103 protein-coding genes, 2 tRNA genes and 1 riboswitch (1 of these 106 running past the window's edge) are annotated in these 114680 nt (G+C 58.3%); of the genes, 43 read left to right on the top strand and 62 right to left on the bottom strand.

The window, feature by feature from the left end:
- Window positions 1-100, top strand: the 3' end of a protein-coding gene (locus tag HP564_RS15275) for a MurR/RpiR family transcriptional regulator (RefSeq protein ID WP_371244435.1). Its footprint begins 740 nt before the window's first position; the window shows 100 of its 840 coding nt (coding positions 741-840); its start codon lies beyond the left edge, outside the window; it ends in the stop codon at window positions 98-100.
- Window positions 101-170: 70 nt separating this feature from the next.
- On the opposite strand, the gene iolB is transcribed toward HP564_RS15275, so the two are convergent.
- Together iolB and HP564_RS15265 are read right to left on the bottom strand one after the other, a co-directional pair.
- Window positions 171-986 carry a 5-deoxy-glucuronate isomerase gene (iolB, locus tag HP564_RS15270; RefSeq protein ID WP_371244433.1) on the bottom strand — a complete coding sequence of 272 codons (816 nt, stop codon included), beginning with the start codon at window positions 984-986 and terminating at the stop codon, window positions 171-173.
- Window positions 987-1069: 83 nt separating this feature from the next.
- On the bottom strand, window positions 1070-2575 hold the full coding sequence (locus HP564_RS15265) for a CoA-acylating methylmalonate-semialdehyde dehydrogenase (RefSeq protein WP_371244432.1): 1506 nt from the start codon (window positions 2573-2575) through the stop codon (window positions 1070-1072).
- Between the two features lie 388 nt (window positions 2576-2963).
- Between HP564_RS15265 and HP564_RS15260 the strand changes: the two genes are divergently transcribed.
- A complete protein-coding gene (locus HP564_RS15260; RefSeq protein WP_371244430.1) occupies window positions 2964-3779 on the top strand; it encodes a TIM barrel protein in 816 nt (271 codons plus the stop codon).
- An 89-nt stretch (window positions 3780-3868) separates the two neighbouring features.
- On the opposite strand, the gene HP564_RS15255 is transcribed toward HP564_RS15260, so the two are convergent.
- Window positions 3869-5086 carry an MFS transporter gene (locus HP564_RS15255; protein ID WP_371244428.1) on the bottom strand — a complete coding sequence of 406 codons (1218 nt, stop codon included), beginning with the start codon at window positions 5084-5086 and terminating at the stop codon, window positions 3869-3871.
- A 192-nt stretch (window positions 5087-5278) separates the two neighbouring features.
- Here HP564_RS15255 and HP564_RS15250 point away from each other — a divergent pair, with 192 nt between their 5' ends.
- Window positions 5279-6325, top strand: a complete 1047-nt coding sequence (locus HP564_RS15250; RefSeq protein WP_371244426.1) for an AI-2E family transporter — start codon at window positions 5279-5281, stop codon at window positions 6323-6325.
- Here HP564_RS15250 and HP564_RS15245 read toward each other — a convergent pair.
- Window positions 6322-7005: a FadR/GntR family transcriptional regulator gene (locus HP564_RS15245; protein ID WP_371244425.1), complete on the bottom strand. Its 684-nt coding sequence runs from the start codon at window positions 7003-7005 to the stop codon at window positions 6322-6324. The genes HP564_RS15250 and HP564_RS15245 overlap by 4 nt on opposite strands.
- Window positions 7006-7172: 167 nt before the next feature.
- Here HP564_RS15245 and uxuA point away from each other — a divergent pair, with 167 nt between their 5' ends.
- Window positions 7173-8357, top strand: a complete 1185-nt coding sequence (gene uxuA / locus HP564_RS15240; RefSeq protein ID WP_371244424.1) for a mannonate dehydratase — start codon at window positions 7173-7175, stop codon at window positions 8355-8357.
- Between the two features lie 61 nt (window positions 8358-8418).
- Here uxuA and HP564_RS15235 read toward each other — a convergent pair whose 3' ends face one another.
- Both HP564_RS15235 and HP564_RS15230 read right to left on the bottom strand, forming a co-directional pair.
- A complete protein-coding gene (locus HP564_RS15235; RefSeq protein ID WP_371244423.1) occupies window positions 8419-9366 on the bottom strand; it encodes an ABC transporter substrate-binding protein in 948 nt (315 codons plus the stop codon).
- Between the two features lie 9 nt (window positions 9367-9375).
- The gene (locus HP564_RS15230; protein WP_371244422.1) at window positions 9376-10140 is read right to left on the bottom strand and encodes a class II aldolase/adducin family protein; all 765 of its coding nucleotides are present in this window, start codon (window positions 10138-10140) and stop codon (window positions 9376-9378) included.
- Window positions 10141-10377: 237 nt separating this feature from the next.
- Here HP564_RS15230 and HP564_RS15225 point away from each other — a divergent pair, with 237 nt between their 5' ends.
- On the top strand, window positions 10378-11982 hold the full coding sequence (locus tag HP564_RS15225) for an EAL domain-containing protein (protein WP_371244421.1): 1605 nt from the start codon (window positions 10378-10380) through the stop codon (window positions 11980-11982).
- Window positions 11957-12916, top strand: coding sequence for a D-2-hydroxyacid dehydrogenase family protein (locus HP564_RS15220; protein ID WP_371244420.1), 960 nt, complete (start codon window positions 11957-11959; stop codon window positions 12914-12916). The genes HP564_RS15225 and HP564_RS15220 overlap by 26 nt, the downstream gene beginning before the upstream one ends.
- Here HP564_RS15220 and HP564_RS15215 read toward each other — a convergent pair.
- Window positions 12908-13291 (bottom strand): hypothetical protein, encoded by a 384-nt coding sequence (locus tag HP564_RS15215; protein ID WP_371244418.1) that lies wholly within the window; start codon window positions 13289-13291, stop codon window positions 12908-12910. The two genes, HP564_RS15220 and HP564_RS15215, sit on opposite strands and share 9 nt — an antisense overlap.
- A gap of 439 nt (window positions 13292-13730) precedes the next feature.
- Here HP564_RS15215 and proP point away from each other — a divergent pair, with 439 nt between their 5' ends.
- The 3 genes from proP to HP564_RS15200 all read left to right on the top strand — a co-directional run bounded on the left by proP (window position 13731) and on the right by HP564_RS15200 (window position 17423).
- The gene (gene proP, locus HP564_RS15210) at window positions 13731-15236 is read left to right on the top strand and encodes a glycine betaine/L-proline transporter ProP (RefSeq protein WP_371244416.1); all 1506 of its coding nucleotides are present in this window, start codon (window positions 13731-13733) and stop codon (window positions 15234-15236) included.
- Window positions 15237-15361: 125 nt separating this feature from the next.
- On the top strand, window positions 15362-16339 hold the full coding sequence (gene hemB, locus HP564_RS15205; protein WP_123800695.1) for a porphobilinogen synthase: 978 nt from the start codon (window positions 15362-15364) through the stop codon (window positions 16337-16339).
- A gap of 112 nt (window positions 16340-16451) precedes the next feature.
- Window positions 16452-17423 carry a sensor domain-containing diguanylate cyclase gene (locus HP564_RS15200; protein WP_371244414.1) on the top strand — a complete coding sequence of 324 codons (972 nt, stop codon included), beginning with the start codon at window positions 16452-16454 and terminating at the stop codon, window positions 17421-17423.
- Here HP564_RS15200 and HP564_RS15195 read toward each other — a convergent pair.
- Window positions 17420-18442: an alpha/beta fold hydrolase gene (locus HP564_RS15195; protein ID WP_371244412.1), complete on the bottom strand. Its 1023-nt coding sequence runs from the start codon at window positions 18440-18442 to the stop codon at window positions 17420-17422. The two genes, HP564_RS15200 and HP564_RS15195, sit on opposite strands and share 4 nt — an antisense overlap.
- A 400-nt stretch (window positions 18443-18842) precedes the next feature.
- On the opposite strand from HP564_RS15195, the gene HP564_RS15190 reads away from it, so the two are divergent.
- Window positions 18843-19334 (top strand): helix-turn-helix domain-containing protein, encoded by a 492-nt coding sequence (locus tag HP564_RS15190; protein ID WP_371244644.1) that lies wholly within the window; start codon window positions 18843-18845, stop codon window positions 19332-19334.
- A 51-nt stretch (window positions 19335-19385) separates the two neighbouring features.
- Here the strand turns inward: HP564_RS15190 and HP564_RS15185 are convergent, their stop codons facing one another.
- The 5 genes from HP564_RS15185 to HP564_RS15165 form a co-directional block, all read right to left on the bottom strand.
- Window positions 19386-20045, bottom strand: a complete 660-nt coding sequence (locus HP564_RS15185) for an epoxyqueuosine reductase QueH (RefSeq protein WP_371244410.1) — start codon at window positions 20043-20045, stop codon at window positions 19386-19388.
- 80 nt (window positions 20046-20125) lie between these two features.
- Window positions 20126-20785: an SDR family oxidoreductase gene (locus tag HP564_RS15180; RefSeq protein ID WP_371244408.1), complete on the bottom strand. Its 660-nt coding sequence runs from the start codon at window positions 20783-20785 to the stop codon at window positions 20126-20128.
- A 165-nt stretch (window positions 20786-20950) separates the two neighbouring features.
- Window positions 20951-21757: a hypothetical protein gene (locus HP564_RS15175; protein ID WP_371244406.1), complete on the bottom strand. Its 807-nt coding sequence runs from the start codon at window positions 21755-21757 to the stop codon at window positions 20951-20953.
- A gap of 1 nt (window position 21758) precedes the next feature.
- A complete protein-coding gene (locus HP564_RS15170; RefSeq protein ID WP_371244404.1) occupies window positions 21759-21956 on the bottom strand; it encodes a hypothetical protein in 198 nt (65 codons plus the stop codon).
- 167 nt (window positions 21957-22123) lie between these two features.
- Window positions 22124-23308: an NAD(P)/FAD-dependent oxidoreductase gene (locus HP564_RS15165; protein ID WP_371244402.1), complete on the bottom strand. Its 1185-nt coding sequence runs from the start codon at window positions 23306-23308 to the stop codon at window positions 22124-22126.
- Window positions 23309-23551: 243 nt separating this feature from the next.
- Between HP564_RS15165 and pitA the strand changes: the two genes are divergently transcribed.
- Window positions 23552-25054, top strand: a complete 1503-nt coding sequence (gene pitA, locus HP564_RS15160) for an inorganic phosphate transporter PitA (protein ID WP_371244400.1) — start codon at window positions 23552-23554, stop codon at window positions 25052-25054.
- A 44-nt stretch (window positions 25055-25098) separates the two neighbouring features.
- On the opposite strand, the gene uspB is transcribed toward pitA, so the two are convergent.
- Window positions 25099-25434 carry a universal stress protein UspB gene (gene uspB, locus HP564_RS15155; RefSeq protein ID WP_371244398.1) on the bottom strand — a complete coding sequence of 112 codons (336 nt, stop codon included), beginning with the start codon at window positions 25432-25434 and terminating at the stop codon, window positions 25099-25101.
- A gap of 421 nt (window positions 25435-25855) precedes the next feature.
- Here uspB and uspA point away from each other — a divergent pair, with 421 nt between their 5' ends.
- Both uspA and HP564_RS15145 read left to right on the top strand, forming a co-directional pair.
- Window positions 25856-26293, top strand: a complete 438-nt coding sequence (uspA, locus tag HP564_RS15150) for a universal stress protein UspA (protein ID WP_081136391.1) — start codon at window positions 25856-25858, stop codon at window positions 26291-26293.
- A gap of 428 nt (window positions 26294-26721) precedes the next feature.
- Window positions 26722-26967 carry a hypothetical protein gene (locus tag HP564_RS15145; protein WP_371244395.1) on the top strand — a complete coding sequence of 82 codons (246 nt, stop codon included), beginning with the start codon at window positions 26722-26724 and terminating at the stop codon, window positions 26965-26967.
- Window positions 26968-27075: 108 nt separating this feature from the next.
- On the opposite strand, the gene rsmJ is transcribed toward HP564_RS15145, so the two are convergent.
- Both rsmJ and prlC read right to left on the bottom strand, forming a co-directional pair.
- Window positions 27076-27828 (bottom strand): 16S rRNA (guanine(1516)-N(2))-methyltransferase RsmJ, encoded by a 753-nt coding sequence (gene rsmJ, locus HP564_RS15140; protein ID WP_371244394.1) that lies wholly within the window; start codon window positions 27826-27828, stop codon window positions 27076-27078.
- Window positions 27829-27836: 8 nt separating this feature from the next.
- On the bottom strand, window positions 27837-29879 hold the full coding sequence (gene prlC, locus HP564_RS15135) for an oligopeptidase A (RefSeq protein WP_371244392.1): 2043 nt from the start codon (window positions 29877-29879) through the stop codon (window positions 27837-27839).
- Window positions 29880-30104: 225 nt separating this feature from the next.
- On the opposite strand from prlC, the gene HP564_RS15130 reads away from it, so the two are divergent.
- On the top strand, window positions 30105-30947 hold the full coding sequence (locus HP564_RS15130; protein ID WP_371244391.1) for a 23S rRNA (adenine(2030)-N(6))-methyltransferase RlmJ: 843 nt from the start codon (window positions 30105-30107) through the stop codon (window positions 30945-30947).
- Window position 30948: 1 nt separating this feature from the next.
- Here the strand turns inward: HP564_RS15130 and rnz are convergent, their stop codons facing one another.
- Entirely contained in the window at window positions 30949-31860 is a 912-nt protein-coding gene (gene rnz, locus HP564_RS15125; RefSeq protein ID WP_371244389.1) for a ribonuclease Z, read from the bottom strand.
- 124 nt (window positions 31861-31984) lie between these two features.
- Here rnz and gorA point away from each other — a divergent pair, with 124 nt between their 5' ends.
- Complete coding sequence (gene gorA / locus HP564_RS15120) at window positions 31985-33337, top strand: glutathione-disulfide reductase (protein WP_371244387.1); 1353 nt, start codon at window positions 31985-31987, stop codon at window positions 33335-33337.
- Between the two features lie 407 nt (window positions 33338-33744).
- On the opposite strand, the gene HP564_RS15115 is transcribed toward gorA, so the two are convergent.
- From HP564_RS15115 to HP564_RS15100, 4 genes are all read right to left on the bottom strand, one after another.
- Window positions 33745-34641 carry an alpha/beta hydrolase gene (locus HP564_RS15115; RefSeq protein WP_371244385.1) on the bottom strand — a complete coding sequence of 299 codons (897 nt, stop codon included), beginning with the start codon at window positions 34639-34641 and terminating at the stop codon, window positions 33745-33747.
- Between the two features lie 167 nt (window positions 34642-34808).
- Window positions 34809-35162 carry a hypothetical protein gene (locus HP564_RS15110; RefSeq protein WP_371244384.1) on the bottom strand — a complete coding sequence of 118 codons (354 nt, stop codon included), beginning with the start codon at window positions 35160-35162 and terminating at the stop codon, window positions 34809-34811.
- Between the two features lie 28 nt (window positions 35163-35190).
- Window positions 35191-36540, bottom strand: coding sequence for a cation:proton antiporter (locus HP564_RS15105; protein ID WP_371244382.1), 1350 nt, complete (start codon window positions 36538-36540; stop codon window positions 35191-35193).
- Between the two features lie 59 nt (window positions 36541-36599).
- Window positions 36600-37808, bottom strand: coding sequence for an MFS transporter (locus HP564_RS15100; RefSeq protein WP_371244381.1), 1209 nt, complete (start codon window positions 37806-37808; stop codon window positions 36600-36602).
- A gap of 94 nt (window positions 37809-37902) precedes the next feature.
- On the opposite strand from HP564_RS15100, the gene HP564_RS15095 reads away from it, so the two are divergent.
- Entirely contained in the window at window positions 37903-38838 is a 936-nt protein-coding gene (locus HP564_RS15095; RefSeq protein WP_371244379.1) for a LysR family transcriptional regulator, read from the top strand.
- A gap of 21 nt (window positions 38839-38859) precedes the next feature.
- On the opposite strand, the gene HP564_RS15090 is transcribed toward HP564_RS15095, so the two are convergent.
- Genes HP564_RS15090 through kdpF form a run of 6 tightly spaced genes read right to left on the bottom strand, consistent with a single transcriptional unit; the run spans window position 38860 to window position 46489 of the window.
- Window positions 38860-39360: a TIGR00645 family protein gene (locus HP564_RS15090; RefSeq protein WP_371244378.1), complete on the bottom strand. Its 501-nt coding sequence runs from the start codon at window positions 39358-39360 to the stop codon at window positions 38860-38862.
- A 54-nt stretch (window positions 39361-39414) separates the two neighbouring features.
- The gene (gene kdpD / locus HP564_RS15085; RefSeq protein WP_371244376.1) at window positions 39415-42087 is read right to left on the bottom strand and encodes a two-component system sensor histidine kinase KdpD; all 2673 of its coding nucleotides are present in this window, start codon (window positions 42085-42087) and stop codon (window positions 39415-39417) included.
- An 8-nt stretch (window positions 42088-42095) separates the two neighbouring features.
- Window positions 42096-42659, bottom strand: coding sequence for a potassium-transporting ATPase subunit KdpC (kdpC, locus tag HP564_RS15080; RefSeq protein WP_371244375.1), 564 nt, complete (start codon window positions 42657-42659; stop codon window positions 42096-42098).
- Between the two features lie 10 nt (window positions 42660-42669).
- Window positions 42670-44715 (bottom strand): potassium-transporting ATPase subunit KdpB, encoded by a 2046-nt coding sequence (gene kdpB, locus HP564_RS15075; protein WP_371244374.1) that lies wholly within the window; start codon window positions 44713-44715, stop codon window positions 42670-42672.
- The gene (kdpA, locus tag HP564_RS15070) at window positions 44712-46400 is read right to left on the bottom strand and encodes a potassium-transporting ATPase subunit KdpA (protein ID WP_371244372.1); all 1689 of its coding nucleotides are present in this window, start codon (window positions 46398-46400) and stop codon (window positions 44712-44714) included. The genes kdpB and kdpA overlap by 4 nt, the downstream gene beginning before the upstream one ends.
- Window positions 46400-46489, bottom strand: a complete 90-nt coding sequence (kdpF, locus tag HP564_RS15065; RefSeq protein WP_371244370.1) for a K(+)-transporting ATPase subunit F — start codon at window positions 46487-46489, stop codon at window positions 46400-46402. The genes kdpA and kdpF overlap by 1 nt, the downstream gene beginning before the upstream one ends.
- A 239-nt stretch (window positions 46490-46728) precedes the next feature.
- Here kdpF and HP564_RS15060 point away from each other — a divergent pair, with 239 nt between their 5' ends.
- Both HP564_RS15060 and HP564_RS15055 read left to right on the top strand, forming a co-directional pair.
- A complete protein-coding gene (locus HP564_RS15060; protein WP_371244642.1) occupies window positions 46729-47826 on the top strand; it encodes an ABC transporter substrate-binding protein in 1098 nt (365 codons plus the stop codon).
- Window positions 47823-49913 carry a TonB-dependent siderophore receptor gene (locus tag HP564_RS15055; protein WP_371244369.1) on the top strand — a complete coding sequence of 697 codons (2091 nt, stop codon included), beginning with the start codon at window positions 47823-47825 and terminating at the stop codon, window positions 49911-49913. Before HP564_RS15060 ends, HP564_RS15055 begins: the two co-directional genes overlap by 4 nt.
- On the opposite strand, the gene HP564_RS15050 is transcribed toward HP564_RS15055, so the two are convergent.
- The 3 genes from HP564_RS15050 to HP564_RS15040 form a co-directional block, all read right to left on the bottom strand.
- A complete protein-coding gene (locus HP564_RS15050) occupies window positions 49910-51076 on the bottom strand; it encodes an HD-GYP domain-containing protein (protein WP_371244368.1) in 1167 nt (388 codons plus the stop codon). The two genes, HP564_RS15055 and HP564_RS15050, sit on opposite strands and share 4 nt — an antisense overlap.
- Before the next feature lie 108 nt (window positions 51077-51184).
- A complete protein-coding gene (locus HP564_RS15045) occupies window positions 51185-52567 on the bottom strand; it encodes an MFS transporter (protein ID WP_371244366.1) in 1383 nt (460 codons plus the stop codon).
- A 292-nt stretch (window positions 52568-52859) separates the two neighbouring features.
- The gene (locus HP564_RS15040) at window positions 52860-53363 is read right to left on the bottom strand and encodes a GNAT family N-acetyltransferase (RefSeq protein WP_371244365.1); all 504 of its coding nucleotides are present in this window, start codon (window positions 53361-53363) and stop codon (window positions 52860-52862) included.
- 63 nt (window positions 53364-53426) lie between these two features.
- Between HP564_RS15040 and HP564_RS15035 the strand changes: the two genes are divergently transcribed.
- The gene (locus HP564_RS15035; protein WP_371244364.1) at window positions 53427-55259 is read left to right on the top strand and encodes an ABC transporter ATP-binding protein; all 1833 of its coding nucleotides are present in this window, start codon (window positions 53427-53429) and stop codon (window positions 55257-55259) included.
- On the opposite strand, the gene HP564_RS15030 is transcribed toward HP564_RS15035, so the two are convergent.
- A complete protein-coding gene (locus HP564_RS15030) occupies window positions 55253-56380 on the bottom strand; it encodes a GNAT family N-acetyltransferase (protein WP_371244362.1) in 1128 nt (375 codons plus the stop codon). The two genes, HP564_RS15035 and HP564_RS15030, sit on opposite strands and share 7 nt — an antisense overlap.
- Before the next feature lie 430 nt (window positions 56381-56810).
- On the opposite strand from HP564_RS15030, the gene HP564_RS15025 reads away from it, so the two are divergent.
- Both HP564_RS15025 and HP564_RS15020 read left to right on the top strand, forming a co-directional pair.
- The gene (locus tag HP564_RS15025; protein WP_371244360.1) at window positions 56811-57101 is read left to right on the top strand and encodes a hypothetical protein; all 291 of its coding nucleotides are present in this window, start codon (window positions 56811-56813) and stop codon (window positions 57099-57101) included.
- 306 nt (window positions 57102-57407) lie between these two features.
- Window positions 57408-58013, top strand: a complete 606-nt coding sequence (locus tag HP564_RS15020) for an alpha/beta hydrolase (protein WP_371244358.1) — start codon at window positions 57408-57410, stop codon at window positions 58011-58013.
- On the opposite strand, the gene HP564_RS15015 is transcribed toward HP564_RS15020, so the two are convergent.
- Both HP564_RS15015 and crcB read right to left on the bottom strand, forming a co-directional pair.
- Window positions 58010-58813 carry a sugar phosphate isomerase/epimerase family protein gene (locus tag HP564_RS15015; RefSeq protein WP_371244356.1) on the bottom strand — a complete coding sequence of 268 codons (804 nt, stop codon included), beginning with the start codon at window positions 58811-58813 and terminating at the stop codon, window positions 58010-58012. The two genes, HP564_RS15020 and HP564_RS15015, sit on opposite strands and share 4 nt — an antisense overlap.
- A gap of 54 nt (window positions 58814-58867) precedes the next feature.
- Window positions 58868-59245, bottom strand: a complete 378-nt coding sequence (gene crcB, locus HP564_RS15010) for a fluoride efflux transporter CrcB (RefSeq protein WP_371244355.1) — start codon at window positions 59243-59245, stop codon at window positions 58868-58870.
- An 89-nt stretch (window positions 59246-59334) separates the two neighbouring features.
- Window positions 59335-59411: riboswitch (Fluoride riboswitch) on the bottom strand.
- Window positions 59412-59783: 372 nt separating this feature from the next.
- On the opposite strand from crcB, the gene HP564_RS15005 reads away from it, so the two are divergent.
- Window positions 59784-60719 (top strand): nucleoside hydrolase, encoded by a 936-nt coding sequence (locus HP564_RS15005; protein WP_371244353.1) that lies wholly within the window; start codon window positions 59784-59786, stop codon window positions 60717-60719.
- Here HP564_RS15005 and HP564_RS15000 read toward each other — a convergent pair.
- Window positions 60691-61719, bottom strand: a complete 1029-nt coding sequence (locus HP564_RS15000) for a zinc-binding alcohol dehydrogenase family protein (RefSeq protein WP_371244351.1) — start codon at window positions 61717-61719, stop codon at window positions 60691-60693. The genes HP564_RS15005 and HP564_RS15000 overlap by 29 nt on opposite strands.
- A 136-nt stretch (window positions 61720-61855) precedes the next feature.
- Here HP564_RS15000 and HP564_RS14995 point away from each other — a divergent pair, with 136 nt between their 5' ends.
- Together HP564_RS14995 and HP564_RS14990 are read left to right on the top strand one after the other, a co-directional pair.
- Complete coding sequence (locus HP564_RS14995) at window positions 61856-62758, top strand: FCD domain-containing protein (protein WP_371244349.1); 903 nt, start codon at window positions 61856-61858, stop codon at window positions 62756-62758.
- A 167-nt stretch (window positions 62759-62925) separates the two neighbouring features.
- The gene (locus tag HP564_RS14990; RefSeq protein WP_371244347.1) at window positions 62926-64278 is read left to right on the top strand and encodes an MFS transporter; all 1353 of its coding nucleotides are present in this window, start codon (window positions 62926-62928) and stop codon (window positions 64276-64278) included.
- 25 nt (window positions 64279-64303) lie between these two features.
- Here the strand turns inward: HP564_RS14990 and HP564_RS14985 are convergent, their stop codons facing one another.
- From HP564_RS14985 to HP564_RS14970, 4 genes are all read right to left on the bottom strand, one after another.
- A complete protein-coding gene (locus HP564_RS14985) occupies window positions 64304-65695 on the bottom strand; it encodes a hypothetical protein (RefSeq protein ID WP_371244345.1) in 1392 nt (463 codons plus the stop codon).
- Window positions 65688-66608 (bottom strand): alpha/beta fold hydrolase, encoded by a 921-nt coding sequence (locus HP564_RS14980; RefSeq protein ID WP_371244343.1) that lies wholly within the window; start codon window positions 66606-66608, stop codon window positions 65688-65690. The genes HP564_RS14985 and HP564_RS14980 overlap by 8 nt, the downstream gene beginning before the upstream one ends.
- Before the next feature lie 81 nt (window positions 66609-66689).
- A complete protein-coding gene (locus HP564_RS14975) occupies window positions 66690-67598 on the bottom strand; it encodes a LysR family transcriptional regulator (protein ID WP_371244341.1) in 909 nt (302 codons plus the stop codon).
- Window positions 67599-67600: 2 nt separating this feature from the next.
- Complete coding sequence (locus HP564_RS14970) at window positions 67601-68689, bottom strand: dipeptidase (RefSeq protein ID WP_371244339.1); 1089 nt, start codon at window positions 68687-68689, stop codon at window positions 67601-67603.
- Between the two features lie 190 nt (window positions 68690-68879).
- Between HP564_RS14970 and HP564_RS14965 the strand changes: the two genes are divergently transcribed.
- The 6 genes from HP564_RS14965 to HP564_RS14940 are packed head-to-tail and all read left to right on the top strand — an operon-like array spanning window position 68880 to window position 75467.
- Window positions 68880-70475 carry an ABC transporter substrate-binding protein gene (locus tag HP564_RS14965; RefSeq protein ID WP_371244337.1) on the top strand — a complete coding sequence of 532 codons (1596 nt, stop codon included), beginning with the start codon at window positions 68880-68882 and terminating at the stop codon, window positions 70473-70475.
- The gene (locus tag HP564_RS14960; RefSeq protein ID WP_371244335.1) at window positions 70472-71485 is read left to right on the top strand and encodes an ABC transporter permease; all 1014 of its coding nucleotides are present in this window, start codon (window positions 70472-70474) and stop codon (window positions 71483-71485) included. Before HP564_RS14965 ends, HP564_RS14960 begins: the two co-directional genes overlap by 4 nt.
- On the top strand, window positions 71485-72381 hold the full coding sequence (locus HP564_RS14955) for an ABC transporter permease (RefSeq protein ID WP_371244333.1): 897 nt from the start codon (window positions 71485-71487) through the stop codon (window positions 72379-72381). Before HP564_RS14960 ends, HP564_RS14955 begins: the two co-directional genes overlap by 1 nt.
- A complete protein-coding gene (locus HP564_RS14950) occupies window positions 72382-73209 on the top strand; it encodes an ABC transporter ATP-binding protein (RefSeq protein WP_371244331.1) in 828 nt (275 codons plus the stop codon).
- 9 nt (window positions 73210-73218) lie between these two features.
- Window positions 73219-73959, top strand: coding sequence for an ABC transporter ATP-binding protein (locus tag HP564_RS14945; RefSeq protein WP_371244329.1), 741 nt, complete (start codon window positions 73219-73221; stop codon window positions 73957-73959).
- On the top strand, window positions 73956-75467 hold the full coding sequence (locus HP564_RS14940) for a serine hydrolase domain-containing protein (RefSeq protein ID WP_371244327.1): 1512 nt from the start codon (window positions 73956-73958) through the stop codon (window positions 75465-75467). Before HP564_RS14945 ends, HP564_RS14940 begins: the two co-directional genes overlap by 4 nt.
- On the opposite strand, the gene HP564_RS14935 is transcribed toward HP564_RS14940, so the two are convergent.
- From HP564_RS14935 to mntP, 11 genes are all read right to left on the bottom strand, one after another.
- Window positions 75457-76293 (bottom strand): fumarylacetoacetate hydrolase family protein, encoded by an 837-nt coding sequence (locus tag HP564_RS14935; protein ID WP_371244325.1) that lies wholly within the window; start codon window positions 76291-76293, stop codon window positions 75457-75459. The genes HP564_RS14940 and HP564_RS14935 overlap by 11 nt on opposite strands.
- Before the next feature lie 93 nt (window positions 76294-76386).
- Window positions 76387-77208, bottom strand: coding sequence for a M55 family metallopeptidase (locus tag HP564_RS14930; RefSeq protein ID WP_371244323.1), 822 nt, complete (start codon window positions 77206-77208; stop codon window positions 76387-76389).
- Window positions 77205-78257 carry a P1 family peptidase gene (locus HP564_RS14925; protein ID WP_371244321.1) on the bottom strand — a complete coding sequence of 351 codons (1053 nt, stop codon included), beginning with the start codon at window positions 78255-78257 and terminating at the stop codon, window positions 77205-77207. The genes HP564_RS14930 and HP564_RS14925 overlap by 4 nt, the downstream gene beginning before the upstream one ends.
- 2 nt (window positions 78258-78259) lie before the next feature.
- Window positions 78260-79144 (bottom strand): ABC transporter permease subunit, encoded by an 885-nt coding sequence (locus HP564_RS14920; protein WP_371244320.1) that lies wholly within the window; start codon window positions 79142-79144, stop codon window positions 78260-78262.
- A complete protein-coding gene (locus tag HP564_RS14915) occupies window positions 79141-80073 on the bottom strand; it encodes an ABC transporter permease subunit (RefSeq protein ID WP_371244318.1) in 933 nt (310 codons plus the stop codon). The genes HP564_RS14920 and HP564_RS14915 overlap by 4 nt, the downstream gene beginning before the upstream one ends.
- A gap of 29 nt (window positions 80074-80102) precedes the next feature.
- Window positions 80103-81644 (bottom strand): glutathione ABC transporter substrate-binding protein, encoded by a 1542-nt coding sequence (locus HP564_RS14910; RefSeq protein ID WP_371244316.1) that lies wholly within the window; start codon window positions 81642-81644, stop codon window positions 80103-80105.
- A gap of 31 nt (window positions 81645-81675) precedes the next feature.
- Window positions 81676-83538, bottom strand: coding sequence for a dipeptide ABC transporter ATP-binding protein (locus HP564_RS14905; RefSeq protein ID WP_371244314.1), 1863 nt, complete (start codon window positions 83536-83538; stop codon window positions 81676-81678).
- A gap of 16 nt (window positions 83539-83554) precedes the next feature.
- A complete protein-coding gene (dgcA, locus tag HP564_RS14900) occupies window positions 83555-84520 on the bottom strand; it encodes an N-acetyl-D-Glu racemase DgcA (protein WP_371244312.1) in 966 nt (321 codons plus the stop codon).
- A gap of 1 nt (window position 84521) precedes the next feature.
- Window positions 84522-85529: an N-acetyltransferase DgcN gene (dgcN, locus tag HP564_RS14895; protein WP_371244310.1), complete on the bottom strand. Its 1008-nt coding sequence runs from the start codon at window positions 85527-85529 to the stop codon at window positions 84522-84524.
- Between the two features lie 252 nt (window positions 85530-85781).
- Window positions 85782-85859, bottom strand: coding sequence for a stress response protein AzuC (gene azuC / locus HP564_RS14890; protein WP_120457375.1), 78 nt, complete (start codon window positions 85857-85859; stop codon window positions 85782-85784).
- Between the two features lie 119 nt (window positions 85860-85978).
- The gene (gene mntP / locus HP564_RS14885; protein WP_371244308.1) at window positions 85979-86554 is read right to left on the bottom strand and encodes a manganese efflux pump MntP; all 576 of its coding nucleotides are present in this window, start codon (window positions 86552-86554) and stop codon (window positions 85979-85981) included.
- A gap of 302 nt (window positions 86555-86856) precedes the next feature.
- Between mntP and HP564_RS14880 the strand changes: the two genes are divergently transcribed.
- From HP564_RS14880 to HP564_RS14870, 3 genes are all read left to right on the top strand, one after another.
- A complete protein-coding gene (locus tag HP564_RS14880) occupies window positions 86857-87099 on the top strand; it encodes a DUF1158 domain-containing protein (protein ID WP_371244306.1) in 243 nt (80 codons plus the stop codon).
- Window positions 87100-87612: 513 nt separating this feature from the next.
- Window positions 87613-89229: a malate dehydrogenase (quinone) gene (gene mqo / locus HP564_RS14875; RefSeq protein ID WP_371244304.1), complete on the top strand. Its 1617-nt coding sequence runs from the start codon at window positions 87613-87615 to the stop codon at window positions 89227-89229.
- A 167-nt stretch (window positions 89230-89396) separates the two neighbouring features.
- Window positions 89397-91781, top strand: a complete 2385-nt coding sequence (locus HP564_RS14870) for a phosphoketolase (protein ID WP_371244302.1) — start codon at window positions 89397-89399, stop codon at window positions 91779-91781.
- Here the strand turns inward: HP564_RS14870 and HP564_RS14865 are convergent.
- Complete coding sequence (locus tag HP564_RS14865) at window positions 91778-92359, bottom strand: LysE family translocator (protein WP_371244300.1); 582 nt, start codon at window positions 92357-92359, stop codon at window positions 91778-91780. The genes HP564_RS14870 and HP564_RS14865 overlap by 4 nt on opposite strands.
- A gap of 134 nt (window positions 92360-92493) precedes the next feature.
- On the opposite strand from HP564_RS14865, the gene HP564_RS14860 reads away from it, so the two are divergent.
- On the top strand, window positions 92494-93981 hold the full coding sequence (locus HP564_RS14860) for a PLP-dependent aminotransferase family protein (RefSeq protein ID WP_371244298.1): 1488 nt from the start codon (window positions 92494-92496) through the stop codon (window positions 93979-93981).
- Here the strand turns inward: HP564_RS14860 and HP564_RS14855 are convergent.
- On the bottom strand, window positions 93948-94571 hold the full coding sequence (locus HP564_RS14855; protein WP_371244297.1) for a glutathione S-transferase family protein: 624 nt from the start codon (window positions 94569-94571) through the stop codon (window positions 93948-93950). The two genes, HP564_RS14860 and HP564_RS14855, sit on opposite strands and share 34 nt — an antisense overlap.
- 98 nt (window positions 94572-94669) lie before the next feature.
- Between HP564_RS14855 and HP564_RS14850 the strand changes: the two genes are divergently transcribed.
- Window positions 94670-95518 carry a PhzF family phenazine biosynthesis protein gene (locus HP564_RS14850; protein WP_371244295.1) on the top strand — a complete coding sequence of 283 codons (849 nt, stop codon included), beginning with the start codon at window positions 94670-94672 and terminating at the stop codon, window positions 95516-95518.
- A gap of 85 nt (window positions 95519-95603) precedes the next feature.
- On the opposite strand, the gene HP564_RS14845 is transcribed toward HP564_RS14850, so the two are convergent.
- Window positions 95604-96362, bottom strand: a complete 759-nt coding sequence (locus HP564_RS14845) for an SDR family NAD(P)-dependent oxidoreductase (RefSeq protein ID WP_371244294.1) — start codon at window positions 96360-96362, stop codon at window positions 95604-95606.
- 115 nt (window positions 96363-96477) lie between these two features.
- On the opposite strand from HP564_RS14845, the gene HP564_RS14840 reads away from it, so the two are divergent.
- The 5 genes from HP564_RS14840 (at window position 96478) to HP564_RS14820 (ending at window position 102128) form a co-directional block, all read left to right on the top strand.
- Complete coding sequence (locus tag HP564_RS14840) at window positions 96478-97377, top strand: LysR family transcriptional regulator (protein ID WP_371244292.1); 900 nt, start codon at window positions 96478-96480, stop codon at window positions 97375-97377.
- A 45-nt stretch (window positions 97378-97422) separates the two neighbouring features.
- Entirely contained in the window at window positions 97423-98433 is a 1011-nt protein-coding gene (yhjD, locus tag HP564_RS14835; protein ID WP_371244291.1) for an inner membrane protein YhjD, read from the top strand.
- Window positions 98434-98714: 281 nt separating this feature from the next.
- Window positions 98715-100049 (top strand): MFS transporter, encoded by a 1335-nt coding sequence (locus HP564_RS14830; protein WP_371244290.1) that lies wholly within the window; start codon window positions 98715-98717, stop codon window positions 100047-100049.
- A gap of 75 nt (window positions 100050-100124) precedes the next feature.
- On the top strand, window positions 100125-101048 hold the full coding sequence (locus tag HP564_RS14825) for a LysR family transcriptional regulator (RefSeq protein ID WP_371244288.1): 924 nt from the start codon (window positions 100125-100127) through the stop codon (window positions 101046-101048).
- 81 nt (window positions 101049-101129) lie between these two features.
- A complete protein-coding gene (locus HP564_RS14820; RefSeq protein WP_371244287.1) occupies window positions 101130-102128 on the top strand; it encodes an aldo/keto reductase in 999 nt (332 codons plus the stop codon).
- 60 nt (window positions 102129-102188) lie between these two features.
- Here HP564_RS14820 and ilvC read toward each other — a convergent pair whose 3' ends face one another.
- Window positions 102189-103664 carry a ketol-acid reductoisomerase gene (gene ilvC, locus HP564_RS14815; RefSeq protein ID WP_371244286.1) on the bottom strand — a complete coding sequence of 492 codons (1476 nt, stop codon included), beginning with the start codon at window positions 103662-103664 and terminating at the stop codon, window positions 102189-102191.
- A gap of 161 nt (window positions 103665-103825) precedes the next feature.
- Between ilvC and ilvY the strand changes: the two genes are divergently transcribed.
- Window positions 103826-104707, top strand: coding sequence for an HTH-type transcriptional activator IlvY (gene ilvY, locus HP564_RS14810; RefSeq protein ID WP_371244284.1), 882 nt, complete (start codon window positions 103826-103828; stop codon window positions 104705-104707).
- Here ilvY and ilvA read toward each other — a convergent pair whose 3' ends face one another.
- The 6 genes from ilvA to ilvL form a co-directional block, all read right to left on the bottom strand.
- Window positions 104708-106255: a threonine ammonia-lyase, biosynthetic gene (ilvA, locus tag HP564_RS14805; protein ID WP_371244282.1), complete on the bottom strand. Its 1548-nt coding sequence runs from the start codon at window positions 106253-106255 to the stop codon at window positions 104708-104710.
- Between the two features lie 3 nt (window positions 106256-106258).
- Window positions 106259-108109 (bottom strand): dihydroxy-acid dehydratase, encoded by a 1851-nt coding sequence (ilvD, locus tag HP564_RS14800; RefSeq protein WP_371244281.1) that lies wholly within the window; start codon window positions 108107-108109, stop codon window positions 106259-106261.
- 61 nt (window positions 108110-108170) lie between these two features.
- Entirely contained in the window at window positions 108171-109100 is a 930-nt protein-coding gene (locus HP564_RS14795; RefSeq protein WP_371244280.1) for a branched-chain amino acid transaminase, read from the bottom strand.
- An 18-nt stretch (window positions 109101-109118) separates the two neighbouring features.
- The gene (gene ilvM, locus HP564_RS14790) at window positions 109119-109376 is read right to left on the bottom strand and encodes an acetolactate synthase 2 small subunit (RefSeq protein WP_371244278.1); all 258 of its coding nucleotides are present in this window, start codon (window positions 109374-109376) and stop codon (window positions 109119-109121) included.
- Window positions 109373-111019, bottom strand: coding sequence for an acetolactate synthase 2 catalytic subunit (gene ilvG, locus HP564_RS14785; RefSeq protein ID WP_371244277.1), 1647 nt, complete (start codon window positions 111017-111019; stop codon window positions 109373-109375). The genes ilvM and ilvG overlap by 4 nt, the downstream gene beginning before the upstream one ends.
- 149 nt (window positions 111020-111168) lie before the next feature.
- A complete protein-coding gene (ilvL, locus tag HP564_RS14780) occupies window positions 111169-111267 on the bottom strand; it encodes an ilv operon leader peptide (protein WP_269293430.1) in 99 nt (32 codons plus the stop codon).
- Between the two features lie 325 nt (window positions 111268-111592).
- Between ilvL and HP564_RS14775 the strand changes: the two genes are divergently transcribed.
- Window positions 111593-113113, top strand: a complete 1521-nt coding sequence (locus tag HP564_RS14775; protein ID WP_371244275.1) for a YifB family Mg chelatase-like AAA ATPase — start codon at window positions 111593-111595, stop codon at window positions 113111-113113.
- 27 nt (window positions 113114-113140) lie between these two features.
- Here the strand turns inward: HP564_RS14775 and HP564_RS14770 are convergent, their stop codons facing one another.
- Window positions 113141-113479, bottom strand: a complete 339-nt coding sequence (locus HP564_RS14770) for a DUF413 domain-containing protein (RefSeq protein WP_371244274.1) — start codon at window positions 113477-113479, stop codon at window positions 113141-113143.
- Window positions 113480-113599: 120 nt separating this feature from the next.
- On the opposite strand from HP564_RS14770, the gene hdfR reads away from it, so the two are divergent.
- Window positions 113600-114424 (top strand): HTH-type transcriptional regulator HdfR, encoded by an 825-nt coding sequence (gene hdfR / locus HP564_RS14765; RefSeq protein WP_371244273.1) that lies wholly within the window; start codon window positions 113600-113602, stop codon window positions 114422-114424.
- A gap of 101 nt (window positions 114425-114525) precedes the next feature.
- Here the strand turns inward: hdfR and HP564_RS14760 are convergent.
- Both HP564_RS14760 and HP564_RS14755 read right to left on the bottom strand, forming a co-directional pair.
- Window positions 114526-114601 (bottom strand) — tRNA-Trp (locus tag HP564_RS14760).
- An 8-nt stretch (window positions 114602-114609) separates the two neighbouring features.
- Window positions 114610-114680: transfer RNA gene (locus HP564_RS14755), tRNA-Asp, on the bottom strand.

Here is a 114680-nt window from a genome sequence, read left to right as displayed (position 1 = left end):
ACGGGAAGCGCAGGTTGATGGCTTCCGCTCGCAGGTCGCCTCACTCTGTCTGGCGCAAACGCTGGCAGTATCGCTGGCGTTGAATAACGCTGACGCCTGATCCAGACGTTGCAGGATGCAAAAAAGGACAACCCGGGGTTGCCCTTTTGCTGTCTGCGCGGTCACGATGCCTATCCGCGCGGATAGTTATCGCTGTTTACCCAGGCGTGATCTTTTTCCCAGGTGAATTTCCACAGGCGCACCGGGCCAGCCATCACGTTCAGGTAATAGTTATTGTAGCCAGCGATAGTGGCGACCGGATGGTAGCCGCGCGGCACTGTCACCACGTCGCGGTTGTAGGGAGCCATACATTCATCCAGCGAGCGGTCATCCGTATAGACGCGCTGCATCGCAAACCCCTGCTCGGGATCGAAGCGATGATAGTAAGTCTCTTCGAGGTAGGTCTCAGCATCGCTGTTTTCCTGGTCGTGCTTGTGGCTCGGATAAGAGCTGGTATCGCCCTCACTGGTATAGACTTCCACCACCAGCAGGCTGTCGGCAGGTTTATCGTCCGGCAGGATATTGTGCACCAGACGCTGGTTGCGCCCTTTGCCACGATGCTCGACGCCAACGTCCGCCGGCGCAATCAGACGCGCAGGCAGATGCCCCTTTCCGGGTGCATGACACACTGCCAGTTCCAGATCGCTGTCGGCCGTGACGACGACCTGATCGTCGTGCGGAACATAGACAGAGTAAGGTGGCGTGCGCTCGAACGGCGACAGGCGCTTGCCGATGCCGGGAAACGCGGCGTGCCGGGTTTTCACTGAGGCGAGCCCTGCCACCAGCACAAGGCACAGCTCCCTGTCACCGCTCTCCAGCCGCAGGGTATCGCCTTTTTTCAGCAGGTATACGTCAAAGCCAACGTAGCGCCAGCCCGCGCTTTCTGGCGTGATGTGCTGGATGCGCCCATTGCCATCCGGCTGCTGTGCTTTTGCAAGAAAAGACATCCTCACTCCTTTTTCACTTCAGAAAACAGGCAGCTACAGGCGCATTGCCGCTCGCCTGTAGCCCGGTTGCTGCCACAGCGTGATTAGCTCAGCGTCGGCATGCTGAATTCCGATACGGTCTGCTGCCCGCCAGGCCAGCGCGCTGTGGCGGTTTTCATGCGGGTATAAAAACGCACCCCATCCGGGCCGTGCACGTTAAGCGCACCGAATACCGAACGCTTCCAGCCGCCAAAGCTGTGGAAAGCCATGGGGACCGGCACCGGCACGTTAACACCGACCATGCCGGCCTCCACGTCCTGCACAAACTCGCGCGCGGTGTGGCCGTTGCTGGTGAAGATAGCGCTGCCGTTACCAAACTCGTGGCTGTTAACCAGCTTGAGTGCGCTGGCGTAGTCCGGCGCGCGCATGATGCTCAGCACCGGCCCAAAGATCTCTTCGCGCCAGATTGTCATCTCTGACGTGACGTTATCGAACAGCGTGCCACCAACGTAGTAACCTTCTGCATGGCCGGGCACCTGGAAATTGCGGCCATCAACCACCAGCTTCGCGCCTTCCTGCTCACCTTTATCGATATAGCCCAACACCTTTTTCTGGTGCGCGGCGGACACCACCGGCCCCATTTCATTCTCATCTGTGCCCCTGTTGATGCCGGGACCGACGCGCAGCGCCTTAATCAGCGGCGTCAGGCTGGCAATCAGCTTGTCGGCGGTATCATCACCGACCGCCACCACCACCGGTAGCGCCATGCAGCGTTCGCCCGCCGAACCAAAAGCACCGCCCATGATCGCGTTGACCGTGGCGTCGAGGTCGGCATCGGGCATAACGATGGCATGGTTTTTCGCCGCGCCAAACGCCTGCACGCGCTTACCGTGAGCGCTGGCAGTTTTATAGATATGCTCGGCGACGCCGGAAGAGCCGACGAAGCTCACGGCGGCAATACGTGGATCTTTGTAGAGTTGCTCAGCGTCTTCGTTGGAGGCATGCACCACGTTGAATACGCCATCCGGCAGCCCCGCCTCTTTCAACAGCTCCGCCATACGCACCGAGGCAGAGGGATCGAGAGCGGGTGGCTTCAGCACAAAGGTGTTGCCGCAGGCCAGGGCGACAGGGAACATCCACAGCGGCACCATTGCCGGAAAGTTAAAGGGCGTAATACCCGCCACGACGCCTACGGGTTGCATCAGCGAATAGCTGTCAACGCCCGTGCCAACGCTGGGAGAATACTCACCTTTAATCAGATGGGGAATGCCGCAGGCGAACTCCACGACTTCCAGCCCGCGCGTCAGCTCGCCCTGCGCATCGGACCAGACTTTGCCATGTTCAGAGACAATCAGCTCGGCCAGCTCATCGCGGTGTTGCTCCATCAGCGCCTTAAAGTTGAACATCACACGGGCACGGCGCAGCGGCGAGGTTTTAGACCATTCCGGGAAAGCGTTATGTGCAACGTTAATCGCCTCGGCCACTTCGGCACCGGTGCTCTGCGTCAGTTCGCGCACCACCTGGCCGGTTGCCGGATTGTAGACAGGGATAGTTTCGTTGCTGGCGCTGTAGGTGATTTGACCGCCAATGAAGTTTCCTGTGATGTTCATTCTGTCGCCTCTTTAGATGTATGGGTTCCCTGCAGAGTTTTAGTCTGGTCAGGCAAAACTGAAAGCCTGCAATGAAGCTATTACAATGAAATAAATTTTTCAAATGAAAGCTTTTGGAAAATTCCTTTTTAGCGGTGTGGATCGCATTTTTTCCGCCAGGGCAAAAAACCGTGGTTTCGCAAGCGCTGGCGCGCTCGCCGCGTCTGAACTCTTCCCGTGTACTGGCGCGGTAAAAACCGCAATCTGCCGCATGGTCTAACGAAAAATGAAATTATTGCGAGGCAGATCTCAAGCCTTAAGTTTCACAATTCACTAACTATGAAATAAATGTTCTTTTTAGCGACAGCGTATCTACTCAGTCCTTTTGCCTCGCTACAGGAGCCGCAGCATGGCCATCGATCCCACCCGTTTCTGTATTAACCGTAAAATCGCCCCAACCCTGTCGCTGGAAGCTTTTTTTCAGCTGGTTCAGCGGCTGGGCCTGAATAAAGTTGAACTGCGCAATGATATGCCGAGCGGCAAGGTGTGTGACGACCTGACGGTCGATCAAACGCGCGCGCTGTTGGCAAAATACTCGATTGACGTGGTCACCATTAACGCCATTTATCCGTTTAACCGCATTGATGAGGCACTGCTGGCGAAAACCGATGCGCTGCTACAGGAGGCGCAGGCAATAGGGGCGAAAGCGCTGGTCATGTGCCCGCTGAACGACGGTGTTGCTGTTGCGCCAGAAGAGACGCTGGCCGCGATGAAAAACCTCGCGCCACGCTTTGCGCAGCGAGATATAGAGGGGCTGGTAGAACCGCTGGGCTTTCCGGTCAGCTCGCTGCGATCGGCCGTCCAGGCGCAGCAGCTTATCCGCGACGCGCAGGTACCGTTCAGGCTGGTTATCGACACCTTTCATCACCATTTATATGAGCATGCCGAGCAGGAGTTTCCGGCAGAGATTGACGTCAGCATGATTGGCCTGGTGCATCTCTCCGGCGTGGAGGATACCCGCGCCACCGCCGAACTCACCGATGAAGAACGCATCATGCTGAGCAACAAAGATGTGCTGAACAGCGTTGCGCAGGTGAAACGACTGGAGATGCTCGGCTATAAAGGCATCTACGCTTTTGAACCCTTTTCGTCTGAGCTGAACAGCTGGACACCGGCTGAAATTGAACGCCAGATCCGTCACAGCATAGCGCTGCTGCAAGCCTGAAAAAGGCGCGGCGACCAGCAGGCCGTCGCGCCGATCTGCCTTTATCTGTGTCTGAAGAGACGTTTTGGCCTCGGTCGGAGGCCGCTTTTTTAGCTCTCTTTTACCTCTGCTGGCGCAGCCGCCAGCTGCCGCATCAGCCGCATCGTGCAAAACAGCCCCACGCAGACCAGCAGCGCGGTGAGCAGATAGACCAGCGGAACGCCCGCAAAACTCATAATAAAGCCCGCCACTGGCCCCGTTATGCCCAGCGCCAGATCCATAAAGGCGGTATAGGTCGCCAGCGCGCTGCCCTGATTCGCCTGCGGTACCGCTTTCACTGCGACCACGCCAAGCGCCGGGAAGACCAGCGAGAAGCCTGCACCGGTCAGTAGCGCGCCGGTTTTTGCCATCCAGGGATCAAACGCACCCGCCACCAGAAATAGCCCGATCGCCTCGACGGCCAGACAGGCGCTGGCAACGCGCAGCCCGCCAAGCCGGTTAATCGCATTGGGAAACAGCAGGCGCGTGCCAACAAAGGCCGCGCTGAAGAGCGTCAGGGCGAACGCCGCCCCGTCCCAGCCTTTCGCCTGGTAGAACAGGGTAATAAAGGTAGCAATGACGCCAAAGCCCGCCGATCCCATCGCCAGGATGAGCCCAAAACCGTAGACTTTGCCCAGCACGTCGCGAAACGGCAGCGGCCGGGCGCGGCTGCCTTTGACCGGCGGACGCGGCAGCGCCAGCACGATCGCCAGCGCGCAGATCGCGACAATCGTTGCCGAGAGCAGCAGCAGGCCACCGTGACGATAAATCATCACGCCCAGCGGAGCGCCCAGCGCCATAGCGCCGTATGTGCAGATGCCGTTCCATGAAATAACCCGGCCAATATGCAACGAGCCGACGCGCGCCACGCCCCACAGCGAGGCGCCGGTGCCGGTAAAGCTTTGACCGATACCGAGGATCACCCGTCCGATACAGAGCAGTGCCAGACTGATCGCGGGAGAGGCCGCAAAGCCGGTTGCCAGTAAATAGCACAGCCCACTGAGCAGCACGCCCGCCAGGCCGAGGATGACCACGCGTTTAGGTCCCCAGAGATCCGCATAGCGTCCGGCATGCGGGCGACTCAGCAACGTTGCCAGATATTGCAGACTGATTACCACGCCCGCCCAGAAAGCGCTGTAACCAAGCTGGTCATGGACGATGCCGGGCAACACCGCCAGCTGCAAACCGATAGTGAGATAGCTGGCGAAGTTGTAGATAACAATGGAGATAATCAGGAGGGTTAATCCGATGCCCTTATGAGCAGGTTCCGCTGCGGGTTGATCTGGCATGACAAATTACGCTCGTGGTTGACTGAATTTCATATGCAGGAAAGCTTACTATACCCGCTTTCGCTGCGCGTGCATCCGTCAGGCTCGACGGAATAACCTTCGCTGGCTCCGGTGCGCTTTCAGAGCCGAATCAGACGTTTAATTACCCATCAGCTACACTACACACTGCGGTCTGGCCTTTCAGGAGAGGGAATGAGCGAACTACAGCAGGAAAAAATAGGACAAAGTATTTTAATAAAGCTGGCGATGCTGGTGATTATCCTCGCCGGGATCCGTGCTGCCTCCGATATTATGGTGCCCTTCTTACTGGCTGCGTTTTTTGCCATTGTGCTGAACCCTATCGTCACTTTCCTGATGCGGCGCGGCTGGCGGCGCGGGCTGGCGATCATGGTAGTGATCACGGTTATTTTCATCGTGATTTTGCTGCTGGTGGCAGTGCTGGCCAGTTCCGTAAGCGAGTTTTCCGATCTCTATCCGCAGCTGCGCGCCACGATGGAGCAGAAAATGACGGTAGTGCAGCATCTGGCATCCGGCATCGGCATCCACGTCTCCACCACCACGCTGGTACAGCGCTTCGATCCCAATATGCTGATGTCGTTCGCCACCGTCGCACTGACGCAGTTCTCGGGGATGATGAGTAATTTTGTGCTGCTGATCCTGACGGTCGTCTTTATGCTGTTCGAAGTGCATCATCTGCCCTATAAAATGCGTAATGCGCTGACTAACCCGCAGATCCGTATTGCCGGGCTCCACAGGGCGCTGAAAGGCGTGACGCACTACCTGGCTTTGAAAACCCTGATCAGCCTGATTACTGGCCTGGCGGTATGGGCTTCACTGTTTCTGCTCGATATCAAATTCGCACTGCTGTGGGGCGTAGTGGCCTTTATTCTCAACTATATCCCCAATATTGGGCCAATCATCGCCGGTATTCCCCCGGTGCTACAGGCGCTGCTGCTCAACAGCGGCTATGATGCGGCGCTGATCGCGGCGCTGTTTATCGCTATTCATATGGTGTTTGGCAATATGCTGGAGCCACGCGTCATGGGGCGCGGCCTCGGGCTTTCGACGCTGGTGGTATTCCTGTCGCTGATTTTCTGGGGCTGGCTGCTGGGACCGGTTGGCATGCTGCTTTCCGTGCCGCTGACCAGCATTACCAAGATCCTGATGGAAACCACGCCGGGCGGCAGCCGACTGGCGATTATGCTGGGCGCAGGGCGGCCTAAACGCCATAAAATTTAACCGAGCAGACGCTGCTGTACCTGTGTCAGGTGGGAAACCATTGCGGCACGGGCTGCAGCGCTGTCGCCTGCACAGATAGCCGCTGCGATCTGCTGGTGGTCGCGATTCATCTCGTCGGTAAACGCGTTGTCTGCGTAATGACGCTCCAGCCGCCGAAAGTGCGCACTGTCGCGCTTGTTCCACAGATACTCCATCATATCGCGCAGCACCTCATTGCCACTCATTTCGCTGATCAGCAGGTGAAAGCGCTTGTCCTGTTCAAGGAACGCTGCGTCATTGGCACGGTAGTTCAGTAGCGTCTCCGCCAGCGCGCGTAGCTGGCCGCGCTGCGCCGCTGTGCCATGCTGTGCGGCCAGTTCTGCCAGCATGCCTTCAAACGCCAGCCGCGCCTGTAGCAGATCCTGCAGGCCAAACTCCGCCTCTTCAGCGGCAGCACCCGCCTGCGGCAGCGGCTGCATGACAAACACGCCATTGCCGGTGCGAATATCAACCCAGCCGGTCATCTCCAGCGCAATCAGCGCCTCGCGCACGGAAGATCGGCTAACGCTCAGCTGCTTCGCCAGCTCCCGCTCCGGCGGCAGTGCCGCGCCTGGGGCAAAATCGCCACGTTTAATGCTCTCCACAATCGCATTCGCGATCTGGCGATAAAGACGTTCCGTTTTAAGTGCAGTCAGCGCCATATTTTTCTCCTGTCAGCGGCGAGGCAGCGTAGCACAGGCCGCGCGCGCTTTCTGCGCCGGGGAATTCCCCGCGCTGCGATCGCGATCACGGCCTTTGCCGTCAGGCTAGCATACTCTTGGTCCAGCGGCCTGACCACTGGGCCAAATTTTGCGGCTAAGGAGAGAGAATGGAACAGACATGGCGCTGGTATGGCCCCAACGATCCGGTTTCGTTAGACGACGCGCGTCAGGCCGGTGCAACCGGCATCGTGACCGCACTGCACCATATTCCTAACGGTGAGGTCTGGCCGATAGAAGAGATCAAGGCGCGCCAGGCACTGCTGGCAGAAAAAGGGCTGGTCTGGTCAGTCGTCGAAAGTATTCCCGTGCATGAGGCGATTAAGACCCAGCGCGGCGACTACCAGCGCTATATCGCCAGCTACCAGCAGTCGATCCGCAACCTGGCGGCGTGCGGCATTGATACCGTCTGCTACAACTTTATGCCCGTGCTCGACTGGACCCGCACCGATCTCGCCTGGACGCTGCCGGACGGCGCAAAAGCGCTGCGCTTCGATGCCGATGCGTTCGCGGCCTTCGAGCTGCATATCTTGCAGCGTCCCGGCGCAAAACAGGACTATACCGCCGCTGAGCAGGCGGCCGCAGCACGTTGTTTCGCCGCCATGAGCGATGATGATAAGGCGCTGTTGACGCGCAATATTATCGCGGGTTTGCCGGGAGCCGAAGAGGGCTACACGCTGGAGCAGTTTAGTGCCCAGCTGGCACAGTATGAGGGTATCGACAAGGCCAGGCTACGCGAACATATGGCTGAGTTTCTGCGTGCCATTGTGCCGGTCGCTGAAGAAGTGGGCATCAGGCTGGCGGTGCACCCGGACGATCCGCCGCGCCCTATTCTCGGCCTGCCGCGTATCATCTCGACTGAAGAGGATATGCAGTGGCTCAAAGAGACGGTGGACAGCCTGCATAACGGCTTCTGTTTTTGCACCGGCTCGTATGGCGTGCGCGCCGACAATAATCTGACGCAGATGGCAGAGCGGTTTGCCGACCGTATTAACTTTATCCATCTGCGCGCCACGCAGCGCGAAGAAAACCCCAACAGCTTTCATGAAGCGGCGCATCTGGCGGGCGATGTCGATATGGTCGGCGTGATTAAGGTGATCCTGGCTGAAGAGCAGCGCCGCCGCCGCGCAGGTAAGAAGCATGCGATTCCGATGCGGCCCGATCACGGCCATCAGATGCTCGACGACCTGCACAAGCGCACCAATCCCGGCTATTCGGCGATTGGCCGCCTGAAGGGTCTGGCAGAGCTGCGCGGAGTCGAGCTGGCGCTGCGTCAGACCCTGTTCAGTGACTAGGAGACAGGCAGGCGGCTCACCGATCCCACAGAGGGGCTGCGCCGCCTTTGTCCGGTTTCGCTTACTGCGGAAACAGGCTGCGATCGGTAATGGCCGCCACATCCACCTTGTTTGGCAGAATGTGCAGTTCGCTAAAGAGATCGGACACCTTCTGCACGTTGGCAATATCCTCTGACGTGACGGCGCGAATGCCGTGTGAAATGCGCGCCGTAATCTTCTCTGCATCCGCAGGCGGCAGACGCGTCAGCTGCGCATAGACCTGGTTGTACTCCGCTTTATGCGTCAGCGCCCATTCACGCGCTTTCGCCAGCCGCCGGGCAAAGTCAGCAATCGCCGCGCGTTTACCTGTATCTTCCAGCGATTTCTGGGTGGCGGTAACAAAAGAGAGCGCGGTGGTCAGCCCCTCGCCATCACGCAGCAGGCGTGCACCGTGCTGTTCGGCAATGCCGAGATAGGGATCAAATGTTGCCCATGCGCCAATCTGCCCGGCGTTAAAGGCGGCGCTGGCGTCGGTTGGCAACACAAAACGTACCGGCACCGCGTCGCGCGGCACCTTCGCCTCTTCCAGAGCCTCATACAGCAAATGCTGAGAAATACTGCCGCGCGCTGAAGAAACGACCACCTCCTTGCCCGTCAAATCCTTCACGCTCTGCACCGGTGAATCGGCGGGTACGATCAGCCCGTTCGATCCGGCATCACCAACGTTGGTGGCGATAATTTTCAACGGCACGCCGCCGGAGGCCGCCATCAGCACCGGCAGGTCACCGGCGTAAGAGGTATCTACCGCTCCGGCGCGCTGTGCTTCAAACAGCGGCGCGGCTCCCTGAAAATTGGCCCAGCGATACTGGTAAGGCGCATCCTTCAGCACGCCGGACGCCTCCACCAGCGAACGCAGGTTACGCGCCTGGTCGCCCAGTACCAGCGTAACCTTGCTGAGATCGGGCGCAGCCTGCGCCATCGCGCTGACACTCAGCAGCAACGCGGCCGCAAAACCTTTTAGTCTGTTCATTGAGCTTCCTTACAGGGTGTTGCGGTTAAGCTGGCGGATATAGGCATCCCAGTGCAGCTGATATTTTTTATTGCGAATGCTGTTGTCGAACGCCTGCGCCGCTTTTTCTGACACCGCCTCCGGCAGGATGATCAGTTCCGCTCCGCCAGACTGCGCCGCCAGCTGCGCCTGACAGGCGCGCTCAAGGTAGTAGAGGTTATAAAACGCCTCTTCGATGCTGCCGCCTGCGGTCAGCAGACCGTGATTGCGCAAAATCAGCGCGTTGAGATCGCCCAGATCGGCGACGATGCGCTGCTGCTCGTCGAGATCGAGCGCGATCCCCTCATAGTCGTGATAGGCGACACGGTTGTGAAAGCGCGTGCTGTGCTGCGAAATCATCAGCAGCCCCTGCTTCTGTGCCGACACGCCAATGCCCGCCGCCGTATGGGTATGCATCACCGCATGGGCATCGGGGCGTGCGCGATGGATGGCGCTGTGGATAACAAAGCCCGCCGGGTTGATCCCCAGCCCGGTCGGATCGTCAATGACATTGCCATCAATGTCGATTTTTACCAGGGTTTCCGGCTCGATTTCGTCGAAGGTCTGACCGAAAGCATTAATCAGAAAGTGGGGGTCATCGCCCGGTACGCGCAGTGAGAAATGGGTGTAGATATGATCGGTCCAGCGCAGTTTCGCTGCCAGATGATAGGCCTGCGCCAGCCTGACGCGCGCCTGCCACTCCGCGTCAGAAATCCGTTGTTGCAGAGAAGGGGATGTCAGCGTTGCCGTACTCATATGCGCCTCTTTTTTTAACTATTCAGTGTGGCGTCATCGTTGCACAGCATTTTCACTACAGGGAAATACCAAAAGCGGCAAAACTATGTCAATAAATGCAATGCCCGGTCGATACTTGATCTGCATCACCCGCCTGCACAGGCAAAACGCTACCCTGCACGGCCTGAGGGCGTGCTATGCTGCGCTGACTAAATTTGCGCCTCCTCGCAGTCAGACCAACTTTCAGAGGAATTCGCGGTGCCGCTGTTAGAACGAAAACGCGACTACGCAAGAGTCATCATTATTTTGTCCGGGGTGCTGCCTTTACTGCTTGGCATTCTGTTTACCGCTATTGATGCGCGACATACTGTAAAACAGCAGCAGATCGGTGCCGCAAATGCCCTGCTTTCACAGGCCGAAAAAATGAGCGACAGCGCCTGGGATATGATTACCTGGCTACGTCAGTATCACTACAAGTCTTGCAGTGAGATCGAAAGCGTTTTACAGCGTGCAGGCACTCTCAATGCCTATTTCCGGGCCATTGGTAAGCTGGAAGGAGAGCGAGTCACCTGTTCGTCCGCGTATGGCATCAATCCCGGCACGCTCAGCGAAATGATGCTGCGCGCGCCGCCGGTAACCGGTAAAGCCTGGTGGAGTCTTTCTCTGGCAGGCACAGCGGGTGTGCCGCAGCGCCCGGCAGTGATTTTTGTGCGTCAGCTGGCAGATAACGAAGGTTTCTGGGCCATTATCGACGGCCAGTATCTGATGGACTTTATGAGCGCGATTGGCGAAGCGCGGGGTTATCGGGTCAGTATGCGTTTTAATAACGGCGCCCCCATTTTTCAGGGTGAACAGCCCGCGGCATCCTCAGGTCTGTTAACTGCCCCGATCTATCAGGCAGAGTCGAGCCGCTATCCTGTCAGCGTCACTATCGAAACGCCTGTTTCAGAGCTGATGCGCGCCTGGCGGCAGGTGATGTTTATTTTTCTGCCGATGACGGCCATTCTCTCTGTTTTGCTGATGGTCCTGACTGCCAACTGGTTGCAGCGTCGTATTTCCTGGCGGGACGAAATCCGCCGCGCCATTCGTTCGCACCAGTTGTCGGTGCACTACCAGCCGGTCTATCACAACAACACGCAAAGGTGCGCAGGCGTAGAGGCGCTGCTGCGCTGGACGCGCCCGAACGGTGACATCATCTCCCCTGATATTTTTATCAGCGCCGCTGAGACGGAAGGTATGATCGTGCCGCTCACCCAGCACCTGCTGGAGTTAATTGTCGATGACGTTCAGCAGTGGAACGTCGCGCCCGGTTTTCATATCGGTATCAACCTCGCCGCCGAGCATCTGCAACATCCGGCGTTCATCGACGATATGCTGGACTTCGCCGACAAGGTTAAGCACAAGCAGCTGCAGATTACCCTGGAACTGACCGAGCGCAGCCTGATCAAAGATGGCGAAGAGGTGGCAAGAAAGCTCGATCGCCTGCGCGCAGAGGGAATGAAGGTTGCTATTGATGATTTCGGCACCGGGCACTGCTCGCTGAGCTATCTGCAAACCTTTGCGCTGGACTATTTAAAAATCGATCGCGGTTTTATTAACGCCATTGAGTCGCTGTCAGGCGAAACGCCAGTACTGGATGCCATCATTAATCTCAGCCATAAGCTACAGCTGGAGGTACTGGGCGAAGGCGTTGAAACGTCGCTGCAATATCTCTATCTGCGCCAGCGCGGCGTCACCTTTATTCAGGGCTACTATTATGCTTGTCCAATGGATAACTGCACGCTGATTGCCTGGCTGGCGGAATATGGGCAGCAGCCGCTGCGTACCGAGGAAGCTGATGATGCTCAACTGCACCCTTCTTGATGATTACCAGAACGTGGCGCTAACGCTGGCGGACTGGTCTTCGCTCTATCCTGCTGTCCAGACGCGATCGTTGCAGCAGCATCTCGCCGACGATGAAAGCCTGATCGCCATGCTTGCTGACAGCGATATTCTGGTGGTGATGCGTGAACGCACTCCCCTCACCGCCGCCCGTCTGGCGCAGCTGCCGCGCCTGAAGCTTATCGTTACCTCGGGCATGCGTAATGCCGCCATCGATCTTGACGCCTGCCGCGCGCGCGGTATTGCCGTGTGCGGCACCGCCAGCAGCAGCGCACCGCCGCTTGAGCTGACCTGGGGTCTGCTGCTGGCGCTGGCGCGCCATATCGTGCCGGAAAACCAGGCGCTGCGTGCCGGCGGCCCCTGGCAGCAGCATCTGGGCCTCGCGCTGGAGGGAAAAACCCTGGGGCTGATCGGGCTGGGCAAGATTGGCGGCGGTATGGCAAAAGTGGCACAGGCATTTGGTATGCGGGTTTGTGCCTGGAGCCAGAATCTGACGAGCCAGCGTGCGGCTGAATGTGGGGTCGAGCTGATGCCGTCGTTAGCGGCGTTGCTGGCAGTAAGCGACGTGGTTTCTCTCCATCTGGTACTAAGCGAGCGCACGCGCCATCTGCTCGACGCCGCTGCACTGGCACAGATGAAGCCGGGCGCGCTGCTCATTAATACCGCACGTGCGGGCCTGGTAGATCAACAGGCGATGCTGGCCGCTCTGCGTTCGGGTCCGCTGGCGGGGGCCGCGCTGGACGTCTTCGAGACCGAGCCGCTGCCTGCCAGTCATCCGCTAAGGCAGTTGCCAAACGTGCTGGCGACACCGCACCTGGGCTATGTCGCTGATGATAATTACCGGCGCTATTTTGCTCAGGCGGTTGAGGACATTGCCGCCTGGCTGCGGCACCAGCCGCTGCGTTCGCTACTTTAATCGCCCTGCACGCTGCTTTCTGGCCACGCGCAGCGCCACCTCAACGCTCTCTTCCTGATTGCCTGATGATATCCACGGCTCTTGCGTCTGTAGCCGTTGGCTAATGCGCATCAGCGTAGGCAACAGCTGCTGATACGTTTCCTCGGGTGGTGTCACTGCGCTACTAATGCTGGCTGCCGGGGGCTTCGCGAACAGCCAGCCATTAACCCGGGCGGGCTGCTTCTGAGCTACCATCAGCGAGTGATAACTGTGCCAGAGGCTGTGCGCGGTTTCTGGCACCGGGGAAGACAAAGCGTAACGGATGAGTTTCTGTTCTGTGCTGTCGATGGCCAGTAGCCACGGGTTGGCGAAGGGAGCGGTCTCTTTCCTTACCATTGATCCTCCGTTAACAATAACAGGCGAATTATTACTGATTAATCAATGTGCTGCAAGGGAAGCCGCGTCAGCCATGGGGCTTTGGCTCGCTCCGGTTTCCAGAAAACGCCCACCGGGGCTAAAGCAGCAGATTGCGCGTCCTCAAATTTTGAGAAAAATCGCCTGACGCAACGCGCTTTTTTTTGCCGCGTTTTCGCCTGTCAGGCGAGAAGCTATTCTCGGTGAAAAAGGTCAATATCAGACCAAACATGACAAATATCTAACAAAAACGGTATACTCTGCCACCTGATGCAATAATTTCAACACTAATTATCGCGTCTGGTAGCCAGTGGAAAATTCTGCCAAACGGCTATGCTTAAATTTTCTCAATGCCGCGGACTGTCTGCTTCACCCGGTTCGCGACCTTGAGGACTTTCATGTGCTATTACAGGGTAACTTTATGAAACTACGTAGGAAGCGTGTCAAACCTATTGGGCTGGATGACGTCACCATCATTGATGATGCCCGTTTGCGTAAAGCTATTACCGCAGCATCGCTGGGTAATGCGATGGAATGGTTCGATTTTGGTGTGTATGGCTTTGTGGCTTACGCACTGGGTAAGGTCTTTTTCCCCGATGCGTCACCGGGCGTGCAGATGATCGCCGCACTCGGTACGTTCTCTGTTCCTTTCCTTATTCGTCCGCTGGGCGGCCTGTTCTTCGGTATGCTGGGCGATAAGTATGGTCGCCAGAAAATTCTGTCGATCACCATCATTATCATGTCGGTCAGTACCTTCTGTATCGGTCTGATACCCTCCTATGCCTCCATCGGCATCTGGGCACCGATTCTGCTGCTGGTTGCCAAAATGGCGCAGGGCTTTTCCGTCGGCGGTGAATATACCGGCGCCTCAATCTTTGTCGCAGAATATTCGCCCGACCGTAAGCGCGGCTTTATGGGCAGCTGGCTCGATTTTGGTTCTATCGCCGGCTTTGTGCTCGGCGCAGGTATTGTGGTGCTGATCTCGGCAATTATTGGCGAAGCGAAGTTTATGGAATGGGGCTGGCGTCTGCCGTTCTTCCTTGCTCTGCCGCTTGGTCTTATCGGTCTCTATCTGCGTCATGCGCTGGAAGAAACCCCGGCGTTCCAGCAGCACGTTGAGAAACTGGAGCAAGGCGACCGTGAAGGGCTGCGCGATGGGCCTAAGGTGTCGTTCAAAGAGATCGCCAGCAAACACTGGAAAAGTCTGCTTGCCTGTATCGGTCTGGTCATCGCGACCAACGTGACCTACTACATGCTGCTGACCTATATGCCGAGCTACCTGTCGCATAATCTGCACTACTCAGAAGATCACGGCGTACTCATTATCATCGCCATTATGATCGGTATGCTGTTTGTGCAGCCGGTAATGGGTATGCTCAGTGACCGTTTTGGCCGTCGTCCGTTTGTTATCATCGGCAGTATCGCGCTGCTGATTTTTGCCATTCCGGCCTTCACGCTGATTAACAGTGGCGTGCTGGGGCTTATCTTCGCGGGTCTGCTGCTGCTGGCGGTTATCCTTAACGCCTTTACCGGCGTGATGGCCTCGTCACTGCCGGCGATGTTCCCGACGCATATCCGCTACAGCGCGCTGGCAAGTGCCTTTAACATTTCCGTGTTGATTGCCGGTCTGACCCCGACCGTAGCAGCATGGCTGGTAGAGGCAACCAGTAATCTCTATATGCCTGCCTACTATCTGATGGTGGTAGCGGTGATTGGTCTGATTACCGGTATTTACATGAAAGAGACCGCGAACAAACCGCTACGCGGTGCGACGCCTGCGGCTTCTGACCTCGAAGAAGCGCGTGAAATCCTGCAGGAGCATCACGACAACATCGAGCAGAAAATCGAAGATATTGATGCCGAGATCGCGCGCCTGGAGGCGAAGCGTAAGAATCTGGTGCAGCAGCATCCCGATATCAACGAGTAACCTGATTTCTCCCGCCGCCCGGCGGGAGAATTTTTTTGGCCCTTTCTTCGCCGCACACATTCTTCATTCTTCTCTCCTAAAAGGAGTACACTAACGCTACTTTTTTCACCTGCGTAAGAATGAATATGTCTGACTTTTCTCTGCTACAGCGTCCAAGACGGCTGCGCTCCAGCCCGGCGATGCGTGAACTCTTCCAGGAAACCTCTCTCAGCCTGAACGATCTGGCTCTGCCGATTTTCGTTGAGGAAGGCGTTGACGATTACAAAGCGATTGAGGCGATGCCGGGCGTGATGCGCATTCCGGAAAAACGCCTTGCCTATGAGATTGAGCGCATCGCCAAAGCGGGCATCCGTTCGGTGATGACATTCGGTATTTCGCACCACACTGACGCGACCGGCAGCGATGCCTGGAATGAAAACGGTCTGGTCGCGCGTATGTCACGCATCTGTAAGGACACGGTGCCGGAAATGATCGTCATGTCCGACACCTGCTTCTGTGAATATACCAGCCACGGTCACTGTGGCGTACTGTGCGATCACGGCGTTGATAACGATGCTACCCTGATCAATCTTGGCAAACAGGCCGTGGTGGCAGCCGCAGCCGGAGCAGATTTTATCGCCCCGTCAGCGGCGATGGATGGCCAGGTGAAGGCAATCCGCCAGGCGCTGGACGCAGCGGGCTTTACCCAGACCGCTATCATGTCCTACTCCACCAAGTTCGCTTCCTCTTTCTACGGTCCGTTCCGCGAAGCAGCGGGTACCGCGCTGAAAGGCGATCGTAAGACTTATCAGATGAATCCGATGAACCGTCGCGAAGCGATTCGCGAGTCGCTGATTGACGCTGCTGAAGGCGCAGATTCGCTGATGGTAAAACCTGCCGGAGCCTATCTGGATGTCCTGCGTGAAATCCGCGACCGTACTGAGCTGCCGCTGGCTGCGTACCAGGTGAGCGGCGAATACGCCATGATTAAATTCGCCGCTCAGGCGGGTGCCATTGATGAGCGTAACGTGGTGCTGGAAAGCCTGGGGGCCATCAAGCGTGCCGGTGCTGACCTGATTTTTAGCTATTTTGCCCTTGATCTCGCCGAACAAAAAGTGCTCTGATTGTCTCCACTCTCCTGCGGTCGGCCATCGCAACGATCGCAGGATCTCTTTTTCGCCTTCGTGGCAACACCAGCTTCACTCCACCCGTATAACTAACAACAAGAGTACCGCGATGAGAGCACCTCAACACCCTGCTAATGAGGCGCAACGCCTTGCAGAACTGCACAGTTTGAAAATTCTCAATACGCCGCCGGAAGAGCGTTTTGACCGCCTGACGCGCCTGGCTCGCCGTCTGTTCAATGCGCCGATTGCGCTGGTCAGCCTTGTGGAAGCGAACCAGCAGTGGTTTAAATCTATTTCTGGCCACTATGACGCCTCCCATACCCGGCGCGACATCTCATTTTGCGGCCATACCATTTTGCAGGATGAGGTCATGGTGATTGAGAACGCGCTGAACGACAGCCGTTTTCACGATAATCCACTGGTGACAGGCGAGCCTCACATTCGCTTTTACGCGGGCTGCCCGCTGCAGGGACCGGGCGGCGTCAACGTGGGAACGCTCTGCATTCTTGGCCCTGAGCCACGCGAGTTCAGCGCCGAAGACCGCGCAACGCTAAGCGATCTGGCTGCCATGGCGGAAGCCGAACTGGCGGCGTTTCAGACTGCCACCTGCGATGAGCTGACTCAGATTACCAACCGGCGTGGCTTTATGACGCTGGGCCAGCTGGTGCTGAACGACTGCCTGTTAAAACAGCGCCCAGCCAGTTTGACCTTTCTTGACCTGGATAAGTTTAAGCAGATCAATGACACCCTCGGTCATCGTGAAGGCGATCGCGCACTGATGGATTTTGCCGATGCGATGAAAGTCTGTTTTCGCCATTCCGATCTCTTTGCCCGGCTCGGTGGCGATGAATTTGTGGTGCTGTTTAACGGACTGCGTCAGCCTGAAGCGGACGCGCTGCTCAGGGATTTTGAGCGCTACCTGCAACAGCAGACGCGTAGCCTGAACCGGCGCTACGCGCTGCACTTCTCGTCAGGTATTGTTGAGTTTGAGGCAAACAAACCGCAAAGCCTGGAGCAGATGCTGGAAGGCAGCGACGCACGCATGTACGCTGCAAAAAATGAGAAGAAAGCGCCCCTTTAACGCGGCGATAACGCGCGGATAAGCGCCTGGTTAAATTTTGCGGGCGCTTCCATCTGTGGCGCATGCCCCATGCCGGGAAACTCGATCAGCTGCGCCCCAGGGATGCGCTTCGCCGTCTCCTTACCCAATACCTCATAGTGTCCCAGTCTTGCTTTTACCTCTGGCGAGGCGATGTCGCTGCCGATAGCGGTGGTATCGGCCGTGCCGATCATTAACGTGGTCGGCACCTTCAGTTCACTAAACTCATAAAATACCGGCTGGGTAAAAATCATGTCGTAGATGAGCGCAGAGTTCCACGCGACCTTTTTATGACCCGGGCCGGCATTCAGCCCAGCCAGCATATCGACCCATTTGTCATAGTCCGGCTTCCACTGGCCGCTATAGTAGGTGTGCTGCTCATACTTTTTAATGCCTGTCGCGTCGAGCTTCAGCTCGCGCTGATACCATTGATCAACGCTACGCCAGGGCGCGCCTTTTGCTTTCCAGTCTTCCAGACCGATAGGGTTAACCAGCACCAGTTGCTGCGTGTTGTTGGGATACATCAGCGCGTAGCGGGTGGCAAGCATACCGCCAGTGGAATGCCCCACGATTATCGCTTTCCTGATGTTCAGGTGAGCCAGCAGCTGGTGCGTGTTGTCGGCCAGCTGCTGAAAGCTGTACTGATAGTGGCTGGGCTTACTGGCGCTGCAAAAGCCGATTTGATCGGGCGCAACAACACGATAGCCCGCTGCGCTCAGCGCACGAATACTCTCCTCCCAGGTTGCGCCGCAAAAGTTCTTACCATGCAGCAGTACCACCGTTTGACCGTTGGCGTTGCCGGCGGGTTTGACATCCATATAGCCCATGCTCAGCGGCTGCTGCTGAGAGGAAAAACTGAAATGCTGTAGCGTAAAGGGATACTGAAACCCTTCCAGCTGTTCACCATAGGTGCTCGCCGCCCTCCCTGGCGCCGTGACAAAAAGCGTTATTGACGCGAGCAAGAGGGCAAGCGGTTTCTTCAGGCCAGATATCGGGTACATAGGGCGATCTCCACAGAGGCAAAAGAAAGGCAGTGTGACACGCGCGGGCACTGACCGTATTGTTGTGCTGTGTCACGCGAATATTTTTCTCACAAGAAGGGCGCTCGCCTGCGTCCTTTTTCCTGCTCGTCTGAAACAAACAGTCACGTTCTTTCTATTCTTTTAAAAAGCACAGAAGGCATGCGTCATTCTGGCAATTACATTTATTCACATCTCAGTTATTACTTATTCACTAATAGAAGCCAGGATAATAACATGTCATTTCATTTGACAATAAGCTTCGCATTTTTCACCCATTACAAAAATAAATAATGCATTTATTGAGACTTCTTTACTGAAGACGTGCATAGCGAAACATTTTTTTCTTTACACTGCGCACACATTTTAGACGAGGTGGATGATGTGCGATAAAAAACACAACGAAGAGGTCATTGATACCATTACCGACTGGATTAATAACCATCTTGATAAGCGGCTCAGCATTGACGATATCGCCGAAAAAGCGGGTTATTCTAAATGGTATTTGCAGAAACTGTTTGCGCGTCGACGTAATGAAACGCTGGCACGTTACATTCGCAAAAGAAAACTGGCTGCCTGCGTGCATGAGTTAAAAAACAGCTCGGTGCCGATTATTACGCTGGCAGTTAAATATCACTTCGAAAGCCAGCAATCTTTTACGCGCTCTTTTAAACAGGTGATGGGATGCACCCCTTTTGTCTGTCGCAAACATCAGCTGGATGCCCATACGCAGGCGCAGCTGGAGGGCAATGTGGATCCGTGCGCCCTGTGTCGTCAGGCGCAGCCTGCCAGTTCGATCGCTAAAGGCTACACCGCAAATCGCCTGGCTATCCGCACCCTTGATACCGGCGAGTCCTACAATGCGCAGTGCTGATGTTATTTCCTGCATAAAGCGTGAAAGGGCAGTACAGTGCCCTTTCATTCTTTACTCTTCATCTGGCGCGTAATACTGAACGCCAATTTTAATACGCTCACGCCCGCTGGCAACGCGATGCCGGTTAGAGTCGCGCAGCGAATAGATACAGCCGCAATACTCCTGCTGATAAAAGCGCTCACGCTTGCTGATTTCAATCATGCGCGCCGAGCCGCCGCCCTTACGCCAGTTGTACTCCCAGTAAAGCATATCAGGGTAATGCGATGCCGCTCGCACACCACAGTCGTTAATTTGCTGCATATTCTTCCAGCGTGAAATACCCAGCGAGCTGGTGATCACCGGAAAACCGTGCTCATGCGCATAGAGCGCGGTGCGCTCGAACCGCATATCAAAGCACATTGTGCAGCGTTCACCGCGCTCCGGCTCCCACTCCATGCCTTTTGCCCGCTCAAACCAGTTATCGCGGTCGTAATCGGCATCGACAAAGGGTACGCCAAACTGCTCGGCAAAGCGGATATTCTCCTCTTTACGCAGCTCGTACTCTTTTAGCGGATGGATGTTGGGGTTGTAGAAAAAAATGGTGTAGTCGATGCCAGACGCGAGCATCGCTTCCATCACCTCGCCGGAACAGGGCGCGCAGCAGGAGTGCAACAGCACCTTGTTATGGCCGCCAGGCAGCGGCAGCGGTTTACGCTGAACGGATTGAGACATGCTAACTCCTTGTCAGAATATGCCGCGAGTGTAATGTTTCAGCCCTGAGGATGCAAAACGGGGCGCTGGCGCGCCCCACTTTACCACTGCAACAGCTGACCGGCGTAGTCAACATAGTGGTGGCCGCCGCGCCCGCGATAGGCCTCCAGCTGTTTCACCAGCCCCTCACCGCTCTGCTCCACCGTTACCGGCGCGGCGTCGCCGCCCATATCGGTTTTAACCCAGCCCGGATGCAGCGACAGCAGTGTGGCCTGATGCGCATTGATCTGCGGCAGCAGCGCACGGCTCAGCATATTGAGCGCTGATTTACTGGCGGAGTAGATCGGCATCGCTGCCGTGTCGTTTTCATTCAGGCTACCCAAAATCGAGGTGGTAAAGCCTATCACGCCGTTCTGCTTAAGCAGCGGCAGCAGCGTTTCTGCGCTGCGCACCGGGGCAATGGCATTGGTCAGAAACAGCTGCGCCAGCTCCTCATCGCTGCTCTGCAACAGGTTCTGATGTGACGGGCCTGCAATGCCTGCGTTGATCAGAATGAGGTCAAACTGCTGATCGTTGAGCTGCGCGGCCAGTTGCTGCACCTCGTGCTGGTGCGTCATATCCAGCGCGTGCCAGTGCGCCTGGGCCTCAGGCGCGCTGCTGCGATAAGTGGCCGTCACCTGCCAGCCTCCTGCCGCCAGTGCTTTTACCACCGCCAGACCGATGCCGCGCGATGCACCAATGACTAATGCGTTGCCTGCCATATCCGTTCCTCTTTGATGAAGTGACTTAATGAGCTTATCGTCTGACGTACAGAAAATGAGATGATGAAGGCGATTGACGGGGCAAAAGCACAGAATGTAAAAAGGATGCCTGTACCGTCCCCGAATCGTTTTAACGGCTGGACGCACTGCCAGCATCGTGTCAAATCACGGCGGAGCATCGCGATTGAGGGCACCGTGTACTTCCATCGGCACGCCGTCACTGCGGGTTAACGCCAGCGAACTGGCGCTGGCGGGGTCGAACAGTGACAGACTTTCAATCTGCTCCACCATCAGCACCTTGCGAAACGCCATCGCGTTCTTTGGCTCAGAGGTGAGCGTAATACCGTGCTCGGCATACCAGCGGCTGTAGTTATGCTCAATCGACATGCTGAGGGTTTTACTGTCGCGATAGCCGCTGAGCATTGGGATCAGCACAATATTGGCGGTGTTTTCATACTCAAAAGTAGCCGCATGTACCATGCCAATATAGATGCGGCGCGATTTCAGGGTGATCCAGGCCAGCTCGCCCTCCTGCATGCACTGGTAAAGCAGTTGTTCAACGCCGTTGGATTTAGAGAGCTGCTGATAGAGGTCTTTGCGCCCGCTGCTGTTCAGTCGCGCGCTTTCTGACCAGTTAGAGCGGTACATGCAGAAGAGTACGGCAAAGGCCAGCATCACCACCACCGGTGCCTGAATGCCCAGAAAGCTCCAGTTCATAAACTCTATCTGCCAGCGAAGATGTTCGCCTGGCACCATCTGTAGCGCATTGGCAGTGCTGGAGATAATAAGCAGAATCAGCCAGACGATGGCCGTTGCCAGCATCCCCTGTAAGACGAAGATACAGCCATAGAGCGCGACCAGGAAATAGACATCCCAGCCGATGCTACGCCGGACCTTAAAGCGGCTGGAGAGGTCGCGACTGGTATACCAGTAGCCGCACACCATCAGCACCATGAATATCGCCGTTCCCATCTCACACTCCTTTTAACGTGTCGACATGACGGGCGAAATCCTCATGCACTTCCTCACTCAGCACGTTGACCGAAGCGTTGCCGTCTTCATCAATAATGATGCGATCGCCGTCGGCGATGGAGTCGTTAATATCCTGACGGGACATGCCTCTGATAAAACGCTCAGGGCTGGAAAACAGGGAACGCAAAAAGGTGAGCATGGGGGGCGGATCTCCTCTGTGATAAAACAGAAGTATGAAATCACGCCGACAAACGCGCCAGGCAGATTCGTCTAAAAGTGTTGCAGGTCAGTTAATTAGCGAAGCGGTAGCTGGCTAAACGTCCGCTTGCCCTGGCTGGCTTTCACGCCATTTAGCCTGGCTGACGATTATAATGCCTGCGCACACGCCCAGGCTGCGCTCCACGCCCACTGGAAATTATAGCCGCCCAGCCAGCCGGTGACGTCCACCACTTCGCCGATAAAATAGAGACCCGGCACCGCTCGCGCCTCCATGGTCTTTGACGATAACTGTGTCGTATCAACGCCGCCCAGCGTGACTTCTGCCGTACGATAGCCCTCGGTGCCATTAGGCTGTATGCGCCACTGATGCAGTGTCTGCACCAGCGCCGCCTGCTGTTTGCTGTTGAGCTGTTTTAGCGATACGTCCGGTATCTGCTCCATCTCCTGCAACACCTCCACCAGGCGCTTCGGCAGCAGCTTTGCCAGGCTGTTCTTCAGGCTCAGATTCGGATGGGCGGCGCGCTGCACGTTAATAAACTCATCAATCGAGGTAGCAGGAGATAAATTCACGCTGATATGTTCGCCCGGCTGCCAGTAGCTGGAAATTTGCAACACGGCCGGTCCCGAGAGGCCACGGTGGGTAAACAGCATCGCCTCTTTGAACAGCGTACCGTCCTGGGCCTCGATAGTGGTGTCCACCGCGACGCCAGAAAGCGCCTGAAGGCGTTCCAGCAAGGGCTTATGCAGCGTAAAGGGCACCAGCGCCGCGCGCGTCGGGAAAACCTTTAGCCCAAACTGCTCGGCAATTTTATAACCGAACGGCGTTGCGCCCAGTCCCGGCATTGAAAGCCCACCGCTGGCAATCACCAGCTTTTCTGCCTGCACCGTGGTACCGTTCAGCTGCAGGGTATAGCCCGCCTCATCGCGCGTCACGCTCAGCACCTCGCTGCGCAGACGCAGCGTCACCTGGCCCTTGTCGCACTCCGCCATCAGCATATCGACAATCTGCGCCGCCGAGTCATCGCAAAAGAGCTGGCCCAGGGTCTTTTCGTGGTACGCAATGCCGTAGCGATTGACCAGGTCGATAAAATCCCACTGGGTATAGCGCGCCAGCGCCGATTTACAAAAGTGCGGGTTATGGGACAGGTAAGCCGCAGGTTCGGTGTAGATATTGGTGAAATTGCAGCGGCCACCGCCCGACATCAGAATCTTGCGGCCAGGCTTTTTTCCGTTATCTAACAGCAGCACGCGTCGGCCTCGCTGCCCGGCCTGTGCCGCGCAGAACAGCCCTGCCGCACCGGCACCAATGATAATAACGTCAAACTTTTCCACTGCATCTACCCTGCCTGTATTGAGAGGCGCTGATTGTAAAGGGCCACTTTGCGCGATGCCAGCATCAAAAAACTTGTCGCAAATATGTCATAATGTAACTGCTTCATTTTAAGGGCCTTTTGGCCAAAACAGCGCCTTTCGCAATATTTTTAAGTCAAAACAAGACTATATTTTGCTTTCCCATAGTGGGCGTTGTCGCGGATAATGCGCCGCGCTCATGTCCTCAAAAATGGCGTAATGTTTATGCTACATTTGTTCGCTGGTCTTGACCTCAGTACCGGCCTGTTATTGGTTCTTGCTCTGCTGTTTGTATTGTTCTATGAAGCAATCAACGGCTTTCACGATACGGCCAACGCAGTTGCGACGGTTATCTACACTCGCGCGATGCGCGCGCAGTTAGCTGTAGTAATGGCAGGCGTGTTCAACTTCCTCGGTGTGTTGCTTGGTGGTTTAAGCGTTGCTTACGCCATTGTGCATATGCTCCCTACCGATTTGTTATTGAATGTCGGCTCCGCGCATGGCCTGGCAATGGTCTTCTCCATGCTGCTGGCGGCAATTATCTGGAACCTCGGCACCTGGTATCTTGGCCTGCCGGCTTCCAGTTCGCACACGCTGATTGGCGCTATCATCGGCATCGGCCTGACCAACGCATTAATGACCGGCACCTCGGTCATTGATGCGCTGAATATCCCGAAAGTGATTAATATCTTCCTGTCGCTGATCCTGTCGCCGATTGTTGGCCTGGTCATTGCGGGCAGCCTGATCTTCCTGCTGCGCCGCTACTGGAGCGGCACGAAAAAACGGGCGCGTATCCATATGACGCCAGCAGACCGTGAAAAGATCGACGGCAAGAAAAAGCCGCCGTTCTGGACGCGTATCGCCCTGATTGTTTCTGCTATTGGCGTAAGCTACTCACACGGTGCTAATGACGGTCAGAAAGGTATCGGCCTGATCATGCTGGTGCTGATTGGCGTCGCACCGGCGGGTTTTGTCGTCAACATGAACGCCAGCGGCTATGACATTACGCGTACCCGCGATGCGGTTAATCATCTTGGTCAATACTATCAGCAGCATAGCGACTCGCTGACGCATATTATCCAGATGGCACCGCCCGCTCTGCCGACCCCGGAAGAGACGCCAGGCGGCCCGAAAGAGTTCCACTGCGACAGCGCGCGTGCGTTGCTGGCCATTCAGCGTGCTCAGGGGCTGCTGAATAACAACCTGCTAAGCTACGATCAGCTCACCGTTGAGCAGCGCAGCCAGATGCGTCGTCTGCTGCTCTGCATCGCAGATACCGCTGATAAGACCGCCAAGCTGCCGGAAACCAGTGCTGACGACAAGCGCTTCCTCGGCAAGCTGAAAGGCGATCTGCTGGGCACCATCGAGTACGCGCCGGTCTGGATTATCATGGCGGTGGCGATGGCGCTCGGCATCGGTACGATGATCGGCTGGCGTCGCGTGGCCACCACGATTGGCGAGAAAATTGGTAAAAAAGGCATGACCTATGCGCAGGGAATGTCGGCTCAGGTAACGGCGGCCGTTTCTATCGGCATCGCCAGCTACACCGGGATGCCGGTATCAACCACGCATATCCTCTCCTCATCCGTTGCAGGCACCATGCTGGTCGATGGCGGCGGGCTGCAAAGCCGCACCATCAAGAATATCGCCATGGCATGGGTGTTTACGCTGCCGGTATGTATTGTGCTGTCAGGCTGCCTCTACTGGCTGGCGCTGAAGCTGGTATAACCGTTTTTACCCGTAAAAGGGCGACATAAGTCGCCCTTTTTTTTCTAGTGCCAGATCGCCATGCAAATCAGGCTCAGGATCACTAATCCGCATAGCGCGCTGGTTAAGATAAACTGACCGCGCACCCGCTCACAGCGACGAATAAATTCATCGTCATGATGATCGAGATAACGCTTTGCCCAGATATAGCGCACCAGCCGCACCTGTTTGCTCGGCTGACCGTGTGAGGTAAAGAAACCTGCACCATCAACATACTGATAGAGCAGCGGATCGCAGCCTCGCAGTACCGCCAGCAGCGCGCGCAAAGAGGAAAAATAACGCGCCATATTCACAATACACACGACACAAAGAGCCCAGAAAAGCGCGATAGTGCTGATCATATACCCTCCCGGCTGGAGCCGCAGAAACAGCGTCAGCGCAGCCACGCCGCCTGCTCTGCGGAAAAAAGCCAACCACTGAATGACCTGAACTGATCTTTTTTTGACAAGCCTGCACGGCCAGCGCCAGGTGAGAGTGACCGTTAATTTGTAGTGTAGGAGAAGATTTTAAACTTTTTCCAGCGATGATTTTCGTTCGTGGTCAGCGAAACTGCTCATAAGCCTTGATCTTATTCACAACAGAAGCGCCTGTATCAGCATTTGTTACCCGTCACCGCTATACTTATGGCATAACAACAATCTGTTGGTACAGCTGACAGAACATCTGGTGACAAACATCGCCCGTTCGCGTAAAGGATTTCGCAGACAATAACGCGACAGGAAGACAGGTTGCCATCCTGAATCTTGTGAAAGGAGTTATATCATGGCTTATAAACATATCCTGATTGCAGTAGACCTTTCCCCGGAAAGCCAGTTGCTGGTCGATAAAGCCGTTTCGCTGGCACGCCCCTATGACGCCAAAATCTCATTGATTCACGTCGACGTTAACTATTCCGATCTCTATACCGGCCTGATTGATGTCAATCTGGGCGATATGCAGAAGCGCATCTCTGAAGAGACGCATACGGCTCTGCGCGGCCTGTCCGATGCGGCGGGTTACCCCATCAGCGAAACCCTGAGCGGCAGCGGCGATCTCGGCCAGGTGCTGGTGGATGCGATTAAAAAATATGATGTCGATTTGGTGGTGTGCGGCCATCATCAGGATTTCTGGAGCAAGCTGATGTCCTCAGCGCGCCAGCTCATTAATACGGTGCATATCGACATGCTGATTGTTCCGCTGCGCGATGCAGACGACGAATAGTCATGCGCGAAAAGCCGGTGAAAGCCGGCTTTTTCCTGATTATCGGGCAAAGAGAGCTGACCGGAAAAAAGAGGTTATCTGTTCATATTGCTCAGCGTTAAATTATTAGCATCCTTTTTTATTTCATCTTTAAAAACGCCGGCCTTCGCTTTGCTGAAAGGCGACACTCTGTTTCGCCGGGGCGCATTAACTATATCTACGCCGTGTTAACCTGATAAAGGCCTTAAATCCTGACACAAAATAATCGCCTTAAAACCCTGCTAACTTTAATCCGACATGACGGATTAAACCGTCACGTTGAAAAGGAACTTATGCACGTTTTACCAGGGACGCTACTGTAGCCTGCCGTGATATTCAGCCTGCTTTACCTGATACCTCTGATACAGGAAAGTACTCAGTGATGACTCAGACAGATAATAAGGATATTAATGATGAGAGAAATTAGCCAGGCTGGAATTTCTGCCGTTAGCGGCGCAGGGCTGACCGACTTTCTGGGCGAAGTGAATGCCGCTCTGACGCAGGTTTCCAGTCTGTTTGATACCACCGTAGAAACCCTGAAAGGATCGACAGATAACGCGGAAAAAACTGGGCTTTCTTATAAAGCATTTAGTCTGAGTATCGCTCAGGTTTGCCTGCTGTCTTTTTCAGGCTTTCTGACGAAGCTCATTGCCTGATTTAGCCCTTGAGTGCTGAAAGGCAATTAATGAAAGCGTGCCTGCTGTTCAGGCACGCTTTTTTATTGATGATGCGCTAGCTGTTTTTTGACGATCGCCGCGCACCCGCTACGCGCCAAGCGGAGGATAAATATCAAAGCGGTGACTTTTGGTCACCACCGCCGACTGCGTGGCAACGCCCGCCAGCGGCGGCGCGTAATCAGGCCGCTTGACCACGATACGTTTCTTCGCCAGGCGACGGGCTGGCTCCAGCAGCGCGTCGGCATCCTCATCGGCCCCCACCAGCGACTGAAACACCCGCATCTCCTTCTTCACCATGGCGCTTTTCTGCCGGTGCGGATACATCGGGTCGAGATAGACCACGTCCGGCGCAGGCGTAATTTCAGCAAGCGCCTGTGCGCTCGGGGCATGGATCAGCGTCAGACGATCGCGCAGCCAGCCGCCAATCTCCCCATCCTGATAGCCCCGCGTTAATCCATCATCCAGCAGCGCCGCCACAACCGGATGACGCTCGAGCATCCGCACGCGGCAGCCGATGGCTGCCAGCACAAAGGCATCACGTCCCAGGCCAGCGGTCGCATCCACCACGTCCGGCAGGTAGCCTCCCTTTACGCCAACCGCTTTCGCCACCGCTTCGCCGCGCCCGCCGCCAAAACGACGACGGTGCGCCATCGCCCCGGAGACAAAGTCGACAAAGATGCCGCCCAGCTTCGGCTCGTCACGCTTGCGCAGTTCAAGATGGGTAGGCGTTTGCACCAGCGCCAGCAGGCACGCATCGTCATGCTCAAGCTGCCAGCGCTGCGCCAGATGTGATAAGGCACCGTCACCGGTGCCCGATTCATCAATTAAACAGATTTTCACTGCAACCCTTATCCCTGGATGCCGTAATGTTCCAGCATCGCATCCAGCTGCGGCTCGCGGCCACGGAAGCGTTTGAACAGCTCCATTGGCTCTTCGGATCCGCCACGCGTCAGGATGTTGTCAAGGAACGACTGCCCGGTCTGGCGATTGAAGATACCCTCTTCCTCAAAGCGCGAGTAGGCGTCTGCCGCCAGCACGTCCGCCCAGAGGTAGCTGTAGTAACCAGCGGCATAGCCGCCCGCAAAGATATGGCTAAAGGCGTGCGGGAAACGACCCCATTCCGGGCTCGGCACCACTGCCACCAGCTTTTTCACCTCACGCAGCGTGTCGAGGATCTGCGCTCCCTTCGTCGGATCGAACTCGGCATGCAGACGGAAATCAAACAGGCCGAATTCCAGCTGGCGCAGGATAAACAGCGCCGCCTGGTAGTTTTTCGCCGCCAGCATTTTGTCGAGCAGCGCTTCAGGCAGCGGCTCGCCAGTTTCATAGTGGCCGGAGATAAAGGCCAGCGCGTCGGGCTCCCAGCACCAGTTTTCCATGAACTGGCTCGGCAGTTCGACCGCGTCCCATGGCACCCCGCTGATACCGGATACGCCCGGCGCTTCAATACGCGTCAGCATATGATGCAGGCCGTGACCGAACTCGTGGAACAGCGTGGTCACTTCGTCGTGGGTAAAAAGCGCGGGTTTGCCATTTACCGGGCGGTTGAAGTTACAGGTCAGATAGGCAACCGGCTTTTGCAGCGTACCGTCAGCCTTGCGCATCTGGCCGACGCAGTCATCCATCCATGCGCCGCCACGCTTGTGCTCGCGCGCATACAGATCGAGATAGAAGCTGCCGCGCAGCTCGCCGCTCTCATCGAACAAATCGAAGAAACGCACGTCGGGATGATACACATCAACGTCGGTGCGCTCTTTGGCGGTGATGCCGTAGATGCGCTTCACCACCTCAAACAGGCCGTTAACGGCGCGTGCTTCAGGGAAGTAAGGACGCAGCTGCTCGTCGCTGATGGTGTAGAGGTGCTGCTTCTGTTTTTCACCGTAATAGGTGAGATCCCAGGGGTTAAGTTCGCTGACGCCGTGCTCTTTCTGGGCAAATGCGCGCAGCTGCGCCAGCTCTTTTTCCGCCTGCGGACGGGCGCGTTTCGCCAGATCGTTCAGGAAGTCGAGCACCTGCGCCGGATTTTCTGCCATTTTAGTCGCCAGTGACTTATCGGCGTAGGAGTCAAAGCCCAGCAGCTGCGCCAGCTCATGACGCAGCGCCAGCTCTTCCGCCATGATTGGGCCGTTGTCCCATTTACCGGCGTTTGGCCCCTGATCTGACGCGCGCGTAGAGTAAGCACGATACATCTCTTCACGCAGCGCGGCGTTGTCGCAGTAAGTCATCACGGGCAGATAGCTGGGAATATCCAGCGTCAGCAGCCAGCCTTCCTGCCCTTTCGCTTCAGCCTGCGCTTTGGCTGCGGCCAGCGCACTTTCCGGCATACCGGCCAGTTCGCTCTCGTCAGTAATCAGCTTGCTCCAGCCCATGGTCGCGTCCAGCACGTTATTGCTGTAGGCGGACCCCAGTTCAGAGAGGCGCGCGGCGATCTCGCCGTAGCGCTGCTGTTTCTCTTTATCGAGGCCGATACCAGACAGCTCAAAGTCGCGCAGCGCATTGTCCACGGCTTTCTGCTGTGCCACGTCGAGCGCGGCAAAGCTTTCGCCCTCTTTCAGATTACGGTACGCCTGGTAGAGCCCTTCATGCTGACCAACCCAGGTGCTGTATTCAGAGAGCAGCGGCAGCGTCTGCTCGTAAGCTTCGCGCAGCTCCGGGCTGTTTTTAACCGAGTTGAGGTGGCTTACCGGCGAGAAAATGCGGCCAAGACGATCGTCTACTTCGGCCAGCGGCTGCACCAGGTTGTCCCAGGTGTAAGGCGCGCCCTGTGCCACCACTTTTTCCACCACTGCGCGACATTCGTTCAGCGCCTCGGTGACGGCAGGCACCACATGTTCAGGCTGAATGGCGGAGAAAGGCGGAAGCGTAAAAGGCTGGAGTAATGGATTGGTCATAGCGCAGTCCTTGTTCAATGTATGGGGCGCGCAGCGCGCGCAACGCAATCGTACTAACATGCGGCTAAGTGTAGCGAAAATCAATGCCAGCCAGGCTGAGCGGTGAAGAAACGGCTCAGGCGGCACCATGACTGAGAATCGGCCAGCAATTTTCCCCTTCAGCAGGTATAATCTGGCTCACTTGCAGTACGCCTTTTTTACGCCAACCGCGGAATCCCCACTGTTATGCTGAGCTATCGCCACAGTTTTCACGCCGGTAACCATGCCGATGTGCTGAAACACACCGTTCAGAGCCTGATCATCAGCGCGCTGAAAGAGAAAGAGAAACCCTTCCTGTACCTCGACAGCCATGCGGGCGCAGGCCGTTATCTGCTGAGCGGCGAACACGCCGAGCGTACCGGTGAGTATCTGGAGGGTATTGCCCGCATCTGGCAGCAGCCGGACGCGCCGGCGCTCCTGAAGCCTTACTTCAACGCCATTCGCGATCTTAATCCCAATGGCACGCTGCGCTACTACCCCGGCTCGCCGCTGATTGCCCGTCACCTGCTGCGTGAAGATGACAAACTCCAGCTTACCGAGCTGCATCCCAGCGATTTTCCGCTGCTGCGCGGCGAGTTTCTGAAAGACAACCGTGCCCGCGTCGAGCGCGCCGATGGCTATCAGCAGCTGAAGGCGAAGCTGCCACCGCCAACCCGCCGTGGCCTGATTCTGATCGATCCGCCTTATGAAATGAAAAGCGACTATCAGGCCGTTGTAAAAGCGATCGCGGAAGGCCACAAACGCTTCGCAACTGGCATCTACGCACTGTGGTATCCGGTGGTGTTGCGCCAGCAGATCAAACACATGCTGCGCGATCTTGAAGCGACCGGCATCCGTAACATTTTGCAGATTGAGCTGGCGGTGCGTCCGGACAGCGATCAGCGCGGCATGACGGCCTCAGGTATGATTGTGATTAACCCGCCGTGGAAACTGGCGCAGCAGATGAACGATCTGCTGCCCTGGCTGCACAAAAAACTGGTGCCAGGCGGAACCGGTCACACCAGCGTAACGCAGATTGTGCCTGAGTAAGTTACAGCGTAAATACCGCCATATCTGAGGCCAGCTCGGTGGCGGGAAACACCGAGCGGCACTCATCCAGCAGACGCTGCATATCACGCGGTAAGTAGCGCGAGCTGAAGTGCGTAGCGATCAGGCGCTTTGCGCCCGCCTCTTTTGCCACCTGCGCCGCCTGAAGCGTCGTGGAGTGGCCGCGTCCGTTAGCCTTCTCCTGTAAGGCCGCCTCCAGCGTGGTTTCGTGCACCATCACATCGACCTCTGCTGCCAGCTGCAGCGCCACTGGCGTCGGTGCGGTGTCGCCGAAAATCGCCAGGGTTTTGCCGCGCGTTGCCGGGCCGAGATACTCCGCGCCGTTAACGATGCGTCCATCCTCCAGCGTCACGCTTTCGCCCGCCTTTAGCTGCTGAAACCAGGGACCGCGCGGCACACCTTCTGCTTTCAGACGCGCAGCGTCGAGAACGCCCGGCTTGTCGTGCTGCTCAATACGGTAGCCGAAACAGGGCAGCGGATGCACCAGCGGCCAGGCACTGACGCGAAATTGGCCGTCATCCAGCACTGGCCCCGCCTCAATCTCAACGATCTCCAGCGGATAGTCGGTGTAGGAACCGCTCAGCGACAGCGCGGTCTCCACAAACTGCTTAATGCCCTGCGGGCCGTAGAGGGTCAGCGGCTCGCTGATGCCGCCCATCGAGCGGCTGGTCAGCAAACCCGGCAGGCCAAAAATATGGTCGCCGTGCAGGTGGGTAATAAAAATCTTGTTCATGCGGCCCGGCTTCAGCGGTGAGCGCATGTACTGAAGCTGGGTGCCCTCACCACAGTCAAACAGCCAGGTATCGCCGCGCGGTGAGTGGGTAAACGCAATCGAGGTCACGTTGCGCTGCAGGCTGGGCGCGCCAGCGCCGGTGCCGAGAAATGTAAGCTGCATGCTATGCTTCCCTGTCAGTGGTAGAAGGATTCAACCCTATTACAATCATAGGTGCAATCTTTGCGCCGTTTCGCCTCTCGGCGTTACAATCCTGAACCAAACTTCGTAACCGGATGGACACACAATGACACGACATTATGACTATCTCGCCATTGGCGGCGGCAGCGGCGGTATCGCCTCCATTAACCGCGCCGCGATGTATGGCCAGAAATGCGCCCTGATTGAAGCCAAAGAGCTGGGCGGCACCTGCGTAAACGTGGGTTGTGTTCCAAAAAAAGTGATGTGGCATGCGGCGCAGATCGCCGAGGCGATCCACATGTACGGTCCGGATTACGGCTTCGATACCACCGTTAACCACTTCGACTGGAAGACGCTGGTAAAAAACCGCAGCGCCTATATCGATCGCATTCACACCTCTTACGACAACGTGCTGGGCAAAAACAACGTTGATGTCATCAAGGGCTTTGCCCGCTTTGTCGACGCGCACACGGTGGAAGTCAACGGCGAGCGCATTACCGCTGACCATATTCTGATCGCGACTGGCGGTCGTCCGAGCCACCCTGATGTGCCGGGCGCAGAGTATGGCATCGACTCTGACGGCTTCTTTGAGCTGGACGCGCTGCCGAAGCGCACGGCCGTGATCGGCGCGGGCTATATCGCGGTGGAACTGGCAGGTGTGGTAAACGCCCTCGGCTCTGAAACGCACCTGTTTGTGCGTAAGCATGCGCCGCTGCGCAGCTTCGATCCGCTGATCACCGAAACGCTGGTCGAGGTAATGAAGGCGGAAGGTCCAGCGCTGCACACGCATGCCGTGCCCAAAGCAGTGATGAAAAACGCCGACGGTAGCCTGACGCTGCACCTGGAAGATGGTCGTGAGCAGACGGTGGATTGCCTGGTCTGGGCCATAGGCCGTGAACCGGCAACAGATAACCTTAATCTGGCGGTAACGGGCGTTGCGCTGAACGAGAAAGGTTATATCAAGGTCGACAAGTATCAGAATACCAACGTCGATGGCCTCTATGCCGTGGGTGACAACACCGGCGCGGTTGAGCTGACGCCGGTGGCGGTTGCTGCGGGTCGTCGTCTCTCAGAACGCCTGTTTAACAACAAGCCGGATGAGCATCTGGATTACAGCAACGTGCCGACCGTGGTATTCAGCCATCCCCCGATCGGTACCGTTGGCCTGACGGAACCGCAGGCGCGTGAGCAGTATGGCGACGATCAGGTAAAGGTGTATAAATCTTCTTTTACCGCCATGTATACCGCGGTAACGCAACATCGCCAGCCGTGCCGCATGAAGCTGGTGTGCGTCGGCGCAGATGAGAAAATTGTTGGCATTCATGGCATCGGCTCTGGCATGGATGAGATGCTGCAAGGCTTTGCGGTGGCGCTGAAGATGGGCGCAACCAAGAAAGATTTCGACAATACCGTGGCCATTCACCCCACGGCGGCGGAAGAATTTGTCACCATGCGCTAAGGATGTCGGGCCAGCCCATGCTGGCCCTGTTGATCCTCATCTGTTATGTCAGACGTTTCGCAGGCCTGTCTGAAGAGGGTTCAGCGTTTCATTCAGGCCGTGCCTTCGCCACTGCCTGGCGCGGGTTATCTATTTTAGCCCGATGCACATCCCTTCCGGTCTCCCCGGCTGGCGGCCCGCCGGTGATCAGCGCTTCTGCAAAGACCCTTCCTGCTCTGTTCTGCTGCGGCATCGGCTGTGCCAGCACGTGATAGAAAGGGGCGTCTCGTAACCAACGCCCCTGCCTGAACAACCACGTATACCCGCAACAAGCGCTAAATAAAGCGAGCCAGAGCGCGACCAGACTGGCGTGACTCTCTCACTGGACGATACCGGGTTAACCCGCCTGCTGATGCAGCATTGCGGGATTAGCTGAGACGGTCAAGCCAGCGCACATAGGCCTGATCCCACAGCGCGGCGGGTGTGCCTGCTTTACCCAGACCAAAACCGTGGCCGCCACGGCTGATCTCAATCAACTCGACCGGCACCCGGTTACGCCGACAGGTATCGCGCATCAGCTCGGTATTAAAGGGGTTAGAGATGTGGTCATCCTCAGCCTGCGCCAGGAACGTCGGCGGATAGCGGCGGGTGACATAGTTTTGCACCGACCAGTTCGCCTCTTCTGCTGGCGTCGCGTTATTGCCAACCAGGATGCGATGCGTGGTGGTATGGGTATAGGGCGCCTCCAGCGTAATGACCGGATAAATCAGGCCGACGCTGTCGACCTCCGGCACCACCTTATCCAGCGCATCCTGCGGATCGTACGACCGAAAGTCGGGGCGCGCGGCCGCCATGCCAAGCAGATGACCGCCCGCAGAGAAGCCCAGCACATGTACCTTACGCTCAAACGAGCGCACCAGACGAATCGCGCGCTGCGCATCCTGTAGCGGTGCAAGATGCCCTGCCTGCCACTTCTCTTCCGGTAATCGATAGCTCAACACGTAGGCGGTGTAGCCGTTGCTGTTGAGCCAGCGCGCCACGGGCCAGGCTTCGCGCCCCATACCGATAAATTTATAGCCGCCGCCAGCGGCGATGAGCACGGCTTCACCGTTCGGATTTTCTGGCTGAAAACGCTGGATCGCCGGGCTGACAATGTTGGACCAGGAGCCCCAGGCATTGATATGCAGCGGACCGGACGGCCCACCCCCGCCGGGCGGCTCATCTGGCCACAGCGGAATAACCTCATCGCGGGCAAAAAGTTTGCCTGCCGTCATGGAGAGAAGAACAGCCCCGGAGCCCAGGAGAAAGTGTCGACGCGTGATCATGATGCCCGTTGAGTCAATGCCAGTGCGCTGGTTCAGACGCGCCTCGCTGCGGCGGCGCTGTTATTATGTGACGCGAATCAATCAGTGGCGATTATGTACGCAACTGGCGAAAAAATGCCACAAAAAAACGCGCCCTGATGGCGCGTTCAGGCCGGGCTTCAGAAGGATTAATCTTCCTGCTGAAACTGCGTCATCACCGTCTGCTCACACTGCTGCTCGTCAGTGCGCAGCTTGCCGCGCTCTTCCTCGCCCAGCTGCAGCCAGGCGTTAGCGACCTCGTTAGCAATATCTTCATCAAACTCCGGCTGATTCATGGCGCTGGAGGATTTGCTCATTGCCGTGTAGCTTTTCATTTTCTGCACGTAGGAATCCGCTGTGCCGACCTGCGTCTCGCTGCTGACGATATGGCACAGTTTGCTGGCATAGACGTTCTCCTGCGGAATGTTGCTGTCATCATCCGCCGCCGCCAGCGCGGCAGACGACGCCAGCAGACTCACTACAATCAGTAACGACTTTTTCATATCCACTCCTGTTTTAACCAGATGAGACTCATTCATCGCTCTGCTGGGCAGACAGGCGCGCCGAGCGCCAGTTGAGCAGCGGCGTCACCGTCACGCCATGAATGACAATGCTGCACACTACCAGAGTCAGCGCCATATCGACCATGGTTTCCGCCTGCTGACCCGCCATGCCGTGTACCCAGGCAAAGGCAATGTAGTTGATACTGCCGATGCCGCGGATCCCCAGCCAGCCGATCAGCAGTTTTCGCACCGTGGGAATACCGCAGCCCAGCGTGGTCAGCCAGACCGCCAGCGGCCGCACGACAATGAACAGCGCCAGCCCCATCAGAACGCCATTAAGGTTCCAGTGGTGCGCCAGCGTGACGCCCAGCACCACCATCATCGCGGCCGCCAGCAGGCGCTCGATGGTATCACCAAAGGAGAGTGCATCGCTGACCACCAGCCCGACCGATTTTACCATCCCGCCACTTTCGCCCGCATGCTCCAGACGATTATTAGGATTAACCAGCGCTTCGGCAGGCAGAACCCGCTGTTCTTCGCTCAGCTCCTCCGGGGGATAGGCTTTAAACACGCCCAGCTCCGCACGGCGCAGCCCGACGCCCGCCGCAAAGGTGGCCAGAAAACCGGAGGCGCCCAGGGTTTCGGCCGCCGCATAGCTGAGGGCGATGAGCGCCAGCGCAAGAAAATCATTTGGCGCAACGTCACCGTGCGCGCTGCGCAGCCGGGTCGCCAGCAGGCCCACAAGACGACCGAACAGAAAGCCCAGCCCCAGCCCACCGCCGATGCCCCAGATGACCTCCACCGCGGTCCAGTGGCCAAAACTGCTCCAGGTGAGGCTCTCGCCGTTAAACAGCATCAGCGCCAGAACCAGCAGCGGCAGCGCCGAACCGTCGTTCATGCCCGCCTCACTGGAAAGCGCCACGCGCAGCGCATCGTTATCACGCGCATCGTTAACGGAAATCAGGCTGGCCAGCACCGGATCGGTGGGGGCGACTATTGCGCCAAAGGCGAGCGACAGCGGCCAGTCGAAGCCAATAAGCCAGTGCGTCAGCAGCGTCATCCCCCCGACCGTCAGCAGCATAGCCGGAAAGGCGAGCTGCATACCCACGCGCCAGCTGTGCGCGCGCAGTGGCAGACGCAGCTTGAGCCCGGTAATAAACAGCGAGGCCGCCATGGTGATTTCGGTGATATGTGCTGCCGCTTCTGAGTGCTTTAAAATGTCGATCTGCACCACGTCAAATACCCAGGGTCCGCAGAGGATCCCGGCTAACAAATAGAGCCCAAATGAGGTCACTGGCCCGCGGTGGATCCACCCCGACGCCAGCGACATAAGTAAAAGGAGGCAGCCAGTGGCCGCCATCCAGGCAAGAAAGTTCATAACGCTCCGTTTTCCTTCAAGATTATGTTTAATCCTGGCACAAGAGCGTAAAAGCAGGATCAGTTCTTGAGATGACGGCTCGCCAGGCGAAGCGCGAAGCTGGCCGCACCTGCCAGCGTAGCGAGCGTGACGACACCATTCCAGCCCCAGCGCGCCAGTGCCAGGCTGCCAAGCGCCGCACCGGTTGCCATACCAATAAACACAACGGTAAACAGCAGTGCATTCAGGCGGCTGCGCGCCTCGGGTGCCAGGCTATAGACCAGCGTTTGATGCGCCACCAGCGTGGCCTGTACGCCTAAATCGAATCCGATGGTGCTGAGCACAATCAGCGCCAGCTGGGCGGGAAGCGGCAGCGCAGGCAGCAAAAACATCAGTGCAAAAGAGATCGTGACCAGCGCCGCACCAACGATGGTGATGCGCGCCGGGCCAATGCGATCGGCAAAGCTTCCCGCCAGCGGTGCAGCCATTGCGCCCGCGGCCCCCGCCAGACCAAAGGCGCCGGCGACCGCGCTGTCGAGGTGGAAACGATCGCTGAGCATCAGCGCCAGCGTTGACCAGAAGGCGCTAAACCCTACTGACAGCAGCCCCTGAGCCAGTGCCGCACGGCGCAGCGTCTGATGCTGCTGCCACAGATGGGCCAGCGACAGCAGCAGACGCGGATAGCTCACCGAGGTGCCGGGCGTAAAGCGCGGCAGCACCCGCCACAGCGCCACGCTGATCAACAGCACCAGCACCGCCGCCAGCCCGTACATGGTGCGCCAGCCGAAATACTCCGCCACCGCGCCGCTCACCACGCGCGACAGCAGAATGCCGACCAGCAGGCCCGTCATCACCGTACCGACCGTTTTACCCCGGCTGCGCTCCGGGGCCAGCGCCGCCGATGCAGGCACAATGTCCTGCGCTACTGTGGCCGTCAGGCCGGTAACAAAACTGGCCACCAGCAGCGCGTTCAGACCGCCAGAAAAACCGCACAGCAGTAGTGCCGCCACCAGCAGCAAGCCTTTGATCAGAATAATGGTACGGCGATCATGGCGATCGCCCAGTGGCGCCAGCAGCAGGATCCCCAGCGCATAGCCCATCTGCGTCAGCATTGGCACCATGCCGACCGCGCCGACGCCCACGCTGAACTCTTTGCTGATAATATCCAGCATTGGCTGGCTGTAATAAATTGAGGCGACGCTTAGCCCTGCGCCAGCGGCGAGCGTAAAGACCAGCGGGCCGGGCAAGCTGTCGGCCGGTGTGGCCGCAGCGCTGTTGATGGCTGACATAGTGTGTTCTCCAGAAGTGTCTGAAGCTTAGTAAAGCGCATTAACGCCATACGTTGTAGACTGATAAAAAGCAAAACCGTTATGCGTGGTACGTATGAGCAATCTTTCCAGTCCCGATCGCATTGAACTGATGCACACCTTTGTACGTATTGTTGAAAGCGGCAGCCTGTCGGCGGCAGCAATGCAGCTCAATACTACGCAGCCGACGATTAGCCGCCGGTTGCAGGCGCTGGAGCAGCGGCTGGGCCTCAAGCTGATTATGCGTACCACCCATGCGCTCAAGCTGACCGACGACGGTGAGCGCTGTTATGCCCAGGCGCGCCAGCTACTGGCCACCTGGCACGCGCTGGAGGATGAGCTGACGCATGCCAATGATGAGCCGATCGGGACGCTGCGGGTGCGCGCGCCGCACGCGTTTGGTCAGGACCAGCTGGTCGCCCCGCTGGTGGAGTACCTGATGCGCTACCCGCGCCTGAATGTGGAATGGATGCTTAACGATCGCACGCCCGACTTTATCGCCGAGAACGTCGACTGTGCGATTCAGGTCGGCGCGCTGAGCGATCCCGCAATCGTGGCGATTTTACTGGCGGAAGTGCCGCGTATCGTGGTGGCTGCACCAGCGTTGCTGGCGCAGCACGCGCCCATTTCTGCCGTGGAGCAGCTGGCGACGTTACCCTGGCTGGCGCTGACCAGCTTTTATCGCAACGAAATTGCGCTTCAGCGCATTGATGACGGTCAGCCGGTCAATATGGCGATTGCGCCGCGTCTCAGCAGCGACAGCCTGTATGCGGTCCGAAAGGCGGCGTTAATGGGAATGGGCGCAGCTATCATGTCATCGTGGGTGGTGCAGGAGGATTTAACGCGTGGCGAGCTGGTGCAGCTTACGCCGGAATGGCAGGCCCCACCGCTGCCAGTCTGGCTGACCTATCCGTGGGCGAGCTATTATCCGGCGCGACTGCAGAAATTTTTCGAGATGATACGGGAAGTGATGCCCCGGCTGACCGGCACGCGGCCAGCCGGGACGTTTTAGCGCCTGGCGCTGAGAAGGTGACTAATATTTCTTCTCGTGTTTTGACATATTGTCCAGCCAGCCCATCACAAAGGCCGACAGCACAAAGGTCAGGTGGATAATCACATACCACATCAGCTTGTCATTGGGCACGTTGCGCGCTTCCATGAAGACGCGCAGCAGATGGATAGAAGAGATGGCCACAATAGAAGCCGCCACCTTGTTCTTCAGCGAGCCAGAGTCCATCTTTCCGAGCCAGCTCAGCTTCTCTTTATGCTCGTCAATATCGAGCTTAGAGACGAAGTTTTCGTAGCCCGAGAGCATCACCATCACCAGCAGTCCCCCGACCAGCGTCATGTCCACCAGCGACAGCAGCAGCAGGATCAGATCGTTTTCCGTAATGCTGAGAATATTGGGCAGCAGGTGAAAGATTTCTTCGAAAAACTTAATGGTCAGCGCCAGCAACCCCAGCGAAAGTCCAATGTAAACCGGAGCCAGCAGCCAGCGCGACGCATACATCAGGTTTTCGGTAAAACGTTCCATAATTTCCCACAGGTAGTCAGACAGGTCTGGGAGTATACCCGATCCTCTGTGAAGTTATTTCAGCCCCTCTTCAGAAATTTGTGGCGCAGGCGGCAGCGGCATTGAGAGGCGAAACGCCGCCCCACCCTCGATACGGTTTTCAGCCCAGATGCGCCCGCCGTGGCTCTCGACGATGGTTTTACAGATCGCCAGCCCCAGCCCGACACCCGGCACCGACGACTCTTTGTCACCGCGCGTGAACTTATCAAAAATGCGCGTCAGGTCTTTATCGGGGATGCCTGGTCCGTTGTCCCATACCGCCATCTCCAGTCGTTCACCGTTGCGCCAGGCCCGAATGCCGCGCTGCGCGCTGTTGCCTGCATACTTCAGGCTGTTCTCTATCAGGTTGGTCAGCACTCGCTCCAGCAGCGCGCTGTCCCCTTTGATCAGAACCAGCTCAGCGGGCAAATCGAGCACGACACCATGCCCTTTCAGCGACGGAGCCATGCTGCCGATCGCACCATTCACCACGTCGTCCAGCGCCAGCCACTCTTCACGCAGGTTCAGCCCGCCCGACTGGATGCGCGCCATATCAAGCATGTTGCTCACCAGCCGGATAGTGCTTAACGTCTGCTCGCGGATCTGGTTCGCCTGGGTCACATACTTCGACTCTTCGCTGGCCAGGTCCAGCATCAACATCTCCGCCTGACCAAACAGCACGGTCAACGGCGTGCGCAGATCGTGCGACAGCGCGGAGAGCAGCGCGTTGCGCAGCTGTTCGCGCTCCGCAGCCAGCCGCGACGCCGCCTCGCTCTGCGACAGCGCCATACGCTCCAGCGCGTTGGCAATCAGAACGGTAAAGGTCTCGACCAGCCGCTGCTGTTCCGGGATCATCAGCTGACGCAGATTTTGTGGCTCCACCACCAGCAGCCCACGGCAGTGATCGCCACTTTTAAGCGGCAGAATCTGATAGGGTACGGCGGGTAAGGTATCGGTGCCCGCGCCCGCAGGCTGGCCTTTGCTGTAGCTCCACTTCGCAATTGCGCGATCCGGTTCGCTGCCCGGCGTCGCCGCACCGGTGGCAACCAGCTCCCCTTTCTCATCCGGCAGCAGCAGCAGACTGCGTGCCTGCAAAGTCACGTCAATCACACGCTGGGCCGTGGCAGCAATGTCAGCGGGGGTCAGCGCGCTGCCAAGCGATTTCGCCATCTCATACAGATGGCGCGCGCGCTGCTCGCGGTAGCGCGCCACGCGCGCCTGGTAGCGCACGCCAGCGGTCAGGTTACCGACGATCACCCCAACGGCCAGCATTACCGCAAAGGTCACCAGATACTGCAAATCGGAGACCGCCACCGTACCGGTTGGGGCAACGAAAAAGAGGTCAAAGGCGAGGATATTGATCACCGTGGCGATCACTGAAGGCCAGCGGCCGTAGCGTAGCGCAATCACCACGACTGCCAGCAGATAGATCATCACGCTGTTGGCCGTATCAAATCCCGCCAGCAGCCAGCGCCCGCCTGCGGTGACCACAATGCAGAGCAGCAGCGCCATCAGCACGCCGCGCAGCGGCACGCGCCAGCGGTCGCCACCGACACGATCCTCGCTGGGCGGCGGTGCGTCACCCACAGGTTCATCCAGCGCTACCACCAGTAAATCGAGATCGGGCCCCAGCTTGCCCAGCCGCGTGGCAAAACTGTCGTGATGCCAGCGCCGCAGCGGACGGCGACCGGTGACGATCTTGCCAAGATTGTGTTCGCGGGCGTAGCGCAACACCGCCTGCGCCTCATCGGGATCGGAGAGCGTGGCGGTCTCCGCACCCAGCTCCTGCGCCAGCTGCAGCGTTTTCAGAATGGCGCGCCGCCGCGCCTCTGACAGACGGTTAAGGCGCGGTGTTTCTACATAGACGGCATGCCACTCGCTACCCAGCCGGGCCGCCAGACGCGCGGCAGTGCGCACCAGCTTTTCGCTGCCGCTGTCGTCGCCGATACAGAGCAGAATGGCGTCGCGCGTGTGCCAGACGCGATCGCGCCCCTGCTGGTCGCGCCAGACACGCATCTGATCGTCAACGCGGTCGGCGGTGCGACGCAGCGCCAGCTCGCGCAGGGCAAACAGGTTTCCTTTGCGAAAGAAATTCTCAATGGCGCGCTCAGCACGATCGCCCACGTAGACCTTGCCCTCCTTCAGCCGCTGGCGCAGATCGTCCGGCGGCAGATCCACCAGCACGACCTCATCGGCGCTGTCGAAAAAGGGGTCAGGGAGGGTTTCACGTACGCGGATGCCGGTGATGCCGCCCACCACGTCGTTCAGGCTTTCCAGATGCTGCACATTGACGGTGGTCATCACGTCGATACCCGCATCCAGCAGCTCGTCAATATCCTGCCAGCGTTTGGGGTGGCGCGATCCCTGCACGTTAGTGTGCGCCAGCTCGTCCATCAGAATCACCGCCGGATGGCGTGCCAGCGCCGCATCCAGATCGAATTCGGCATGGCGTGAGCGGCCGGTGGCGCGGCGCGGCAGCACCGCCAGGCCCTGCAGCAGGCTGGCCGTCTCTTCCCGGCCATGCGTCTCGACCACGCCAATCAGCACATCCAGCCCCTGCACACGCAGCCGCTGCGCCTCCTGAAGCATGGCGTAGGTCTTGCCCACGCCCGCACAGGCACCGAAGTAAATTTTCAGCTTACCGCGATGACTGTCAGCCTGTTGCAGCAACAGCGCGTCGGGATCGGGGCGTTCACGTTCGTCGTTCATCGCATCCTTCAGGGTTGAGTCAGCGCGTCCAGCGCCAGGTTAAGCCGCAGCACGTTGACGGTGGGATCGCCGCTAAAAGCGAGCAGCGGACGCTCCGTGTTGGCATCAATCAGCGCCTCGACCGTTTTCAGCGGCAGCTGACGGGCAGTCGCTACGCGCGGCGCCTGCCAGTGCGCCGCCGCAGGAGAGATCGCCGGGTCAAGGCCGCTGGCCGATGCAGTGACCAGATCGACTGGCACCGCCCGTGGCGACAGCGGATTTGCCGCGCGCAGGGCGGCGACGCGGTCGGCCACCGCCTTATCAAGCGCCGGATTACTTGCGGCCAGATTGCTGCCGCCTGACGCCAGCGGATTATAGGGCGCATCGCTGGTGGCAGAGGGGCGGCCCCAGAAATAGTCGGGCCGGGTAAAGTGCTGGCCGATCAGCGTCGAGCCGTGCGCCTCTGTCAGCGATCCATTGGCCTGCACCGGAAAAAGCCACTGCGCCAGCCCAGTGGTCAGCAGCGGATAGGCGACGCCGGTGATCAGCGTAAGCAGCAGTAAAACTAACATTGCCGGACGTAACTGACTCATTTTTTTCTCCTTACGCCAGACCCAGCAGCACCAGCAGCAGGTCAATGGCTTTAATACCGATAAAGGGCACCAGCAGGCCGCCCACGCCGTAGATCAGCAGGTTGCGACGCAGCAAGGACGCCGCACTCAACGGCCGGTAACTCACGCCTTTCAGCGCCAGCGGGATCAGAAAGACAATCACCAGCGCGTTAAAGATCACCGCAGACAAAATGGCTGACGAAGGCGAATGAAGATGCATCACGTTCAGCATGTTGAGCTGGGGATAGGTTGCCGCAAAGGCCGCCGGAATAATGGCAAAATATTTGGCGACGTCGTTGGCGATACTGAAGGTGGTCAGCGAGCCGCGCGTCATCAGCATCTGCTTTCCGATGTGCACGACTTCCAGCAGCTTGGTGGGGTTTGAATCGAGATCCACCATATTGCCCGCCTCTTTCGCCGCCTGGGTGCCGGAGTTCATCGCGACCGCCACGTCAGCCTGTGCCAGCGCGGGCGCGTCGTTGGTGCCGTCGCCGGTCATCGCCACCAGACGGCCTTCCGCCTGATACTGACGGATCAGCGCCAGCTTGGCTTCCGGCGTCGCCTCTGACAGAAAGTCATCCACGCCCGCTTCGGCAGCGATGGCGGCGGCGGTCAGTGGGTTATCCCCGGTAATCATCACGGTTTTGATGCCCATCTTGCGCAGTTCGGCAAATCGTTCTTTGATACCGCCTTTAACGATGTCTTTCAGCGCGACGACGCCAAGCACCTTCGCACCCTCGGCGACCACCAGCGGGGTGCCCCCTGCGCGCGCAACCTCTTCCACCAGCGCGTCAACCTCGACGGGGAAGCGCCCGCTGTTAGCTTCGATATGGCGCTTCACCGCATCGACCGCTCCTTTGCGGATCAGACGGTTTTGCACGTTGACGCCGCTCATGCGCGTCTGCGCCGAAAAGGGAATAAAGCTTGCCCCCAGGCTATGCAGATCGCGCTCGCGCAGGTTAAATTTCTGCTTCGCCAGAACCACGATACTGCGGCCTTCCGGCGTTTCGTCGGCCAGCGAGGCGAGCTGCGCAGCGTCGGCCAGCTGCTCTTCGCTTACACCCGGTGCAGGCATAAATTGTGTCGCCTGGCGGTTGCCGAGCGTGATAGTGCCGGTTTTGTCCAGCATCAGCACATCAACATCCCCCGCCGCCTCGACCGCACGGCCGCTGGTGGCAATCACGTTGGCCCCTAGCATCCGACTCATCCCTGCCACACCAATCGCTGACAGCAGCCCGCCAATGGTGGTCGGGATCAGGCAGACCAGCAGCGCCACCAGCACCGTCACGCTAACCGGCGCGCCGCCCCAGGCGGAGAAAGGCCACAGCGTGACGGTCGCCAGCAAAAAGACCAGGGTGAGCGAGATCAGCAGAATGGTCAGCGCGATCTCATTCGGCGTTTTGCGGCGTTTTGCCCCTTCCACCATGGCGATCATGCGGTCAAGAAAAGTTTCTCCTGGATTGACGCTGCACTGGATCACCAGCCAGTCTGAAAGAATGCGTGTTCCGCCCGTTACCGAGGCAAAATCACCGCCCGATTCCCGGATCACCGGGGCCGATTCGCCGGTAATGGCGCTCTCATCCACGGATGCGCCCCCCTCCAGCACCTCGCCGTCGCAGGCGATAATATCGCCCGCCTCTGCCAGCACCACATCGCCTTTGCGCAGGCTGTCGGCAGAGACCTGCTGCCACGGCGCGCCGTGGCGCGGTTCCGCCAGCTTTTTGGCAAAGCTGGTTTTCTTTACCCCTTTCAGGCTGCTGGCCTGCGCCTTGCTGCGCCCCTCCGCCAGCGCCTCCGCAAAGTTGGCGAACAGCACGGTAAACCACAGCCAGAGCGCAATGGCTCCGGTAAAACGGGCGCTGCCGTCAAGCCAGCCGCCCGCCATGCCCAGCGTCAGCAGCGTGGTGAGCAGGCTACCGAGCCAGACCACGAACATCACCGGATTACGGAACTGCACGCGCGGATCCACTTTTTTCAGCGCGTCGAGCAGCGCGACGCGCATCAGTGCGCCGTTCAGCGCCTGTTGTTGACGACTCATAGGTGCGTACCCTGAAGAAGTTGCAGATGCTCCGCCACCGGACCCAGCGCCAGAGCAGGAATAAAGGTCAGCGCACCCACCAGCAGCACCGTGCCGATGAGGAGCGCAATAAACAGCGGGCCGTGTGTAGGCAGTGTGCCGTTGCCTGCGGGCTGCGCCTTTTTCACCGCCATGCTGCCCGCCAGCGCCATCACCGGGATGATGATGCCGAAGCGACCCACCAGCATGCAGAATGCCAGCAGCAGGTTCCAGAACGGCGTGTTGGCGCTGAGACCCGCAAAAGCGCTGCCGTTGTTATTGGCGGCGGACGATACGGCGTAGAGTACTTCGCTAAAACCATGGATGCCCGGATTCGCCATCGCCGCGCGTCCCGCGTCAGTCATCATCGCCAGCGCAGTGCCCAGCAAGACCAGCGTGGGCGTCACCAGAATGGCCAGCGCGGTCATTTTCATTTCACGCACGTCAACTTTTTTACCAAGGTATTCCGGCGTGCGGCCGATCATCAAACCAGCAATAAAGACTGCCAGCACCACAAACAGCAGCATGCCATAGAGACCCGCACCGACGCCGCCGAACACCACTTCGCCCAGCTGCATCAGCCACATCGGTACCATGCCGCCCAGCGCCGTGAAGGAGTCATGCATCGCGTTGACCGCGCCGCACGAGGCGGCGGTGGTGATCACCGCGAACAGGCTGGAGTTAAGAATGCCGAAGCGTGTCTCCTTGCCCTCCATGTTGAGCGCGCTGTCTGCGCCCAGCGCCAGCAGATGGGGATTGCCGCGCGTTTCCGCCCACATCACAGCGACGACGGCGACCACAAACATCAGCGTCATCGCCCACAGCAGCATATGGCCCTGACGACGATCGCGCACCGCATAGCCAAAGGCGAAACAGAGCGCGGCCGGGATCAGGAAAATCGCCAGCATCTGCACAAAGTTGGTGAGTGCGTTAGGGTTCTCAAAGGGATGGGCCGAGTTAGCGTTAAAGAAGCCGCCGCCGTTGGTTCCCAGCATTTTAATTGCCTCCTGGGAGGCGACCGGGCCCATAGCCAGTGTCTGCTTCGCTCCTTCCAGCGTGGTGATCGCCTGATAAGGCAGGAGGTTCTGAAGGCTCCCCTGGCTGACAAACAGCAATGCCATCAGCAGGCTAACGGGCAGCAGCACATAGAGCGTAATGCGCGTTAAATCGCGCCATGCGTTACCCAGCGCGTCGCCAGAACGGCTGGCAAAGCCGCGTATCAGCGCAAACGCCACGGCGATGCCGGTTGCCGCCGAGACAAAGTTCTGCACCGTCAGCCCGACCATCTGACTGAAATAGCTCAGCGTGCTTTCACCGCTGTAGGACTGCCAGTTAGTGTTGGTGACAAAACTGACCGCCGTGTTAAGAGCCAGATGCCAGCTCAGGGCGGGCAGCTGCTGCGGATTTAGCGGCAGCCGGTCCTGCAGCAGCAGGATGGCCATCAGCAGCACAAAGCCGAGCAGATTAAACAGCAAAATCGCCAGCAGATAATGCGTCCAGCGCATTGATCGCGCGTCAGCGCCCAGCAGACGCCACAGCGGGCGCTCAAATCCCGCCAGCAGAGGCTTGTCGGCAATCAGCACTGCCAGCCCACGCCCCAGCGGCTGCGCCAGCACCATCAGCACCAGTAAAAAAACAGCAATCAGTAAAAACGCGTTGGCGGCCATTAAAACGCCTCCGCATTTAACAAGGCATACACCAGATAGCCCAGTAACAAAAACACCAGCACAATGCCGGTTATCACGCCCACGCTCACAGCGACCTCCAGAGGGATCAGGGTTTCGCGTTAGCCTGCGCCGATGGACATAAAGAAGCGGTTAAATTGCTGAATCCTGGCGTAAAAAAGTTGTAAAAATGTTCAATAAACAGGCGGATGAGCGCACCGCGCTGCCTTTTTTAGTTAATTAACCCGCTGCCCACTGGCTATGCGCAGGCTGATATTGTTAAGACGATTGATATTCATTATCATTTCTGTTTCTTTACGAAACCATCGTGATGCGTTTTCTTTTCTCTCTGTTACTACTGCTCTGCAGCAGCAGCGCGCTGGCGAAATCGATCGTCGACATTACCGGCCAGACCGTCACTATTCCTGACCATCCACAGCGGGTGATTCTGGGCGAAAGCCGCATGCTCTACACGCTGGCGCTGGTGATACCCGGTAACCCCGTCGCGCCGATAGCAGGCTGGCCTGGCGATATGGCGAAGTACGATCCGCAAAGCTGGCAGCAGTTCACCACGCTCTTTCCCGCCATCAAAGCCGTACCGCAGCTCGGCGCTGGTGCGCTGCGCGATCTCAATCCTGAACGGGTGCTCCAGCTCAAACCCGACCTGATTATTCTGCCGCGCCTGGCAAAGCGCGGCGCGGAAGAGGCACATTTCCGCCAGCTGATGCAGCAGGTCAATATTCCGGTCATCTACGTTGACCTGCGCGTCGATCTGCTCAACAACACGGTGCCGAGCCTGAAAATTTTTGGTGAGGTGTTTAATCAGCCGCAGCGCGCGCAGGCGTTTATCGACTTCTATCAGCAGCATATGCGTGCGGTAGCGGCACGGCTGGCTACCCGGCAGGGGGCAAAAACCCGCGTGATGCTGCACCTGCATCTGGGCCGCCGCGACACCTGCTGCACCACGGTGGTTAACGGCAACCTGGGGCAGCTGCTGGCCTTTGCGGGCGGCGACAATATTGCGGCAGGGACGGTGAAAGGCGTGTTTGGTGAAATTAACCCTGAACAGGTGCTGGCGCAGTCGCCGCAGGTTTATATCGCCACCGGGATGGCGGACAGCAACAACAACAACATGCTCCAGCTCGGCCCAGAGGTGACCGCCGCTCAGGCGGAGGCCAGCCTGCAACACCTGCTCGCCGGCCAGACCGTGCTTAGCCAGCTGGCGGCGGTTAAAAACCATCGTGCCTACGGCCTGTGGCACAACTTCTACCTCAGTCCATGGCACGTGGTGGCGGTAGAAATGTTCGCTAAGGCGCTCTATCCGCAGCTGTTTGCCGATCTTGATCCCCAGCACACGCTTGAACAACTTTTTCAGCGCTTTTTGCCGCTGCCTGTATCAGGGACCTTCTGGAGTCAGCTACCGCAATGAAACACGTTTCTCTCTTTTTGCTGGGCGGCGCGCTGCTGTCCGGCAGCCTGCACGCGCAGGAATCCACCTTGCTGGTCACGCAGGATGACGAGGCGCAGGAGAAGGGCTATCAGCCTCACCGCAGCGTCACCGCCACGCGTACACCCGCAAAGATTATCGATACGCCGCAGAACGTGACCGTGGTGCCACAGCCGGTGTTGCAGGACAGTGATGCGCAGCGTCTGGATGACGCGGTAAAGTTCGTCAGCGGTATCACTCAGGCCAATACGCTGGGTGGCACGCAGGATGCGCTGATCAAGCGCGGCTTCGGTGATAACCGCGACGGTTCTGTTCTGCGCGACGGCGTTCGCTCGGTTCAGGCACGCAACTTTACGCCAACCAGCGAGCGTGTCGAGGTGCTGAAAGGCCCCTCCTCCATGCTCTACGGCATGAACGAGCCGGGCGGGCTGGTTAATATCATTAGCAAAAAACCGCTGTTAACGCCGCAGGTGCATCTGGAAGGCCGCAACAGCAGTTTTGGCGGCGGTGGCGGGCAGCTTGACGTGACCGGTCCGCTTGGCACCAGCGGCTTTGCCGGTCGGTTACTTGTTGACCATGATGAAACCGACTACTGGCGCAACTTTGGCCGCACGCGTCAGACGGTCGTTGCCCCCTCACTGATCTGGTTTGGTGACACCACCACAGTGCGCGTGGCCTGGGAACATATGGCCTATCTGGTGCCTTTTGATCGCGGGACCCTCATTGACCCCAAAACCGGCAAGCCGGTAAACACGCCACGTGAAGTACGCTTCGACGAGCGCTTTAACGCCACGCGCGGCGATCAGGACACGTTGACCTTTGCAGCCGATCAGGTGCTAACCGATCGCTGGACCAGCCACCTTAATTACAGCTTTGCGCGCAACACCTACAGCGACCACCAGGCACGGGCTACCGCCTTCAATGCTGAGACTGGCGTACTGACCCGCCAGGCCGACGCCACCGCTGATGCGCAAAGCCGATCGCAGATGGTGCAGCTGACGCTGAACGGGGACATTGACTGGGGCAGCGTCAACCACCAGCTGCTGGCCGGATTCGATTATGAAGCAGACCGCACCTTCCGCGGCGATATGCTGCGCGGCAAGAAAAACAGTCGCTTTAACCTCTGGCATCCGGTCTACGGCGAGATGTCATCCACCTCGACGGTCAGCGCTGCCGACAGCGACCAGCGCGAAAATATCGACAGTCGTGGCCTCTTTTTACAGGATGCGGTACGCCTGTCATCGCACTGGCTGCTGCTGGGGGGCGTGCGCTACGACAGCTTTGATGTGATGGCGGGCAAAGGCCGTCCGTTCGTTGCCCGCACCCGTAGCGCAGACAGCCGTCTGGTACCGCGCGCGGGCGTGGTATACAACCTCAATAGCTGGTCGAGCCTGTACGCCAGCTACACCGAATCGTTTAAGCCCAACGCCTCAATCGCTACAGAAACGGGCGCACTGCCCCCAGAGCTGGGCAAAGCCTGGGAAGTGGGCGGCAAAATTGATCTGCCAGACGGCATCACGGGTACGCTGGCGCTGTTTGATATCCAGAAGCGCAACGTCATGGTGGATGAGCTGATCAATGGCGAGACGGTGACGCGCACTGCTGGCAAGGTGCACTCACAGGGCGTGGAACTGGATCTGGCAGGCAAGCTGACCGACTCACTTAGCCTGGTCGGCAGCTACGCCTGGACCGATGCGCGCGTGACCGCCGATCCGGAGAATAACGGTAACGCGATGCCCAATACCGCACGCCACACCGCTGCGCTCTTCCTGACCAACGATTTTGGTGCAACCGGTCTGCTGGCCGCAGACGATTTGCGCGCAGGCGTTGGTGCACGCTACGTAGGGCGACGCGCAGGGGATGCGGCCAACAGCTTCTGGCTGGATGATTACACGGTGGCGGAGGCTTTTGTCGCCTGGCAGACGCCGCTAAACGGCTATCGCCTGAAGTGGCAGGTCAACGTGAATAACCTGTTCGATACCACCTGGTATCCGTCGAGTGGCAACAACCTGCGCGTCGCCGTGGGCGAACCGCGTGAAATTGTGCTGCGCGCCAGCGTCGATTTTTAAGCGCTTTCCAGCGCCCAGACGCGATTCAGATCGGCATGGATCCAGAGCTGGCTTTCTTCTGCACCGATAATGCTGTCGGTGCAGAAGCTGTCCCCCAGATCGATGCGCTCGGGTTTCACTTCGCGCTGCGCATGCAGCGACCAGAAGGCATGCACTACCGGCCTGAGCAGCGAGCGTTCACCCGCCTTCACCACCAGCGCCACCCGTCCTGATGCCAGCCGCACCAGCGATCCCACCGGATAGATGCCAATGGCGCGCACAAAGGTGTGCAGCACCTGATTGTCGAAGTGCCCGCGCCAGCTCAGCATATTGTGCATCGCTTCGGCAGGCGTCCAGCCTTTACGGTAGACGCGCGTCGAGGTGAGCGCGTCGTAAACGTCGCAAACCGCCGCCATGCGGGAGTAGAGTGAAATCGCTTCACCCTGAAGCTGGTGCGGATAGCCACTGCCGTCATACTTTTCATGGTGATGCAGCGCAATATCCTGCAGGTCGCCATCTGCACCCGCCTGTATCAGCATTTGCGCACCGATAACCGGATGCTGACGCATAATCTCAAACTCCTCGTCAGAAAGCTTGCCGGGCTTGTTGAGGATGGCCAGCGGCACCGCCGCTTTGCCAACATCGTGTAGCAGCCCACCCATGCCCACGCGCTGAACCTGTTTTTCATCCAGCCCCATCTTCTGCGCCAGGGTAATCATCAGGCCACACACCGCCATGGAGTGTAGCCAGGTGTAGTCATCATGGCTTTTCAGGCGTGCCAGGCTCAGGAGTGCTGAGGGTTCGCGCCGGATAGAACCGGCAATTTCATCGACCAGATCCAGCGTGCCCGCCAGATTCAGGTGATGGCCAAGGCGTGCCTCGTTGAACAGCGCCATGACCTGTGATTTGCCCTGCTGGAAAATTTGCTGTGCCCTGTCCAGCTCCTGAAAAAAAGGCGAGCGGGCAACACGCTTTTTAACGGATGTCTTCGCGGCAGGTATCTGCACCGATCGGTTAAGATCGATCCACAGCTGCTGGATCCCTTCATTACGCAGCATGGCGATCTGGCGCGGATCGGTAATCAGCATCTGATTACGGATCCGCTTATCTTTGAGCCACCATACCTCAAGCTTATGGATGAACATTCCCGGCCGCAGCTCATCAACGGTGATTTCCTTGATCACGCTATCTCTCCTCAGGTCGCCCTTAACAGAGAGATATCGGCAAATGATCAAATTTTCTTCAGTAAGATTAAAGTGGTCGGCGCAGCTCGCGCCGATCCTGCGGGAAAGCTACAGCGCACGCGCCTCTTTCTGCGCCTCGCGCGCTGCCTCCGGTGACGGCGTTTCGCCGATACGGTGAATCGGCCCCATGACAAACAGGAACAGCAGTGCCGCGACCACGCAGTGCATGCCGACAAAGACCAGGCCGATACTGTAGCTACCGGTCAGGCCGACAATGACGCCGAACAGCAGCGGCGTCACGAAGCCGGCAATATTGCTGATGCCGTTGAAGATGCCGCCTGCCAGACCCACCGCCTCTTTTGGCGCGGTGTCGCTGATCACCGTCCAGGTCCCTGCACCCGCCGCCACGCCTTTACCGAAAAAGGCGAAGGACATAATAGCGATAATGCCGACGTTGCCTGGAATAACAGCCGCCAGAATCAGCGAGGCGGCCATCAGCATGCCCACGATATAGGGCATTTTGCGCGCCCAGGAGAGACTCCAGCCGCGCTTGATCAGCATATCGGAAAGGTAGCCGCCGCTGATGCCGCCCAGAAAACCGAACAGTGCAGGTGCGATGGTGGCGAAGCCAGCATCCATAATATTCATGCCGCGCGCCTGCACCAGATAGATTGGAAACCAAGTGATAAAAAAATAGCTGAGCGCAATCGTGCAGTACTGGCCAAGATAGGCGCACCACAGCATGCGACTGGTCAGCAGCGCTTTAAACATCGCTTTGTTGATGCCTGGACGCGCCTTGAGGGTATGGGCCGCGTCGATATCTACCAGCCCGCCGCCGTCAATGATATGGCGCAGTTCGCTTTCTGAGACGCCGGGATGTTTTCTCGGTTCGCGCATATAGGCTGCCCAGACAAATACCGCCAGCACACCGATGCCGCCCAGCACAAAGAAGGGCCACTCCCAGCCAAAGCGCAGCACCAGCCAGCCGGAGAGCGGCGAAAAGATCGCCACGGCGAAGTACTGCGCCGTGCTGAACAGCGCAGAGGCCCGGCCCCGCTCCGCTCCGGGAAACCACATAATGACCACGCGCGCGTTGGCGGGAAAGGCCGGCGCTTCTATCAACCCCAGCGCAAAGCGCAGCGTAAACATCAGTATCAGTGCGGCAGACATACCGCCTGCCAGTTCGCCAACAAACCCCATTGCAATGGTAGAGAGTGACCAGAGCGCCAGCGTGACGCCATAGACTTTTTTGGCGCCAAAGCGGTCAAGCAGTATGCCGCCCGGGATCTGGCCGATCACATAGGCCCAGCTGAAGGCTGAGAGGATCAGACCCAGCTGGATCGCCGACAGGCCAAACTCCTCTTTGATAGCCGATCCTGAGATCGACAGGATCGAGCGATCGGCATAGGCCACTACGGAAAGAAACAGGATCAGACACAGGATCCAGATACGTACGCGAGTTGGCCGCGCAGCAGAGTGAGCTTTTATCATCAGGTGAATTCCTCAGGAAGCGGAGCATCCTGCCCCTGGCATTGTTATCAGGAATACCGCTTTGAATTCGCTGTTGAGGAAATATAGGTAGCAGGCAAAGGATTGGTCATTGGGCGTGTGGTGAAATCCTGCACGCGAATTAGCGCGGATTTTGGCAGGCTTCACAAGGCGGCTTGCGGTGCTGCACATAAGCAGCAGAAACGCAGCGCGGCGCAGTAAGAATGTGCGCCGGATCGAGGAAATCGTGATGGGCTGCGCTATGAAGCGCAGCGGAGAGCTTAATCTTGATACGTCAGCACGATTTATCGCGCAGCATCGCCATCAAAATAATGTCGTGATACTCACCGTCGCGCAGGCAGGCTTTACGCCGTACGCCCTCCTGCTCAAAGCCGAGGCGCTGATAGAGGCGCCGCGCACGCGCATTATCGTGAAACACCTCCAGCTCCACGCGCGTTATCCCCAGCCAGTTAAAGGCGTAGTCGATGCCGGTGCGAATTAATCGCTCGCCAATGCCTCTTCCGCTAAAGGCCGGGTCGACGCCGATACCAAAGCTGATACCGTGCCGGGTACGCGGTCGGCTTTCTACAAACAGCGTCAGCTCGCCCACCATGTTTCCGTCCAGCTCCGCGACAAACCCTATATAACCTTCACTGTCCATCCGTTCGAACTTTTTATGCCATGTCGCCACGGCTGGAAAGGGCAGCTGCGTGGTCCAGCGATAAACTTCCGGCTGGCTGTAGAGACGCTGATACCCGGCGGCATCGCTGGGCTCACGACCGCGAATGATTAAATCCATATCGGTAATCCCTTTTAAGTTGCACTAAGCTTTTTACTCTCCTCAGGCGCAAAGAGAGTCGTTATGTTGTATCGCCGTTTCGAACGTTTTATCAATATTTTCCAGGATGCTCCATCCGATTCACCACCTGATCGCATCGGACCCTTCTATTTTTACTACCTGCGACAGGTGTGGCCGAGCTTTGCCGCACTGCTGGTGGTGGGGCTGGGATCGGCGCTGATTGAAGTCGCATTATTCAGCTACCTCAGTCGTATTATCGATCTGGTCAACAGCGCGACGCCCGCCACGCTGTTTGCCGAGCACTGGCCAATTCTGCTGTGGATGGGCTGCGTGGCGCTGATCCTGCGCCCGGTCTTTATTGCTCTGCACGATATGCTGGTGCATCAGAGTATTAATCCCGGTATGACCAGCATGATTCAGTGGCAGCAGCACAATTATGTGCTGCGCCAGAGCCTTAATTTTTTCCACAACGATTTCGCCGGGCGAATCGCGCAGCGCATTACGCAGACCGGCAATGCGCTGCGCGATTCGGCGGTGCAGCTGGTTGATGCTATCTGGCACGTGCTGATCTATGCGGTGACGTCGCTGGTTCTGTTTGCCGAAGCGGACTGGCGGCTGATGATTCCGCTGACGATCTGGATCGTGGCTTATATTGCCTCACTGCGCTTCTTTGTACCGCGCGTGAAAGCACGCTCGGTGGTTGCGTCGCAGGCGCGCTCAAAGCTGATGGGCACCATCGTCGACGGCTACACCAATATCGCCACGCTAAAACTTTTTGCCCACCACGACCTGGAAAAACGCTATGCGCGCGACGCGCTTCAGGAGCAGACCGACAAAAACTATCGTCTGAGCCGTATGGTTACCAGCATGGACGTAACGCTCTCCACGCTTAACGGCCTGCTGATTGTCTCCACGTCAGGCCTGGCGCTGTGGCTGTGGACCCAGTCGCTGATCAGCGTAGGAGCTATCGCGCTGGCAACCGGCCTGGTGGTGCGGCTGGTGAATATGTCCGGCTGGATCATGTGGGTGGTCAACGGCATTTTTGAAAATATCGGCACGGTGCAGGACGGCATCAACACCATCGCTCAGCCACTTAGCGTACAGGATGCGCCGCAGGCCAAAACGCTGCGGGTGACGCATGGCCAGATTCGCTATGAGGATATTCGTTTTGACTACGGCAGCGGCCATCAGGTGATCAACCGTCTTAACCTGACGATCAAGCCCGGCGAAAAAATCGCCCTCATCGGTCCGTCTGGCGCAGGGAAGTCGACGCTGGTCAATCTGCTGCTGCGTCTTTATGACCTGAGCGGTGGCCGCATCACCATAGACGACCAGAACATTGCTGACGTGACGCAGGAGAGCCTGCGAGGGCAGATCGGCATGATTACCCAGGATACATCACTGTTACACCGCTCTATTCGCGAAAATCTGCTTTACGGGCGGCCCGACGCGACCGAAGAGGAGCTGCAATCTGCCATCCATCGCGCACACGCCAGCGAGTTCCTGCCTCGCCTTTGCGACGCTGAGGGGCGCACCGGGCTGGATGCGCACGTTGGCGAGCGCGGCGTAAAGCTGTCTGGCGGACAGCGTCAGCGCATTGCCATCGCCCGCGTACTGCTGAAGGACGCGCCGATCCTTATTATGGATGAGGCCACCTCCGCACTCGACTCCGAGGTGGAAGCGGCCATTCAGGAGAGCCTGGAGACGCTGATGCAGGGCAAAACGGTCATCGCTATTGCCCACCGGCTGTCGACGATTGCCAAAATGGATCGTCTGGTGGTGCTGGATAAAGGCCATATCGTTGAGATGGGGAACCACAGCGAACTGCTGGCGCATAATGGCCTCTATTCACGGCTCTGGCGTCACCAGACCAGTGGCTTTGTCGGCGATCACTGATCGTCGCGTCGATAGGGCAAGGCAGCGCGCGCTTCAGCAGCCCAGGCGCGCATGCCTTTCCGCTCTTCCTGAAGAAACGCGGCTACCGCATCGCGCAGGCCGGGATGTGCCAGATAGTGCCATGAGGTGGTGAGCTGTGGTTCGAAGCCGCGAACCAGCTTATGTTCGCCCTGTGCACCGGCATCAAAGCGCGTCAGGCCCGACGCAATAGCGTAATCCATACCCTGGTAAAAACAGGTCTCAAAATGGAGGCGGTCAAACTCCGCCAGGCAACCCCAGTAGCGTCCGTACAGCGTCTCACCATCCACCAGACAAAAAGCCATTGCCGCAGGCTGTCCGTGCAGATCGGCTATCGCCACGCGGATACTGTGCGGCATTCGCCCGGCCAACAGGCTAAAAAAATCGCGCGTCAGATAGGGGCGCTGACCACGCACCGCATAAGTATTGGCATAACAGGCATAGATAAAATCCCACTGATCCTCGCGCAGCTCGTCGCCGCGATACCAGGTAAAGTTAAAGCCGCTGCGGGCTACCTGCTCGCGCTCTTTGCGCAGTTGCTTACGCTTGCGCGACATCAGCGTATCGAGAAAATCCTGAAAATCGCGATATCCACGGTTATGCCAGTGATACTGGCAGCCGATCCGTCGCAGCCAGTCTGGCTGCGACTGTAGCAGCGTATCGCTGCGCGCATCGGTGAAGTTAATATGTGCGCTGCTTAGCCCCTGCTGGTACAGCCTCTCTGGCAGTGCGGTCAGCAGCTGCGCGGCCGCCTCTGCGTCACCCAGCACGCGTGCGCCGGTTACCGGGCTGAAAGGAACGGCACCGAGCCATTTAGGATAGTAATGGATGCCTGCGCGCTGGCAGGCATCCGCCCAGGCGTGATCGAAAACGTATTCGCCCCACGAGTTGCGCTTGCGGTAGCCGGGTATCGCCGCACGCAGCGCGCCCTTTTCTCGCCACAGCAGATGATCGGGCTGCCAGCCACTCCCGGCGCGCACGCTGCCGCTCTCTTCCAGCGACAGCAGAAAGGCGTGACGTAAAAAAGGCTGCTCGTCAGGCAGCAGCGCATCCCATTCAGCGGCGTCGAGGTCCGCCAGCGAAGCAAGGTGAAACAGTGACATGCATAACTCCGAAAGAAATCGGGCGAAAGGTTAGTCAAGCAGGTTTTTCCGCGCAGCGAAAGGGTGACGGCATCTAAGGTAAAGTTGACAGTCGGCGGTTAGCCCGCCTCTCTTTATCTGCTGTCCTGCCAGCCACGCTGTAAAATACCCTTACCGGGGTTTGACATCTCATCCGCCCTCTGGCCGATAAAGGCCCTGCGCGCAAAAATAAAATAACGGATGAGCTCAGCGGGTTAATCTTTAAATGCCCAGCGCAGCCTGCCGATTATTTTAACGGTAAATTTAAAATAATAACAAAACACAAACACCCACTCTTATTTTAAACTCTATTAGAAGTGGCTTTTTATTCTCACTCATGTTAAAAACATCAGGCGCTCTAATAAGAGCGCAGAGAAACTTAGAGATGGATTAAACACTAAAGGAATATATTATGAGCAGAGAACTCAACGCCTCTGAAATTGCACAGGTTTCTGGAGCGGGCTTTGTTGCCGAGCTGGCGGGCACGATCGGTGGGGCAATTGGCTCTGTCGTTGACGCAGGCACCGCGCTGGGCGGCTTAAAAACGGATGCGACCTCGGCAGCCACTACGCTAGGTAAAGGTATTGGTAGTCTGCTGGAATTTAATCTGTCAGGTGCTATTAGCCAGATTGGTTCCGGCCTTATCGGTATTGTTAATTTTGGTATCGACGCTATTTCTCAGCTTATCACTAAAAAATCCTGATTCTGTACAGGCAAGCAGCTATATATTTTTTTAACACAGAAGAGCTTATATTATCGCTCCGATTAAGGCAGGCTGCGTTAAACCAGCCTGCCTTATTATTCGTTAATTATTCTCTCGCATCCCTGCCCTCACCGGTACGTATTACGTCACCGTTTCGCGCACAGGATATTACATTCCTCTGCTGCCGTTTAGCCGTCTGCCAGCGTTACAGCGTGCATAAGAGCAGGCATATCAGGCATATTATTCGCATACCTTTTTAACCGAACTGACCGGATCGGCAGCGGACAACATTTTCTGGAGCAGTAAATGGCAAAAGCACTGGTGATTTTTCTGCACGGCTTCGGCAGCAACGGCGAGGATTTAGCGGCGCTGGGCCGCCACTGGGCACCGCTGTTGCCTGATGTGGTTTTTGCCGCACCCGATGCGCCAGAACCCTTTCCTTATGGTGCTGGCTTTCAGTGGTTTAGCCTGGAAGGCATTACGCCAGAAAATCGACCGGCACGCGTTCGGGCCGCCCGCACGGCGTTCCGCACAACGCTGGAGCGCATCATGGCGCAGCACGGCCTGAGCAATCAATGGGACAGCGTCGTGCTGACAGGCTTTTCACAGGGATCGATAATGGCGCTCGATATGCTGGCATCCGGCGCACATCCGCTGGCTGGCGTGGTCGCCTTTTCCGGACGGCTGGCGTTTGATGAGCCGCTTACCCCAGCGTACCAGACGCCCGCACTGCTCATTCACGGCCACGCCGACGAGGTGATTTCATGGCGAGAAAGCGAATCTGCCGCGCAGCGCCTGAAAGCCGCCGGGGTCTCCGTTGAACTCCTGCTTGAACCCAAAACGCCTCACACCATTTCCGCTCAGGGTGCGATGCGCGCAGCCACTTTTATTGCCCAGTGTCTGCGGGACTAAGGCCAGAAACGTCGCAGCGCAGCCCAGGCACGCTGCGCTGCCTCACGCGGCGGCAGGCGTTTAAGGTCATCGTTGAACACCTCAATGCCCACCGGCCCCTGATAGCCGGCACTCTTTAACTTGTCGACAAAGCTGGCGACGTCCACGATACCCGCGCCGGGCAGCTGACGCTGATGCTTTGCGAGCGTCATGATCGCCTGTTTGTCCTGCGGCGAAGGCTGGTGGGGCATATCACACAGCTGCACCTCGTAGATATGCGTGGCGGGAATACCGTCAAGCTGCGAGGCGTCTCCTCCCAGCGCACAGATGTGGAACAGATCGACGACCAGGCCAATATTGGGCTGATCGAGCCGCTGCAGACGCTCCCAGGCTTTCGGCAGCGTATTATCAACGCTGCACCACGCCATTGGCTCATACATGATACGCATCCCGAAGCGCGCAGCCTCTGATGCCATCCAGCGCAGATCGTCATCTATCTGTTCTGCAAGGCAGTCATCGCGCGTGGTGGCGGGCGCCTGAATGGTATCGCAGCCCAGCGCCTGCGCCATCTGAATAAACTGCCGCAGCTCATCACGCTTTTGCAGCCGCATATCGCCGGGCGCCCCGGTAAAGTCACGCAGTACCTGCAGGTTGGTAAAGCCCACGCCATGTTGTGCAAGGCGCGCCGCGCCGCCGTGACTGGCCTCAACATCTTCGCGCCAGATTTCGACCTGATCGAAGCCGGCGTCGCGCGCAGCCTGTAGTTTCTCCTCAGGTTCACCGCTTAGCAGCACCAGGTTAAGGAATGCAGGTTGAGTCATGAACGTCCTCCTTAATCGTCCGGAATAAGGGCTTGTCTGTCGCGCAGGTGCCCTCTAGCCGAGCCAGCTGACCAGCGCGAAGCCCGCGAAGGTCATCAGCAGCGAGCCAGTCACGTGCACCAGCACGCTTGCCATCGCCCATACATACTTACCTGATTGTAGCAACATCAGGATTTCTGCTGAGAAGGTGGAGAAGGTCGTCAGCCCGCCGCATAAGCCGGTGACGATCAGCAGCTTCCAGGCGGGATCAAGTTGCGGATAGCGGATAAACCATGCCAGCGCTGCGCCGATGATAAATCCGCCGGCCAGATTAACCAGCAGCGTGCCGGGCGGCAAACTGGGAAACAGGGCGTTAAAGCGCAGCGAGATGAGCCAGCGCAGCGTACAGCCTGCGGCACCCCCGAGCATGACGGCGAACAGCGATTTCAACATGATTTGCTCCTGTAGACGGCAATCGCGCAGGGTTGTGGCGGAGCGAAAAGCGGCCTGACACACCAGTAACCCCTGCGAGAGGATTAGGGTTTATGTCAGGCGTCATCAGCCGCTGGGATCGCCAGCAGGCGGTTGGGAAAGGTGGAACACCATCACCTTGTGCCGCTGATAATACGATGCCGCATCCGGGCTGACAACAGGCTCAGGGCAGTCATAAACAGCATAAAAATGGATTCATTTACCAGGAGAAGCGCAGCAAATGAAAAAACTGTCCGTCTGCGAAGCGTGTATTTTGCTGCCGTCAGGACGATCCTGACCGATGGCAGCAGATGCCGAAGGAGTCAGGATTCGATAACATAAACCGGACGGCCGTTATGCAAAGCCCGGACGGAAGCGGAAACGCCGAGCGACGCCGCATTTTTTCCTGTTACTGATCCTCTGGACCGGCTCATCCTCAGGGGCAGACCCGATGCAGAGGGTAAAAACGCGTGATGACATTTTGTCTGTTTGTTGGGCACCCGCCCGTTTCGGAGGATCCATGCGCACGCTGATTTTCGACACCGACATCGGCGTAGATGACGCCTTTGCACTCGCCTTTGCCGCGCGGACACAGCGTTTGCTGGGCATCACCACCGTTTTTGGCAACGTGGCGGTCGGGCAGGCGGTAAAAAATGCCCGTCTGTTTTGCGAAAAAATGCAGATTGACGTGCCGATCTATCGCGGCTGCTCACGTCCGCTGGCGCTGACGCCCAGTGAACCGGCGAAGCTGCATGGTGAGGATGGTCTGGGCGACGCCTTTGTGAACCCTTACAGCGATATCGCGCCGGGTGCCGTGCAGTTTATTATCGACAGCGTTCGTGCGCAGCCGCATGAGATCACGCTGGTGGCGATTGGCCCCCTGACCAATATTGCCAGCGCCATCAACCAGGCCCCCGATATTATTCCGCTGGTCAAAGAACTGGTGATCATGGGCGGTGCGTTCGGCACCGATGGCCACAGCGGTAACGTAACCCCTTTCGCCGAGTTTAATATCTGGAAAGACCCGCACGCCGCCGATCAGGTGCTTAGCTCAGCGCTGAACGTGGTAGTGATACCGCTCGACGTTACTCATAACGTGTTGATCAGTAGCGAAGAAGTGCATCAGCTAAATCAGCCAGTCCTGAGCGCTATTGTACGCCCTTTTCTGGCTTACAGCCTGCAAAAAGAGGGCTTCGACGGCATGGCCCTGCATGACACGCTGGCGATCGCCTGGCTGTGCCAGCCCGAGGCGTTCCGGCTGGTGCAAAGCCCGCTGCGCGTGATTACCGAGGGTATCGCCTGCGGACAAACGGTGCGTAAGATTGGTCCGCTGGCGTCCCGGGAAGACCCTTTCCACCACCTGCCCACCCAGCGCATCGCGCTGGGCGTCGATGCCGCACTGGTGCGCAATCGTTTTTTGTGCACGCTTAGCGATCGAAATGGATCACCCCCTTAATCAGTTCGCGGTTATTGATCACCTGCGGCTCGAAGGTTTCCGCCAGGGTTGAGAAGGCAAAGTGCGCGTTGAGTATCATCGCAGCGTGTAGCCTGCCGCTCGCCATCAGTTCCCGTACACGGTCAAAATCTTCGCGTGTGGCGTTGCGGCTGCCCATTATCGTGGCCTCTTTTTTATGAAACTCGCTGTCCGGGATCACCAGATCGCCCTTGTGCAGGCCAACATAGACGAGGGTGCCGCCGTGACGCATCAGATTGACCGCATTATTCATCGCGGCCGGGCTGCCCGTCGCATCGATCACCTTCAGCGCCAGCCTGCCGTTAAACTGCGCGCGCAGCGCCTGATAAAAATCGTCACTGGTCGGGTCGATGGTTGCCAGACCCAGGGCTTTCTCGGCGTGCGCGCGGCGGAATTCACTGGTGTCCGCCACGACAACCTTTGCGCCTGCCGCTGCCGCAATCGCCGCGACGCCGAGGCCAATCGGCCCGGCCCCCACCACCAGCACATGCTCATCTGCGCTGACGTTTGCCCGGCGTACCGCATGCGCACTGATGGCGAACGGCTCAATCAGCGCTGCCGCTTCCGGCGCAACGTTATCGACCGGTAGCAGGTTGCTGGCAGGCACGGCAAGATAGTCGCAGAAGCCGCCATCCTGATGCACGCCCGTTACCGAGATATTCTCACAGCAGTTAGTTTTGCCGCTCTGACAGGCGTCGCAGCGCAGGCAGGAGAGGTAGGGAATAAGCGCCACGCGCTGGCCTGGCATCAGCCCCTCAACGCCCGCGCCCAGCGCCACCACTTCGCCGCACAGCTCGTGGCCCAGCACGCGTGGGTAGCTAAAGAAGGGCTGATTGCCCGACCAGGCATGAATATCGGTGCCGCAGATCCCGGCCGCGATCATTTTAATTAGCGCCTCGCCCGCCGCAGGCAAAGGCTGCGGGCGCGTGGCCCAGACCATTTTTTTGGGTTCAGCGATGACCAGGGTGTTCATTGTTGTCATGGTGGCTCTCCGGTTGTCCTGACGCAGTTATGGCGAATTGATTGCGGGCGAGCTTTTTTGTCCGCGCATTCTGTGAGACACCGCGATTTTTTTGGGATTTGAATGGTTTTTAATGAATAAAAACCCGGAGAAGCCCGTGAGCCGAAACCTTAATCTGCGCCAGAACGTGATTAACCAGATGCTGGAAGGCATTGCCCAGCGTCATATCCGCTCGCCGCTGCCTGCCCAGGCGGCGCTGGCGGAGATGTTCAACATCAGCCGCACAACGGTACGCCATACGCTGCACTATCTGCATCAGCGCGGCATACTGGAAAAGGTGGCGGGCACCTGGGTTATTGTGCGTCAACCCGCGGAGAGCGATGGCTTCAGCGAGCTGGCATCGCCCATTGAGCAGCAGGCCAGCCAGTTTGAGCAGGCCTTTTTTGAGATGATCAACCAGCGCCAGCTGTTACCCGGCGACGCCTTCAGCGAGTTGCAGCTGGCGCAGCGGGTCAGGGTTAGCCCGGTAGTGGTGCGAGAGTTTCTGCTGCGCTTTATGCGCTACGACCTGCTGGAGCCGGTGACGCGCGGCCGCTGGCGCATGAAGAAATTCACGCTCGACTACGCCGATAAGCTGTTTGAGCTGCGTGAGATGCTGGAAACCCACGCCCTTACGCGCTTTCTCAACCTGCCGCCGCAGGATGAGCGCTGGATCCAGGCGCGCGACCTGCTCGATCGCCACCGTGCTCTGCGCGACACCATCGCCAGCGACTATCGTCAGTTCGCTGCGCTGGATAAAGAGCTGCACTCGCTGATCCTCTCTGCCGCCAGCAACCCCTTTTTCAACCACTCGCTGGAGATTATCTCCGTGATTTTTCACTCGCATTATCAGTGGGATGAGCGCGATCTCAAACAGAGAAATATCGTGGCACTGGAGGAGCATATGGCGCTGCTCTCTGCGCTGATTAGCCGCCGGGACGTGGATGCGCTGCTGGCGCTGCATACCCATCTCGCCACGTCGCGCTCCTCCATGGCACGCTCAATCCGCCAGTACAATTAAAAACCGATTAAAAACCACAAAGCATTAGCTCCCGCACGAATCAGAAACATCTCCGCAACATTGCGTCAGCATTGGCTCTAGTCTCGACTGCAACGTCATGGCGCCTGCTGGCGCGCCGTGTTTCCTGCTGTCACATAATGATAAGTACCCAGTTACGGGAGAATGCCATGGAAAATTCATCGGTCAGCGGCCGTCATTCGTCGACCGCCGATGCGACGCCGGAGCAGGATTATGTTCCGGCGCGCAGCGATGTGGTGCGCTCGCCGCGCATTCGCAAAATTCAGATCACCGCTATGCTGCTGCTGCTGTTCGCCGCCGTGATTAACTACCTCGACCGCAGTTCGCTTTCCGTGGCTAACATGACCATCCGCGAGGAGCTGGGCCTGAACGCAACGGAGATTGGCATGCTGCTCTCGGCTTTTTCACTGGCGTATGGTCTGGCCCAGTTGCCCTGTGGCGCGCTGCTCGATCGTAAAGGCCCGCGCATTATGCTGGGGATTGGGATGTTTTTCTGGTCGCTGTTTCAGGCAGCAGCCGGGCTGGTGCACAACTTCACCCAGTTTATTCTGGTGCGCATTGGCCTCGGCATCGGGGAAGCACCAATGAACCCGTGCGGCGTTAAAGTCATTAACGACTGGTTCAATATTAAAGATCGCGGCATGCCGATGGGCTTTTTTAACGCCGCCTCAATGATTGGCCTGTCAGTCGCGCCGCCGGTGCTTGCTGCCATGATGCTGGCGTTCGGCTGGCGTGGCATGTTCGTGATTATCGGCGTGCTGGGTATGTTCCTGGCGGTAGGCTGGTACATGATTTATCGCGATCGCGACAACAGTAAGCTCAGCGCAGAAGAGATCCATTATCTACAGGCGGGCAGCGTGGCCTCACGCAAGGAGCCGCTGAGCTTTGCGGAGTGGCGCGGTCTGTTTAAGCAGCGCACCATGTGGGGCATGATGATTGGCTTTAGCGGTATCAACTATACCGCGTGGCTCTATATCGCGTGGCTGCCGGGCTACCTGCAATCCACCTACCATCTGGATCTGAAAAGCACCGGCCTGCTGGCAGCGATTCCGTTCCTGTTCGGCGCGGCGGGTATGCTGCTCAATGGCTATACGGTGGATGCGCTGGTGCGTCGCGGCTTCGATGCGGTAAAAACCCGGAAGGTGTGCATTATCTCCGGCATGCTGCTGTCGGCAGCCTTTACCGCCTTCGTGACGCGTGCCACCGATACCACCAGCGCCGTTACGCTGATTGGCATGGCGCTGTTCTGCATTCACTTTGCTGGTACTTCCTGCTGGGGACTGATCCACGCCAACGTAACGGCGCGCATGACCGCCTCGGTGGGCAGCATCCAGAACTTTGCCAGCTTTGTATTCGCCTCTTTTGCCCCGGTGATTACCGGCTGGGTGCTGGACACCACACAGTCATTCAGCCTTGCGCTGATGATCTGCGCCGGTATCGCGGTGGTGGGCGCACTGGCCTATCTGGTGCTGGTGCGCAAACCGATTACCGACGGCGCCTGATCAGTGAGCCGGGCACCCTGCCCGGCTAGTTCAGCTTATGCAGCGTTACGCCATAGCGCGCGCCGTAGCGTTCAATCCCGCCGATCACCTTCTCCACGCTGAGCGCGGGCGGCGGAGCGAAGAGCGGCGCCCGTGCCCGCAGCGCAGCGTCGAAACGCGCAAGCGCGGCGAAATCGTGGGGATAACGTTCCATGTCCACGCCGACAAATGCCCCCTCCTGCATGGCGCGATCCAGTAGACCCTGCCAGCGTGCGAGAGAGGCCATGCCAATGCTCTCCGTGCCCGACGAAAAGAGCATCATATCGATGTTGCGATAGCGCGGCTGGCGATCGAGAAAGCGCGCCAGTGACGCGGCAGAGGACTCACTGCCGGACATCAGCCAGAACGGAATTGCGTGCTGGCGCATGGCGCACCAGGGGTCCATCATCAGATAGCTGTCCACCATCAGCCGCGTAGCATGGATGCCCGCAGCCAGATACCAGTCACGATAGATTTCCGCCACCACAAAGCTCAGCGCTTCGGGATCCTGATAGCGTATCTCCAGCAGCCGCCAGCCCTGATCTGCCGCCAGCTTTTGCAGCGGCGACTTCAGGTACTCATCCAGTCCCCATTCGGCCTCCGGCACATTGTCGGTCGGCGCAGGTGCATGCCACCGCTCGCGTTCGCTGCCGTGGTGCGCCAGGAACTCCGCTACGCGGCCACCTCCCTGTAAATACTCTTTTTCCGTGGCACCGTTCAGCCCGCCAAACTGAAAAAAGGAGCGATCGCTGGTGCGCGTTACCGGCCATTGCCGCGTGCAGTGGCTGACAAACAGCGTACCTTTGCCCGGCAGACTGCGCATCAGAAACTCATTAAAGGCCAGCGGTAAGGCGCGCAGCTTCAGATGAAAGTAGCGCATGCGATCGAGCATCAGCCGGTCCTGGTTAGGATCCTGGATATGGTGTACCGCCAGACGTGGCCAGGCCGCCAGCAGTCCTGCGGCGATCGCCTTACCCTGCTCAAAACCTGCCAGCGCATCGTCGGGATCGCTCTGCGGCACACGTACCGGGCAAAGAAAGGTCTGGGGCAGCCAGGGCGCACCCGCCGCTGCCGCCAGATGGGTCAGCGCGCCATTTGACGAGCCGATAAACGCAGCGGGATAGTCGCGCTCCGGGTATTCACTCACCATCCATTCGGCGATGCCCTCAATATCCAGCTCGCCAGCCTGGGACGCTGTAATCCCCTCCGTCTTGCCACCCACCGCGTAGCCCCAGTCCCGCAAGCGGGTAGGCAGGCGATTCAGCGAAGGCAACAGGCGATTGAGCATGGGTGACGTGTCGCTGTCATCGAACGGTTTGTCATGCAGCGTATGGGCGAGCGCCATCAGCATAGCGGTCGCAGAGTCGAAACGGGCGATGCCCCTGGGTGGTTTACTCATCCTGATTCTCCTGCTGAATGCGCGTCAGAAAGGGACGGATGGCGTGGCGAAAGCTCCACGGATAGACGTAATGCAGCGTATGGGTGCCCCCGCGCAGCGTCAGGACTTCGCCTTGCGGCAACAGCGCTCCCAGCTCCTCGACCCAGCGCGCAGGCGATACCGTATCGCGTGAGCCGCGCAGCAGCAGCGTCGGCACGTTGATATAGGCCAGGCGATGTTCGATGCGGTCGCGCATCAGCAGTCGGTGGGTTTTCACCGCGCGCCACAGCCCGGCTTTGGCGTAATCGATGCGCGTTAGCGAGGCGGGTGAACGGTGCTGTTCCAGATGGGCATTGCGCCAGCCGCGCCAGGCCTGACGCAGCAGGCTGCGTGCATGGCGGTCCACCGTCGGGCCCTGCATCACCAGACCCGCTACCGCCCCGGGATGGCGCACGGCCAGCGCCGCAAGAACCTGGCAGCCTGAGGCGCTACCAATCCAGATAGCGCGCGACAGCTGATTGTGCTGAAGCCACTCCCAGAGCGCATCCGCCTGCTCTTCTACCGTAAGCACCCGCAGAGAAGAGGCAAGGGTGCTGGCCCCAAAGCCTGGCAGATCGGGCACCAGCACGCGGTAGTTATGGCTAAGCGCCAGCGCCAGCTCCTCCATTGCCCGCCCCGACCTCAGCAGATCGTGCACCAGCACCAGCGGCAGGCCAGGGATATCATGCGGCGTGACGCGGGTAAACATGCGAAATTCCCCGACCTGCTGAAAGTATCCGGCAAGGCCAGCATGGTGGCTGCGGGGTGAAACAGGTGGCGTCTGCTTTAAATGCTGCCACTGCTTAACGCCCCACCAGGTCGCCGCTGCGCCCAGCCCCAGCCCGGCCAGCAGCGCCCCGCTTTTCCAGCGCGCCGGTTGTTCCTTTTTTCTCATCGACTGCTCCTGAACAGGATTGTGTCACTTCAGTGTAGGCGGCGAAATCGTGACCAGCAGGTGAGACAGGGCAAAGTTATTTCAGGGACGTGCCAGACGCGCTTCGCACTGCTGCGCGATTTCCCACAGCCGATGGCGGATCACCTGCTTGAGATGCAGCGTTGACTGCGACTGTGGTCGATCGCGACGGCTGATCAGCATCACCTCAAACGGCAGCGGCTGCGTGACCGGCAGCAGCGTCAGCTGATCGGCGTAGCGGCAGGCGGTAAAGAGATCGACGATGCCGACCCCACCGCCCGCCAGCACCATATCCGCAATAACGGAGTAGGTTTTTATCGAGAGCGACACCGCCGGGTAGAGCTTTTTGTCGTAGAGCGCGCGGTGCAGCACGCGCCCCAGCGGATCCTGCGCCTGCATCAGCAGCAGGTTATTGGCGCAAAGCCACTCCAGCGACACCGGCTCTTCGCGCTGGAGCTGGGGGGGCAGCAGCGCCACCATTGAAGAGTGAAACAGCGGCTCCGCCAGCAAATCTGCGTCGACCTGCTGGCCAAACACCAGCGCAAAATCGAGCTGATCATCAAGGATATTGCGGCACAGCGTGGAAAAATGCTCGGTGACCAGCTCGACGTTGACCGCTGCCGCCTGCTGCCGATAGCGCACCAGTGCAGGTGCCATCACCATCTGGCCAAAGGCGTGCGCCGCGCCGACGCGTACCCTCTGACTCTCACCGCGCCGCAGCTGATCCGCCAGCTGATTAATCGCCTGCAGCCGGTGGTAAAGCGCGTCGACCTCTGGCAGCAACCGTCGCCCTTCCGCAGTGATCGCCAGTCCCTGTGCACCACGCTCAAACAACGCAAAGCCCAGCTGTTGCTCGGCATGGTTGAGCACGCGGCTGATATTGGGCTGGGAAACGTTCAGCAGGCGCGCTGCGCCGCTGAGGGTGCCCGCCTGCACAATCGCCTGAAAAACTTCGATATGACGCAGACGCATGGTTATTCGCCCCAGGTTGCTTCCAGCACGCGCAGCCAGTTGCCGTAGCAAATTTTGTGCAGCAGCTCAGAAGAGTAGCCGCGCGCTGCCAGCGCTGCGACCAGCCGGGGAAAACCGGCCGCGTCGCGGAAGTCGTCGGGCATCGTGGCACCGTCGAGATCGGAGCCAAAACCCACGCCATCTTCGCCGACCTTGTCGAGAAGATACTCCACGTGGCGGACAATTTCTTCCAGGCTGGTCGGCGCATCGCGCTGGCCATCTTCGCGCAAAAAAGGCACGGCGAAGTTCACTCCGACAAAGCCTCGCGTCTCGGCAATCGCCGCCAGCTGGCGATCGGTCAGATTGCGTGACTGGGCGCTGAGCGCATGGGCGTTTGAGTGGCTGGCAACCAGAGGAGCGTCGCTGACGGCCGCAGTGTGCCAGAAGCCTTTTTCATCCATATGGGAGAGATCGACCAGAATGCGGCGTTGGTTGCAGTGGCGTACCAGCGCCTTGCCCGCCGCGGTCAGTCCGCTGCCGGTGTCGGGCGAGGAGGGATAGCGAAAGGGAACGCCCTCACCGAACTGATTAGGGCGGCTCCAGAGCGGCCCCAGGCTACGCAGCCCGCTGGCGTAAAGAATATCGAGCAGTTCGCCGTTGACGTCCAGCGCCTCTGCGCCCTCGATGTGCATCACTACCGCCAGCCTGCCGCGGGTCATGCAGTGGCGAATATCACGCACGCTCCGGCAAATTTTGATCTCTGCAGGCGAAGCCTGCTCGATGCGCATCAGCAGGGCCAGCATAGAGAACGTCGCGTCACGCGCGTATGCCATCGCCTCTTCAGAGAGCGAAAAGGGATGTGGCGCGTTTCTTGCAGCACTCCGATCGTCCGTCGCGGCAACAGAGGGATGCCCAGGCGCCCAGGCAGCAAACAGCCCCCCCGCCACATTGCCCTGACGCAGGCGAGGAAAATCGAGCTGGCCCGAAGGGGTTCCCTGCAAAAACGCGTGAACCGCATCCGGGCGATGATGCTGCCACAGCCGACACAAGACGTCGTTGTGACCATCGAATACGGGGATGTCCGGCCGTGCCTGATGATGATTTTCCGACATTTTTTAGTTTCCGTTTGCAAAGGGTATTGCACAAAAGCGGCATGCAGGCGGCGCGGGCGCACCAAAAAAGAGCAGGCGTTTTATGCGGCGTAGAGAGCGATTATTAATCGCCTGCGACCGGACGACTGTCAAGCTAAAAAACAGACTAAACTCATTTTTTATTATTAATAATCAATAACCTGGAGTTAAAATGGTCACCAGAAGACGCTTTATCGCAGGATGCACCGCCGCGCCCTTTTTATCCTGGCTCAGCCTCAATTCAGCCTTTGCCGCCACGCCTTCCGGCATGCTGGTTATGGCGATGCAGCTCGACAATATGACCAGTCTCGACCCACACGAAAGTTTTGAAGTCACCGGCGGCCAGATCTGCGGCAACCTCTATCAGAAACTGGTGCAGCCCGATTCGCAGCAGGCAGATAAGGTGATCGGCATGCTGGCGCAGCGCTGGGAGGCGAACAGCGACGGCTCGGTGTTTACGTTCTATCTCGATCCCGCAGCGACGTTTGCTGACGGCACACCCGTTACCGCGGAGGATGCGGCCTTTTCTATTGAGCGCATCGTAAAGCTGGATAAAAGTCCGGCCTTTATCATTAACCAGTTCGGCTTTACAAAAGAGAACGTGACCAGCAAGGTGACGGCGAAAGATGCCCATACGCTGGAGATGACGCTGGGCGCACCCGCCTCGGAGTCGTTCCTGCTCTACTGTCTCTCCGCCACGGTCGGCAGCATCGTGTCGAAAAAAGCCTGCCTCGCCAACCAGCAGAACAACGACTTTGGCAACGCCTGGCTGAAGCAACACAGCGCTGGCTCGGGCGCGTTTACGCTGCGCAGCTGGAAAGCGAGTGAAACGGTGATTCTGGAACTGAGCCCGCAGTACGCCAGTCAGAGCGCCATCAAGCGCGTTATCCTCAAGCATATCGCTGACCCCGCCGCACAGTCGCTGATGCTGCAAAAAGGCGACGTGGACGTCGCCTACGATCTCACCACCGAACAGCTCAAGCCGCTACAATCGGGCACTGACGTCACGCTGGTGAAGCAGCCGCTTTCTGCCATTATGCTGATGTCCTGTAATACCACCCATCCGCAGCTGCAAAAGCCGCAGGTGTGGCAGGCGCTTAAGTGGGCAATCGACTACGACAGCATTCAGAAAAATATCCTGTCGCTGACCTACAACGTGCACCAGAGTTTTCTTCCTTCCGGCTTTCCGGCGGCGCTCGACGACGCGCCTTTCCATCGCGATGTAGACAAAGCGAAAGCGCTGCTGGCGGAAGCGGGCTACCCGGACGGCTTCGAAATTACCCTCGATCACTACTCAATGCAGCCCTATCCCGATATCGCCCAGGCGATTCAGACCCAGCTTGGCGCCATCGGCATTAAGGTGTCGCTCATCGCCTCGGAGAACCGTCAGGTGCTGACCAAAATGCGCGCGCGTCAGCATCAGCTGGCGATCACCTCGTGGGGCGCGGACTACTTCGATCCGCACTCCAATACGGAAGCCTTCTGCGTCAATACCGACAACACTACCGGCGCACGCAACCGCACCCTGGCCTGGCGCTGCGGCTGGTCAGACGACGAATTCAACCAGCTCACCGCTCAGGCGCTGCACGAAAGCGACCCGGCGCAGCGCCTCGCGCTGTATAAAAAAATACAGCAGCAGCATCGGGAGAAGAGTCCGTTTATTTTTATGATGCAGCAGATCCAGACCACCGCCTGCGCGAAGACGCTCTCTGATGTCCATATGACCGTACTGGAACAGTGGCCTTACCAGCAGGTGAAAAAAGCGTGACGGGCGCGATAAGACGCGGCGTCAGCTCGCTGGGCAGCCTCCTGCTGACGCTGTTTGGTTTGACGGTGCTGACCTTCTTTATCGGTCGGGTAATGCCGACCGATCCGGTGCTGGCGGCGGTGGGCGACAACGCGCCACAGTCGGTGGTGGAGCGGGTACGCGCGGAAATGGGGCTGGATCAGCCCCTCTACGTGCAGTTCGGCCACTATCTGAATCAACTCTTGCATGGCGATTTGGGCCGTTCAGTTCTCACCTCAAACAGCGTCACCAGCGATATTGCCCGCTTTTTCCCGGCCACCATGGAGCTGGCGACAGCGGCAATCGTCATTGCCGCGCTGGCTGGCATTCCTCTCGGCGTCTGGGCGGCGGTGCGGCAAGGCACCTGGATCGATCAGTCCATTCGCGTGGTCTGTCTGGCGGGCCATTCGCTGCCGGTATTCGTGCTGGCGCTGCTCAGCCTGCTGCTGTTCTATGCGGTGCTCGGCATTGCGCCGGGACCGGGGCGGCAGGATATTATCTGGCAGGATATGATCCCGCAGGTCACCGGGTTTCTCACCCTCGATTCGCTGCTGGCGGGTGAATATGAGGCCTTCCGCGACGCGCTGGCGCACATGGCGCAGCCGGTCTGTATCCTCGCCTACTTCAGCATGGCCTACATCACGCGTATGACCCGCACCTTTATGCTCAACGCGCTTAGCGGCGAGTTTGTGATGACGGCGCGCGCCAAGGGGCTGTCGTCACGCCGCGTCATCTGGCGTCACGCCTTTCCAACGGTGGCGGTTCAGCTGATCACGGTGCTGGCGCTCACCTATGCCGGCCTGCTGGAGGGCGCGGTCGTGACGGAAAATGTCTTCGCCTGGCCTGGCCTCGGCCAGTATCTCACCACGTCGCTGATGAACGCCGACATGAATCCGGTGGTGGGCGCCACGCTGCTGGTTGGTACGGTTTACGTGCTGCTCAACCAGCTCGCCGACCTTCTCTATCGACTCTGCGATCCACGGGTAAAATAATGTCTCTTTCTCGTAACTGGCTGCTTGCTGATTCACCCGCTACCCGCCAACAGGCGGTATGGGGACGTCGCTATCGCCTGTGGCTCAGCCTGCGCAGCAATCCGCTGGCGACAGGCGGCCTGGCGGTGATTCTGCTGATGCTGCTGCTGGCGGTCGCCGCGCCGCTTCTGACGCCCTGGGACCCCGGCGCGCAGCACCTGGACAACCGTCTGGCGGGGCCGTCCGCTGCGCACTGGCTGGGTACCGACGAGCTTGGACGCGATCTCTGGACGCGTATCATTTACGGCGGTCGCACTACACTCGGCATGGTCATTGCCGTAGTGGCGCTCACCGCCCCGCTCGGCCTGCTGATTGGCTGCGTTGCCGGTTATCTCGGCGGCGTCATTGACAAGGCACTGATGCGTATCACCGATATTTTTCTTGCCTTTCCTCGCCTGATCCTGGCGCTGGCGTTCGTCGCTGCGCTCAAGCCAGGCGTCGAAAGTGCAGTGCTGGCAATCGCCCTCACCGCCTGGCCACCCTATGCCCGACTGGCGCGCGCGGAAACGCTGCAGTTTCGCCAAAGCGACTTTATCGCTGCCAGCCGTCTGACCGGTGCGTCGCCGCTGCGCATCATTCTGCGGCATATCATGCCGCTGTGCGTGCCGAGCCTGGTTGTGCGCGTCACGCTCGACATGAGTTCCATCATTATTACCGCCGCCAGTCTTGGTTTCCTCGGCATGGGCGCGCAGCCACCGTCGCCGGAATGGGGCACGATGATCGCGACCGCGCGTCGGTTTCTCTTCAGCGAATGGTGGGTGCCGCTGATGCCGTGCATCGCGATTTTTCTCACCTCGCTGGCCTTTAACTTTCTCGGCGACGGCCTGCGCGACGTCCTCGATCCCAGGGAGCGCTAAATGCTGGTGGAAATAGAAAATTTGCGTATCACTTTTCGCAGCCGCGCTGAAACCTTTGAAGCGGTACGCGGCGTCAGCTTTAGCGTCGGTAAAGAGAAATTCGCTATCGTTGGCGAGAGCGGCTCGGGTAAATCGCTCACGGCGCGCAGCCTGATGCAGCTGCTGCCGGGCAACGCCGAGGTCAGCGCCGACGCGCTGCGTTTTGACGGCATCGATTTGCGCAATGCCAGTGAGAAAACGCTGCGGCAGATTCGCGGCAGACGCGTCGGCTTTATTCTTCAGGATCCAAAATATTCGCTTAACCCGGTTATGACGATTGGCCAGCAGATCGCTGAAGCCTGGCGCGAGCACAAAGGCGGCAGCAAAAAAGCCGCGATGCAGGCGGCAGTCGGCCTGCTGGAGCAGGTGAAAATCCGTGACGCCGCCGCTGCGGCGCAGCGCTACCCGCATGAGGTTTCCGGCGGCATGGGGCAGCGCGTGATGGTTGCCATGATGCTGGCACCCGATCCCGAGCTGCTGATTGCCGATGAACCCACCAGCGCGCTCGACGCAACGGTGCAGGCGGACATTCTGCGCCTGATTGATGACCTGGTCTCAGCGCGCGGCATGGGGCTGATCCTGATCAGTCACGATCTGCCACTGGTGTCGCACTTCTGCGATCGCGTGGCGGTGATGTATGCCGGACGTATCGTCGAGCTGCTGGATGCCCGCCAGCTGCATCAGGCGCAGCATCCCTACACCCAGGGGCTACTGGCCTGCCTGCCGTCGCTGCGCCATCCGCGCACGCGCCTGCCCACGCTGCAACGCGACGCCGCATGGCGCGATTAGGAGAAAGCGATGTTTGACATTGATCGGCTGGAGGTGCGTTTCGGCGCGCATCGCGCCGTTAGAGCGGTTTCGTTCCAGGTTGGCAGCGGCGAGAGTTTTGGCATGGTGGGCGAAAGCGGCTCGGGCAAATCGACGGTGCTGCGCGCGCTGGCAGGCCTGAACCCTGACTGGCACGGCGAGATTCGCTTTGGTGGCATGGCGCTGACCGCCAGGCGCGGCCGCCCCTTTTTTCGCCAGGTGCAGATGGTGTTTCAGGACCCCTACGGTTCGCTGCATCCGCGCCAGACAATCGACCGCATTTTGCATGAGCCGCTGCTGGTGCATCGCCTCGATCGCGCCGAACAGCGCATCAGCCAGGCGCTGAGCGACGTAGGTCTGCCCGCGGCGGCACGCTTCCGCTATCCGCATCAGCTCTCCGGCGGCCAGCGCCAGCGCGTGGCGATTGCCCGCGCGCTGATCGCTGAACCGCAGGTGCTGCTGCTGGATGAGCCGACCTCCGCGCTGGATGTTTCAGTGCAGGCGGAAATCCTCAATTTGCTCAGCGATCTGCGCAGCGCGCGCAATCTTACCTATATTCTGGTTACGCATAATCTGGCGGTGGTTGCGCATCTTTGCCAGCGTATCGGCGTGATGCAGCATGGCGAAATGGTGGAGCAGTTAAGCGCAGACGATCTGCGCGCGCGACGCATCCATCATCCGCACACCGCGCAGCTTTTTGATTTAAGCACGGGACTGGAGGAGCCGGTATGACGCTGGAGTGGCAACGGGCGGCGGCGGTCGCCGACGAGGTGGTTCAGGGCTGGCGGCAGCCCGACGCGCCGGGTGGCGCGATCGTGCTGTTTGATGCCCGCCAGCGCCATTCGGTGCACTGCGCCGGCCAGGCGGATTTGGCGCAGCAGACACCCTTTACCCCTGATACCGTGGTGCGCTTCGCTTCCATAACCAAGCACCTTTTCGCAGCGCTGGTCACCGGGCCGGGCCGCCGCTATCTGTCGCCTGACGACCGGCTGGCCGATCATCTGCCGCAGCTGCACGGCGACAGCGGACACGTTACCGTGGGTCAGGCACTGGATATGTCGAGCGGGCTGCCGGATCTGCGTGAAACGCTGTCGCTGATTGGGCTGTCGGTCTATAACGCCACCAGCGACGCCGATCTGCTGGCGTTCCTCGCCGCGGAGGGCGGGCTGAACTACCCGCCCGGCAGCGAAGTTTCTTACACCAATACCGGCTATCGGCTGGTGGAAGAGGCGTTGAAAGCGAAAGGCGTCGGTTTTGATGCACTGCTGCAGCAGTATATCTGCCAGCCGCTTGATATCAGCCTGTCCGCTCCGGAGACCTGGTTCGACGTGGTGCCTGGCCTGGCACCCGGCTACTGGTTCAATGGCCATCGCTGGCAGCTCGCCAGCGCCGGCCTGCATCTCTCCGCCTCCGGCAGCGTCACCGGCTCGCTACGCCATCTGACGCGCTGGCTACAGGCGCTGCTCAGCGATCGCGGCCCCGGCGCGGGCGTACTACAACGCCTTAGTGCGCCGCGCCTGCTGGCTGACGGACGCGTCAGCGGCTATGGCCTGGGTCTGGCCAGCAGCCAGATCGGTACCCAGACGCTGTTTGGGCACGGCGGTTCGCACGCGGGTTACAAAAGTTATTTTCTGCTGCATCCTGAACGGCAGGCGGGCGTGGCGCTGGTAGCAAACCGGGAGGATATCGCCACCGCTGAGAGTGCCATGCGCGTCATGGCGGCGCTGCTCAACCGCACGCTGCCGGAAAAAGGTCACGAACTCACGCCTGGGCTCTATGTTGGCGAGCAGACGGCGGAGTGGCTGGAGATCGGTGGCGATACCGCGACCTGGCTCGGGGCGAGCGAAACGCTGTGGCGCGGCGACGCGCATGGCGATGCGCGCACGCTCTCCAGCACCCTGCCGATGCGCCTGCGTCATGAGGGCAGCGCCATCGCTGGCGAGGTGGGCCATGCGCCGCGTCGCTTTATCCCCGCCCAGCCCGACAGCAGCAGCTTAGCGGGGATGCAGGGACGCTGGTTTCTGCCGCAGTGGCGCAGCGAGCTGGTGATTGCGGGCGAGACGCTGACGCTGGGCATCGGTCCGGCGGCGATGGTCGCCAGCCTGCAGTCGCTGGGCGGCGATCGGGTGCTGGCGACCGCGCAGGATGGCCCGTGGCAAAAGCGCTTTATGCTGGAGCGCGACGGCAACCGGCTGCGCCTGCTGCTGAACCGCAGCCGGGTGGTGCAGTTTACGCGATAACGTTGCGTAGCCTGCCGATCTTCTCAATTTCCACTTCCACCACGTCGCCGCTGAACATAAACAGCGGCGGCGTGCGTTTTTTGCCGACCCCGCCCGGTGAGCCGGTAAAAATGACGTCGCCAGGAGAGAGCGGACTGAAAGCCGAGATGTACTCAATAATATTCGCGACGCTGTGTACCATGCTGCCGGTGGTGTCGTTCTGCACTTCGCGACCGTTGAGAAAGGTTTTGATCGCCAGCGTCTGCGGATCGCCGATGGCCTCAGCCGTGGTCATCCAGGGGCCGAAACCGCCAGTCTGCGGCCAGTTTTTTCCAGCGGTGAACCAGGTAAACTGCATGTCACGCACCGTGGCGTCCATGAAACAGCTGTAGCCTGCCACGTAGCTCAGTGCCTCATCCGCTTTCACCCGATGCGCCGGTTTGCCAATGATGACCGCCAGCTCGCCTTCGTAGTCAAATTCGCTGGTGGAGGCCGGTTTCATCAGCGGCTGGTCATGACCGGTCAGGGAGTCAGCGAAGCGGATAAACAGCGTCGGCGCATTCTGGGTTTCTGAAAACTCTTTGCGCTTGTCGGCATAGTTCATGCCGACGCAGAACACCTTACCGGGGTGGTCAATTACCGGCAGAAAGCGCAGCACATCGAAAGCATAGTCGGCGGGGCGATCGCGAAACGCCGCGAGATCCGCCAGCGAAGAGCGCTGCAGAAAGGTTTTCAGATCCGGGCACTGCGCGCCCAGGCGCGTGCCGACATCCACCACGCCGTTCTCTTTTACGATGCCGAAACTTTTAATGCCCTGGTCTGGAAGATAAAAACTGCAAAGCTGCATTACTGCCTCGTTGTTATCGATAAATTCGCGCGCAGGTTAACAAAAGATGAGACGAAAATCGTACAAACTTCCGCTCATCCGATGACATAAGCGTTAATTTTGTGTCGATGCCAGATAAGAGAAGGCGCTGAGCAGGCTGACCAGGGTGGCCATTTGCGTCGCCTGGTAGCCGACCGTAACGGCGTCGAGGCGCGTAACGCCGGGGATCAGGCAGAACAGATCCGCCAGCACCGGTTTGCTCGCCTGTAACGTTAGCCGGTAAGGCGCGCTCAGCGAGGGAACACAGCGGCCAGAGGCGCGCGAAACCGCGCGCGCCGCCGCTTCCCGGATACGCTCGCGCGCCGCCTGCGGACTCAGCGATTCGGCGCAGGTGTGGGAAATCGCGCGCTTTACGCAGACATAGTCCGCTTCGGGGTGGCGTTCCGCGATCCACTGCTGCAGGCAGTCGTCACCGCTCACCAGCCACAGCGGCGTGCCCTGCTCCGCTGCCGCTGCTGCATAGATGTCGCTTTCGCCCACCACGCGATCGTTGATCAGAATGCGCCAGAAGGCGCGGCCGTTGATGGTGTGTGCCAGCACGCCCGGCTCGCCCGCCGCGCTGTGATAGCCGATCAGCATCAGGCCATCGAAGCGCTGCTGTTCCAGCCCCTCCACCATCGAGAGCGCACGCGGTTTACCCTGCACCAGCCGGGCGCGCGCATCGATATAAGCGGCGCGCAGGTTGGTCATCTGCGCATGGCTGTCGGCGACCACCACCTCCCTCGCGCCTGCGGCGAACGCCCCCTCAATCGCGGCGTTAACCTCCTGCTCCATCAGCTCGCGCGCCAGCTGCCAGTCGGCGTGCCCAGGCGCGCATTGTTCAGGGCGCATCACGCCCGCAACCCCTTCAATATCGGCTGAGATAAAGATCTTCACGGTGTGACTCCTGCAAGGCGGTCCAGCACGTCACTGAGTGCCGGACGGTGATGGCCACGAAAGCCGGTGACGGGCTGTGCGCTGAGCAGCGCATCCAGCACCGCATGTTCGGTGGCGTCAGCGGCCGCCAGGAGCAGCGGCTCCAGCGTGGCCTCCTCCGGCGGTTGCGGTACGGACTGCGTAGAAAACGCTACCGCGATGTCGCCGGAGCCGTGTCCCCAGTAACTGCCCAGCCGCCCCAGACCGGCACCGGCGCGCTTTGCGATGCGCGTCAGCTGGCGCGCATCGAGCGGCGCGTCGGTCGCCATAATGATAATGATGGAGCCTGCGTCGCGCTGCGGCGTTAATGACGGCAGCAGCGGCGCCATCTGCTCGCCAATGCGCACGCCATCCAGCGTCAGAGACGTCAGTGCGCCAAAGTTTGCCAGCACCAGTACCCCCAGCGTGGCGTTGAGCGCCTCGATCCGTCGGGAAGCGCTGCCGATGCCGCCTTTCAGGCTGAAACAGCTCATGCCGCGTCCGGCTCCCACGCTGCCGCGCGCGAAGTCAGCATCGGCACTATCGATCGCGGCCTGCGCCATCGCCTCGGTTATCGCCATCGCCTGAATATCGTTGAGCCAGCCGTCGTTGCACTCCAGCGCCAGCGGATTGACCGTGGGAAGCGTGCGTCCCAGCTCCGGGTTAGCACGGATGGCCGTCCGCGCCAGCGTGTTGAACAGCGTGCCGATCGCCAGCGTGTTGCTGAGCAAAATCGGCGTCTGTAGCACGCCCAGCTCGGCGACCTGCACCAGCCCGACCGGCTTGGCGAAGCCGTTAAACACCGCGGTGCCGCACGGTAAGGGCCTGATAAAAAGATTCTCTCCCGGCGGCACGATCGCCGTCACGCCGGTTTGCTGCGCGTCGCACGCCAGCGTGTAGTGTCCGACGCGTACCCCTGGCACGTCGCTGATGCGGTCAGTCGGCCCACAGAGGCCGCGCGGCTGACCCAGACGGCGCGTAGTGCGCCAGCGCTGCAACAGCAGGTCGCTCTGGTGTTGGTGAAAGTCCATGGTTAGCTCTTGAGTTTAGGATCCAGCGTATCGCGTAGCGCATCGCCCAGCAGGTTAAACGCCAGCACCGTCATAAAAATGGCCAGGCCGGGAAAGACGCTAACATGCCACAGTCCTGCCATCATCATGCTGCGACTCATGGCGAGAATATTGCCCCATTCCGGCACGTCTGGTTCCGGGCCGAGGCCGATAAAGCTCAGTCCGGCGGCGGTCAGGATGCTGGTGCCGATGCGCATGGTGAAGTAAACGATCACGTTCGGCAGCGTGCCGGGAAGAATATGACGCAGCAGAATCACGCGATCCGGCGCGCCCGCACAGCGCACCGCTTCAACATAAGCGGCCTGCTTTAGCGACAGCGTCGAGGCGCGTACGATGCGCGCAAAGACCGGCACGCTGAACACCGCCACCGCAATAATCACGTTATTGAGGCCCGGCCCCAGCACCGCCACTACCGCAATCGCCAGCAGCATGCCGGGGAAGGCGAAGAGCACGTCAGCACCGCGCATGATCAGCATATCGATCCAGCGACCGTAGTAGCCTGCCAGCAGGCCAAGCAGACTGCCCGCCACCATGCCGAGCGTCACCGACACCACGCCCACGTAAAGGGAAATACGCGTACCGTAGATAATACGGCTCAGGACATCACGCCCAAGCTCGTCCGTTCCCATCCAGTGCGTACCTGACGGTGGTACAGAGAGCGCCGTCCAGTCCGGTTCCATGGGATTCCAGGGAGCCAGCCAGGGCGCGAACAGGGCCACCAGCATCAGCAACAGCACGAAACTGCCCGATGCCAGCGCCAGCGGATTGCGCGCAAAAGCGTGCAGGAAGTCGCGCCACGGCGAGCGGATCGCGTCGCTGTCGACAGTGGCGAGGGTTTGCTGACTCATCTGGCCCCCTGATTAAGACGAATTGCCGGATTGACGACCGCATAGAGCAGGTCCACCAGCAGGTTGATGAGGATAAATTCAAAGACGAACAGCATGACCAGCGCCTGAATCACCGGCTGGTCCTGCGCCTTGATCGATTCAATCAACAGCCAGCCCAAACCCGGCCAGTTAAACACGCTTTCCACTACGATTGACCCGCCCAGCAGAAAGCCAAACTGCAGGCCCAGCATGGTTATCACCGGGATAAGCGCGTTGCGCATCACATGTTTCCAGGTTACGCGCGCCGCGCGCAACCCTTTGGCGCGCGCGGTACGCACATAATCCTCCTGCGCCACCTCAAGAAAGGCTGAGCGGGTAAAGCGCGCCATGACCGCCGCCACCGACGAGCCAAGCGTGATCGCGGGGAGAATGATATCGGAGGGCTGATTGAAACCGCTGACCGAGAAGAGGCCGTACGGCATAGCAACAAACTGGATCAGCAGCAGGCCGAGCCAGAATGCCGGCATTGAAATGCCGCCAACCGCCGCGCTCATCAGCGTCCAGTCCAGCCAGCCGCCGCGTCGCAGCGCCGCCATGACGCCCAGCGCCAGCCCCAGCACCACTGACCAGGCGAATCCCGCCAGCGCCAGCCACAGCGTCGGCATAAAGCTTTTGCGGATCACCTCCAGCACCGGCTGCTGGGTGCGGTAAGTGACACCCAGGTCGCCGCGCAGAATGCCGCCCAGCCAGTTAACGTACTGCTGCGGCAGCGGATCGTTCAGGCCGAGATGCTGGCGTGCTGCCTCGACCGCCGCCGCTGGCGCGTCAGGCCCGGCGTAGATCCGCGCCGGATCGCCAGGCAGCAGCTTAATAAAGCCAAACACCAGCAGCGAAACCACCAGCAACACCGGGATCATCTCCAGCAGTCGACGCAGAATATATGCGAACATAACGCCCCTTTTTATCGTGCCGTCTGGCGTTACTGAAAGACCGCCTGATTAAAAAGCAGGTTGCCGTCTGGCAGCATCGACACGCCGCTCAGCTTCTGCGTTTTACCCACCAGATTATCTGGCGTACCAAGGAAAGCGACAGGCGCATCTTTCCACAGCAGACTCTGCGCGTCGGCGTAGGCTGCCGCGCGCTTCGCCGGTTCAGCCGTCGCCAGACCACCGGCAATCGCCTTATCCACCGCCGGATTGCTGTAGTAGGAGACGTTGTAAGAAGTCGGGACCCAGGATTCGGTGGCAAAGAGCGGACGCAGCGCCCAGTCAGCGTCGCCCGTCGAGGTCGACCAGCCGCCGTAGTAGAGATCGTACTCCGCCTGTTTTGGATCCTTTACACCCCATAGCCTGGCGTTGCGCGTGCCGGAATCCATCGGCGTGACGGTCACGCGAATGCCGACGGTTGCCAGCTGCGCCTTAAGAAACTGCGCGGCGCGAACGCTGACGGTCGCGTTGGTACACCAGAGCTTGAGATCGAGACCGTTGGGATAACCTGCCGCAGCCAGCAAGGCTTTTGCTTCATCCGGCGCATAGCGATAGTCTGGCGCGCTCTGTTTCTGATAGAACTGCACCCCGGCCGGGATCGCCGAGGTTGCAGGCGTGCCCATTCCGGCAAAGCCCACCTTCAGCCAGAGCTCGCGGTTGATAGCGTAGTTAATCGCCTGGCGCACACGCGTATCGGCCAGCGCCTTGTGCTGAGTATTGATCGCCATGTAGTAGAGATAGATGCTGGGATCGCGCTGGATCGCCAGTCGACTGTCGCTCTGCACTGCGCCGACAAGATCGGACGGCAGCGGGTAAATGGCGTCCACCTGGCCCGACTTGAGCGCCGCCACGCGCGTAGCGTCTTCCGGGCTGGGGGAGAAGATGACGCGATCCACCTTCGGCCAGCCTTTGTTCCAGTAGCCGTTGTATTTCGCCAGCGTCACCGCCTTGCCTGGCTGCCAGTCGACAAAGGAGAACGGGCCAGTGCCGACCGGATGCAAACGAAGTTGCGCCTCGTCAGGAAATGCTTTCAGCACTGTCGGGCTCCACATCACTGCCGAGGGGTGCGCCAGGGTATTAATAAAGGCACCGAACGATTCGCTCAGGTCAATCTGGACTTTATTGGGTGCCAGTACCGTGACGCTTTTGATCATGCGGTAGAGGCTGTTGCGCTTCAGTCCCTTTTTCTGATCGGCGAGCCGGTCGAGGTTAGCCTTGACCGCGTCGGCGTCAAACGGCGTACCGTCCTGAAAGGTCACGCCGTCGCGCAGGGTCAGCGTAAACTGTGTGGCATCCTCATTGCTGGTGTAATGCGTCGCCAGCCACGGCATCAGGGTCATTCTGGCATCGAACTGGAACAGCCGTTCAAATACCCCACTCTGCACCGAATAGCTGATGTTGTCAGAGGTATCGTGCGGATCGAGTCCGGTGATATCGGCGTACATAGAGATACGCAGATCCTGCGCTTGTGCAGCGCTGGCCAGACATAGCGTTAGCGCGAGGGCGACAGAGGTACGGCGAAACAATAGCTTCATAAAGGCTCCTGGTAGCAATAAACAGACGCAGTTAACGGTCCTCGGCCACCCAGTGATCGGGCGCGACCTGGCGATAACGATGCTTATTCACCGTCTCTTTTACGCTGCGAACCGGAGACGGGATTTCACCGTCGTCGAACTGGCGCTGCGGACGGTTACGCGGATCGACCACCGGCACTGAGGCCAGCAGACGCTGCGTATAGGGATGGTGTGGCTGATTAAAAAGCGACTGCCGCGGGCCGATTTCCACGATCTGTCCGAGATACATCACCGCAACGCGGTTGGCGATGCGTTCAACCACGGCCATGTCATGCGAAATAAAAATCCAGGCGACACCTGTCTGCTGCTGCAAATCCATCATCAGGTTAATGACCTGCGCCTGAACCGACACGTCCAGTGCCGAGACCGCTTCGTCGGCAATAATAATTCTGGGCCTGAGCGCCATGGCCCGGGCGATGGCGATGCGCTGGCGCTGCCCACCGGAGAACTCATGAGGATAGCGCCGCGCATGTTCCGGCAGCAGGCCGACGCTCTCTAACAGCGCCTCCACCTGCGGCGTTGCCTCGTCGAGCGAGCGCACCAGTCCGTGCAGCAGCAGCGGCTCCGCAATAGTGAAACCCACGGTCAGGCGAGGATTAAGCGACGCATAGGGATCCTGAAACACCATCTGGATTTCACGCCGCAGCGGCTGAAACTGTGCCTCTTTCAGGCTGGCGATCTCGCGGCCGGCAAACAAAATGCTGTCGGCATCGCCGTCAACCAGCCGCATGAGCGCACGACCGGTAGTTGATTTACCGCAGCCGCTTTCGCCGACAATCGCCAGCGTCTCACCCGGCCAGAGGGCAAAGTCGATCTGCTCCACCGCATGCACGCGGTGCGTCAGCGCGGAAAAGATGCCGCTGCGCACCGGAAAGCGCACGGTGAGCCCGCGCACGTCGAGCAGCGGTTTCTCGTCATAACGCGCGGTAATGTGCGCCGCTGCAACGGGTGCATTCGCGTGCAGCAGCGGAAAACGCTGCGGCCAGCGCTGCTCACGCATCTCACCCGGTTTGGGCACCGCCGCCAGCAGCGCGCGGGTATAGTCATGCTGCGGCGCGGCGAAAATTGCCTCCACGGGCCCCTGTTCGACGACGTTGCCGCGATACATCACCACAACGCGATCCGCAATTTCTGCCACCACGCCCATATCGTGCGTAATAAACAGCACCGCCATGCCTTTTTCCCGCTGGAGCGCGCGCAGAATATGGAGAATGCGCGCCTGCACCGTAACGTCGAGCGCGGTGGTGGGTTCATCGGCAATCAGCAACTGCGGGTCGCACACCAGCGCCTGTGCAATCATCACGCGCTGGCGCATGCCGCCGGAAAGCGCGTGCGGGTAGCTTTTCATTACCCGATCAACGTCAGCGATGCGCACCTGCTGCAGCAGCGAACGCGCCCGCGCACGGGCATCGGCACCGGAGCAGAGTCCGTGGTCACGCAGCGCTTCGGTAAGCTGATCGCCCACGCGCAGCACCGGGTTCAGCGAGGTCATTGGCTCCTGAAAAATCATCGCTATTTCGCGCCCGCGCAGCCTGCGCTGCTGCTCATCGCTAAGCTGGCTGAGATCGCGCGTAACGCCCTCGCGGTCGCGAAAGCGAATGGCGCCACCGTCGATGCGCGCCGAGGCTGCCAGCAGCCCCATGACCGCCAGTGAGGTTACCGATTTTCCCGATCCGCTCTCGCCGACAACCGCGACGATCTCCCCCGGCTGAATAGCGAAAGAGACGTCGTGCAGCGCCTGATGCGCGCCGCTGCGTCCGCGAAAGCTGACGCTGAGATGATCTATCGCCAGCACCGGTGTGCTGTCTGCATCCGCCACGCGGGTGGCGTCAGGCAGGCGAGAAGTCTGCGTCATCGTTGCTCCCTGTGCATTACAGCCAGATACGGCCTTGTGAATAGGAGAGGAAGGGCGAACTGTCTGCCGCCAGCCACAGGGGGCCGTCCAGATCGACATGCTCGGCCTGCGGCGTCACCGGCAGTGCGGCCTCCATCGCCAGCGAGGAGCCAAGCATACAGCCGACCATCAACCGCATGCCCTGCTGCTTCGCCTCGTTGACCATCGCCAGCGCCTCCGTCAGGCCGCCGCACTTGTCGAGCTTGATATTGATCATCTCGTAGCGGTCGCGCAGTGCGGCGATATCGGCGCGCGTGTGGCAGCTTTCATCAGCGCAGAGCGGAATGGGGTGGGCAATATGCGCTAACCCGGCATCGTCGCCCGCTGGCAGGGGCTGTTCGATCATCGCCAGTCTGTACGGCCGCAGCGCCGTAAACAGCGTCGGCAGATCGCATCCGCCCCAGGCCTCGTTAGCATCAACGATCAAGACAGCGTCCGGTGCGGCAGCGCGAACCGCCGCAACCTTTTCCACAATGGCCTCGCGGTCGAGCTTGATTTTCAGCAGCAGCGCACCGCGCGCTACCGCATCCGCCGCCGCGTCCGCCATTTTTTCGACGCTGTCGAGGCTCAGCGTTTCTGCGGTTACCACTGACGGTGGTGCGCTCAGCGCCACCTGCTGCCACAGCGTCTGTTTCGCACGCGCGGCCTCCAGACGCCACAGGGCGCAATCCAGCGCGTTGCGCGCTGCCCCTGCGTTGAGCTGCGTTTGCAGTGCATCGCGGCTGAGGCCTGCCTCAATCGCCTCTTTCATCGCATTAAGCTGGGCGTGAACGCTCTCCACTGACTCGTTGTAGCGCGGCGTCGGCGTGCATTCGCCGCGGCCAATAAAGCCGTCCTGTTCCAGAATCACGCGGATCACCGCCACGGCAGTGCGGGTTCCGCGTGCGATGGCGAAAGGCCGTGCCAGCGGCAGCGTCAGCACTTCGATCAGCATACGGCGCATATCAGCCCCGCTCTTTTAACAGGGCGGCAATTGCATCGATGCCGAAGCGCACCGGATCGGTTGCCGGTACGCCAAAGGTCTCACTGAGCTGCGCGCAATATTCACGCGCCTCTTCTTCGCTGAAATTAGAGGTATTGATGGCAAAACCGGCCAGCTGCGGATTGTCGCTTGTCACCTGCGCCGCACGCAGATTGGCTTCGACGCACTCCGCCAGGCCAACCATCGGCTGATGGGGCAGATGACGCATATGCGGCCGCCCCATCTCATGACACATCACCAGCCAGTGCGGCTGCGCGCCGTGGATTAACCCCATGCTGACACCAGCATAGGAGGGGTGAAACAGTGAGCCCTGCCCTTCGACGATATCCCAGTGATCGTCTTCACTGGCCGGTGACAACGCCTCCGCCGCGCCCGCAATAAAATCGGCGATCACCGCGTCAATGGCGATGCCTTCGCCAGCGACCAGAATGCCGGTCTGTCCGGTCGCACGGAAATCGGCTTTCATTCCCTGCTCACGCATGGCGGCTTCCAGCGCCAGCGAGGTATACATTTTGCCGACCGAGCAGTCGGTCCCCACGGTCAGCACCCGTTTTCCGCTGCGTTTTTTGCCGCTGCCCACGCTGAGTGTCGGGCGCATATGGCGGATATCAAACAGCGCGACGCCGTGCGCCTCTGCCAGCGCCACCAGCTCAGGCTCGTCCGCGAGGCGGTGATGCAGGCCACTTGCCACGTTCATCCCGGCTTTAATAGCGGTGGTGATGCTCTCCAGCCAGTGCTGCGGCAGATAGCCGCCCGCGTTGGCGGTGCCAAGCACCAGCGTTTTTGCGCCGCGTGCCTTCGCCGCGACGATGTCCAGCTCTTCAAGTCCGAGGGTAACGGTACAGCCAGGCAGGCGGATTTCGCCCACGCACTGTTCGGGTCGCCATACCTGAATGCCGCGAGCAGTTTTAGCGGCCAGCGGATCGGTGACGTCGCCGAGAAATAGCAGATAAGGTTGCGGGATGAGCATAATGCGTTCTCTTTCAGACAGGGTGGAGGGTCTGAAACGCACTATTTCACGGCAGGCCAGGCAGAACGAATGCTTGTTTAGACGCCGGGTATAACCTGCGGCTATGGTGACAAGCGGCGCTTATGGCTGAGGCCGAATCAGGGGACAATAAGAAGTGAATGCGCAAAAAAAGGAAAGAAAAACGTATGGCGGAGGGGGCATCACGGCATGCACTCTGCCGTGATTGCCAGAGACGAAGTCAACCGTACTCAATCAGTACATAGCGCCTGGCGGGACATATTTGAAAGTTTCGACGTAAGCGCGGAAGACATATTTCACTAAGCGTTTCATAAGGTGCCTTGTTCAAAATTTGTTGAAAAAATGCAGGGAAATTATAGCCACTGTGCATTTTACAGGCAACAAATTTTGAACTGGATCACAAAAACGCCGCTGCATCAGCGGCGTGACGCTCAGGAGAAGAGGTGCAGGTGCTCTGCCAGAATAGTGCAGCCAATGGAGAGTAATACTACGCCGCCCAGCACTTCCGCCCATTTGCCCAGCACCGGCCCGACCAGACGCCCCACCAGCACCCCGGTGGTGGCCATAAAGGTCGTTGCCATACCGATGGTCAGCGCGGTAGCAATAATATTGACCTGCAAAAAGGCGAGTCCAACGCCTACCGCCAGCGCATCCAGGCTGGTGGCCACTGCCGTCATGGCCAGTACCATAAAACCGTGGCGCTGCGGCGCTTCGCACGGCTCAGCGGTGGCGGTCTGACGAAGGCCTGCCATCATCATGCGTCCACCCAGAAACGCCAGCAGGAAAAAAGCGACCCAGTGGTCCCATGCCATGACGTAGCGGCTGGCGGCCAGTCCGGCCGCCCAGCCGATTAAGGGTGTCAGCGCTTCAATCGCGCCGAAAATCAGGCCAGTACGCAGTGCCTCTTTAAATCCGGGACGATGCAGGGCAGCGCCTTTACTCAATGCAGCGGCAAAAGCGTCCATCGACATTCCAAAAGCAAGGATTAGGGTGGCGATAAAAGTCATAATGGCTAATGTCAGGATAAAAAGCGCTCAAAGGTCTGCTTTTCACCGCGAATCTTGTCTGTTTTGCTAAAAGTGCGCGCAGTCTAGCACGCCTCCCCCCTGATAAAAAGACAAGAAAATCATGGGTTTAAGTATAGCAAAGGCTATAACTTTTATCGTTCGCTATGTTTTACCGCTAAGTTAATGGTACTTAAGCCTTTTATTTATGCCGGTGGGGTGTTTGCGCAGGCTCTGGCGACAGGGATTGAACCCTGGAGAAGATTCCCGGAAAATGGCGGCGCGAATGACTGCGGAACCTTCTGATGAAAAATCCTTTTGAAACCCTGATTATCCCCGGCGGTATTTTGCTGCTGGGTTTTCTCTCTGCCCTGCTGCTGCCCGCACCTAATTTTGGCCTTACGATGGCGCGAAATCTGACGCAACTGCTGCACCTGCAGGATATCAACCAGCTCTACACGCTTATCTTCTGCGCCTGGTTTTTGCTGTTAGGTGCCGTCGAGTTTTTTGTGATCCGCCTGATTTATCGCCGCTGGTTCCGTGGCTAACGGTCTGGCTCGCCTGCTGCAGTTTCCGGCAGGGCGGGCAGATCGGACTCACAAAAATGTAACATTGTTTTTACAGATGCAGTGGAAAAGGCCTGCGACATAAAAAATTCTTTATCGTCCCTTTTATCACTTATCTCAAAAAATCAGCGACTTATAAAATAAGGCGAATTTATCCTCTCTCCTTCTCTTGCACTGCATTTGTGCAAGTCTGCAACATCATCTTTCGTTAACCTGCTGAGTTTGCGATAAAAAATTCCTAATGGCTCTCTGACCAAGATGATTAATTCTTATGCTGAATCATTTCTGCATTTAAAAAATAAACAAATGTTTAAATCAGAGACGAGAATGTTATATTCAACAGATAAAGCATAACGTGCAGTTAACCTGCATCCCGCTTAAACATACCTGAGTCTTAACCTTTGAGAAGTAGCGCAACGCGCTCCCCAGAAGCGCGGCTATTTCGCCTGCGAACCTGTTGAGCATCAGGTCAACAGAGAGAGGAGATGTCGCCTCATGAGTAAGAAAGCTGTAAACCTTACGCTCGCCTCGAGCGCCGTTGGCATGGAAAAAGTGCAAATGTCCGAACGTGAAGACGTGGATGTACTGCTTATCGGCGCGGGCGTGATGAGCGCGACCTTAGGCGCGTGGCTCCAGGAGCTTGAGCCGAACTGGACCATTGAGATGGTCGAGCGGCTGGCAAGCGTAGCGGAAGAGTCCTCTGACGGCTGGAATAATGCCGGAACCGGCCACGCCGCGCTGGCAGAGCTAAACTATACGCCGCAAAAGGCTGATGGCAGCATCGACATCACCAAAGCTGTCGCGATCAATGAATCTTTCCAGATTTCCCGTCAGTTTCTGGCCTACCAGGTGCAAAAGGGCCATCTGAACCAGCCCGAAACCTTTATTAACAGCACGCCGCATATGAGCTTTGTCTGGGGAGACGAAAACGTCGCTTTCCTGCGCAAACGCTATCAGGCCCTGCAAAAAAGCACGCTGTTTCGCGGCATGGCCTATTCCGAAGATCCACAGCAGATTGCCAAATGGATCCCGTTAGTAATGAAGGGACGCAATCGTCGGCAGAAAGTTGCCGCGACCTGGACCGACATGGGCACCGACGTCAACTTCGGCGAAGTAACACGCCAGCTGATTGCTTCGCTGGAAAAAACTGCGCATTTCCGTCTGCGCCTGCAGCAGGAAGTATGCGATCTCAGGCGTCTGGGCAATGGCCGCTGGCAGGTCACGCTGCAATCCCTGGTCACGCAACAGAAGCGCACTCTCACGGCGAAGAATGTCTTTATCGGTGCGGGTGGCGCGGCGCTACCGCTGTTGCAAAAAAGTGGTATTCCGGAGGTTGCTGGCTACGCGGGTTTCCCGGTGGGGGGCTCGTTCCTCGTGACCGAGAATCAGGACGTTGTACAGCAGCATATGGCGAAAGTTTATGGCAAAGCATCAGTCGGTGCGCCGCCGATGTCCGTTCCACACGTCGATACGCGCGTGCTGGATGGTAAGCGCGTCCTGCTGTTTGGACCTTTTGCGACCTTCTCCACCAAGTTCCTGAAACAGGGTTCGCTGCTGGATATGTTTGGTTCGATGAACAGCGGCAACCTTCTGCCGATGATGAACGTCGGGCTGAAAAATTTTGACCTGGTGAAATACCTGGTTGACCAGGTGCTACAAAGCGATGCCGATCGTATGGAGGCGCTGCGTACCTATGTGCCAGAGGCGCATCCGGACGACTGGCGTCTGGTGACCGCAGGCCAGCGCGTGCAGATCATCAAGAAAGACGCCAAAGAGGGCGGCGTGCTGCGCCTGGGCACCGAAGTCGTGACATCAGAAGACGGTACTATTTCTGCTCTGCTCGGTGCGTCACCGGGTGCTTCGACCGCTGCGCCAATTATGCTGGAACTGATGGCGAAAGCCTGGCCGGAGAAGATGGCCTCTGCGGCGTGGCAGAGCCGTATTCGCACGGTCGTCCCGTCCTGGGGACGTAAGCTCAACGGCGACGTGGCACTCACGGAGAAAGTGCTGGCGGACACCAGCCGCGTGCTTAATCTCACTTACACTGCGCCAGTAAAACCGAACGCTGCGAACGACGAAGGGCGTGAAACGGCGCACGTCGTGGGCAAATAACGGCGATTTACTGACAAAAGCCCCGCTCTGGCGGGGCTTTTTGTTTTCAGCCAGTGCTGCTGAGCAGCCTGATCCTTTCACCCCACCTGGTTGAGTTGCGCATTCTCTATTAGGGTTAATGGGACGTCTCTGTCCTGTCGCCCTTTTTCCTGAGAGGAGAATGCCTGATGTCCCAACCGACCGCTACCAGCGAACTGCACCTGCTGGATCGCTACTGGCGCGCCGCCAATTACCTTTCCGTCGGGCAGATTTATCTGATGGCTAATCCTCTGCTGCGCGAGCCACTGAAGCCTGAACATATCAAGCCGCGCCTGCTTGGCCACTGGGGGACCACACCGGGCCTTAACTTTATCTACGCGCACCTGAATCGCATTATCCGCCAGCGCGACCTGAATTTGATCTATGTCTGCGGACCGGGCCACGGCGGGCCGGGTATGGTGGCAAACACCTGGCTGGAAGGGAGCTATAGCGAAATCTACCCGCATATCAGCGAAGATGCAGAAGGGATGCAGCGCCTGTTCAAGCAGTTCTCTTTTCCAGGCGGTATTCCCAGCCATGCTGCACCGGAAACGCCAGGCTCGATCAATGAAGGAGGCGAGCTGGGCTATTCCCTGGCGCATGCGTTCGGCGCGGCCTTTGATCATCCGGATCTGATCGTGCCCTGCGTGATCGGCGATGGCGAAGCGGAAACCGGCCCGCTGGCGTCGAGCTGGCACGGCATTAAGTTTCTTAATCCGCAGCGCGATGGCGCAGTGCTGCCTATCCTGCACCTAAACGGCTATAAAATTGCTAACCCGACCCTGCTGGGGCGCGCCAGTGACGACGATCTGCACCAGCTGTTCAGCGGTTACGGCTATGAGCCGCTTTTTGTCTGCGGCCACGAGCCTGAGAAGATGCACGCGCAGATGGCCGAGACGCTGGACAGCGCTTTTAGCAAAATTGCGGCCTACCAGCAGGCGGCGCGCAGCGCAGGCGAGCAGGAGGGCATCCCACGCTGGCCGATGATTATTCTGCGCAGCCCCAAAGGCTGGACCGGGCCACAGGAGGTAGACGGCAAGAAAGTGGAGGATTTCTGGCGCGCGCATCAGGTGCCGGTAGCGGCCTGTCGCGAAGATGAGGGGCACCGCCAGATTCTGGAGGCGTGGCTGCGCAGCTATCAGCCGGACGATCTGTTTGACGAACAGGGGCGTCTTAAACCGGAACTGCGGGCGCTGGCACCGCAGGGTGATAAGCGCATGGGCGCCTCGCCTTATGCCAACGGCGGCTTACTGCGCCGCGAGCTGAATACGCCCGATATTCGCGATTTCGCTTTTGATGTCCAGCAGCCCGGCTCGCGGCTGGCGCAGGCCACCGAGCAGTTTGGCCGGTATCTGGCAGCAATCTTTGCCAGCAATCCGCACAATTTTCGCCTGTTTGGACCGGATGAAACCGCATCAAATCGACTGACCCCGGTATTTGATGTTACCAGCCGCACCTGGCTGGAGCCGGTTAAATCCTATGATGAGCAGCTGGCGCGCGATGGCCGCGTGATGGAAATCCTGAGCGAACACCAGTGCCAGGGCTGGCTGGAAGGCTATCTGCTAACCGGCCGCCACGGTCTGTTTAACTGCTATGAGGCCTTTATTCACATTGTGGATTCCATGTTTAACCAGCACGCCAAATGGCTGAAGGTGACGCGCAAGCTGGGCTGGCGTAAACCGGTCTCGTCGCTTAACTACCTGCTCTCTTCACACGTCTGGCGGCAGGATCACAACGGCTACAGCCATCAGGATCCTGGCTTTATGGATCATGTTGCCAATAAAAAAGCAGATATCGTGCGTATCTATCTGCCGCCCGATGCCAATACGCTGCTCTGGGTGGGCGATCACTGTCTGCGCACGTGGGACCGCATCAACGTTATTGTGGCAGGCAAACAGCCCTCGGCGCAGTGGCTCGATATGGAGAGTGCGATTGCACACTGCGAAGCGGGCATGGGCGAATGGCGCTGGGCAGGCACCACGCCCGAGGGCGAAGAGCCAGATGTTGTCATGGCCTGTGCGGGTGATGTGCCCACGCTGGAGACGCTGGCGGCAGTCGATCTGCTGCGCGACTATCTGCCCGATCTGCGTATCCGCGTGGTAAACGTCGTCGATTTAATGGCGCTGCAAACTCAGGATCAACATCCGCACGGCAAAAGCGAAGCAGACTTTGATAACCTTTTCACGCTCGATAAACCGGTCATTTTTGCCTTTCACGGCTATCCGTCGCTGGTACATCGTCTCACCTACCAGCGCACGAATCACCGTAATTTCCACGTTCGCGGCTTCAATGAAGAAGGCACGACCACGACGCCATTTGATATGACGGTTTTGAATGAGCTCGACCGTTATCATCTGGCGCAGGAGGCCATTCTGCGCATTCCAGGCCTGGCTGACCAGCATGGTGAGCTGCTGGATGATCTACAGGAGCGCATCGCTGAGCACCATCGCTACGTGCGCGAATATGGTGAGGATGTCCCGGAAGTGCGCAACTGGAAGTGGCCATCAGAAACCGGCTCCGGCGCGCCCGATTAACCCAGCGCGTCCGTCAGCATCCATAGCGTGGTGGCGACCAGCGATATCGCCATCACGCTATTAAACAGCTGGCGTTTCCACGCTGTTTGCAGATGTATGCCCAGTCGATCGCCCAGCGCCGCCCATATCAGAATGCAGGGCAGGTTAACCAGCGCAAAGCCAAGCATGACCGATACCAGCCCACTTTGTACGCTCCACAATAGCGCCACGTTGGTTGCCATAATCCAGGCTTTAGGGTTCACCGCCTGAAAAAGCAGCGCGCCGGCGACGGTCATGGGCTGCGCCTTATCCCGTCGCGCAGGCGCACCAGCCCGCCAGAGTTTCCACGACAGCCACAGCAGATAGGTGCAGCCGGCCAGCGTCAGCGGCAGCCTGACGGTGCTCATCCAGCTCAGCAGCCACTCCAGTGCCAGCCCGGCCAGGGCAGTTTGCAGCAGACACCCCAGTAGCACGCCAGAGATCAGCGGCAGCGTGCGCCGCAGGCCAAAATTGACGCCAGATGTAGCCAGTAGCAGGTTATTAGGGCCTGGCGTGATAGACATTACGGTTACGTAGCTGAAAAAAGAGGGATCAAGCATGTTGGCATTCTCGTTAAAAAACAGAGCTTCATGCTAAAGGGTGAGAAATCGTGGTAACAGAGACACAAAATCACTATTGTCATGGTTACAGTTTGTGATTTTTGTTTTTGTACCTGTTACTTGCGGAGGCTTTTGTGTCCCTTTCCTCTTCAGACAATCAGCCGCTCTACCACCAGCTTGCCGACAGCTTTGCAGAGGCGATCCATCAGGGCACGCTGAAACCGGGCAAACGTCTGCCAGCCATTCGTCGCGCGGCGCAAACGCATCAGGTCAGCATCAACACCGTGCTGAATGCCTGGCAATTGCTGGAAGATCGCGGGCTGATTGAGGCGCGTCCGCAGTCTGGCTACTATGTGCGGAGCGTGCTGCCTGCCGTGATGCCGCCTGCGCCACATCGCGCCCGCATAACCGATCCAGGCAGCGAGAAACTCGACCTGATCGACCAGGTTTTTGCCGCCCAGAATCATCCCGACTACACCAATATCTCGCTGGCCTGTCCGCAGGATGGTGAGCTTTACCCGGCGGCGCGCCTGAGCCGCATTACCGCCTCGCTGCTGCGACGTCACCCTGATTTGATTGGCCGGTATGCGCTTCCACCGGGTAGTGAGCGCTTACGGGAGGAGATAGCGCGCCGGTCGCTGCATGCGGGTATGTCGCTCACCAGCGACGAGATCACCCTCACCCACGGCTGTATGGAGGCGTTGCAGCTGGCGCTGCGCGCGGTGACGCAGCCCGGAGACTGCGTAGGGCTGGAGTCGCCAACCTACTTTTTCCTGTTCCCGCTGCTCGCCTCGCTGGGGTTAAAGGCGCTGGAAATCCCGACCGATCCGCAGCAGGGTTTGTCGCTGGATGCGCTGGAGATGCTGTTGCAGGAGAAACGCATACAGGCGCTGATTGCCATGCCCGGCGCGCAAAATCCACTCGGCTGCTCTCTGTCGCGCCAGAATAAACAGCGGCTGGCAAAGTTAGTAAACACTTACAACATTCCGCTGCTGGAAGATGGCCTCTATGACGAACTGCAGTTTGACTGGCCGCTCTCGCCCACCGTAAAGTCGTTCGACACAGACGGCTGGGTGATTTACTGCACCAGCTTCACCAAGACCGTGGCGCCCGATTTTCGCATCGGCTGGATCGCTGCCGGTCGCTTTCACGACACGATCGCCCGCCTGAAAGCGGTCTCTTCTATGGCGGAATCACGGCTGCTGTCAGAAACCCTGGCGGAATTTCTTGCCAGCGGCGGATACGATCACCACCTGCGCACGCTGCGCCGTCGCTATGCCGCCAACCTGGATGCGGCGCGCGGACTCATCGCCCGCCACTTCCCGCAGGGCACGCGCGCCACGCTGCCACGCGGTGGATTTGTTTTCTGGGTTGAACTGCCGGAGCAGGTCAATACCGTGGAGATGTTCCACCGCTTGCTGCAGGAGCAAATTTGCGTGACGCCTGGCGCGCTCTATTCGCTCAGCGAACGCTATAACCATGCGCTGCGCCTCTCCTGTTGCTACCCCTTTGACGATCGCTACAGCTGGGCGCTGAAGCGAACCGGCGACATCGCCTGTGAGCTGGCGGGCCTGCCGCCGGGACGCGATCAGGGTTTACCGTTACGGCCCCAGACGGTGTAGGCGTGGCGTTCGGTCAGCCGTTCGTAATAGTTACGCACCCCGGGCAGGTTGGGATGGTCCAGCGGCGTTTCGTACCAGCGGTTGACCGCCAGGCCAACGCCAATATCTGCCAGAGTGAAGTTGCGGCCTGCGACGTAGCGCCCGGTTTTCTCCAGTTGCTGATTGAGAATACCCATTGTATGCGACCAGCCTTTACAGGCTGCCGCCAGCAGGCGCGGATCCTGGTGCGCGGGCGAGTTGCGCACCAGCGACATAAAGGCGTAGCGCCACGAGGTATTCAGTTCGGTGGACTGCCAGTCCATCCACTGGTCAACCGGCGCGCGGGCGCGCGGGTTTTGCGGATAGAGCCAGTCGCCCTCATAGGCGTTAGCCAGGTAGCGCAGAATGGCGTTTGATTCCCACAGCACGAAATCATCGTCAATAAGTACCGGGATCAGCGCGTTAGGATTGAGCGCGAGAAATTCTGGCTTGTGCAGCGAGTTGGGTTCATCGCCCCACTCTTCACGTTCAAAATCGAGATCCAGTTCGTCACACAGCCAGAGCACTTTACGCACGTTAATCGATGAATCGCGCCCAAGAATTTTCAGCATAACGGTCTCCTGCGGGAATTGTTAACATATTGATAACCCTGTCGGAGCATAAACGCAAATGTCAGGCGTCTGAATGGCCTGTTAACAAAGGAGTCATAATGAAAGTCGCGTTTAAGCAAGTCGATGTTTTTACTTCGTCACCCTTTAACGGCAATCCGCTGGCGGTGATCATGGATGCACAGGGACTCAGTGATGACCAGCTTCTGGCTATTGCCCGCTGGACTAATTTATCGGAAACCACCTTTGTGCTGCCGCCGCAGCATCCGCAGGCTGATTACCGCGTGCGCATCTTTACCGTGGAGGGCGAGCTGCCGTTTGCCGGGCATCCCACGCTGGGCACGGCACATGCGCTGCTGGAAGCGGGCTGGCCAGTAAAAACCCCAGGCAGGATTGTGCAGGAGTGCGGCGTCGGCAACGTCACGGTCGATATCACCGCCGACGGTTCGCTGGCATTTGCCGCTCCGGAAGTGACGATTACGCCATTCACCGATGCGCTGATGGGCAACGCGCTGAACGGCGAGCTGTTTGATACCACGCACACCCCCGCCGTGGTAGATATGGGAATTCGCTGGCTGCTGATCCCAATGATTAGCGCCGAAGCGGTGCTGGCGATTAAGCCTGACGTCAGCGATCTGCAGCGCCTGATGGCCCATGCCGGAGCGAATGGCGTAATGCCATTTGGTCCGCTTCCTCACGGCGAGAATGAGCAGTATGAAGTGCGCGGCCTGCTGGTAGAGAAAGGCAGTCTGACAGAAGATCCCATCACCGGAAGCGCCAACGCCTGTCTGGCGCGCTACTTTGCCGCTCAGGGCCAGCGGCGGAATTACCGCACGCGTCAGGGAACGGCAATTCACCGCCAGGGGCGCGTGCAGGTGCGTTATGAAGGCGACCAGATCTGGATCGGTGGGAATACCGTGACGGTTATCGACGGGACCATTGCACTCTAGCCTTTATGCCATCGGGCCGGTGACGTCACAGGTGGCAGCGATCGGGCGCAATCTTTGCGCCCGATCGCCAGTGCAGCCCCGGGGTTTACAGCGCCTGGCCGCCAGAGGCCTCAATGCGCTGCGCCGTGATCCAGCCGGTTTCCTCACTGAGAATAGCGCTGATGGCGTCGCCAATATCATCGGGCTGCCCCACACGTCCCAGCGCGGTCAGGGCCGCAATGGTCGCATTAATCTCCTTGTTGTCGCGCACGCGGCCACCGCCAAAATCGGTTTCAATCGCGCCCGGTGCCAGTATGTTGACGCGGATTTGCCGCGCGCCCAGCTCTTTCGCCTGATAGCGCGTTAGCACCTCCATCGCCCCTTTCATTGCGGCATAGGTCCCGGAGCCGGGATAGGTGATGCGCGTCAGACCGCTGGAGATATTCAGGATGCGCCCACCGTCGTTTATCAGCGGCAGCAGCTTTTGGGTCAGAAAGTAGGGGCCTTTGAAATGCACATTAACCAGCGCGTCAAATTCCTCTTCGGTGGTCTCGGTAAACGGCTTATAGTGACCGTGCCCGGCGTTGTTCACTAAGTAATCAAAGCGCTCGCGCTGCCAGTGGCGATGCAGCGTCGCATTGACCTCAGCAACGAAGCTGTCGAACTGCTGGCTGTCGCCTACATCCAGTCGCAGGGCGGCTGCACGACCGCCCAGCGCCTCAATCTCCTGTACAACGGCCTGCGCCTCTTCCTCATGACTGCGATAGGTCAACAGGATATCCACGCCCTTCGCAGCCAGTTTTAGCGCCGCATTTTTGCCTAAACCTCGGTTTGCGCCGGTAATCAATGCAATTTTGTGATTCATTTTTCGATCCTGTTGCAAAATTGAACACTGAATCAGGATATTCCCGAATTATTGATCTATAAACGCATGGGAATACGCAGCACTGTTTCACTTACAACAACAATCGGTGAACAACATGGACAAAATTCACGCAATGCAGGTTTTTGTGCGGGTGGCAGAAATGGGCAGCTTTACCCGCGCGGCAGAAAGTCTGGGCCTGCCAAAAGGCAGCGTGTCGCGCCAGCTGCAGGCGCTGGAAAATCAGATGGGCACACGGCTGCTTCATCGCACCACGCGACGGGTGCAGCTTACCCAGGACGGGCTGGTCTACTACGATCGCTGTCTTGATCTGCTGTCGATGATTGACGATATGGACAGTCTGTTCCAGCACGATCCGGCGACGCTAAGCGGCAAGCTGCGGGTGGATATGTCGGTGGCAATGGCAACCGGCTTTATCCTGCCACGTCTGCCGGAGTTCCTGCAGCACTATCCCGGCATAGAAATTGAGCTCAGCAGCAGCGACCGTATGGTGGATGTGATCCGTGAAGGCTTTGACTGCGTTATTCGCGTCGGCGAACTCAAAGATTCAGGCCTGATTGCGCGCAAGATTGGAACCTACACCTTGATCAACTGCGCCAGTCCTGGCTACCTTTCCCGCTTCGGTATGCCCACGCGGCTGGAGGAGCTGTCGTCACATGCCATGGTGCACTATACGCAGCAGCTCGGGCAGCCTTCGCCCGGGTTTGAGTATTTTGACGGCAAGCAGTGCCACTATGTGCAGACGGGCGGCGTAGTGACGGTCAACAGCACCGAGACCTACCGTGCGGCCTGTCTGGCCGGGCTCGGCATCATTCAGGTACCCGCGATGGGCATTCATTCGCTGCTGGAATCTGGTCAGCTGGTGGAAGTGCTGCACCACTTTCCCGCGAAGCCGATGCCGATCTCTCTGCTCTATCCTCACCGACGCAATGTAGCCCGCCGTGTGCGCGTCTTTATGGAGTGGCTGAGTCAGGTGTTGCAGGAGTATGTCACCTGAGCAGCTATAATTGCCTTTTCATGTTTAGCAGGATGATAACTGTCTATGACGGACAAACAGGAAACCCCAACCCATTCCGAGCGCCCTAAGCCGCTGATTAACATCCATACCGGCAACAAAACCGTTGACGGTTCAATCAAACGCGTATCGCGCTTTGCCGCCTGGTTTCAGGCGATTCCGGCGGTCGCGCACTTTATTCGCGCGCTGGATCGCTTTAACGATCGCCTGGGCAGCCAGTTCGGCGCGGCCATTACCTACTTCTCTTTTTTGTCGCTCATCCCGATTTTGATGGTCTCTTTTGCCGCCGTCGGCTTTGTACTGGCATCGAATCAGGATCTGCTGTCGGAGCTGATCAATAAGATCGTTAACAGCATTAGCGATCCTACGCTCGCCACCACGCTGAAGAATACGGTGAACACGGCCGTTCAGCAGCGCGCCACCGTCGGCATCACTGGTCTGCTGCTGGCACTCTACTCCGGCATTAACTGGATGGGGAACCTGCGCGAGGCGGTGCGCGCTCAGTCGCGTGACGTCTGGGAACGCAATCCTGACGATCAGGAGAAATTCTGGAAAAAGTATCTGCGCGATTTTATTTCGCTCATTGGCCTGATGCTGGCCCTGGTGATCACCCTGTCGTTGACCTCGATTGCCGGTGCAGCGCAAGAGGCGATTGTGCATGCGCTGGGGCTGGATAATATCGAGTGGCTGCGCCCGGCGATGACCGCCATCGCGCTGTCGATCTCCATCCTGGCGAACTACCTGCTGTTTTTGTGGATTTTCTGGATCCTGCCGCGCCATAAGCCGCGCAAAAAAGCGCTGTTTCGCGGCACGCTGCTGGCGGCCATTGGTTTTGAAGTGATTAAGTTTGTGATGACGCTGACGCTGCCCAAGCTGGCTTCGTCCCCGTCGGGTGCGGCCTTTGGGTCGGTGCTGGGTCTGATGGCGTTCTTTTACTTTTTTGCCCGCCTGACGCTGTTCTGTGCGGCCTGGATCGCCACGGCGAAATACAAAGACGATCCGCAAATGCCGGACGCGCACCGCACCACGCATCGCTAATTGTGACGAAACGTAAAGGGTAGCGAAAAATTTTTCCCTTCGGCTGTTTTTTGCACAAGCAGCAGGATGAATAGCTGAAGGGTCACTTTTATTTGCCTCTTTTATAGAGATTCCCGCTGCAAAAGGCGGGCTTCTCCCTGCCTTAATCCACGCATTTCATTTCGACACACATTATCCTCTTTTTCCCCGACGAAGCCCGCTCTGGCGCGGTTTTTCAGCGTTGAATGGGACAACACAGGTGCGTAATATCTTTGCTCTCTATTTACAATTAAGAAACAGTTATGCAAGCCTCCATCACAGAACCCCTGAAAAAGTCACAAGACGATACGCCTGTCAATTCTCGCGGCAAAGTCGTGGTGGCGTCGCTGGTCGGAACGGCCATTGAATTCTTCGATTTCTACATCTACGCCACGGCAGCGGTGATTGTATTCCCGCATATTTTTTTCCCGCAGGGCGACAACACCGTGGCCACACTGCAGTCGCTGGCGACGTTTGCTATCGCCTTTGTGGCACGTCCGATTGGATCGGCGGTATTTGGCCACTTTGGTGACCGCGTAGGACGTAAAGCCACGCTGGTCGCCTCGCTTCTGACCATGGGCATCTCGACGGTCGTGATTGGCCTGCTGCCTGGCTATCAGTCGATTGGCGTGGCGGCGCCACTGCTGCTGGCACTGGCGCGTTTTGGTCAGGGCCTGGGGCTGGGCGGAGAATGGGGCGGCGCGGCGCTGCTGGCGACGGAAAACGCACCAGCGAAAAAACGCGCGCTTTACGGCTCCTTTCCTCAGCTCGGCGCACCCATTGGCTTCTTCTTTGCCAACGGCACCTTTCTGCTGCTCTCCTGGCTGCTGACCGACGAGCAGTTTATGCAGTGGGGCTGGCGCGTGCCTTTTATTCTTTCAGCGGTGCTGGTGCTTATCGGCCTCTATGTACGCGTCTCGCTGCATGAAAGTCCGGTATTCGCAAAAGTGCAGAAAGAGAAAAAACAGGTGCGGGTGCCCATTGCAGCGCTGCTGAGTAAACACCTGACCGCCACGATCCTCGGCACCTTTATCATGCTGGCGACCTACACCCTGTTCTATATTATGACCGTCTATTCCATGAGCTATGGCACCGCGCCTGCGCCGACGGGTCTCGGCTTCTCCCGCAACAGCTTCCTGTGGATGCTGATGGTGGCCGTCATTGGCTTTGGCGTCATGGTGCCAATTGCCGGACTGCTCGCGGATCGTTTTGGCCGCCGTAAGACCATGATCACCATTACCCTGATGATCATCGCCTTTGCGTTCCTGTTCCCGGCAATGCTGGGTTCCGGCTCGCAGGCGCTGGTGATGGCCTTTCTGCTGCTCGGACTGAGCGTAATGGGACTGACCTTCGGCCCGATGGGGGCGCTATTGCCAGAGCTGTTCCCGACCGAAGTGCGTTACACCGGCGCGTCGTTCTCCTATAACCTCTCGTCCATTCTCGGTGCTTCAGTTGCGCCCTATGTCGCCACCTGGCTCAACGCGAATTACGGTTTGCAGGCGGTGGGGTATTATCTGGCGGCAATGGCGGCGCTGACGCTGATTGCCCTGATCGCCTGTAAAGAAACGCGGCACCAGACGCTCTACGAAGCAGTGTAAGACAACATTATAAACTCGGCTCAGGCCGGGTTTTTCGTCATGGTATAGTGCTTTTTTAACATTCGGGAAAGCATCATGGCGACAGCGACTCATCTGATTAGCAATCATCTTCCCAGCGTGAAACAGCTTCAGTGTTTTCTTGCCGTTGCGCATGAACTTAATTTTCGCCGGGCTGCCGACCGCCTCAATATGACCCAGCCGCCGCTGACGCGTCAGATCAAAAACCTGGAAGCGCAACTTCATCAGCCGCTGTTTAGCCGCAGCACCCATGAGGTTAGCCTGACCGACGCTGGACGTGCGCTGGTTGCCAGAGCAGAAGCGATCCTTGAGGCACTTAATGCGCTCGCGGCCGACGCCCCTGGCTGTCAGCGTCGTCTGCGCATTGGGCTGACCCGGACACTCAACTTTGACCATGTGCAGCCAGTCAGTGCGCTGCTGGAAACCAGTGATGACATTGAGTCACCTGAACTGACCTCCGCACAGCTGCTGCAATGCCTGCGGCAAAACACGCTGGATATGGTCCTGACAGGGGAAAAAGGCGCGGGTGATGCGGATAATATTGACTATCGCTGGCTATGTCGTGAGCCGCTGCGGGTTGCCCTGCCCGTCGCCCATCCTGCCAGTCAGAATGCCAGCATCTCACTGAATGCGCTAAGCGGCCTGCCGCTGTTCTGGTTTGCCAGAAGCGCTAATCCCGCCTTCTACGATAAGTGTGAACGCCGCTTCGTTAAGCTCAATAGCCCGCTGAAAAAGCTCAGAGAGCCTGAGGATTCGCTGACTCTGTTAACGCATATCGCGCGGGGAAAAGGATTTGCCCTGATGCCGCAGTCTAAGTGCACCTTTGCCCTTGAGGGATTGTGCTACCGCCCCCTGGCTGACGAAGAGGCGGAGCAACTTAATATTGATGTTTTTGCCGCTACCCGGCGCGATGACCAGCGCCCTGCGGTGCTACAGATGCTGGATAAACTCAGCGCCACGGCCTCACCCTCACCTTCCTGATACCTTTCTGGTATCACAGCAATGGCAATTCCCTGCTTTTCTCCTCGCTGCAAGAATGGCGACAAGAGAAAAGGAGGAGAGATGAAAACCCGTCATTTAGCGAACGATCTTAAGGTAAGCGCCATCGGCTACGGCGCTATGGGGCTGAGCGAATTTTATGGCACCACAGATGATGCGCAGTCTCTGCATCTGCTGCACCAGCTCATTGAGCTCGATATGACGTTTATCGATACGGCAGACCTGTATGGGCGCGGCCACAATGAGGCGTTACTGGGACGCTTTATGAGCGACCTGCCGCCGTCCACGCGACAGAGGTTAACCATCGCCACCAAATGCGGTATTGAGCGCGCATCTGATGAGGCTTATGCCCGCACTATCAACAACAAGCCTGACTACATTACCCGCTGCTGTCACGACTCGTTGCGGCGGCTTGGCGTCGAGCAAATCGACCTGTTTTATCTTCACCGCGTCAGCCAGGCCATACCGATCGAGGAGAGCATGGAGTGCCTGAGCCGCCTGGTTAAAGAGGGCAAAATCAGCCATATTGGCCTGTGCGAAGTTTCCGCTCCCACGCTGCGCCGTGCCCACGCGGTCCATCCTGTTACGGCCTTGCAGACTGAATATTCGCTCTGGACGCGAGACGTTGAGGAGGCGATCCTGCCCACGCTGAAAGCGCTGGATGTCGGCCTGGTCGCCTGTTCACCGCTGGGAAGGGGCTTTCTGACCGGGAAATACCTTAACAACAGCGACTTTGCTGAAAACGACTTCCGCAAAAACAATGCGCGCTTCCTGCAGTCGAACCTCGATCATAATGTCGCGCTGCTCAACCTGATACGGCCGTTAACAGAGAAGTACAACTGCTCCCTGGGGCAGATTGCGCTGGCATGGCTGCTGGCACAGTATGAGAAACTGGTCCCTGTTCCAGGGACGAAACGGCCCCACTATCTGGCAGAAAACGCAATGGCGGCAGAGGTTGGGCTTGATGACGCGGACGTTGCGCTGCTGAACCATCTCCACCAGCAATGCGAGATAAAGGGCGAGCGCTACTCTGAAGAGGGAATGAAAGGGGTAAATGCCTGATATGAAAAACCCCGGCCTGCCGGGGTTTTTTCTTACGCTGAAAAGGGTGGCGCTGGCGGCTTAGCCCGCAACGGCGATACGCTTCATATCGGTCATGTAGCCACGCAGTTTGCGGCCCACTGTTTCGATAGGATGCTGGCGAATGGCTTCGTTGACGTCGCGCAGCTGGGCGTTATCAACCTGCGTCCCTTCGATCGCGCTGCCCAGGTCGCCCGGCTGCAGCGTGGTCATAAACTCTTTCAGCAGCGGAACGGCGGCGAAAGAGAAGAGATAGTTGCCGTACTCGGCGGTATCGGAGATGACCACGTTCATCTCATACAGGCGCTTACGCGCAATGGTGTTAGCGATCAGCGGCAGCTCATGCAGAGATTCATAGTAGGCTGACTCTTCGATAATGCCTGCGTCGACCATGGTTTCAAACGCCAGCTCAACGCCCGCTTTAACCATTGCAACCATCAGCACGCCTTTATCGTAGTACTCTTGCTCTTCGATTTTGCCTTCAAACTGCGGCGCGGTTTCAAACGCCGTCTTGCCGGTCTCTTCACGCCAGGTCAGCAGATTTTTGTCGTCGTTGGCCCAGTCAGCCATCATGCCGGACGAGAATTCGCCAGAGATGATGTCATCCATGTGCTTCTGAAACAGCGGAGCCATAATCGCTTTCAGCTGCTCTGACAGCGCATAGGCACGCAGTTTTGCCGGATTAGAGAGACGATCCATCATCAGCGTAATACCGCCAAACTTCAGCGATTCAGTGATGGTTTCCCAGCCGAACTGAATCAGTTTTTCGGTGTAGGCCGCATCGTGACCTTCAGCCACCAGCTTATCGAAGCAGAGCAGCGAACCCGCCTGCAGCATACCGCACAGAATGGTCTGCTCACCCATCAGATCCGATTTCACTTCAGCAACGAAGGAGGACTCCAGCACGCCCGCACGGTCACCACCGGTGGCCGCTGCCCAGGCTTTAGCAATGGCCATGCCTTCACCTTTCGGATCGTTTTCCGGGTGGACGGCGATCAGCGTAGGGACGCCGAAGCCACGCTTGTACTCTTCACGAACTTCGGTGCCCGGACACTTCGGTGCCACCATGACAACGGTGATGTCTTTACGGATAGTTTCACCGACTTCAACGATGTTGAAGCCGTGCGAGTAGCCCAGCGCCGCGCCATCTTTCATCAGCGGCTGTACAGCCTGTACAACGGAAGAGTGCTGCTTGTCTGGCGTCAGGTTAACCACCAGATCGGCCTGTGGGATCAGCTCTTCATAAGTGCCCACTTTAAAGCCGTTTTCAGTTGCCTTGCGCCAGGAAGCGCGCTTCTCAGCGATCGCTTCAGCGCGCAGCGCATAGGAGACGTCCAGCCCAGAATCGCGCATGTTCAGACCCTGATTCAGGCCCTGTGCGCCACAGCCCACGATGACCACTTTTTTCCCTTTCAGGAAGCTGGCACCGTCCGCGAACTCATCGCGTGCCATAAAGCGACATTTGCCTAACTGCGCTAACTGGTTGCGCAGATTCAGTGTGTTGAAGTAGTTAGCCATGGGCACTCCGGTCAGATGTTGTGTTTGCTTTTGTCTGGTAACGACGCCGTGAGCAGCGTCGCGAATGACCCCATCATATGACAGGAAATCTGTTGCTTAAATTGATATATTAGCAAGGTTACATTGCAGGATTTGCAATACAATTCGGGAGGGTAAAGCGCGTGGACTTACGCGATCTCAAGCTGTTTCTTCATCTGGCAGAAAGCTGCCACTTTGGCCGCACCGCACGAGCGATGCACGTTAGCCCGTCGACGCTGTCGCGCCAGATCCAGCGCCTTGAAGAGGATGTCGGACACGCGCTGTTCCTGCGCGACAACCGCACCGTCACGCTGACCGAAGCGGGCGAACGTCTGCGCCAGTTCGCGCAGCAGACGCTGTTGCAGTATCAGCAGCTACGCCACGCGATGGATCTTAATGGCCCGTCGCTGAGCGGCGAGCTGCGCCTGTTCTGCTCGGTAACCGCCGCCTACAGTCATCTGCCACCTATTCTGGATCGCTTTCGCGCCGAGCATCCGCAGGTGGAGATTAAGCTGACCACCGGTGATGCCGCCGATGCGATTGAGATGGTGCAGTCGGGTGAGGCAGACCTGGCCATTGCCGGTCGTCCAGAATCGCTGCCGGCCAGCATCGACTTTACGCCGCTGGGGCTGATTCCGCTGGTGCTGATCGCCCCGGCGCTGCCTTGCCCGGTACGCAGCCAGGCGACACAGCCATCCCCTGACTGGGCAGACATTCCCTTTATTCTGCCCGATCAGGGACCCGCGCGGCGCGGCATCGACTTGTGGTTTCGCCGTCGTCGCATCCCAAATCCACAGATTTACGCTACGGTGTCCGGGCATGAGGCCATTGTATCGATGGTGGCACTGGGGTGCGGTATTGCGCTGCTGCCGGATGTGGTGCTGGAAAACAGCCCGGAGCCGGTACGCAATCGCGTGCTGACGCTGGAAAATGTGGAGTCGGTGGCTCCGCTGGAACTGGGTGTCTGCGTACAAAAAAAGCGGCTCGGAGAGCCGCTGATTCATGCTTTCTGGCACCTGCTGTAGTTACTGCCCGGCGAGGAAGAAGCGGAACGCCGGGTTGTTAGCCTCATCATGGAAGTCGTAACCCAGTTCGGTCAGGTGGGATTCAAAGCGCGGTTCGTTGTCGCCGATTTCAAACGCCGCCAGCACACGACCATAATCAGTACCGTGGCTGCGATAATGGAACAGCGAAATATTCCAGTGAGTGCCAAGCGTTTGCAGAAATTTCAGCAGTGCGCCGGGGGCTTCCGGAAATTCAAAGCTGAACAGACGTTCGCGCAGCGGCTTTGACGGACGGCCACCCACCATATAACGCACATGCAGCTTCGCCATCTCGTCGTCCGACAGATCCACCACCTGATAGCCACCCTGTGTCAGCTGGCTGATGATTTCGCTGCGCTCCTCCCGCCCGCGCGTCAAACGCACCCCGACGAAAATACAGGCGTTATCTGCGTCCGCGTAGCGGTAGTTGAACTCGGTGACCGCCCGCCCGCCCAGCGTCTGGCAAAACTTCAGGAAGCTGCCCTGCTGTTCAGGAATGGTCACTGCCAGCAGCGCCTCACGCTGTTCGCCCAGCTCGCAGCGCTCGGAAACGTAGCGCAGGCCGTGGAAGTTGACGTTCGCTCCCGACAGCACATGCGCAAGACGCTCGCCCTTGATATCGTGCTGCTGGATATATTTCTTCATGCCCGCCAGCGCCAGTGCGCCCGACGGCTCCGCCACGGCACGCACGTCTTCAAACAGATCTTTCATCGCGGCGCAAATGGCATCGCTGTCGACGGTAATGATGTCGTCAAGATACGCCTGGCACAGACGGAAAGTTTCGCTGCCGATACGTTTGACCGCTACGCCTTCGGCAAACAGCCCGACGCGCGGCAGATCGACCGGCTCTCCCGCTTCCAGCGCCGCTTTCAAACAGGCAGAGTCCTCAGACTCCACCGCGATAACTTTAATCTGCGGCATCAGCTGTTTGATCAGTACGGCGACGCCTGCCGCCAGGCCGCCGCCGCCAACCGGAACGAACACGCGGTCAAGATGCGCATCCTGTTGCAGCAGCTCCATCGCCAGCGTGCCCTGACCGGCGATCACCGCCGGATGGTCAAACGGCGGGACAAAGGTGTAGCCCTGCTGCGCCGCCAGCTCGATCGCTTTAGCTTTTGCCTCGTCGAAATTCGCGCCGTAGAGATAAGCCTCACCGCCAAATGCGCGCACCGCATCAACCTTAATGTCTGCCGTCGCCAGCGGCATCACAATCAGCGATTTGATACCGAGCCGACTGGCTGAAAGGGCCACGCCCTGTGCGTGGTTACCGGCTGATGCCGTGACCACGCCCTGCGCTTTTTGCTCTTCCGTCAGGCCAGCAATCATTGCGTAGGCACCACGCAGCTTAAAGCTGTGCACTGGCTGCCGGTCTTCACGCTTCACCAGGATGGTGTTGCCAAGACGTGATGAAATTTTCTCCATCTTTTGCAGCGGCGTCACCTGAGCCACTTCATACACCGGTGAACGCAGTACAGCGCGCAAATATTCTGCGCCGCAGGGCGACGCAGGTAGCGGTTGAGACTCGGCCATCAGTTAGCCTCCCAGCTTGCTCTTGTCGCGCACGGCGCCCTTGTCGGCACTGGTGGCGAGCGATGCATAGGCGCGCAGCGCGAAAGAGACCTGACGCACGCGGCCGTGCGGCGTATAGGCCGCCTCGCCGCGCGCTTCTTCCTCTTCACGACGCGCATGCAGTTCATTGTCCGGCACCGCCAGCCTGATGCCGCGATTCGGAATATCAATTTCAATCATGTCACCGTCTTTCACCAGGGCGATCGTCCCGCCGCTGGCCGCTTCCGGCGAAGCATGGCCGATCGACAGGCCGGATGTACCGCCGGAGAAGCGGCCGTCGGTGATCAGGGCACAGCTTTTGCCAAGGCCCATCGATTTCAGGTAGGTAGTGGGATAGAGCATTTCCTGCATACCTGGCCCGCCTTTCGGCCCTTCATAGCGAATCACCACCACGTCACCCGCCACTACTTTGCCGCCGAGGATAGCGTCTACCGCATCGTCCTGGCTTTCATAGACTTTCGCCGGACCTTTAAAGGTGAGGATCTCTTTGTCCACGCCTGCGGTTTTCACGATACAGCCGTCTTCGGCCAGGTTGCCGTACAGTACGGCCAGTCCGCCATCCTGTGAGAACGCATGTTCGCGCGTGCGGATACAGCCGTCCTGACGATCGTCATCCAGCGTATCCCAGCGGCAGTCCTGCGAGAATGCCTGCGTGGTGCGGATACCTGCCGGGCCGGCGCGGAACATTTTCTTCACCGCTTCGTCCTGCGTCAGCATGATGTCGTACTGATCCAGGGTTTCGCGCAGGTTCAGGCCCAGCACGTTACGTACGTCGGTATGCAGCAGGCCCGCGCGATCCAGCTCGCCGAGAATGCCGATAACGCCACCAGCACGGTGGACATCTTCCATATGGTATTTCTGCGTGCTCGGCGCGACCTTGCACAGGTGCGGTACCTTGCGCGACAGACGATCGATGTCGGAAATATTGAAGTCGATTTCGCCTTCCTGCGCCGCCGCCAGCAGGTGCAGTACGGTATTGGTGGACCCTCCCATCGCGATATCCAGCGTCATGGCGTTTTCAAACGCCGCTTTGCTGGCGATATTGCGTGGCAGCACGCGCTCATCATCCTGCTCGTAATACTGTTTAGTCAGATTAACGATGCGTTTACCCGCATTGATGAAGAGATCTTTACGGTCAGCGTGGGTTGCCAGCAGCGAGCCATTACCCGGCTGAGACAGGCCCAGCGCTTCGGTCAGGCAGTTCATGGAGTTTGCGGTGAACATTCCCGAGCAGGAACCGCAGGTCGGACAGGCGGAACGCTCAATCTGCTCGCTCTCAGCGTCGCTGACGTTCGGGTTAGCCCCCTGAATCATCGCATCCACCAGATCGAGCTTGATGATTTTGTCGGAAAGTTTGGTTTTTCCCGCTTCCATTGGACCGCCGGAAACGAAGATGACCGGGATGTTGAGGCGCAGCGACGCCATCAGCATTCCCGGCGTGATTTTGTCGCAGTTGGAGATGCAGACCATGGCGTCGGCACAGTGCGCGTTAACCATGTACTCCACTGAGTCAGCGATCAACTCGCGAGACGGCAGTGAATAGAGCATGCCGCCATGGCCCATGGCGATTCCGTCATCCACCGCAATGGTGTTGAACTCTTTTGCCACACCGCCTGCCGCTTCAATCTGCTCGGCGACCAGCTTACCGAGATCGCGCAGATGAACGTGGCCCGGCACGAACTGGGTGAATGAGTTGACCACGGCGATAATCGGTTTACCAAAATCGGCGTCGGTCATTCCTGTCGCGCGCCACAGGGCGCGGGCACCCGCCATATTGCGGCCATGCGTGGTGGTGGCGGAACGGTACTTAGGCATGCTCTGTTTACTCCAGTCTGAAAAATGACGCGGGCACTGCTGCGCCCGCGCTGCTGTCACGTTATGCGTTAACCTGATCCAGCCAGCCATATTTATCTTCGGTTTCGCCAGTAAACAGGCCGAAGAACGCTTTCTGGATTTGGGTCGTTACCGGACCACGTTTGCCTTCGCCCACCTGGATGCCGTCGACACTGCGTACAGGGGTGATTTCTGCGGCGGTACCGGACATGAAGATCTCATCAGCCAGATAGAGCGATTCACGCGACAGCACCTGCTCGCGGACTTCAATGCCGAGATCCTGCGCCAGCTTGATGATGGCGTCGCGGGTGATGCCCGGCAGCGCGGAAGAGGTGAACGGCGGCGTGAACAGAATGCCGTCTTTCACTTCAAACAGGTTCTCGCCCGCACCTTCGGAGATGTAGCCATTGGTGTCCAGCGCAATACCTTCCTGGTAGCCGTGACGACGGGCTTCACTGCCCACCAGCAGGGAGGAGAGGTAGTTACCGCCCGCTTTCGCTGCGGTCGGCAGCGTGTTCGGCGCAACGCGGTTCCATGAAGAGACCATCGCATTGATGCCATTTTCCAGCGCTTCCGCACCCAGATAGGCACCCCATGGGAAAGCCGCAATAATCACGTCAGTGGTGTAGCCGTCTGGCGGGTTGACGCCCAGGCCTACATCGCCAACAAATGCCAGCGGACGGATATAAGCGCTTTTCAGATTGTTGTCGCGCAGCACTTTGCGCGTCGCTTCCATCAGTTCGTCTACGCTGTATTTCAGCGGAAAACGATAAATTTTGGCGGAGTCGTGCAGACGCTGCATGTGTTCACGGTGACGGAACACCACTGGTCCTTTGTGCGAGTCGTAGCAGCGCACGCCTTCAAACACAGAAGTACCATAATGCAGTGCGTGAGACATGACGCTAACCTTTGCATCTTCCCACTTAACCATCTCGCCATTGAACCAGATAAAGTCTGCTTTCTTCGTGCTCATTCTTATTTCCTTTCGCGACTAAGCGCGGATTTGTTGTGTTGCATGTTGTTGAATCTGGACGCACGCGACATCCATTAATTTGCTTAACTGCGAAGACAGTAAATCGACAGAGCGCTGGCTGGCAACGGTCATTTCAATATTAATGTTTTCGCTGTTCGCCACGGCGCCCATATTCATGGCACACACCTGAAAACCGCGATGGCGGACGACGCGTAAAATGCGCTCCAGTATTTCAGGACGAAAGCGGGCTTCAATAGACAACTGGTGCTGGTTCATACGGTTTTCTCCATCATGTTTGCATTGCTGGCACCGGGCGGCACCAGTGGCCAGACGTTTTCATGCTCATCAATAGCAACATGCAGGAAGTAAGAACCTTCGCTGTTCAGCAGAGCATCAAGTGCGGCGTCGACCTCATCTTTGCGGCTAATACGCTGGCCTGGAATATCAAACGCGCTGGCCAGGGTCAGAAAATCGGGGTTGTCGGTCAGGATGGTTTCGCTGTAGCGACCGTCAAAAAAGAGCTGCTGCCACTGGCGCACCATGCCAAGACGCTGGTTGTCCAGCAGCAGAATTTTCACCGGCAGCTTTTTGCGTTTAATTGTGCCCAGCTCCTGAATATTCATCATGATTGAGCCGTCACCCGATACGCAGATCACGGTATCATCGGGACGCGCTACCTGCGCGCCTACCGCAGCCGGCAGGCCAAAGCCCATGGTGCCCAGTCCGCTGGACGTGATAAAGTTTTCCGGCGCGCTGAACGCCATATGCTGCGCGGTCCACATCTGATGCTGACCTACGTCAGTCGTCACCACGGCGCTGGCGGATTTGCGGTCAGAAAGCTGCTTCAGCAGCAACGGCGCGTAGATGGCGTCGCCGGGGTGGTCATAGCGCCAGCTGTAGGCCGCTTTCATCGCCTTCACCTCTTCACGCCAGCCGTCGATATCCAGCGGCATACTCAGCGCAGGCAACACCTGGTTCAGATCGCCCTGCAGAGAAACGTGCGCGCGACGTAATTTATTCAGCTCAGCCGGGTCGATATCGATATGGATAACGCTGGCATGAGGGGCGAAGGTATCCAGCTTGCCGGTCACACGGTCATCAAAGCGCGCACCGATAGCGATCAGTAAATCGCAGGACTGAACGGCGAGGTTAGCCGCTTTCGTCCCGTGCATGCCTAACATACCGAGATAAACCTCGCTCTCACTGTCGGCGCTGCCGAGACCTTTCAGCGTGGCAACCATCGGGATGCCGGTTTCCTCTGCCAGTTTGCGCAGCGCAGGAACCGCCTGCGCCATACCGACGCCGCCGCCGATATAGAGCATCGGCTTATGCGACTGCGCCATCAGCGCGCGCGCCGCTTCGATATGCTGCAGCGAATGGGCGATCGGCTCTTCGACCGGCAGCAGATGCGGGTTCAGCTCGCCGCTGGCGATTTGAATATCTTTTGGGATGTCGACCAGCACCGGGCCAGGGCGGCCTGACTGAGCGATAGCAAAGGCCTCCGCCATCACGGAGGGCAGTTCTTCCAGCGATTCAACCAGAAAGCTGTGTTTGGTGCAGGCCAGCGACAGGCCCAGTACATCAATCTCCTGAAAGGCGTCAGTGCCAATAAATGCCGATGAAACCTGACCGGTAATGGCGACTACTGGCACTGAGTCCATCATCGCATCGGCCAGGCCGGTGATTAAGTTGGTCGCTCCAGGGCCCGAGGTCGCAATGCAGACGCCGGTTTTTCCGGTCGCCCGGGCATAGCCGATCGCCGCGACCACCGCGCCTTGTTCATGACGACACAGTAGGTGTTCCACGCCGCCATCGTAGAGCGCATCGTACACTGGCATGATGGCGCCGCCAGGATAGCCAAATAAGGTGTCGACACCCTGCGCGCGTAAAGCCTGAACTACCCACTGTGCACCTGTCATGGTTATTCTCCTGTATCCTTAGGGGAACAACAGAATTTTATGCTACTGCTCATTGTTTGCTCCTCAGTAATTCGCTGATATTTGCACTGGTCGAAAAAAAACCCCCGGACCTTTCGGTGCGGGGGTTTTTTGAATTCCAGGCTTGATTTTTAAGCCTTTCTTTCTCCAAGCGAAGCCCCGCACGGTGGGTTAATAATCACCACCACGCTAATCACGACTAGGCTAATCACTTGTAGAAGGGCTTTCATTTTCAGTCTGTTTTTTCATGTGTTCGAAGTAATGCCTACAGAGTTATCACAGTTACGGGGGCAATGACAACTTTTTCCATCAGATTTTTTTATGTCGCTTTTCTCAGCATCCCTCTATCAGCCTGTAAATAAACGTTTATTTCCTGGTTGATAAATATTCATCACGACCGTGACGCAACGATTAAGCCTTTTGCGAACTTGATTCTGACAAAATGTAGCCGAACCAGCATCACGCTGTTTTCTTGCGACAGCGGTCGACGACTTCAGCTTTAAGCGTCGTTGCCCATGCTTTATCTCGCCATAATCGCCGCGTTAAGGAGCGGTTATGACATTGTCCAGAGTTCTTACCCGAGCAGCGATTGGCGTAGAGGCACCTTTAGTTACAATCGAAGCGCATATCAGTAATGGGCTGCCTGCCCTGACGCTAGTGGGCTTACCGGAAACCACGGTAAAAGAGGCGCGTGAACGAGTGCGTAGCGCCATCATCAATAGTGGATTTAGCTTCCCGGCAAAACGCATCACTATCAATCTGGCGCCTGCCGATTTGCCTAAGGAGGGTGGCCGTTATGACTTACCCATGGCGGTTGCCATCCTTGTGGCGTCTGAACAGCTTCCTGCAGAGAAGCTGGGGCAATATGAGTTTGTGGCTGAACTGGGCCTTGACGGTACGCTCTGTGCTGTTCAGGGGGCGATTCCGGCGGCAATGGCAGCAATAGGTGCGGGACGTCAGCTGGTGGTCTCTGAAGAGAATCAGCAGGATGTGGGTTTGATCCAGCTCGGCGGTACTCTCATTGCTAAGCATTTGCTGGAGATCTGTGCGTTTTTGCACAACCAGGCGGAACTGCCGCGCGCGCGATCGCCTCAGGAACAACCGGAAAAAGATGCAGACGATCTAAGCGATATTATTGGCCAGGAGCAGGGGCGCCGGGCGCTGGAAATTAGCGCAGCAGGCGGACACAATTTATTGCTGATAGGTCCACCCGGCACGGGAAAAACGATGCTGGCGACAAGGCTACCTGGCATTATGCCGCCGCTCAGCGACACAGAAGCGCTGGAATGTGCCGCTATCGCCAGCCTTGCTAACAGCATAACGCCACACAGACAGTGGCGTAAGCGCCCTTTCCGCTCACCTCATCATAGCGCGTCACTCTATGCCCTGATCGGTGGCGGGGCCTTACCCCGGCCTGGCGAAATCTCTCTTGCGCATAATGGCGTATTGTTTCTGGATGAACTGCCGGAGTTTGATCGTCGGGTGCTTGATGCGTTAAGGGAACCGCTAGAATCGGGCGAGATTGCTATTTCTCGCGCCCGCGCCAAAGTGACCTATCCGGCACGCTTTCAGCTCATTGCGGCAATGAATCCTAGCCCGACGGGCCATTATCAGGGTCAGCACAACCGCACTTCGCCACAACAGGTGCTGCGCTATTTAAGCAAGCTCTCCGGGCCCTTTCTCGATCGCTTTGACCTGTCAATTGAGGTGCCACTGCTGCCGAGCGGAACGTTAAGTAAAGGTGCTGAGGCAGGCGAGCATTCCGCAAGCGTGGCAGCGCGCGTGATTAAAGCCCGTGCGTTGCAAATGGCGCGCGCAGGGAAAATTAACGCCCACATGAATAATGCCGATATTAAGTTGTGGTGTGTTGTCTCTGATAAAGACGCTGAATGGCTGGAGTCCGTATTGAATCAGCTGGGATTATCGGTGCGGGCATGGCAGCGTATTTTGAAAGTGGCACGCACCATTGCCGATTTGGCGGGAGACGAGAGAATCTTACGAGTGCATCTTCAGGAAGCGGTAGGCTATCGCAGCATCGACAGGCTCTTGATTCATTTGCATCGTAGCCTGGAATGAAGAATGGGGCTGAATGCCCCATTCTTTTTAGTCATCACTGTCGCTGTAGTCTTCGACCGTGTCCATCTGCGGCTTACCGCCAGAGAGCGTATGAAAGCGCTTAGGACGCTTCGTGCGAGCAACATATTTCGACCATACTCGCTCAGCTTCAGTTTGCGGCTCACGCACGCCACGACAGACTTCTAAGAACAAACGTTCTTCTTCCGTAATCGGTTCGCGTTTCGCTAAGTCCAGTTCATTAAAAGCGAAACCATGACGTTCCAGCAGTTGGGCTTCTTTGATGGTGAAATCACCATGCCGCGAAAAGCCGCGCGGATAATTTTTATTATCAAAGAAACGATTTGTGGTTGAGAAGCTTTCCGCCATCTTACACGCTCCTGATTCTCTTATACCGAGCTATTAATGGCGCGGAGTATTAGATAGGCTTGACAGAGTGTAAAACAAAACATTTAAATCTATACGACAAACATTTTTTGGGAGAAGGCTGTGGATACGGAATTACTGAAAACTTTCCTGGAAGTGAGCAGAACTCGCCATTTCGGGCGCGCTGCTGAATCACTTTATCTTACGCAGTCAGCCGTCAGTTTTCGCATCCGTCAGCTGGAAAATCAGCTGGGTGTAAACCTCTTTACGCGTCATCGCAATAACATACGGCTGACTTCTGCCGGAGAACGTCTTCTGCCCTATGCCGAAAGTCTGATGAGCACCTGGATGATGGCAAAGAAGGAGGTGTCACATACGCAACAGCATCATGAGCTGTCGATAGGTGCGAGTGCGTCGCTGTGGGAGGCTTATTTAACACCCTGGCTTCAAACCCTTTATGAAAACCGCGAGAGTCTGCATCTCGAAGCACGCGTGGCGCAACGGCATTTACTGGTTAAGCAACTTCATGAGCGACAACTGGATCTGTTGATCACGACCGAAGCGCCTAAAATGGACGAGCTCACCAGCCAGCAGATTGGTCATATTTCTCTGGCCCTGTTTCGGGCGCGCAAAACCGAAAAAAGTGAGAAATATGATTACATCAAGCTGGAATGGGGCGCGGATTTCCATCAGCACGAAAGCTATCTGTCGGGCGGTGATGATGTCCCTGTCTTAACGACGACCTCTGCGCATGTCACGCGCGAACTCCTCTATACCACGGGTGCCTGTGCCTTTCTGCCAGACTACTGGCATAGCCTCTATAGCGATCTGATGATCATTCCGGATACACCCGTGGCGGTGCGTCCTTTATATGCCGTGTGGCTGCAAAACAGCGATCAACAGGCGCACATTCGACAGTTGCTTAAGTTTCCGGTACTGGCGCGATAGGGTTTTTCAGGTCAAACAGAGAAATGGCTGACGTTGTCGGCCTTTTTTGGCGGGATAAAACGCAAAAAAAATCCTTTGCCGAAGCAAAGGATTGTTTTTTCTGGCAGGGGCGGAGGGACTCGAACCCCCAACACCCGGTTTTGGAGACCGGTGCTCTACCAATTGAACTACGCCCCTAAATAGGGTGGCGGTGCGGACGGGACTCGAACCCGCGACCCCCGGCGTGACAGGCCGGTATTCTAACCGACTGAACTAC

Origin of the sequence: Pantoea sp. KPR_PJ (genome assembly GCF_041386365.1) — a bacterium.
GTDB lineage: Bacteria > Pseudomonadota > Gammaproteobacteria > Enterobacterales > Enterobacteriaceae > Pantoea.
The sequence above is the reverse complement of the archived record's forward strand: the minus strand, read 5'-3'. Positions and strand labels throughout refer to the sequence as shown.

What these genes read in the sequence shown, in the direction of transcription:
- HP564_RS15115 (WP_371244385.1), bottom strand. Translation starts at nt 34,641, where the DNA reads ATGATCACGCGTCGACACTTTCTCCTGGGCTCCGGGGCTGTTCTTCTC.
- HP564_RS15025 (WP_371244360.1), top strand. Translation starts at nt 56,811, where the DNA reads ATGAGCAGAGAACTCAACGCCTCTGAAATTGCACAGGTTTCTGGAGCG.
- HP564_RS15200 (WP_371244414.1), top strand. Translation starts at nt 16,452, where the DNA reads ATGAGAGCACCTCAACACCCTGCTAATGAGGCGCAACGCCTTGCAGAA.
- HP564_RS15170 (WP_371244404.1), bottom strand. Translation starts at nt 21,956, where the DNA reads ATGCTCACCTTTTTGCGTTCCCTGTTTTCCAGCCCTGAGCGTTTTATC.
- HP564_RS15260 (WP_371244430.1), top strand. Translation starts at nt 2,964, where the DNA reads ATGGCCATCGATCCCACCCGTTTCTGTATTAACCGTAAAATCGCCCCA.
- HP564_RS15230 (WP_371244422.1), bottom strand. Translation starts at nt 10,140, where the DNA reads ATGAGTACGGCAACGCTGACATCCCCTTCTCTGCAACAACGGATTTCT.
- HP564_RS15020 (WP_371244358.1), top strand. Translation starts at nt 57,408, where the DNA reads ATGGCAAAAGCACTGGTGATTTTTCTGCACGGCTTCGGCAGCAACGGC.
- kdpC (WP_371244375.1), bottom strand. Translation starts at nt 42,659, where the DNA reads ATGAGTCAGTTACGTCCGGCAATGTTAGTTTTACTGCTGCTTACGCTG.
- HP564_RS14775 (WP_371244275.1), top strand. Translation starts at nt 111,593, where the DNA reads ATGACATTGTCCAGAGTTCTTACCCGAGCAGCGATTGGCGTAGAGGCA.
- HP564_RS15040 (WP_371244365.1), bottom strand. Translation starts at nt 53,363, where the DNA reads ATGGATTTAATCATTCGCGGTCGTGAGCCCAGCGATGCCGCCGGGTAT.
- prlC (WP_371244392.1), bottom strand. Translation starts at nt 29,879, where the DNA reads ATGACCAATCCATTACTCCAGCCTTTTACGCTTCCGCCTTTCTCCGCC.
- HP564_RS15130 (WP_371244391.1), top strand. Translation starts at nt 30,105, where the DNA reads ATGCTGAGCTATCGCCACAGTTTTCACGCCGGTAACCATGCCGATGTG.
- HP564_RS14985 (WP_371244345.1), bottom strand. Translation starts at nt 65,695, where the DNA reads ATGAGTAAACCACCCAGGGGCATCGCCCGTTTCGACTCTGCGACCGCT.
- HP564_RS14845 (WP_371244294.1), bottom strand. Translation starts at nt 96,362, where the DNA reads ATGAATCACAAAATTGCATTGATTACCGGCGCAAACCGAGGTTTAGGC.
- HP564_RS15095 (WP_371244379.1), top strand. Translation starts at nt 37,903, where the DNA reads ATGAGCAATCTTTCCAGTCCCGATCGCATTGAACTGATGCACACCTTT.
- HP564_RS15145 (WP_371244395.1), top strand. Translation starts at nt 26,722, where the DNA reads ATGATGAGAGAAATTAGCCAGGCTGGAATTTCTGCCGTTAGCGGCGCA.
- HP564_RS14945 (WP_371244329.1), top strand. Translation starts at nt 73,219, where the DNA reads ATGTTTGACATTGATCGGCTGGAGGTGCGTTTCGGCGCGCATCGCGCC.
- yhjD (WP_371244291.1), top strand. Translation starts at nt 97,423, where the DNA reads ATGACGGACAAACAGGAAACCCCAACCCATTCCGAGCGCCCTAAGCCG.
- ilvC (WP_371244286.1), bottom strand. Translation starts at nt 103,664, where the DNA reads ATGGCTAACTACTTCAACACACTGAATCTGCGCAACCAGTTAGCGCAG.
- ilvG (WP_371244277.1), bottom strand. Translation starts at nt 111,019, where the DNA reads ATGACAGGTGCACAGTGGGTAGTTCAGGCTTTACGCGCGCAGGGTGTC.
- HP564_RS15100 (WP_371244381.1), bottom strand. Translation starts at nt 37,808, where the DNA reads ATGTCAGCCATCAACAGCGCTGCGGCCACACCGGCCGACAGCTTGCCC.
- HP564_RS15015 (WP_371244356.1), bottom strand. Translation starts at nt 58,813, where the DNA reads ATGACTCAACCTGCATTCCTTAACCTGGTGCTGCTAAGCGGTGAACCT.
- HP564_RS15220 (WP_371244420.1), top strand. Translation starts at nt 11,957, where the DNA reads ATGATGCTCAACTGCACCCTTCTTGATGATTACCAGAACGTGGCGCTA.
- HP564_RS14935 (WP_371244325.1), bottom strand. Translation starts at nt 76,293, where the DNA reads ATGCAGCTTTGCAGTTTTTATCTTCCAGACCAGGGCATTAAAAGTTTC.
- rnz (WP_371244389.1), bottom strand. Translation starts at nt 31,860, where the DNA reads ATGCAGCTTACATTTCTCGGCACCGGCGCTGGCGCGCCCAGCCTGCAG.
- HP564_RS15180 (WP_371244408.1), bottom strand. Translation starts at nt 20,785, where the DNA reads ATGGCAGGCAACGCATTAGTCATTGGTGCATCGCGCGGCATCGGTCTG.
- crcB (WP_371244355.1), bottom strand. Translation starts at nt 59,245, where the DNA reads ATGTTGAAATCGCTGTTCGCCGTCATGCTCGGGGGTGCCGCAGGCTGT.
- HP564_RS15185 (WP_371244410.1), bottom strand. Translation starts at nt 20,045, where the DNA reads ATGTCTCAATCCGTTCAGCGTAAACCGCTGCCGCTGCCTGGCGGCCAT.
- HP564_RS15030 (WP_371244362.1), bottom strand. Translation starts at nt 56,380, where the DNA reads ATGTCACTGTTTCACCTTGCTTCGCTGGCGGACCTCGACGCCGCTGAA.
- HP564_RS15110 (WP_371244384.1), bottom strand. Translation starts at nt 35,162, where the DNA reads ATGAAAAAGTCGTTACTGATTGTAGTGAGTCTGCTGGCGTCGTCTGCC.
- ilvD (WP_371244281.1), bottom strand. Translation starts at nt 108,109, where the DNA reads ATGCCTAAGTACCGTTCCGCCACCACCACGCATGGCCGCAATATGGCG.
- iolB (WP_371244433.1), bottom strand. Translation starts at nt 986, where the DNA reads ATGTCTTTTCTTGCAAAAGCACAGCAGCCGGATGGCAATGGGCGCATC.
- HP564_RS14840 (WP_371244292.1), top strand. Translation starts at nt 96,478, where the DNA reads ATGGACAAAATTCACGCAATGCAGGTTTTTGTGCGGGTGGCAGAAATG.
- kdpB (WP_371244374.1), bottom strand. Translation starts at nt 44,715, where the DNA reads ATGAGTCGTCAACAACAGGCGCTGAACGGCGCACTGATGCGCGTCGCG.
- HP564_RS14905 (WP_371244314.1), bottom strand. Translation starts at nt 83,538, where the DNA reads ATGACGCAGACTTCTCGCCTGCCTGACGCCACCCGCGTGGCGGATGCA.
- HP564_RS14855 (WP_371244297.1), bottom strand. Translation starts at nt 94,571, where the DNA reads ATGCTGAAAATTCTTGGGCGCGATTCATCGATTAACGTGCGTAAAGTG.
- HP564_RS15255 (WP_371244428.1), bottom strand. Translation starts at nt 5,086, where the DNA reads ATGCCAGATCAACCCGCAGCGGAACCTGCTCATAAGGGCATCGGATTA.
- gorA (WP_371244387.1), top strand. Translation starts at nt 31,985, where the DNA reads ATGACACGACATTATGACTATCTCGCCATTGGCGGCGGCAGCGGCGGT.
- HP564_RS14915 (WP_371244318.1), bottom strand. Translation starts at nt 80,073, where the DNA reads ATGTTCGCATATATTCTGCGTCGACTGCTGGAGATGATCCCGGTGTTG.
- HP564_RS14965 (WP_371244337.1), top strand. Translation starts at nt 68,880, where the DNA reads ATGGTCACCAGAAGACGCTTTATCGCAGGATGCACCGCCGCGCCCTTT.
- HP564_RS14825 (WP_371244288.1), top strand. Translation starts at nt 100,125, where the DNA reads ATGGCGACAGCGACTCATCTGATTAGCAATCATCTTCCCAGCGTGAAA.
- kdpD (WP_371244376.1), bottom strand. Translation starts at nt 42,087, where the DNA reads ATGAACGACGAACGTGAACGCCCCGATCCCGACGCGCTGTTGCTGCAA.
- HP564_RS15055 (WP_371244369.1), top strand. Translation starts at nt 47,823, where the DNA reads ATGAAACACGTTTCTCTCTTTTTGCTGGGCGGCGCGCTGCTGTCCGGC.
- HP564_RS15175 (WP_371244406.1), bottom strand. Translation starts at nt 21,757, where the DNA reads ATGGGAACGGCGATATTCATGGTGCTGATGGTGTGCGGCTACTGGTAT.
- hemB (WP_123800695.1), top strand. Translation starts at nt 15,362, where the DNA reads ATGTCTGACTTTTCTCTGCTACAGCGTCCAAGACGGCTGCGCTCCAGC.
- kdpA (WP_371244372.1), bottom strand. Translation starts at nt 46,400, where the DNA reads ATGGCCGCCAACGCGTTTTTACTGATTGCTGTTTTTTTACTGGTGCTG.
- HP564_RS15265 (WP_371244432.1), bottom strand. Translation starts at nt 2,575, where the DNA reads ATGAACATCACAGGAAACTTCATTGGCGGTCAAATCACCTACAGCGCC.
- ilvL (WP_269293430.1), bottom strand. Translation starts at nt 111,267, where the DNA reads ATGAAAGCCCTTCTACAAGTGATTAGCCTAGTCGTGATTAGCGTGGTG.
- azuC (WP_120457375.1), bottom strand. Translation starts at nt 85,859, where the DNA reads ATGAAACGCTTAGTGAAATATGTCTTCCGCGCTTACGTCGAAACTTTC.
- HP564_RS15245 (WP_371244425.1), bottom strand. Translation starts at nt 7,005, where the DNA reads ATGGCGCTGACTGCACTTAAAACGGAACGTCTTTATCGCCAGATCGCG.
- HP564_RS14990 (WP_371244347.1), top strand. Translation starts at nt 62,926, where the DNA reads ATGGAAAATTCATCGGTCAGCGGCCGTCATTCGTCGACCGCCGATGCG.
- dgcA (WP_371244312.1), bottom strand. Translation starts at nt 84,520, where the DNA reads ATGCGCCGTATGCTGATCGAAGTGCTGACGCTGCCGCTGGCACGGCCT.
- uspB (WP_371244398.1), bottom strand. Translation starts at nt 25,434, where the DNA reads ATGATCAGCACTATCGCGCTTTTCTGGGCTCTTTGTGTCGTGTGTATT.
- dgcN (WP_371244310.1), bottom strand. Translation starts at nt 85,529, where the DNA reads ATGCTCATCCCGCAACCTTATCTGCTATTTCTCGGCGACGTCACCGAT.
- mntP (WP_371244308.1), bottom strand. Translation starts at nt 86,554, where the DNA reads ATGACTTTTATCGCCACCCTAATCCTTGCTTTTGGAATGTCGATGGAC.
- ilvM (WP_371244278.1), bottom strand. Translation starts at nt 109,376, where the DNA reads ATGAACCAGCACCAGTTGTCTATTGAAGCCCGCTTTCGTCCTGAAATA.
- HP564_RS14770 (WP_371244274.1), bottom strand. Translation starts at nt 113,479, where the DNA reads ATGGCGGAAAGCTTCTCAACCACAAATCGTTTCTTTGATAATAAAAAT.
- HP564_RS14940 (WP_371244327.1), top strand. Translation starts at nt 73,956, where the DNA reads ATGACGCTGGAGTGGCAACGGGCGGCGGCGGTCGCCGACGAGGTGGTT.
- HP564_RS14950 (WP_371244331.1), top strand. Translation starts at nt 72,382, where the DNA reads ATGCTGGTGGAAATAGAAAATTTGCGTATCACTTTTCGCAGCCGCGCT.
- HP564_RS14975 (WP_371244341.1), bottom strand. Translation starts at nt 67,598, where the DNA reads ATGCGTCTGCGTCATATCGAAGTTTTTCAGGCGATTGTGCAGGCGGGC.
- HP564_RS14955 (WP_371244333.1), top strand. Translation starts at nt 71,485, where the DNA reads ATGTCTCTTTCTCGTAACTGGCTGCTTGCTGATTCACCCGCTACCCGC.
- HP564_RS15035 (WP_371244364.1), top strand. Translation starts at nt 53,427, where the DNA reads ATGTTGTATCGCCGTTTCGAACGTTTTATCAATATTTTCCAGGATGCT.
- HP564_RS15250 (WP_371244426.1), top strand. Translation starts at nt 5,279, where the DNA reads ATGAGCGAACTACAGCAGGAAAAAATAGGACAAAGTATTTTAATAAAG.
- HP564_RS15060 (WP_371244642.1), top strand. Translation starts at nt 46,729, where the DNA reads ATGCGTTTTCTTTTCTCTCTGTTACTACTGCTCTGCAGCAGCAGCGCG.
- mqo (WP_371244304.1), top strand. Translation starts at nt 87,613, where the DNA reads ATGAGTAAGAAAGCTGTAAACCTTACGCTCGCCTCGAGCGCCGTTGGC.
- uspA (WP_081136391.1), top strand. Translation starts at nt 25,856, where the DNA reads ATGGCTTATAAACATATCCTGATTGCAGTAGACCTTTCCCCGGAAAGC.
- HP564_RS15235 (WP_371244423.1), bottom strand. Translation starts at nt 9,366, where the DNA reads ATGAACAGACTAAAAGGTTTTGCGGCCGCGTTGCTGCTGAGTGTCAGC.
- HP564_RS14970 (WP_371244339.1), bottom strand. Translation starts at nt 68,689, where the DNA reads ATGTCGGAAAATCATCATCAGGCACGGCCGGACATCCCCGTATTCGAT.
- HP564_RS15090 (WP_371244378.1), bottom strand. Translation starts at nt 39,360, where the DNA reads ATGGAACGTTTTACCGAAAACCTGATGTATGCGTCGCGCTGGCTGCTG.
- proP (WP_371244416.1), top strand. Translation starts at nt 13,731, where the DNA reads ATGAAACTACGTAGGAAGCGTGTCAAACCTATTGGGCTGGATGACGTC.
- uxuA (WP_371244424.1), top strand. Translation starts at nt 7,173, where the DNA reads ATGGAACAGACATGGCGCTGGTATGGCCCCAACGATCCGGTTTCGTTA.
- HP564_RS14910 (WP_371244316.1), bottom strand. Translation starts at nt 81,644, where the DNA reads ATGAAGCTATTGTTTCGCCGTACCTCTGTCGCCCTCGCGCTAACGCTA.
- HP564_RS14795 (WP_371244280.1), bottom strand. Translation starts at nt 109,100, where the DNA reads ATGAGCACGAAGAAAGCAGACTTTATCTGGTTCAATGGCGAGATGGTT.
- HP564_RS15105 (WP_371244382.1), bottom strand. Translation starts at nt 36,540, where the DNA reads ATGAACTTTCTTGCCTGGATGGCGGCCACTGGCTGCCTCCTTTTACTT.
- HP564_RS15190 (WP_371244644.1), top strand. Translation starts at nt 18,843, where the DNA reads ATGTGCGATAAAAAACACAACGAAGAGGTCATTGATACCATTACCGAC.
- HP564_RS14880 (WP_371244306.1), top strand. Translation starts at nt 86,857, where the DNA reads ATGAAAAATCCTTTTGAAACCCTGATTATCCCCGGCGGTATTTTGCTG.
- HP564_RS15045 (WP_371244366.1), bottom strand. Translation starts at nt 52,567, where the DNA reads ATGATAAAAGCTCACTCTGCTGCGCGGCCAACTCGCGTACGTATCTGG.
- HP564_RS14820 (WP_371244287.1), top strand. Translation starts at nt 101,130, where the DNA reads ATGAAAACCCGTCATTTAGCGAACGATCTTAAGGTAAGCGCCATCGGC.
- HP564_RS14920 (WP_371244320.1), bottom strand. Translation starts at nt 79,144, where the DNA reads ATGAGTCAGCAAACCCTCGCCACTGTCGACAGCGACGCGATCCGCTCG.
- pitA (WP_371244400.1), top strand. Translation starts at nt 23,552, where the DNA reads ATGCTACATTTGTTCGCTGGTCTTGACCTCAGTACCGGCCTGTTATTG.
- HP564_RS15195 (WP_371244412.1), bottom strand. Translation starts at nt 18,442, where the DNA reads ATGTACCCGATATCTGGCCTGAAGAAACCGCTTGCCCTCTTGCTCGCG.
- HP564_RS14870 (WP_371244302.1), top strand. Translation starts at nt 89,397, where the DNA reads ATGTCCCAACCGACCGCTACCAGCGAACTGCACCTGCTGGATCGCTAC.
- HP564_RS15000 (WP_371244351.1), bottom strand. Translation starts at nt 61,719, where the DNA reads ATGACAACAATGAACACCCTGGTCATCGCTGAACCCAAAAAAATGGTC.
- HP564_RS14865 (WP_371244300.1), bottom strand. Translation starts at nt 92,359, where the DNA reads ATGCTTGATCCCTCTTTTTTCAGCTACGTAACCGTAATGTCTATCACG.
- HP564_RS14925 (WP_371244321.1), bottom strand. Translation starts at nt 78,257, where the DNA reads ATGGACTTTCACCAACACCAGAGCGACCTGCTGTTGCAGCGCTGGCGC.
- ilvA (WP_371244282.1), bottom strand. Translation starts at nt 106,255, where the DNA reads ATGGCCGAGTCTCAACCGCTACCTGCGTCGCCCTGCGGCGCAGAATAT.
- HP564_RS15215 (WP_371244418.1), bottom strand. Translation starts at nt 13,291, where the DNA reads ATGGTAAGGAAAGAGACCGCTCCCTTCGCCAACCCGTGGCTACTGGCC.
- HP564_RS14850 (WP_371244295.1), top strand. Translation starts at nt 94,670, where the DNA reads ATGAAAGTCGCGTTTAAGCAAGTCGATGTTTTTACTTCGTCACCCTTT.
- HP564_RS15005 (WP_371244353.1), top strand. Translation starts at nt 59,784, where the DNA reads ATGCGCACGCTGATTTTCGACACCGACATCGGCGTAGATGACGCCTTT.
- HP564_RS14980 (WP_371244343.1), bottom strand. Translation starts at nt 66,608, where the DNA reads ATGAGAAAAAAGGAACAACCGGCGCGCTGGAAAAGCGGGGCGCTGCTG.
- HP564_RS14830 (WP_371244290.1), top strand. Translation starts at nt 98,715, where the DNA reads ATGCAAGCCTCCATCACAGAACCCCTGAAAAAGTCACAAGACGATACG.